Below are 115,343 nucleotides of genomic sequence, written 5' to 3'. Positions count from 1 at the left end.
CGCTATAAGGGGTTACCCATTCTGAATGTTTCATTGGGTCATACAAATTTTTCTGATTTTCCACGCGAAACGCTCCCTTTCAAAAAAATTCAAGAATTAATCAACAAAACAATTGGTTGCCGTACCTTACTCTCCTGTTTTTTGGGATCAGGAAATTAATTCTCCATTATTATTCATAAACCTTTTACAGAAGATAACCCTGTAACTTAAGACAAGGCGACCTCACGGTAGCCTATTCGATATTGAACTATGGTTCTGCTTTAGTTCAACCAGGTCTCCCAGAATTCCATATCAATATGTTTATTAGTCTCTGATATTGTTTTTAAAACCCGTTACTGCTCTTCAGTTGGTATTGGTTTTTTTCCAATGCAACGGGGTTTTTCCGACCAACAGAAAGTTCTTTTATAAAACCTAACGCACTAGGGATACTGCGATTTTGTGTGTTTCCCAATAGCCTGCAACGCGCATAGCGGTATAAACTGGGAATTTGTCCTCATCATCCCCTGTTTCATCTTCATATCCAATGACAAGCCATGATTGAAGCCAATCTCCATCACAAATACCAGTAAGAGACTGTCTATTTACATCAATGCTATATCCAATTTGCGCACTCCTACGGCCCAATTTCGATCCATAAATTGGCGAAACATTTGACTCCCAGATGCGTTAATGTATATATCCTGTAATTTGGCCCTGAAGAGCATTGGAGGAAACCTTGTATGCGAAAACAAACGCTTACCTTACTATCCGTTATCCTGCTTAGCGGATTGGTCTTCGACAAAGGCGTGCACGCTGCTGATTCGAGTTCTGCGTTACTATCGTTACCCATCGAACTTGTTTTAAATGAGCAACTTACGCCTATATACGACTCGATCGATGGTCAGCACCTATATTCCGCCGCACCTCAAGTCGTGAAGGTCGATGGAGCAGAATCAGGCTGGGATCGTAAACTAATTCAAAATCATGAGGCTATCTGGTTCGAAATTAAGACGGCTGACGGGGAACGCTGGGTTCACCTGCAAACCCCAGAGTTTCGAGAAGACTACTATCAACATATCCTGCTGACCGATAAGGAGAGCATCTATAATGACCAAGGCCCTGGCGCTTGGAGCGCGGGTTCCATTTCTCCCCAACTGCTACGCGTCCTGTATGCCGAAGATGGCAAGTATTTGGTCCAAACCTGGCTCGGCTATCGGTGGATTCATCCGCTGCACCCCATCCTTGACGATGTACAAACGTATGCTGCGAACAGCTCAGGCATATCGTTTGAATTACCGACAATCTCACCCATGTTCGATTCGCCGGACGCCGGCAGCAAGTTGGCAGGCTGGCTTGCCCCGCAGTGGTTCACATCGAAAATCGTATGGAACGGCTGGTACTATGTGGATACTTGGGATGGCCCCCACTGGGTAAACCCGAAAATGGGGTATCCTGCGGACTTACGCAGCGAAGAGACGACGCTTATGTTAGATGAAACGGCGGTTGTTTACGAACATCCGAATAAGGCGGCCCATGTGCTCGGATCCCTTACTCCTCAGACCGTTAGCTCTTTCGAGCATGGAGGCGGCTGGTATCATATTCACAGCTCGTGGCTCGGCGATTCGTGGGTATACGCTGTGAAACAGGACCAGGATCCCGATGCTTACGTTGCCCCGACGAATGTAGAGGTAAAACCGATTACAGTAATCAATCAAACTAAAATCATTACCGAACTCGGATCCGGGGGGCGAAATTATCCGTTTGATTTGACGGTTCATGTTAAGAACGAGGCTGGCAATTTCTCCGACGAAGCTTTTCAACCTTATGGAAGTGATGTCGGTATCCAATTCGCAGTCCGGAATATGAGTGAGGTTGCGCTGACGATGCAACCAACTACTTCTTTCAAAATCGACATCTCTCGTCGGGATACGATGGATGGATCGTTGACGCTAGTCTGGTCTGGTCAAATCGATTCTCTGGATGCCAAGTTTGCGGGCGGCGAAGTACATTCGCTTGACTTTATCTGGGATCAGAAAGATTCCGACGGGAAGCAAGTTCCTTTTGGCGAATATTCCGTTGAAATTAAACTGCCGATGAGCATCAACTTTACGAAGGATAGCGAAAAGGGGACGCTTCAGCACGAGAACGCCGAGAGAGCCATGCTTACAAGCTTCCCGCTGCGAATCAGCGCTCAGTGAGGAAAGAAATAGGTGTTCGAAGAAATTAAATAACACTTCTGTAAACATCATTATCTTCCAAGTTTATCGCTAACTTTTTTTCTTTACTGGCATCCAAATTTCGCTATATACGCTTTTAGATGTCCCATCGTGCTTTGTAAAAGAAATTCCTGGTATATCTGTTAATTCATAATCTGAAGAAGGCAACCATTCGGAATAAATTTTTGCGGTAGTTTCTTGAAGCGTCGCAGGAAATGGTCCTTGATTAGGGAAAATTGCCCACAGACTTTCCTCAACAGAAATTTGCTCTAAATCATCGAACCGATTTTCATGCGTAGTTGCAAAACCAATCATATGAGTTAAGTGTCCTTTTTCTTCCAAGAAACCATCATCAAATTCATAAGATACATTCAAGACTTGATGAGGATATAAATCTGATAATTGATGCATTTCACTTCTTTGTTGTTCGGTAATTGATCGGGCTAATTCTAAGATTGCATTATTTTCACCTTCAAATTGAATTGGCACTCTTTTCGATACACCTACTAAATTAAACTTCTCTTTCTTTTCAATTTTGAATTCCATTGATTTTCCTCCTCTTATATCGATAAAAAATGAAAATTTGGGAAATGATTTTTGAATTTTGTTTTTGGTTACTTCTGATGGTAAAAAACCGCTCCACTCACGAAAGGCTCTTGAAAATCCTTCTATTGATTGATATCCATATTTATAGGCAATAACTGTCACTTGTGCTCCGTTAATTAATTCAACATTTGCAACAGATAATCTCCTATTTTTGATGTACTCATTCAATGACATTCCAGCTTATCGGAATTTGTCTTTCACACTGATCAGTGTAATGAACTCACGTGTCCTCATTAAAAAAGCGTTCACCCAAGTGAGTGAACGCTAAGAAGAACTAATCATGTTTTTATTCACGACTTCAAGACTTTATTTGTTCGGCGATATCTGCCTTCTCTACAATTACTAATGAATAAACAGCGGCACCACATTCTCCACCCATAGCACTTTGTTTTATTACTTTCCAGCCATTTTCAAGTAGTGCGTTTAATTCATTGAGATTATTTTTCTTTCCACTAGTATAGTATACAACGATGGCTTGTTGCATTTTTCAAGTCACCTTCCTTACTAATTGATGGTTACAGGTAATGATCACTTAGCGGATTCATAGGGATCACCACAAAATCATTATAACAAATTACGCATAACTCCATTTAGTTTATTCCCTAAGCAATAATAAAATAAGGACCGGAACCCAACAGGGCTCCAGTCCTTATCCGCCTATCCTACCGCTTCTAAGGCTTTAAGTTAAACTGGCGGGTAACAGAAGATCACCTGCAAGGGTGTATCTCCTTCACTGACCCACTTCATAGTGGTAATAGAAACTGGTAAGAAGAAGCTATCTCCTTGACCGATAACTATCCTGCCAGATTCATATGACAGAGTCCCTTTTCCCTGAGTGACTATTCCGATAGCGAAGGGGCCGTTTAACTTAGTGATAAACGATTCATTTACAGTCAACCGGTCCATGGTGAATCGGTCAGTGTCCGATGCTTGAATAAGTGCTGACAAGCATCCACCGCCAGTTTCTTGCAAAATGCTCGGTTGTTTGTACCATTTGTTTCTTATTTGTTCCAACGAATGGTTCTCATAATGAAAACAGATCAACATCTCATCGAAGCCCAAGCCCTGGTGACAGGCCTGGTCTGGCACATGGTTACCTCTTGGCGTGGTTCGCTCTGTCCGAAGTGTGTAATCTGTTGGCTCTTGGATTTCAATTAGGAAGCATCCACTTCCGATTGCGTGAGGCACTCCGCCTTCAACAAGGAAAATATCACCTTCATGTACGGGTATCCGATGTAGAGCATCAATCATACCTGGAATATCCTGCGATTCAAATAGGTTCTTCCATGCTTCGGCAGTCACTCCCGGCTTAAAGCCAAACAAAACATAAGGCTCTTCGCCATCAATTGTTCTGCCACCGAGCACATACCAAGCCTCTGTTTTGCCAAATCGAGACTGGAATTTACTCTCCGCAAACTGTCGATCTGGATGCACTTGAATCGTCAGTCGCTCACTGGAATCGAGCAATTTGACCAATACAGCCGTCTGAGAACCGAACTTCTCGACATGAGCTTTGCCCATAAATGCTACCGGATCAGAATCTATCACTTCTTGCAAGGTGATCATCGACCCATCAGCGAGTTTAACCTTGCTCAATCCTTCTTGTACGTGTTCACGACCAACATTGGCAGCTTTCACGACAGAAGCCACCCATTCCTCTGGAAAACTATTATCTTCTGGAGCAACTTGTTTCTGCCATTGATCGATAAGTTTGCCTCCTGAATAGGTTCGCCATACCCGGTTTGGCTGCAGCAGAAATGGTTGATTCCTCAATTCTTTGAAAAGATGATGTGACAACCTTATCCCCTCCACGAAAGTTTATAAATGCCAACGTCCTTTGCAGGAATCGTAACACCAAGGGACACCCGTCCAAGCTCCTGCCAACTCTCAAGTTTGCAGCTATGTGAAACGCAGGAGACAGCCTCTAATTCGGAATCTATGCCGTTTAGGTACACATCAGAGGCGATAGACTCATTTGTATAATTGAATACAAACAAGAGCATACCGTCTTCCCCTTTCAAAGAACACAATTTCAACCTAGCATCCGTTATTGAATGAAGTGAAAGTGAATACAGCGCATCCAAATGCTGGACCCATTTACGTACATCCGCTGAAGGTTCTTTATGGTATCCGTACCACAACATCGTCGAAATGTATAAGATGCGGCCTTTGCCTACTGGTGAGTGCAGTACACCGGGAGAGTCATCCGAATAACTGCCCAACACGTCCACATCTGGGCTAGTAACGCTTAGCATTTTTCGTTCAAAATAACCAGGCAGGCTTGATAGCTCTCCCTCTTTAAGTGAAATTTGCAGTTCCAGTGGATCAATGTCAATCAAATGATAGCCAAGATCAGCATTCAAATTCCCACCCGGTAAGTGTTCATTCATAAGACTATCTTCTTGTATTTCGCCAAATTTACCATCTGCGATAATGGTTCCACCTTGTTCAGCGAACTGCTTTAGCGCCGCTGCAAGTTCAGAACCAATCGTCAGTTGATTCGTTAAGATCAGGGTTCCAAACGCAGACGCCTTGCCATTCTTCACATCATCTGGCGTAATAAACTTAGCAGGGATGTTCAGTTCCCATAGACACTCATATAATCCGGCTATCGAATTAATATATATATTGGCTTCGTCAGGCACAGTTAACGTAAAAGCTTTGGTAAAGTCATGTGTCAACTTATCATACATAATAGCCACGCGCGGCTGCTCAGGATCATAGTTTGTAAATGCTGTGCGATGTTCCTTAAGGATTCTACCGATTTCAGCAGCGGCATCTGCTCTAGGTGTAAAGCCTCCTTGCGAATCAACCAGGCCACGTCCAGCCGTTTGAATTCCTTTCATAAAAGGGTCCCATTTCCAATAAATAAGTCCCTTAGCTCCATGCGATATCGCTTCCCAATTCCACCAATTTATTTCGTGCGGGTAAACCAAACTTTTGGGTTTAAACATACTTCTATGATGACTTTGCAGCTCAGAGATCCAGAAACGACCTGTCCGTGTCGCAGAGTGAACACCGACAAAGGTTTCCCAACGTTTATAAGGCGGGGTTCCTTCTAACGTCTCTTTGGGATAAAACGAGATTCCATACTCATCTACGTTCTCTGCGATGTTCCAATCATCATGAGGTCTTGAATAAAAATTATCCGTAGCTACCATAGAGTTAATATTGTCAGCGATTGTCACACGTTCTGGATCAACGGCTTTGATATAGCCTCGCCATTCACTCATAATGATTCCCATGTTTTCCTTACGGAATTGCTCCCAATCCACGAATGGCATTACACTAGCCCATAGCCAGTATGTGAACTCGATTTGGTTCCAGTCATAATACGAACGGTCCCACACTTCATTCAATCGTTCAATACGGCCATATTTCTCTTCTAACCAGCTGCGGAATAATTGTAAAGTGAACCGATCATAGGAAGTAAACATGGTTTCATTCAAAATATCGTACCCGTATAGTGCGGGGGAATCTTTATAAGCTTCTGCTGCAGCTGTATAATGCTTCTTCACAAGCTGCTTGATTTCCGGATGATTATAGTTCAAATAATCGAAAATAATTTTATCATTATCAACAGTTCCGTTTGCCTTCTTCGCGTAATAATCTTCTTTCATCAAAAAATCTGGCGCATACTCGAGTGCAGTAATTTGGCCGGCCAGTTCCATGATAACTTTCATACCTATTTGTTCCGCAAGTTTTAAAATCTCGATCCCTGTTTGAAAAGGGTAGTTGGCGCTTGCTTTATTTTCCCACCAAAAGAAGGCCGGCCAGATGACAACGAAATTCATGCCGCACCGCTTCATATCTTCTAACTTTCTTCTTATATCTTCAAGCGAAAACTCTCTATGCACCTTAAGAACGGAGCCATACGGAAAGTCTGAGTTCTTCATTGGAATCTCCTTACAACTTTACGAATTTTGTCGATGACATTCTTCCATAACAGCAATTTGTTGACGTACTTGTTGCGGTGTAACTTCAAGAGGTTTCCCATTTACAATCGTCTGATACATCATGGTATAAAAACTTTCAGCCATCGTATGGAATAAATCTTTGCCTTGTTCGGTTGGGGCATCCCAACTTTCTTCATACCACTTCAATTGCTCCCGGCAATACGCAGGCTCATTTTTTTCATTGACCAGAGGGGTTGTCACCAATTGGAGCTCTCCCGCTTCCTCTTGTTTGAAGTATTTCCAGTCCAAATGTTTGGTGCTCCCCGTGATCCCGCCTCTAGTCCCTTGAACATTATAAGTAAAACTCGGGTATGCACAGCAGGAGGAGATTTCCACATCAATGACTGGACGTCCATGGCCATGCAAGATGATCTTTACATAGTCTTCGGCATCCCCAGCTGTATTCGCGCGATCCATCATACAAGTGATATGCGGCATTTCCTCGCTTCCAAAAAATTGGAGAGCCTGATCTACGGGGTGTGGCCCCGTATTTAAGAGGTTTCCTCCATCATTTGCTCGTAATGTTTGCCAATCCCATCGTCTTGCAAAATTATTGTAGGCAATACTAACCTGAACCACTCTGCCAATTACGCCAGACTTAATAATTTCCTGCACTTGACGATAGGCAGGCGCGTACCTGGATTGCTGATAGATAGCCAGCAATTTCCCGGTTTTCTTCGCTGTTTCAATCAAAATATCTACCTCATCTACCGTTCGGGCAAGAGGTTTCTCAGATAATACATGAAATCCGTTTTCCATAATCTCTTTGGAAATTTCAAAATGAAAGTTACTAGGTGATGCATTTATAATTAAATCTAGATCATTTCTCTTGAACAGATCATGGTAATCACGATAAACATCACAGTTCAACTCTTTGCTGGCTCTTTCCAGCCGTTCTTCCAACATGTCAGCTACGGCAACAATTTCATATTGCTCTTTCATTTGACTTAGGGAATAGGCGTGTATATCACGCCCACTCCTCCCTTGACCTATAATTGCAACTCTGATCTTTTTCATATCGTTACCTCCGATGCTAATTTGCGCATGTATTGTACATACTGGGGAAATGCAATTTCAGGGTTCTCCAATTCGGGATGCCATTTTTTCTCCCATTCTAATGTAAAATAGCCTTGATATCCCTCACGTTGTAGTAACTTATATATGTCTTTCAATGGGATATCGCCTTCCCCGGTTAAACAGTATTGGAAACCTTCTCCCCCGTTTTCCTCGGTACGCGAGTCTTTCACATGTGTGTATGCAATCCATTGTCCCAATGTCCTCCAGCTATCCTCAGGTTGTTCTCCCACCATTCGATAAGGATGGTGCACATCCCACAGTACTCCGACAGCTTCAGTGTCAACCTGCTCCAACACCTTTTTCATATTTGTGCAAGAAATCCAATCATCATGAGTTTCAATCAAAAGCTTAACGCCGTATGCCTTAGCGATCTTTGCCATTTCACTTACATGTTTAACGACCTTTTGGACAGCCGTTTCTCGATTGGCATCACCAATTTTTCCGCCAAACACACGAATATAGCGAGTTCCGAATATGCTGCAGAGCTTTGCAAATTCGGTAATCTCCTGCCTATTTTTCTCGTAATTTTCCTCAGAGAATAAATGGACAGAGCTGGAGAAGCAAGAAACATGCAATCCGGCATCCGTGATTTTACGAAGCGTTTCTTCCACCTGCACGGAGAACTCCGGAAGCTTATAGATGTTCATTTCGCCGGTCAAACCTCTAAAGTCTATTGCGTCAAAACCATATTCAGCAGCGCTGGAGATAATTTTATCTAAAGGCCATTCGGGGCATCCTAGTGTTGTGAAGGATAATTTCATATAGGTTCACTCCTTATCGTTATTTTTTTTAGCCGTTTTTCTTTTTGTAGGATTCGTTCATTTCCTGAACAATTTTAAGAAAGTTGGCATCTCCCTTTAATTCTGCAACGAATTTGTCATAGCTTGCGGAAGTTTCTTTACCTACAATCATTTTGACCTTCATATCCGTAATTTTTTTCTGGTATTCAGGCCAATATTTCACCCATGCATCCGAATCAACCCCGATGGACGGATCAAGAACCGCAAATTTGGCCCGTTCGTCGATAATTTTGGTGTGAGCATCGTAGAAGTCTTTGGTGATACCAGACTTATACGCTTTCTGATACTTATCATATTTCAAAAAGATTTGTCCCATCGCCTGTTGGGATACGTTATCTTTCTTAGCCTGCTCCGTCGGTATCTTAAATCCGTCCTGCTCGGTGAAATGAACATCCTTAAAGCCATAATTCGCTAAGTCGGATCCTTCATCGGATGCGCCGAAGTCCATGAACTCCATAATTTTCTTTACTTTAGCCTCGGGCACTTTTTTAGGAATCAAGAACATGCCGAACGAACCTGGATCCGTTATCGTTGTATCGTTCAATGAAACAAGTGGTTTCACGTAGGCATCAGGATTTTGTTTTCTAAGCTCTGCCGTTGATTCCCAGGCTTGGTCCATAGGAACGGCATCAATACCACCTTTTCCCGCCTTCATCATATCCAGCGTCTGCGTCTGCTTCAAAATACTGAAATCCTCCGGGATCAGCTTCTCCACATATAATTTATTCAAATAAGTAAGGGCTTCTTTTTGTGCGGGTAAGAAAATGATAGGAGTCAGGACGCCATTCTCCAGCTTCCAATCTCCAACAGTCTTCGTAAAAGCCGTCTCGATGACATTGAATTTACCTATTCCTGTCGGGTCCGCATACCCCAGGAAACCATAGGTATCATTTTTACCGTTACCGTCTGGATCTTTCGTTGCAAAAGCTTTCATGACATCATACAACTCATCTGTGTTTGTAGGCTCTTTCAAGCCCAATTTATCCAGCCAATCCTTACGAATATTCAATCCGGTTTGCCCATATACAGGTCTTACACGTGGAATTCCATAGTTTTTGCCATCGCCAAATGCGAGGTTCTTCCAGGTAAGCTCTGGGAACTTAGCGAGATTGGGATAGTTTTTATACATCGTAGTTAAATCCCAGAATGCGCCCTGTTGAGCCATACTTTTAACCAACGGATATCGTTGGGGGTAGTCGGCAAGAATTAAATCTGGTAAGTCACCTGATGCCAATGTTACGTTTAATTTATCAGCGTAATTATTCGGAGATACCCACGTGATTTTAAGCTTCGTGTTGGTCCGTTTCTCGATCTCTTTTACAATCAGATTATCTTCACCCGGGGGCTCCTGAGAGAAGAATGTGGACATGATGCTAATTGTCGTTGGCTCTTCTTTCTTATCACTACCACCTGCATTCGTTCCTGATTTGGAACTGCAAGCTGCCGTTGTTACCAGCAGAACAGCTGCAGTCGCGACTGTAACCGTTCTCAACATTAATTCTTTCTTTAAGACCATCTTGAAAACCTCCTTATAATTTATATATCATTCCTTAACAGAACCGACCATAACACCTTTTGCAAAATGTTTCTGCAGGAATGGGTATACCAGGATAATGGGTACGGTAGCAACAACGACGGCTGCCATCTTCAATGTTTCTTTCGGCATTTCCTGTTCGGAAGCGATTTGACTAGCAAGATCGCCTCCGCTCGTAGATGAATCGATCAGCATATTTTGAAGCAAGACTTGAAGCGGCCACTTGTCAAAGTCGTTAATGTATAGAATGGCGTGGAAAAAGACATTCCAATAGCTAACCGCATAGAAGAGCCCAAAAGCCGCCAAAGAGGGGAGTGATAATGGAAGGATGACTTTTAGCCAAATTCCCAAATCATTGCTGCCGTCGATGCTTGCTGCTTCTTCCAAACTCACTGGTATACTGTCATAGAAACTCTTCATCAGAAAAATGTACCATCCACTGGTTAAAGCCGGAATGATTAATGACCAGATGCTATTGATAAGCCCAAGGCTTTTCACAACCAGATACGGTGGAATAATACCGGGATTAAACAAGATCGAGATTAGCACGAGCAATAGCAGAATCTTTCTACCCCTTAATCGCTTTCTGGACAAGGAATAAGCAAAACTTGATGTAACAGCAAGGCTTAAGATTGTTCCCACAATAGCAAGAAATGCACTATTTCCCCCAGCACGGATGAATGCCCCAGTAGACAACAAATACTTATAATTAACAAGTGTCCATTCGGATGGGAGGATGAAAGCTCCCGCTTTATGGATGTACTCGGAAGGCGTTGCAAAGGAGACGATTACGATATATAGAAAGGGTATCATCGTAACGATCCCAGCAATAATAAGGATGATCGTAACCAAGAGATCGAATGTCAATCCCTTCACATTTCTTGTCATTGTCCTGCCTCCTCAATATAAGCCATCTTCGCCAAATTTTTTGGCCAGCCAGTTGGTTGACACGACCAGGATCAATGCCACAACTGATTTGAAAAGCCCTACTGCCGTTGTAAAACTAAACTGTCCATTTTTGACCCCCATACGGAAAACATAGGTTTCAAATACATCCGATACACTAGAAACCGCACTGCTGGTCATCAAATATACTTGTTCAAAGCCGACATCCATGACTTGGCCAAGCCTTAGTATCAGTAGGGTAATTACCACATTCCTAATAGATGGTAAGGTAACATACCACATTTGTTGCAGTCGATTCGCACCGTCCATCTTAGATGCTTCGTAAAGAGCTGGATCTGTACCAGCAATTGCCGCCAGAAAGATAACCGTACCCCATCCAGCTTCTTTCCAAATCGACTGTAAGGTAAGCATGATCCAGAAGTAATTGGGATTCGTCAGAAAATCGATTTTCTCAAAGCCCATCATAGCAACAACATTATTGATGACCCCTCCAGTTCGTGAAAATAATAGGAAGGTCATGCCTGCTATAATTACCCAAGAGAAGAAATGCGGTAAATAGACAATGCTTTGAATGGTTGTTTTAAATTTCATATTTCGAACTTCATTTAATAGAAGAGATACGATAATAGGTACAGGAAAGAAAAATACCAGATTAAGGAGACTAATCATCATCGTATTTCTAAACAGATTCCAAAATTCACTGCCAAGGAAAAACCGTTCAAAATTCTCAAAGCCTACCCACTTGCTGTGTAAAAAACCTTGATAAGGTGAGTAATCCTGAAACGCAATCAGAATGCCACCCATCGGCACATACTTGAAAATAAGAAAATAAAGGATGCCAGGAAGAGCTAATAGATAGAGATATCTATCCCTTAGAATGTCTTTTACAGCAAGTTGAAAATTACTTTTTCTTGCTGTTTGATTGTCTACCTTGCCTACTTCTAACCAAGTTTTTTGCATGCCTTACCACCTTTCTTCTGCTTCCATATTTCATAATCTGAATGTACATGAGGGCCCTATTTATCACAATTAAACATTTTCCTAAATCTATTTACTGGGATCATACTTTTTCCTAAAAGTGAGTTTCAAGCCCATTTTCATAACAAAAAGAGCTAAATGCTCATCGCATTATAGCCCTAATCCTGAATCTCGATATTCACCTGGCGTTATACCCTCTGATTTTTTAAAAAGCTTGTTGAAATAAGATGGCTGATAGCCGACTCTTGTTGCAATTTCAGTCACCTTTAAATCCGTGTTTTTTAGCAGCTGCTTAGATTTCTCGATGCGAACTTCAGTCACGTAATCAATAAAGTTCTGTTTGGTGACCTCCGCAAAGACAGCACTTAATCGCTTCGGCAGGATGCCGATTTTATCTGACAAATATTCCAAAGAAATATCATTCATATATTCCTGAGCAATGATTTCCTTCACCTTATGAATCGTTTGTTTCATCTCGATACCTTGTTTCTCGGATAATGCTTTGAGAAAAGGCAGAATTACCGTATTTCTGAACCATTTATTAATTTCGTCGATTTCCTTTAATTTGAACAGCTGCTCATACAGATTGATTCCCTGGCTTGCGCTAGCATGGGCTACGTCAAGCTGAATCATCGCTCGTAAAACACTGCCAAGCAGCTGAGCGGTAAATTGTTGTATCTGAAATGCCTTCCCTGCATTCTGTTTTAACACCGCATGAAACTCATGCAAGAGTTCAATGGTTTCTTCCTCTGCTCTCATTTGAAGCGCTCGAATCAATTCTTTCTCAATTTGAAAGGGATAGTCCAGATTTTCTTTCACATGCGGAATAAAATCATCTGTGCTAAGAATCTGCCCGTGCTCCCCAATTTCCCGGAAATGCAGACATTGCTTGACCTCATTCAATGCTTTTGGCAGATTCTTAAGATCATTGGCTGGCCTGCTGATCCCAACTGCTACATGTACACCTAATAATTTAGTAATCATAGTGATCAATTCATTCGAGATTTTATAAAGCTCGCTTTTGATTTGTTCCCTTGGCTTATCCTGTTCAAAAGATACGAGTAAAGAAACGGATAAATTATGGAGATTGATAACCTCCATATTAGCTTTATCCATGGAAAGCTCCTCAATAATATTGGCTGCCGCGAAGGTGACAAGCTGCTCGTCCCCTTCTACAAACCTTTTACTTGTTTCTGAGAATGGGGATAATTGAATGAGCAGAAGGGTAAATTTCTTATTCAAGGTATCCCAACCATGTCGCTCCAAGCGTTCCCGCAACTCATTTTCAGAAAAGAAATAGAGCTGATCCTGTATCAATTGCAGCAAAAATCCCTTTTTTATGCTATATCGATTCTCTTCTAATAGAGATTGAAACAACTCACTTTTACGTGTAATATTAAGCCATTTGTCTTCTATGAACTTGATTTCATCCGAACGATCCTCATCTGGTATTTTGTTGCTTATCCCCCCGCCAAACAGTTGAACTAAGCGCTTAATTGGCCGATACATACGTTGCGAAGCAAACCAGGACAATAAAGCAGCAATGACAATCCCCATAAAACTTACACCTAGCATAAGCTTGGAAGTCAATGTAATCGGTTGCATTAATTGCGAGATTGGCGTACCAATGACGTATCTCCAACCGGAACGCGAGAAGGTAGCTGTGGCAACTGAGTATTCCTCGCCTTCCCATTTTACAGTGAAGGAGCCCTGACTTGAATCATCCTTTAACACTTTGCTTCTTATTAAATCCTTTAAAGGTTGTTTGGATGTGTCCGTCTCTTTGCCTGATGTGATCCAATCGCCATTCGGCTTCATGATAAATGAAATGCCATTCTCATAAGGATTCAATTGTGTAATTTCTTTGTCAATCATGTTCTTGTCCAAATAGACGAATAGAGCTCCGTAAGGCCTCGTACTTATAAAGGGAAGCTTATGCACTAATACTAATGGAAACAACGATGAAACATCGCTTGGATAAAAGTTCTCGGCGTCACTCCAATACATCAAGTCCTCCGATTTTAGTATCGTATCATAGGCTGACTTGTTCGAATCATCTTTGAGCCATATTGCCCCTCGATCATTAGAAACTAACATCTGCTGATTCTCCAGAAATAAATCAATCCTCATAATCATGGGATCCGAGCTTTGGGTCACAGCTAACCATCTGTAAATATCTTGCATGACCTGAAATTCTTCTATGAAATTAGCATGCCTAATCTTTTCATCAAATATGGAGTTAGCTGCTCCTTTGTCCACCGTCATCTCAAGCTGCGAGAACTGCTCATCGAACCGTTTGAAAACTTGTTCAAGCTGGTACTTATTCTTTTGGTATACTTCTTTCTCTACTTGGTTAATTCCAATCATATAAGTACTAATTCCAATAATAGCAGTGGGGAAACTAGTTACAATCAAAACAAAAATCAGGCTTTTTCGAAAATAATTGCCTCTCAAGCCCCGTCTGTTCACTTTAAATTTCAACATTGACAGTACACTCATAAAAATCTCCTTATTATATGAGATGCTATTTTAGTATAAAATTCGACATATTTATTCATTTTCCTCTATCCCGATAAAATAACTAAACAAAAAAAACGCTAACACTGTTCTACTAGAACGGTGTTAACGCTTAGTTCTGGCATCAAATGTACATTCAATCAATATCAAGCAGTTCAAGAATAACGCCCAAATCATCTGTGCTTTCTACATAAGCATATTTATTGCCATTTTGAATAAGCGGGAACCCGAATTCCTCCAACTTAGCAGCAGTTTCCAGCATTCTATTCTTGGCCTTAAATGCCATGTGATGAACACCCGGACCTTTGGTTTCAAGGAATTCCTTCCAGGTAGAAGGATCATTAGTAGGTTCAATAAATTCTAAGACTAGATTCTCCATGTGAAAAAAAGAAAGCCTTACTCTCCCTTGTGTAGGTTGCCCCATGTAGCTAACTGTGTCGCTGCCATCTTCATTAGCCATGATGATCGTGGGAGCAGGGACTCCCAAAAGCTCGGCAAAGCGGAGGGTCGCCTTTTCTACATCACGAACGATAATGGCAATCTGACAAACCAGAGTTGTACCTAGAATTGTATGTTCCATCGTTCTTCTCCTCTCGTTTAAGAAGGTTTGATTCGATAACTAACAAAAGCCAAATGCCTGCTGTCTGGCGACCAGGAATTGACGTTAAGAGTTCCCTGTCCCCCGAACAACTCAACAAGCGTTCGATACCCGCCCCCCGAGCTGGACATGACACGAATCTCCACCTGTTTGTTTGCAGGATGATCGCTGGGGGCGACATCTCCCTTACGATAAGTGATATATGCTGCCAATTCTCCATCTGGGGACACATGGGGAAACCAATTATTGCTCTCATCAAACGTCATTTGAGTCTGTTCACTGCCATCGGCATTCATACGCCATATTTGCATAAGTCCTGTTCGTACCGAGTTGAACCAGATATGTTGACCGTCTGGTGAATACTCAGGACCGTCATTTAATCCGGTGGTATGCGTTAATTGTGTTTCTATGCCCCCGTTTACTGGTATCGTGTAGATGTCGTATTCGCCGTTCCGCTCTGCGCAATAAGCTAGCGTGCTTCCGTCCGGTGACCAACCGTGCAAGTAGCTTGGAGCTATCGGCGTAATGAGCGTCGGCTCGCCCCCCTGCAAGGGGAACGTATAAATGCGAGAAAGACCATCCTCGTGAGTGTGATGGCTTACCGCAACATACGAGTTATCCGGTGAGAGCACATGATCGTTATTACATTGAATGGCATAGCCGGATTCGATGGCTGTACTATCCCTGGTCGTGAGCTCAAACTTATAAAGACGGCCTAAGCTATTATAGACAAGATGGTTGCCATCACACGTCCAATTGGGTGCTTCAATCAGAAAATCAAATTCAGCTAAGACCTGCCGTTCGCCACTAATCACATCTACTGTTTCCAACATACTGATCACGTTTCTTCTTTCTGCCTTTCGTGGTTCCTTTAACGTATTCACCCGCAAATCTCCTTCATTTTCAATTCGCCTACCTATTAAATAGGCATCGGTTCTCCTTTATAATTGATAAAAAAGGAATCTGAACCTATTTCCTTTTTCATTTCCAGAATATCGATAATACCATTAGCACTTTCTGCAGGATCTCCGGGGGCTCTCTCGCCGCCCATATCTGTTTTGATCCAGCCTGGGTGAATGGCGTACACACGAATCCCTCTATCTTTTACATACTTTTTAAGCTGTTTAGAGAACATATTAATCGCGGTTTTGGATATCGCATAAGGAAAATCTCCCCCATAGGCATTGGAGATACTGCCTGCTTCTGATGATATATTTAAGATGGATTGCGAGTCCCCTTCTCTCATTAGAGGAAGCAGATGTTTGATGACCATCATCGGACCAAACAAATTAACTTCGAAGGAACGAACGACATCCTCGATGGGCAATTCTTCTAAAGCAACACCTCTTCCGAGCAAAATCCCCGCGTTGTTAATGACGGCATCAACGGTTTGTTTTTCTGCACGTAACGTTTCCGCTAACCGGGCAATCGAGTCTTCGTCGCATACATCGAGCTGAACAGGCTTAATTTGGCCGGGGAAACGGCTGACCAATTCCAACCATTTCCCCTCTTCCTGCAGTGAACGAATCCCTGCTATGACCTTGTGACCCCTCTGTACAGCAGCGAATGTCAATTCGAACCCAAGACCACGATTTGCACCGCTAATGACAATATTCATCTCTGCTCCTCCTTTTTGTTCATGCTAGGCCCGGGGCTTGATGTTCAAATTAACGCCCAAATCATCCTCAGCGTCGACAATTGTCCAGCTGCTGCCAGGATAATAACCTATGGTCCGCATGGCATAACCCATCTCCTCCAGCTCGCCGATGATGGCATCACGCTTCTCGCCTACCTGGAAACCTAGATGATGTACGCCGTTGCCATGCTGATCAAGAAACTCCCGGAACGTACTGTCTTTCTCGTCAGGTTCGTGCAATTCAATAACAAAATTGCCAACTCGTATATTCGCGAGCTTGAGGCCGTAGAAGGCCGGTTTCCCACGATACGTCAAATCAGGATTATGTACAGGAGGAAGATAACGAATTTCCGGCACAGGAAAATTCAATAAATTTGCCCACGTCTCCGCAGCCTTCTGGATATCATTTACGACAATAGCGATCTGAATAAAACCGTCAAAGCTAATGTTATTCTTCATTTTTACACCTTCCAATTTTCATTTTTTCACTTCTTCTGCCTCATTCCTTCACACTGCCCATCACTAGCCCGTTTGTAAAATACTTTTGCAAGAAGGGATAGATGCATAATATCGGTATCATCGCCAAGAACATTTGCGCAGCTCCCGTCGTTCGGGCACTAACCATGGACAAATATTTGGATAAGTTGCCGCTAAGGTCGGTGTTGTTGCGAATAAATTCTTCCGGATTTACGACAACCGTTTGCAGATAGGTTTGTAAGGGATAGTTTTCAATTTTGTTCATATAAATCATGCCATCAAACCAGCTGTTCCAATGGTCTACGAATGAAAAAAGCGTTACTGTCGCAAGCGTGGGTATTGAAACTGGCAAAACCACGCGGATTAGCGTCTGCACGTGACTCGCGCCGTCCATATATGCGGCCTCCAGCAATTCCTTCGGCAGACTGCGCATATAATTCATCACAACCAGCATACTGAACACGGGGAGCGCCCCTGGCAAAACAAGCGCCCATATGGAATTCATTATTCCAGTGCTCTTCACCACCATGTAGGTAGGAATCAATCCGGCATTAAAGAGTATGGTCACAACAAAGAACCATGAGAAAATACTCCGCGCACTAAAATCTTCTTTAGCTTTAGAGAGAGGATAAGCTGTCAAAATGATCAATAGCAAGTTGAGCGGAACGCCGATGGCCGTTCGTTTGATAGAGACTAGCAGCGACATGAAGAACTTCGAGGTATTCGTAATAAATTGATAAGAGATTGTTGTAAATCCCACTGGGAAAAAAGTAACTTCTCCTGCAGCTACGGCTACTTTGTCTGAAAATGATACTGCCAGTAGGTTGATAAACGGCGCTATGCATAACAGTGCAACAAGCAGCAGGAATACGGAATTGCTCACTAGGAATATTTTTCGTGATAAAGAATCCTTTATTCCCATGGTCATCTCTCCTTCCATTAAAAGACTCTATATCCGGTTAATTTGTCTGCCAAGTAATAAGACACAACGATAAAAATGAGAGATACGCATGACTTAAACAGGCCAGCGGCAGTGGAGAGCGCGTATTGCGCCTGTTCAATGCCCAGACGGAACACGAATGTATCCAAAATATCGCCAGTGGAGTAGACCACGGGACTGTACATATTATAGATTTGATCGAAACCGCCATTAAGAATATTGGCAAGACCCAAGACGGTCATCAGTACGACCATAGATGAGATGCCTGGCAAGGTGATGTGCCTGGTCTGCTGCCAGCGGTTTGCGCCGTCAATGACTGCGGCTTCATAAAGTGCAGGGTCTATGCCTGTGAGCGCAGCTAGATAAATGACCGATCCGAATCCAAAAGTCTTCCAGATATCGCTTAAGACCATTGTGGCCGGAAACACATCCGGGTTTCCTAGGAAAAAGATGGGTTCAACGCCAAGCTTGGATAAAACAACATTGACAAAACCTTCGTTCGGTGACAAAAGGTTTAATAAAATGCCGGATAAGATGACCCAAGACAAAAAATGCGGTAAATAGACCAGCGTCTGGAAAATACGCTTGGTAAAATGATTCCTCACTTCGTTGAGCAGCAGAGCAAACCCCACCGGAACAATGACGCCTGCAATCATTTTGCACAATGCGATAATAACCGTATTCCGAATGACCATCCCTATATTCGGCATGGAAAACAACGTAACAAAATTCTGTAAGCCCACCCATTGCTGGTTCCCAAACATCCCTTTCGCCGGAATGAACTTTTGAAAAGCGATGATTACGCCGGCCATTGAGCCATAACTGAAAATGGCTACCAGAACGACCGCCGGGAGCAGCATGAGATATAAGGGCAGTTCTCTTAACATCTTGTCTTTTCGTTTCAGACTCGCAAACACTGCTTCACCACCGCCTGTCAATGATTTGGAGCAAGAGGCCCAACCCTATTTCATATCTGCGGCGAGATAACATCCGCTGCAGCCACCTACGAATTTATTTGGCCGGGTAAATTTTATCAAGTTCATCAATTGACTTTTGGCCGCCTGCCTTCAACCACTGCTGCACAAAGGTATCGAAATAATCGACTGGCTTAGCCCCTGTTATGATATCCGTAAAAGTCGTTATGGTAAGGGTATCCAATGATGAAACGTTCGTTAACCATACGTCTGGCCTTTGAATACCTAGGATACTCTGAACGATCGCTTTGTCGGGCACGTACTTGTTCAATACGATGGGCAAAGAGCCTGACTTTGACATTTGACCCCAGGTACCGAAGGCGTTGTCATCTTTGGCAAGCGTTCCGTTCTCAAAGCCGGCAATATAGTCATATAAGGGCTTTGCGGCTGGAGGGAGACTTTCAGATGACCCTTTATCCATAGCTTTCAGCAAATCAGCTGCGTAAACCTCACCTGGTTGATCGATGTAAATTGGCGATAGTCGATATTGCTCATTAGCCCAGTATTTATCGTAGACATCCTTTGTTGAATAGTTAACGGTCTCATCGTACAGATTTAGCATCTTAATGACGGCTTCGGGGTTTTTGTAATCTTTCTTCACCATCGTCATCTGGCCAACAGCGTTACTCTCGATACCAATCTTGTATTCGTAACCGGACTGTGTGGGGATAGGGTATGGACGTACGATAACACCGTCTTTTTTATAAACATTATTGTAGGGATACCAGGTGCCCCAGTTGCTGCCGAAAGCCATACCAATCTTACCGCTAGTTATATCTTCTACGAGTGCTGACTCACTTTTGGAGGTAAAATCCTTATTGATAAGTCCTTGTTTATACATATCTGCCAATACTGAAAGTGCCGGTTTCATGTTTGGCTGAATCCATGCAAACGTCATTTTGCCATTCTGGTCACGATAAAACATGCTCTCATCGCGACCAGGAACGCCAAACGCGGAAACCAAACCAAGAATGCTGGCATGATTTTGCCTGATGAGATCCTTGTTCAGGGCAAGCCCAATCGTGTCGCCATTCTTACCATTTCCATCCGGATCTTCGGTAGCGAACTTCTTAGCAAGAGCAACAAGTTCTTCTACGGTCTTCGGCGGCTGAGAGTTTGTTCGCTTGAGCCAATCTTCACGTATCCAGATAAATGGCGCCTCGTGGAAGTTGTCGTTCATACGCGGTATGGCGTAAAGTTTGCCGTCTATCGTAGCTCCCTGAAAAGAATCAGCAAATCTCTTCTGATATTCCTTGATTGAATCCGTTGCGTATTTGTTATAAACCTCGGTGAGATCTGCAAGCTGCCCATTCTGTGCCAGTTGAAGAAATACGTTTGGATCCTGTGTTTTGAATACATCCGGCAGATCGCCTGAAGCAATGATGGCATTCAGTTTATTTTTGTATGCGTCAGTACTGCTGTCAGCCGTGAAGGCAACCTGAAGATCAATATTGAGCTTATCCTTAAACAAGCGGCTCCAACGGTTGTCTTCCCAGGTTTCTTTGTCAAGGAGCTTGGAAGCTGCTGCTGTTTGAACAGCCCAAGTCATCGTGACTGGCTTCTGATATTTTCCATCGGGGCCAATATTTTCTGAGGGATTGATAGTGCTCTCTGCATCAGACCCTGTGGTAGCGGTTTCACAAGCTGAAATAGTAAAAACCGTAAGTAGGGCCACCAATGCATGCGGTAGAACTCTTTTGATTTTCAGCTCTTTCACGTGTAATTCCTCCTGTATTTGGATTGATGAAAATGAAGACAACACCTGCATAAAGTCACTTCCGAAGTTACACTACCATAAACACGTGTTTATTTAGGGGTGAAATCAACCCTGAAATCGTCAAAAAGCGACTGAACGCGCGTTTATTTTTGATTAAAAAATTTTAAAACCTCTCACTTACCATTTTCACGCTTAATTGTGCATCCATTCTGTGAATGCGTGTTTATGGACTCATCATACACAACCGATAAAAGTGCTGTCAACCTTTAATTTCTATACATTTCCAAATAAAAATAAACAACTCTCATAATCTCCATTGTCTAAACACGCGTTTATGATATAATTACCAAACAGAATACTATTCACTCATTGTTGATCACAAGGAGGTATTATGCAGAAAAACGACGCAAGCTTCACCCCCATCTTTGATGGGAAAACGCTTATAGGATGGCATTTCGTTCCTCGCTTGCCTGTTCCTCTTGCTCCCGGCGAACCTGGCCCTGATACGACCACCGAGAAATACCAACACGCAGCGCAGACATGCGGAAAATGGACCATTGAAGATGGCGCTATTACAGGACGGCAAGATCCCCCTGGATCCGGTTATGGCGGCTACCTGCTTAGCGATGGGGTTTACGGGGATTTTGAATTGATCTTCGAGGCGTGCCCCGATTGGCCAGCGGATACCGGCATCTTGGTGCGTGCCTCAGCCCTTGGTTCTCAAGGATTCCAAATCCTTCTGGATCACCGCCGCTCGGGTAATATAGGTGGTATTTATGGCAATGGGATCGGTGGCTTCCATGGCATTTCTTTCACCCTTGATGCGAAATACGATGAACATGGAAATCCCGTAGGGCTGCGACTGGAAGACCCCTCGACAACCATTGAACCTCTTACACCCGACAAACCCGCACTACTTGATTATGCGGCGGATGGGGAGCAGTTCCTGTCCATATGGAAATGGAACGATTGGAATGAATTCAAGATTCGTGTTGAAGGGCAGTCTCCGCGAATCACCGTCCATATTAACGGCATGAAAATATCTGAAATGGATACAGAAAATCTAAAGCACCCCTTATATGATGCAGCAAAGGTCCGGGAACTACTTGGCTCGAAAGGACATATCGCATTTGAAATTCATGACAACGATCCCAGGATGGGAGATGCACGTTGGGCACCACATGCTGCCTGCAGGTGGCGCAATATTCGAATTTGGGAGCTTAGTCGACCGGGGAACAAAACTTAAATTCTTCTACATGATTCTCTTACGACCAGACTACAATCAACCGTGATCTCTTTGATATCCGAAGTCTTTTGTTCAATTTTTGTGATTAAATAGGAGGTCATGCGTTTCAACATGTCACTAAAATCAACACGAATGGTCGTCAAGGCGGGATGATGTTTTTCACTCAAGGCATGATCATCGAACCCAATGATGGATAGGTCCTCGGGAACGCGCAGCTTGTGCTCTTTAAGCGCCCGAATTGCACCAAATGCTACACTGTCATTCGCTGCTATGATCGCTGTTGGCAGTTCTGCTTCCTGACTGATTAGTTTCTGTATGGCCATATAACCGCTGCTCTCGTGAAAATCGCCATCTAGAACCCAGTTTGGATTCACCTGTAAGCCGCACATGCGCATCGCTGTTTGGTAGCCCTCATATTTGGTCTGGCCAGATAGACGATTCATGTTCCCATTGATGACACCTATGCTAGAATGGCCAAGTCCTGCCAAATACGCTACGGCCTGTTTCATGCCCGAATCATTATTAAATTTGGATACGATCCGATTGGGTTCAGGATGCTCCGAAAGCGATTGGTCAACAATGCCAATCACAAATCCTTCATCGATCAGTTCTTCAATGAACGGCTCATGAATGGCGGCGCCGATAAAGATGCCTCCATCGATTCTACGCTGAAAGAAGATCTCTTTTACATTTTTGATCATTTCAGTATCCTTGGCATCACGAATAATGTGTGTAAGCACATAATAGCCGTGCTCGGAAGCATGTTCTATAACACTAACGATGAGCATATTTGTTAGCATATCGCCGGATACATTCCCTTGCTCAATGAGAAACAGACCAATTGTACGTGCTCGCTTCCCCGCAAGGACCTGAGCAGACACATTAGGGAAATAATTGTATTGTTGGATCACTTTCAGTACTTTCTCGCGCGTTTCAGCAGGTACATTGGAATAATTGTTGATGACCCTGCTTACCGTGCTCCTGGAAACCCCGGCAAGCCGAGCAATCTCTGTGCTATTGATATCTGTTTTTTTCATGTTGCTCATCCTCTTTCGTGAACGCGTGTTTACGCACATCATACACATGCCTAGAAATCGTTGTCAATGTTTTTTATCACATGATTAGCTTTAACATCGCGGTATAATAAATTATATGTTTACAAAGGATGGGATACCGATGCGTCTTGGCGGTCAAGTATTTCTTAATGAGAAGAACCCGGAGAATTGGGCGCTTGCCCTCAAGGAAGCTGGCTTTCGCGCAACAACTTGCCCGATTCATGGTGAGGAGGATATCAGTGAGCTTGACGATTATCTGACACTCGCCGAGCGATATGACATCCTCATCTCCGAAGTCGGCGCCTGGAGCAATCCAATCAGTCGGAATGAAGAAACGAGACGGAAAGCCATCGCCTACTGCATCAAAAGGCTGGAGCTTGCAGAACGGATCGGAGCACAATGCTGCGTCAATATAGCTGGTTCCCGAGGGGAGCAATGGGACGGGCCGGATCCCGACAATTTTAGTGACGATACTTTTGAGTTGATTGTGGAGACAACCCGCGAAATCATAGACGCTGTTAAGCCTAAGCGTACCGTTTTTGCATTAGAGATGATGCCTTGGATTTTCCCGGATTCCGCAGATTCTTACCTTTCTTTAGTCGAGGCTATAGACCGTCAAGGTTTTGGCGTACACTTCGATCCTGTGAACATCATCACCAGTCCCCGTGTTTATTATCGCAATGGCGACATGATACGAGATTTTTTCGCGAAACTCGGACCCTATATTCGAAACTGCCATGCCAAAGATATTCTTCTGAGAGGCAAGTTAACCGTCCATTTGGATGAGGTGATACCTGGTCAGGGTTATCTGGATTATCGGACCTTCCTCACAGAACTTAACAAGCTTCATCCCGATACTACGCTCATTATTGAACATCTTTCGAGCAATGAAGCCTATCGCGAAGCTAGTGGGTACATCGCCAGAATTGCCTCGGAGCTCAAAATTCCTATGTAGAAATATCACCTAAATAAATTAAGGGCTGTCCCCAATCGGGAACAGCCCAATATTAGCAAGCAAATTTTTTCTCAATTGTATGCAATCATGACTTGCTTAAGCTCTTAAACCTTTTTACCTGCTCGGTAATGGCAATCTCGGTAGGCAAGCGTTCCACACTGGAGGCTCCGAAGAAGCCGGCTATCCCGTTGGTTTTACCGAGCACATACTCAACATCCTTAGGTTCAGAGATCGGTCCACCGTGACATATGACCAAAATATCCGGATTGATAGACTTACCGGCATCATATATACGTTGGACAAGGTCCGCTGATTCATCAAGCGAAAGCGCGGTCTTTGCTCCAATGCTCCCCTTCGTAGTTAGACCAACATGTGCCACAAGCACATCCGCTCCTGCCTTCGCCATTTGAATCGCATCGTCCTCATTGAAAACATAAGGAGTTGTCAATAAACCCAATTCATGAGCTTTACGAATCATCTCAACCTCCAGATGATAGCCCATCCCCGTTTCCTCCAGGTTTTGCCTGAAGGTTCCGTCTATCAAGCCTACAGTAGGAAAGTTTTGCACACCTGAGAAACCCATTTCTTTCAGCTGCCTCAGATATACATCCATCAAACGGAAGGGATCTGTACCGCATACCCCTGCCAATACCGGCGTATCTTTCACAATAGGTAAAACCTCACCGCCCATATCCATAACAATTTGATTGGCATCTCCATATGGCATTAATCCTGCTAATGATCCCCTACCAGCCATCCGATAACGTCCAGAATTATAAATAATAATCAGATCGACGCCACCCTCTTCCGCACACTTCGCCGATAACCCCGTTCCTGCTCCAGCCCCTACAATGAAACGCCCCTGCTCTACTTGCGACCGCAATCTATTTAATATTTCCTGTCTTTGTATCGCCATGGTCTTCTTACCCTCTCTTATTCAGTTCTAATAGCTTAAGCAAGCTCTCCGCAATTACATCTGCTACTGCCGGATCGTTAATATCTTCCTCCATATCAATCATTGGAATATTCGATCTGAGATGCTGTTTAATTCCTTCATACAAAGCTTGACGCTCTTCCTTGCCATAAAAAGGTTTATTATCCATATCTAGCAATGAGACACCAGACTTAGGGAATACGACAATGGTTGGAGCCGTGCCCGCGTTCAGTTTAGTGGCTAATACTCGGCCCAATTCTCTGTTCTCAGATACGGTTGTTCTCATCAATGTCGTTGTTGGATTATGCTGGTAAAAGCTTCGCTCCTTGAATTGTGTCGGTACGGTCTCCGGTGGACCGAAATTGACCATATCAAGGGCTCCTACCGAAACAACCTGCGGAATACCTGATCTTCCCGCTGCTTCCAGACGGTTCGGCCCAGCATCGAATATCCCGCCAACCAAATGATCTGCCAACTCCGTGGTCGTAATATCCGCAACGCCTTTGATATAACCCGCCTTAATTAACTCCTCCATCGCTAATCCACCAGTTCCAGTAGCATGGAATACAAGCAGATCGTATCCATTTTTCTCCAGGATTTCTCTTACACGTGTCGCGCATGGGGTCGTCACGCCGAACATCGTAATGCCGAGCGTAACTTTATCTTCCACTGATTCCGGTTCCGTCTCCATGAATGCGATCATGCCGGCCAACGCATGAGCTGCATTGCTCAGTATTCGACGGGATAACTGATTAATCCCGGCTATATCGACGACGGAGTACATCATCGTAACATCTTTGACGCCTATATAGGGCTTCGTATTACCCGAGGCAACTGTGGATACCATTAGTTTAGGAACCCCAATGGGTAATTCCTGTAGGGCTGTTGCCGCCACTGTCGTGCCTGCCGTCCCCCCCATTCCAAAGGCTGCGCCTACAATCCCCTGCTTCTGGAGACCGATAACGATTTCAGCAGCACCCCGAGTCATAACAGCTACAGCAGTTCCTCTATCTTGAGTACTTCGCAATTCCTCAATGCTCGAGCCGCCAGCTCTTGCAACCTCATCGGCGGATACATCGGGTTGAAATAACGGATTGCCGAGTACACCCGTATCTACAATGAACGTTTCCACCCCGCAAGCTTCCACTTTTTCTTTTACATATAGAAACTCCTGACCTTTCGTATCCAAGGCTCCGATTAGAACTGCCTTTTTAGTCATCGTTACCAGCACCTCCAGGACCTGATTTTCAGTTCAATCCATTTTTCATAAAAGCGTAGCAGTCCTTCATGCCCTCAATCACGTTGCCGCCGCTTTCCTCATCTGCAGAAATCCATCCTGTATAGCGAATTTCACGAATAGCTTCGAAAATGTCTCCAAAATCAATTGAGCCTTGACCGAGCACTCTCCATTCACCTTGATCAAAATCCTTAAGATGAAAGTTATCGATGACGTGTCCAAAGCTGCGTATGATTTCTGCCGCATCTGTAATGCCTGATTTCACCAAATGAGCAGTATCCACAGTAAGACCAATGGAATTTTCCTTAATTTGATTAAAAAAGATGTCAAAATCATCACGATGCATAACGGGATTATTAAAATGATGGTGAAGGGAAAGCTTCAGCCCCTCCTGCTGTGCTTCAAGTCCCAAATCCGATAACACGTCCGCATATCTACGAATGTCATCTGGGGTCACACTCTCTCTAGGAATCCCATGGCAGTATACAATACGTTCCGTACCGATTGCCGAAGCGAAACGAAACACATGACGCAGCTTCTCTGTACTGGCATCATTCAAATTTCCGCCTGTTATTAATGCTGAACCAATGCCTGGAAAATCACCCCAAGCTTCTATGAATTTTTCCGGATTGGTTAGAAAAGGCGCATATTGTGATTCCTTTAATTGAAGCCCATCATAGCCAACCGCTCTATACCGTTCAAAAAGTAACGTCTGTTCCTCCGTCGTGGAGGTAGGTCTTGAAAATGCTAATTTTATCGTCATATCTATTCTCCTTTTGGTCATGTCTCATCAGTTCAATTGATCATTATGCCTTCTACGAGCAGCTTTAGTGCCCCAAGGGCTCCAAGTAAAAGAACAAGCCGCTGAAAATAAACCTGCGGAATTAAAGGCAGCAGCTTGATACCAACATAGGCTCCAATTGCAATTAAAGGAAGGGTCCAAATATGAATCAGGAGAGAATCGGACTTTATCATTCCCAGATGGATGAAAAAGGGTACTTTCACGAGGTTCACGAGTAGAAAAAACCATGCACCTGTGCCTATAAATTCTTGTTTAGGTACTTGTTTAGCAAATAAGTAGATGGCTATGATAGCGCCGGAAACATTGCCAATCGTCGTTGCAAAGCCAGCAAGTATACCCATTGATGCAATGAACCATATGGAAGAAGTATATTTGGAATCAAACCTTGTGCCCATGCTGTCCCTTAGGACTTGAAGAAGGATTAATCCGCATATAAGCGTACCCAAGAGAAGCTTCAATTGATCATTATCAACCTTTAGTAATACGAAATAACCACCTATAACTCCAATAAGCGCCCAAGGCATCAGGTTTATCAAGTGTTTCCATATGACCTTTTTGCGGTAGTAGGCAACTGCTATTAAGTCACCAATAATCAGCATCGGGAGTAAAATACCCACAGACATTTTAGCCGGAAAAATGATCGTCATTAACATCGCATTGAAGATGCCCATCGTTGAAATACCTGTTTTGGCGAATCCGACAAATATACCGACGCAAATGAGAATAATGATTTGCAGATAGCTCAGTTCAAACATTGTTTTACTCCATTAGAAGGAATTATTTCGTACAAGAATAGCCGGAGGGGTTTCTTTATGCCCTCCGGATCAAGTGATTGTTGGTTATTCCCCTATCGTCTGGCGGTCAGGAGCCGAATAGGCAATAATCATGCGGCACGGCTCCCAACTTGTGGTTGTTGCATTATGAGGTACATTACGTGGGATACGCAGCATCATGCCAGGCTCCAAATGAAAGGTTTCATCACCAAGTGTATGATCGCACTCTCCGGAAAGAATGAAAATGACTTCTTCACAATTAGGGTGTACGTGTCTTGGATTGGAGTCCCCAGCATGAATATAGACCATGCCGAAGGTCATTTCGCTCGCTGGATCAATCTCCTGGCCGCAAAGCCACTGAATTTTACCCCAACTTTCGTTCAATACACGTGATTCATCCTGTTTTCTCAAATCTGTTATAGTAGCCATTCGCTCATTCTCCTTTGGTTGGTTTACTTAGCTGCCATCCGCTCTTTATAGCTTGCATTCATTTCCTGTATAATCTTCTGATAGTTGGCATCTGCCTTTAGACCTGCAACAAATTTATCCCAGTCATCTATACTTACCTTGCCCATAACAACCTGTGTCTTCATGTCATTAATCTTCTTGGTATAATCGGCTCCGAGCTTTGTATTCGATTCGGAGTACAAACCGATCTCAACTCTTGGTGTGCTGATTTTCGCTTTGGCATCGATAATTTTTTTGTTCCTTTCGAATATTTCCTTCGGCATGCCCGGTGCATAGGCATACATATAGGGGTCATGCTTCATAAACAGCTTGCCCATTGCTCCGGGACCTAGGCTATCTTTAACCGCTTGTTCATTCGTTACATAAAATCCGTCTTCTTTTTTAAAGTGTGTACCTTCAATGCCATAATTGGATAGAATATGCCCTTCATCGGAAGCACCGAAATCAAGAAGCGATAAAATTTTTCGCATTTTCGCTTCCGGAACACTCTTTGGAATCGCATAAACACCGATAAATCCACTATTTTGCTGTTGGAAGGGTCCTTTATTCGCTTCTAACGAAACGATAGGTTCCCAATTCACCTTCGGATTTCTCTTCCATTGATCGAATTGCCAGCGCCACATGGCCTCGATCGTTTCCGTTGTTATGCCGGATTTGCCGCTTGTCGCCAAATCCGTAATATCATTACTTTTCATTACGGCGAAATCCGCCGGAATCAGCTTTTCGTCATACAGCTTTTTCTTATAAAGCAGCGCTTCTCTCATCTCGGGCTCTAATGTAATGTCAACGAGGTTTCCATTCACAGGTTTCCATTTGCTGCTGGCTCCTGCAAAAATAAATTCGATTTGATCATTTGTGCGCATGGTATAGCCAACGGGGTTATTCGTTCCATCAGGATCCTTCTCTTTAAAAACCTTCATTGTGTTGTACAACTCATCTAAGGTGGTAGGCATCTTTAATCCGAGTTTATCCAACCAATCCCGGCGAATATAAAAGGTAGTCCCACCCTCCAGGGGACGCACAATTGGCACTACATAATTTTTGCTGCCAATTTTTGTATTGTCCCAAATCGCCTTAGGGGAATCCAATAAATTCTTGTAATCCTTCAGATATGGCGTTAAGTCCCAGAATGCACCTTGTTTAACCATCGTTTGGAACTGAGGAACGGTCGAATCTGGAAGTCTGATCGCGTCCGGAAGGGCGCCTGAGGCCAACAGTACGTTTAACTTGTCATCAAATACCGGATCTGAAACCCATGTAATGTTAAGTTTTGTATTCGTCTTCTTTTCGAACTCTTTTAAAACTGGATTATCTGTCCCTGGTGGCTGAGTAATAGAGAAATTCGCAAAAATATTGAGAGGCACAGGCGCAGACTCAACCTTGGCTTCCCCCGGACTCGTACCTGCTGGATTATTGTCAGAACATGCTGCCGTCAATACCGCGAAAATGGATAACATAGCGATAAGAGCACTCTTTTTCTGAGCTTTCCTCATGCCTAAACCCCCTTAATAAATATGAACTTGGGTTAGCCCTTGACTGAACCTAGCATGACACCTTTGGCAAAATGCTTTTGTAGAAACGGATATACGGCCAAAATAGGAACCGTTGCAATAACAACTGCCGCCATCTTAAGCGTTTGGGTCGGAAGTTGATTCTCGGACATCATTTCTACTGCCGCAGCCCCACCTGTCGTTGTATCCGATTCAATTAACATGTTCCTAAGCACAACTTGCAAAGGTACTTTTGTAAAATCATTGATATACAAAATAGCATTGAAGAACGTATTCCAGTAACCCACTGCATAGAACAAGCCGAAAGCAGCCAAGGCCGGGGCCGAAAGAGGAAGCACAATACGAAAAAATGTCCCCAGGTCCGTGCAGCCGTCAATCATAGCCGCATCTTCCAGCTCCGCTGGAATACTGTCAAAAAAGCTTTTCATCAGAATGACATTCCATCCGCTAACCAGCACTGGAATAATAAGCGACCAAATGCTATTGATTAAGCCAAAATCACGGACAACCATATAGTTTGGAATAATGCCGGGATTGAACAAGATGGTCAATAAAACCATCATCATCATTATTTTTCTGCCTCTTAGTCTCTTCCGGGACATCCCAAACGCCATTGCAGCTGTACAGATTAAACTTAAACCGGTTCCGACGGTTGCGAGAAAGGTGCTGTTCAACATTGCGTCTTTAAAGGCATCCGTATTTAATAAATATCTGTATGATACAAGCGACCAGTTCTGGGGAAACAAGACGAAACCGTTTTTCATCAAGTATTCATGAGGTTCGGTGAAAGAAATGACAAACACATAATACAGAGGAAATAAGGTAACGAGTCCAATTACAACTAGTAAGATCGTATTCAAGCCATTAAACAATCGGCCTCCCAAGCTTACTTTCATCAATAGACACCTTCCTCACCAATCCGTTTGGCCATCTTGTTTGCCAAGACAACGAGCGCAAGACCTACCACTGATTTGAATAAGCCAACGGCCGTACTGTAACTGAATTGTCCGCTCTGGATGCCGTTACGATATACATACGTTTCAAAAACATCCGCATACTTGGCGACGGCTCCGTTATTCATCAGGAATACTTGCTCGAATCCAACGTCCATAATATGTCCGAGTCTTAAGATGAGTAGAACGAGAATGACACTTCGGATTCCCGGTAGTGTTACATGCCAGGCTTGCAGCCATCTGTTAGCACCGTCTATTTTGGCAGCTTCGTATAGCTGCGTATCCACTCCTGTAATCGCTGCCAAAATGATAATGGTTCCCCAACCCGTTTCTTTCCAGATGTTCTGTGCAACGAGCATTCCCCAGAATGTATCCGTATTTGTCAGAAAATCATATTTGTGAAAACCCAAGGATTCTATCATCATGTTGACGATGCCGTTCGACTGAGACAAGAGCAGAAAAGAAATTCCTACAATAATGACCCAGGACAGGAAATGCGGCAGGTATACGATCGATTGAATGATTCTTTTGAAAAATTGATTGTTCACCTCGTTCAGCAACAATGACAGTACAATTGGCAGAGGAAAGAAAAATAGCAAATTTAATAAGCTAATGACCATCGTATTTCGAAAGAGAAGATAGAAATCAGGATTGGAGAAAAACCTTACAAAGTGTTCTAATCCTACCCACTCACTCTTCCAAACACCCGCATATGGCGAATAGTCTTGAAAAGCAATAACGATCCCCCACATGGGAAGGTATTTGAAAATAATAAAGAAGAGCACACCAGGTAAAACCAATAGATAAAGGTATCTATCGCGTTTAATATCTAACATATAAGGCCGTGATTTCTTTTTGGTATCCACACCAACGGATGTTTGCAAAGAGGAGGATTGTGTAGTCATATTCATTACTTTAAATGAACGATGCGCTGTTCTTCAGCGGATACATAGGCAGCATCCAGAAGCGAAACCGTTTTCAAATTATCTTGAGAACTATTCGGTGCTTCCGCGCCAGTCTCAATGGACGTAAACAGATGATTAATTCCTTCGAAAGTGGCAGTTTCTCTCGATACGTTGTTTTCCCATGTTTGTTCAGGCGTTTTTTCACGTGGACGATACAAATTAACTTTTCCGTCAGATGCAATGATCGTCCCTCTCTCTCCAATAACGATCATTTCCGTTCTGCCTATTGCACTAGAGAAACTTTGGACGTAAGTCACGACTGTGTCGTTCTCGAATACAACTTGAACCGTACCATCGGTTTCCCCGACACAATCTATTGCGGAGGAGGAACGGTTCTGGGCAACAACTGACTTCGCTTCAGAGCCAAGAATTAACCGGAATCCGTCGAACCAGTGAATTCCCATAACAGATAAGGCATGACGGTTTTCTTCCAATCTCCAGCCTGCGTCCTGCCTGAACATGAGATTGGTAAACAAAATGGACGTTACTTTACCAATCCTATCCTCGGCAACAATCCCTTTTACCAGCTCAAAAGGGAAATGGCGCCGGAAATTTTGGTTAATCGAAATCGGTACGCCATGCTTCTTCGCTTTCTCTGTAATTTCTTTTGCTTCAGCCAAAGTATCAGAAAAAGGTTTTTCACAGAAAATGGGGAGCCCTGCTTCAATAATTGGAAATAGAATTTCTTTGCGGATGGAAGTAGGTGTACACACAATAACGGCATCAACACCACTTTTTTGGATAAAGTCGTTTAAATCAGTAAATCGCTGAGGAACCCCATACTTATCAGCTTTGGCATGTAAAGCCTCGGGATTCGGATCACAAAGTGCTGTTACCTCGATTCGTTCAGGATGATCTTTATACCCCACAAAATGCAACTCAGTCACTCCACCAGCGCCAACAATACCAACTTTGTACTTTTTCATTACTCTTCAACCTCCTAATTTGGAATTGAACAACAATAAATGACCAAACCTTCCAACCACTTCTTTTGGGGAAACAACACGGCTTCCAGTTAAATAAAGTTGATTTAAACTCACTTTAATTGTATATAATTCAACTTAGTTGAACAAATTCAGTATACCTTACCGTATAAATTAATGCAATCGCTTTCTTTTAGTTTTTTCAAAATTTCCCAATCACATCTACATAAAGAAAGACCACATACTCTAAAGTAGAATACATAGTCCGTTTTCTCCCAACTTATTGGGACCTATCTTTTTATTTAGGTATCACTTTGCTTCGACTGTGTAAACACAGCTACATATTTCACTTCATCTGTGATTGCCATTAACGAATGTTTCTCAATGGAATCGAAGTAAAGACTATCTCCCGGCTTCAGTGTATACGCCATATTGCCCACTTTGTACCGCATTTCGCCTTCCAGAATGTATATAAATTCTTCACCATTATGGCTGTATTCATTCTTGCTGTCGTTTTCTTCTTTCCGGGTTATGAATAAAAACGGCTGCATCAGCTTTTCTCCACGTTCAACGGCGAAAGCAAAAAACGAATACCCTTTATCCGTCTTCGTCATTCTCGCTTCGCATGTTTCTTTTTTCGTATAAATCGTTCCCGCTTGTTGCTCATCATCCAATAGAATTGATACTTTTGTGCCTAACGCGTCAGCGATTTTAATTAATGTCGATATGGGAGGGATCGTTTTCCCGTTCTCTATTTTCGATAATAAACTTTTTGAGAACCCACAAACATTGGCAATATCCATTAAGTTTCGATTCTGTTCGATCCTGAGCTTTTTGATTTTATTCCCTAGATCCATCATATGGTTGTCCCCTATTTTAATGTCATTCAACTAAGTTTAGTTTAACGAAACTTATCACTTCAGTCAACATGCAAATGTCTAAGTAAACTTAGCATCCATCCATAGATTCTTTCCAAAGAAATTGATCTTTTTCACTCATTGGAGTAAAATTGCCGATAAAGCGCTTCCAATAACTTGAAAAGGATGGAAATTTAATGATGGGATTTGAATATTTACTTCAAGTAATTATTGCCGGCATTTGCGGACTATTTATTGGATATGAACGTAAAAACAGAATGAAAGAAGCTGGCATTAGAACTCATTTTGTTGTTGCTATTGGTGCTTCTTTGATGATACTAGTTTCCAAATATGGCTTTTATGATGAACTAGGACAAACTGGCATAGCACTTGATCCATCAAGAATAGCAGCCCAGGTTGTAAGTGGTGTAGGGTTTTTAGGGGCAGGTATGATCTTTATGCAACGCCATACGGTAAAAGGTCTCACTACAGCAGCAGGGATCTGGACAACGGCAGGCATTGGAATGGCTATCGGGTCTGGGTTATATGTTTTGGGTATAGGTGTTACGGTTCTAATTCTTGTGGCTCAAATTTTGTTACACAGACGTTTCTCTTGGCTAACTACACCTAAATCAGAACATTTAATTATACGTATAATTGACGAAGCAGATTCTTTAGAGAACATGCAAAAAACACTTAAAGAAAAAGATATCCGGATCATAAATTTTCAAAGTGAGAAACTGAGGGGAACCTCAGAAATTCTTTTGGACCTTACGCTTAAGCTACCTGCGGATTTAGACTTCGAACAAATTCTATCCCTATTTCACAACATCCCCTTCGTTAATGCAGTTGAGGTTCAGTAATTACTGGATTCTTGTGGCCACTTCACCATAATATATGAGAAAAACGTCAGGTTTCCTGACGTTCCTGTGATCCACCCTAATTTTCATATGAAAACTCCCAAAGCCCAGCGGAATTCCGACATAGGCTTTACTCAGGGGAACTACAGTCCACTATTTGAAATAAAATAAGCAATTTCCTCTCTAAGCGGAACTACAGGCTCTTATTTGTCCTTAATCGGCACGTTTTCAGGTAAAATTGGCAAAATAGCGGAACGTAGATCCCCCTAAACATGAATTATACGGGTTTTTATTGAAATAACGGTGCGTAGTTCCCTAAAGCTGCCGAAAATTTTTCATTATATCGTCCATATCTACATATTACCAAAATCACAAAAAGGGGTAAGCTTCGCTTACCCCAAACTAAAAACATATAAATTCTTATATAGAAATAAGAAACCGGAACCCCCTCGGGGTCCCGGTCCTTTGCATAACAGCCCTGAAGGCTCAAATCAAATCAAATCCAATATGTAAATTCGCCTACCACTCTGCGATACTGCCATCTTTATGCCGCCATACAGGATTCTGCCATTGATGCCCAATGGCCGCCATCTTCCTGACATGCGCTTCGTTCACTTCAATACCTAAACCAGGTCCTTGAGGGATTTGGACGAATCCATCCTTGTACGCAAATACAGAACCATCAACGATATAATCCAGCAGATCACTGCCTTGATTATAGTGAATACCTAGACTTTGCTCCTGTATGAACGCGTTATGTGCTGTTGCGTCCACCTGAAGACATGCCGCAAGCGCAATAGGTCCAAGCGGGCAATGCGGTGCCAGGGCAACATCATAAGCCTCCGCCATCGAAGCAATTTTCTTACACTCTGTAATCCCACCGGCATGCGAGAGATCGGGTTGGATAATATCCACGTATCCATCCGCCAGCAGCGACTTGAAATCCCAACGAGAGAACATTCTCTCGCCAGTTGCGATAGGTATATTCGTATGTCGCGCAATTTCGCGTAGTGCCTCGTTGTTTTCAGATAAAACTGGCTCTTCGATAAACATCAGTTTGAAAGGTTCAAGCTCCTTAGCGAGAATCTTCGCCATTGGTTTATGAACGCGACCATGAAAATCAACGCCAATACCTACATATTTACCAACAGATTCGCGAATTGCAGCAACACGTTCCAAAACTTGATCAATCTTCTCATAGGAATCAATATACTGGAGTTCCTCTGTCCCATTCATTTTGACAGCCGTAAATCCTGCGTCAACAATTGATTTGGCTGCTTGACCGACATCACTTGGGCGGTCTCCGCCAATCCAGGAATAGACACGGATCGAATCCCGACAAGCGCCCCCTAATAATTGATAGACAGGGGCATTATAATATTTGCCTTTAAGATCCCACAACGCCTGATCGATGCCAGCAATCGCGCTCATCAGAATCGGACCCCCGCGATAGAAACCTGCGCGATACATCGTTTGCCAATGATCTTCGATACGAAGCGCATCTTTACCAATGATATAAGTCATCATTTCGTGAACAGCCGTTTCCACCGTGGCTGCCTTGCCTTCAATTACAGGCTCACCCCAGCCTACAAGGCCTTCATCGGTTTCCAATTTAAGGAATAGCCACCTCGGAGGTACTTTGAATAGTTCATAGCCAGTAATTTTCATAAATCATATCTCCTCTCTATTGGGTCGCTCTGACGAATTGAGCTGCTTTTTGTGTTAATTGTTCTAAAGAATCGTTATTGATAACCCACTTGGATGGGACAAGCGAACCGCCAATTCCCAAAGCAGCAGCGCCAGCATCCACAAAAGCGCGAATATTGCTCAGATCAATGCCGCCCGTTGGCATTAACGGAATTTGCGGCAGGGGTCCTCTCAGACTCTTAATAAATGACGGAGAAATGGCATCAGCCGGGAAAATTTTCACGATATCGGCGCCGTGTTCATAAGCCGTCAGGATTTCCGTAGGGGTATAAGCGCCGGGAATACTGACCGCACCATAACGTTTGGTCAACCGTATCGTTTCCACGTTAAGGGATGGCGAGAGGAGGAACGAGGCTCCAGCAAGCAGCGCTGCTCGTGCCGACTCCGGATCGAGTACAGTCCCCGCCCCAATCGCCATGTCGTCGCCGAATTCGGCACGCAGTAAACGGATGGCTTCCAGAGCATTTGGCGTGTTCATTGTGACTTCAATCAGCCGGATTCCTCCAGCATGCAGCGCCTGTGCTACGGGCAGCATATGCTTCAGTTCCGTTCCCCGTACAATGCTGATCATTTTGTGTTCGAGAATTTGTGACAAGATAGACATGCGATTTTGCTCCTTCCAGTTGCTGTTATCCTTTGACAGCCCCTTCGGTCAAGCCGGAAATTAATTGCTTTTGAAAAATAAGCACAATGATTAAAAGAGGCAGCACACTAATCACCGAGCCAGCCATAATCAAGTGATAAGGCGTATTGTTGCTGTCCTCCAATGCCTTCAGAGCAACTGCAAGCGTCATATTTTCTTTGGATCTCAGAATGACAACGGGCCACATAAAGTTATTCCATTGTTTTACAAATAGAATGATGCCCAGCGCCGCAAAAGCGGATCGCAAATTAGGCAGTACTACTTTACGGAACAAGGTAAATTCGGAGCATCCGTCAATGCGCGCTGCTTCCATCATCTCATCAGGAATAGACCTGCAGTATTGACGCATAAAGAAGATGCCGAACGCATTGGCCAAATCAGGAAGGATAACTCCCCAGCGATTATCGATTAAGTGAAAATTTTTATAAATAACAAATAGCGGTACCATCGTGGCCTCATGGGGAATCATCAGCGAAGCAAGCACAAAAACAAATAACACTTGTTTGCCTCTGAATTGATATTTCGCAAAAGCGAATCCCCCCAAACCGCATAGGAATAGGGTTGCTACCGTGAAAACACTGGACAGCAGCAGGCTGTTCCAGGCTACTGTACCAAAGCCTCTATTGACAAAAAGCTCGGTGAAATTCCCCCATTGCCATACATGCGGAAGCCAGGTCGGTGGATTGGTGAAGATTTCGCTAATCGACTTAACGGATGAACCGAACAGCCACAGCAGCGGAAAAATCATGATAATCGAGACCAAGATCATCAGAATGAACATGATGATGGCTGTCCATCGTGACTTCCCCGCACTTGATTTGGGCCTAACCGATCGGTTAAGGCTGACCGTACTTTGCAAAGTGATCCCTCCTTATGTCTTATTTTTCATCAAACAAACGCATCTGGATCAAAGAAATGATCATCATCAGAATAAAGAAGCATACCGCAATCGAAGAGGCGTAGCCAAAATTAAAGTTTTGGAAGCTTTCGTTAAACAGCATCAGAACAGGCGTTAATGTCGAATTAAGCGGACCGCCTTTGGTCAGAATGAACGGTTCTGTAAACAGGGAAAAGGTCCCAATCGTTGATAATACCGTGCAAAAAAGTAAAATTTGCTTAACAAGCGGCACCGTAATCAGGAAAAAGCTTTTTATTTTGGTCGCACCATCTACATAAGCAGCCTCATACAAGTCCTTGGGAATACTTTGCAAGCCAGTTAACACCAGTAGCATATTGTAACCGAGCCAACGATACAGCACCATCATCGCGACAGATATTCGGGCCCACCAAGGCGATTCCAGCCAAGGGATCGGTTTATCCGTCCAGTGCAAATTCGACAAGAGCGTATTGATCAGCCCATCCTGTGTATTGAACAACAGCACGAATACAAAGGACACAGCAACAACGGACACGAAATTGGGAACAAACAGAGCCATCCTGAAAAAGCCCTTGCCTACCATCCAATTGGCATTGAGCAAACTAGCAAAAATCAAAGCTAAAAACAGCATGATTGGCACATAGAGCAGGAAAATAACAACACTGTTCCATAGGGAAAGCCAGAAGGTATGATCTTTTAATAGAACGGCATAGTTATCAAAGCCGATAAAACTCTTTTCCTTGGAGCCATTCCAATCCGTAAAGCTAAGATAGAACGAATAAATAATCGGATACAGTGAAAAAACTAAGAACAGCAGAAAGTACGGCGAAATGTACAAATAGGGGGCTAAACGAAGCTGCAGTTTCCAGCCTGGACTTCTCATGGTTGTACCTCCTTAAAGGGTAAAAAGAAAAAAGGAGGCATCGCTCCGATAAACGGCTGCAGGTATGCATACGTTTATCGGGCAGGATGCCGAAAGTGTTTTACTTCCTTTTTGTTTTCTGACGAAGCTCGTCTGCCATTGCTTTCAGAGCTTGATCCGTTGACACATTATTCAAGAAAATTTGCGCCCATACATCCGTCATCCGTTTATTAGCCATTGGGAAATCCGAAGAATAAGCAAGCGGATAGGTTTGTTTTAAGGACTCCGCATACACCTGACGGATAGGTTCGTTGTTAAAATAAGCTGATGGTTCATTAAACGCTGCATCACTGTAAGTGGTCGTTAAAGATGGGAATAGACCTGCTTTTTTCATCATATTAATTTGCGACGTTTCTTTACCTAACATGAATTCAATGAATTTCCAAGATTCTTCCGGATGCTTGGAATTTTTATTGATTGCTAAGTTCGATCCGCCTTGATTCGCGCCTGTATACTTATCATCTTTGGACCATTTCGGCATTGTTGTTACTGACCATTTACCTTTATCATCAGGCGCATATTGGCCTTCAATAATCGCATCGTGCCAGGAACCGCCAACGACAGTTGCAACCTTGCCTTCTTTGATCGCGTTCCCCCAAGGATCGGTATTCGCGCGCGCATCGTAGACGAGACCTTCCTTCTGCATTTTGACCAGATAATCGGTAATTTCTTTGACTTCCGGTTTTTCCACCGATACATTACCTTCTTTATCAAAATACCAGACACCACGCTGCCACATCATCGATTCAAACACACGGTTGCTGGAATTCGTCTTGGAGTCGCCGAACATAAGAACACCGGTTTTCTCCTTAATTTGCTTAGCTACTTGGTAGTAATCATCCCATGTTTGGATTTTCTGAGCGACTTCCTTCGGATCCGTCGGTAAGCCCGCTTTGGCGAAAATATCATTGCGGTAGAACATCACAACAGGGCCGCTATCCCAAGGCATCGCGTATACTTTGTTATCTTTGGTCGCATCTTCCCATTTGTAGGCGTTCATTTTATCTTTATACGGTTCGACACGTTTGGTAATATCCAACAACGAATCAATCTGTACCATTTGCGCCATATTCGTAGATTCCAGGCCCACGATATCTGGCACTGCATCTTGCGTGTTGGAAGAAATCAGATACTTCTGATATAAATCAGTGGATTTCATGATTTGATATTCCACTTCAATATTCGGATTTTCCTTTTTGAAAGCTTCTATGTTTGCGTCCAAACCAACTTTAGCCGACTCCCAAATCCATACCACCAGCTTAACTTTTTTGTCTGAGCTTGCTGGACTTGCAGCACCGCCCGCTGTATTTGCTGTGGATGAAGAATTGGAACAAGCTGTCCCTATTAAGCTGACGGACAAGCAAGTTGCCAATAAGAGTGACCAACTTTTTCTTTTCATGAAGAATGCCTCCCTGTATGTTTATAGCCTTATGTTAATGTAAATGAAAAGGGTTTCATACCGACGAATGTTTGGAAAAAGTGCAATCTTTATCGAAAACACAAAAATGCCCGCCCCCCTTCAGGGACAGGTGCATTTTTGTCTGGTTTTCTCGTCATTTTGTTTGAAGCCGGTACTGTCCTGGCGTCAAGGAAGCGCTTTTTTTAAACCATTTGGAGAAATATTTGGCGTCATTAATGCCCACTTTCTCCGCAATTTCATCTGCCCGGAACGAGGTGCTCCGCAGTAATGCTTTGGCCCTTTCCATTTTCCGGTCGGAAATAAAAGAAATGAGGCTCGAACCCGTCGCTTCTTTAAAAATCGTGCTAAAATAACTGCGGCTTACGCCAATTTTGCTGGCAATATCCGCCGCTCGGAGATCCAGATACAGGTGCTGGTCGATGTAGTCAATCGCACTCAGAATATCCTCCTTATGCGCGTCATTCACCAGTTCGAACTCCTGTTCAATACGCCTCAGGCGATGCAACCGATGTACGGATGCCATCCACTGGTCGGGGCTCGTGATCGGTCCTGCCTGCCTCCAACCAATGGCGTGGTTGTTGATTTTGCTTCGCAGCAGCTCCTCGCTGCAAGCCTGAAGACCTTGACTGCAGCAGAACAAATAATAACTATCATCCTCGCTTTGCAGCAGCAGCATATCCTCTTGTTCTGTGAGGGTAAAGGATAATTCGCTTAATACATCAGACCGATTCACAGGTGAATTCCCGTCTTGAAATATATGGATCATGTAACCACTCGAAGTCATCCATTTCCATTCCTTCTCCAATCGCTGCATAAACTGACTTCTGGCTGTCTGACTCTTATCAATCAGCCATTCATCCAATTCACTAAGCTCGACAGGGGACTCATCGGGGGCTACTCTTGTTGGTTTAGACAACTGCTTGGCAATTTCTTGGTGCAGATGATCCAAACTTTCATCCAACTTCTCTTCATCGAGACTAGTCTTAACGATATAATCCGTAATGCCAATCTGTATCCCTTGTTTGGCATAATCAAAATCTTTATGGCAGCTCAGGAATAAAATCTTGGTATCTGGCGCTTCCGCTTTCACCTTCTGGGCGAGTTCAATACCGCTCATCTCTGGCATCACAATGTCTGTAATAACTACATGCGGCTGGTGTTCCAGAAACTTGTCCCAACCTATACTCCCATTGGGCGCGTCGTCAACGACGATCATCTGATGCTTGGCCCAATCCGTTGTTAGGCGCAGTCCTTTGCGGACCAATTGTTCGTCATCGACAATAAGCACTTTAATGTAAGGTTCGTTTATAGTGTTTTCGGCCATTTTAACTTCACCTTTGTTCCTTTATTTCTTTCCGAATGGACAACTAATCCATAGGGTTCGCCAAAATGATGTTTAAACCGTTCATCCACATTTCTCATCCCAAGTCCACCCGTTTTCCCTGGAATGACTTGACCTGTAGAAATGAATGCCATATGTTCCGGTCGAATGCCAATGCCGTCATCGGCAATCTCTGCATGAATGTGATTTTCCTTGGAACTAATCGTAAAAGTGATATGACCTTGACCATCTATAAATCCGTGGAAAAATATGTTCTCAAACAATGGCTGCAGCACCATACGCGGAACCAGGCGCTGTTCAAGTCCCGGTTCGATCTGCAAGGCATACGTAAAGACATCCCCATAGCGATATCGCTGCATCTGTAAATAATGATGAATGATCTCAAGTTCCGTATGCAGGGGCACCAACACTTGCTTCACGTTAAAGCTGCCTTCCAGCACCGCCACCAGATGCTCCAGCATCTTGAGAATGTCTGTCTGACCTGCAAGCCGAGCCTTCCACTGGATACTGTTTAAGGTATTGAATAATAAATGCGGATTAATCTGGTAGTGAAGCGCTTTTAATTCGGCTTCACTTTTGAGTTTCTCCGTCATGCTCATCTCATCGATTAAATCCCTAATCTGGCCCGTCATCCGATTGAATGTCTCGCCTAGATAACCTAATTCGTCTGAGGCATAGATCGGTGTCTGAATCGAAAGCTCTCCCTGTCCGAATCTACGCATTGATTGGGCCATCTTCTTGATCGGCTTCGTAATCTGGAAGGAGAAGAATCCGGCCATCACGAGGCCAAGAACCAGACTCATTACGGCAATAAATAACGAATATTTCAAGATAATACGGGAAGATTCGAAGAATAAAGGATATGGAATACTGGCTTCCACCACCCAATTCTCCGATTCCAACTGCTTCGACCATACGATGTCGTTCGCATGCGAGACATAGGAAGCTGATGTTTGCAACACGATACCCCCATCCAAATTACGAACTTGCAAATGGCTTTTCGTGTCGTCTTCAAATGCCTTTAGCAAACTCATGATTGAATCCGCTTTCATATCAATTAGTATATTACTTTGCGCAGGCAATCCATAATGATCCTTAATAGGTAGAATTAAACTAATGACATCGCCAACAGGCGCAGAAGAATAATAGTCTGGATGATGAATAAGAATGCGCTTACCCGGTTGCTGTATGGCTTGTTGCCAAAAGTCAGAGTTCAGCAGCCGTTCCGTCACGATTCCATCGTTACCAATGAATTTCCCGCTCGGTGTTACGACATTCACACTTAATATATTGGTATTCTCAAAAGAGGACATATACCGCTTGAATCCCTTTTCTTCCGTATATTCACTATACGTTGCCGGTTCATCATCATTAATAACGATCGACGAGGAGATCAGGTAAGTTAATATATTCCCAGAAATATTATCCATTTGCTTTAAACTGGCATCCAGATGAAGCTTGAGCTGATCTACCGCGTAAAGTCCATAATTGCCCAACTGCTTATTCACAATCTCGGACGACTTATTGGTTGAAAAATAACAGAGCGTAAGTAAAGGCAGGATCGCTACCGTCAAGAAAAAAACAAGCAGTTTGGTGTTTACACTCTTAATCAACGGAAAATATTTGGATTTCATCCTATCAGCCTTCTTCAACGTGGAGTAAGAATAATCATCGTGTTCCTCTATTTTAACACATAAATCCGTGTTTGGTATTAACCATGGGGATTAGACAAACAAGTGCCCCCAAAGTCAGCAACTTCAGGGACACTTCCATACGTATTTATTGGGATTATAATTCGTCTTCTTTAAAAATCGGCATAATGTGCAGCTCGAACTGGAAGTCTCTCTCATCCAATCGATATGGCTCCAGAAGCTCCGGACCGCACGAATTCGATCCGACACCGCTCATCTTGTAATCGAGATGAACGATCGTTTCCTTCCGTTTCACCAGCTCAACATCATGGGCGGCTAGCGTTAAGTCTTCTGGGCTATAGTGTGACGCGTTAAAGCTGAATTCGCTATTGCTTGTAAAACGCAAGCCCATCCCCTGCTCATTGGACACAATCGCCCATTCGGTGCCGTATCTGGCTCCATTCTCTTGCGGCATAATATAATTCTCGAACATATCATCCACACGCATCAGATATTTCCCTTTTCTTACGCTGTGGCGTTTATCGATGTAACTTTCATGCGGCCCTAGTCCAAAATATTCGACTTCTTCCGTTCCGCCAGGCATCGTGAGCTGCAAGCCAAAACGGGGAAGGAACGTAAGTCCCTCTCTGACGTTCACGTTTACACGCAGAGCAATTGCTCCTGTACCGTCGATTCTCCAGATTGCAGTACCGTGAAGAAGAGGAATCTTAATATAACCGCCCAGTGAGAAATCAACCGTAATCTCCACATCCGTCTGCGACTGCTTGCTGATCTCCGCCTTGTACACATGCATAACCGCACGATCGTAATTGTCTTCAAACCACAAACGTTTGATTTTGCGGTCGTTATCCGTTGGCGCTCGCCAAATATTGAACTTCGGAGGAGCCTCAATCATATTCACGCCATGTTTGGTTATCCGCGTGAATGTACCGTCATGCAGATCAAAAACATGGCAGAAATCAAATCCTTCTACGATTAGGCTGTGATCTTGCTGCTTCAGCTCAATTGTGGCACTCGTCTCGATCTGTGGCAGCTCCTTCACAACAACCGGCAGCTCAAACTGTTCGAACGTAATCTCGTGACCTGCTGCAGCCCACTCCGTATCACGGCGCAGTTTGAAGCTTACTGTAAGGAAATATCGGCTTACTGATGGCTCCGGCAGCTTATAAGGTATTGTTACGGTTTGCGTCTGATGAGGAGCGGCATTGACCTCGTTCATCTCGCCCTGTTCAGTGGTTCGTCCATCCTTCTCCACTTTCCAAGTCATGACGACATGGGCAAGATCCTGAAAGTCATACAGATTCGTCACCTTGATGACGCCATTTCGCAGGTCCGCAGCCTCTACCCGAATTGGCGCAATCACTTTTTTGAGTTCCAAAAGGCCTGTATGCGGTTTGCGGTCGGGATCCACGAGCCCATCGATACAGAAGTTGCCATCATTGGGTTGATCGCCGAAATCGCCGCCATAAGCAAAGAACGGCGTGCCACCCGGGGTACGCGTCTTGATGCCGTGATCCGACCATTCCCAGACACAGCCGCCCATGAGTTTGGGATGCTTATAGATGACATCCCAGTAATCTTTCAGATCACCTGGCCCATTCCCCATCGCGTGACTGTATTCGCATAAAAACATCGGTTTGGTGCTGTTCTCGTCACTGGCGTAAGCATCAATATAGGCAGGGGAAGAATACATGCGTCCTTCCACATCGATCACTTCCGTGTCGGCGCTGCCCTTGTGCCGAGGATCGATACCCTCATAATGGACCGGTCTGGAACGGTCTCTGGCTTTCGTCCATGCGGCCATGGCAATATGATTCACATCATAACCGGACTCGTTGCCCATTGACCACATCACGATGGAAGGGTGGTTCTTGTCCCTTTCCACCATTCGCTCCGCCCGATCAACGAAAGCTCGCTGCCAAGCCGGATTCTTAGTCAACATATGATAGTCACCTGCGTGGAATACGCCATGACATTCCAAATCGGCCTCATCGATGACATAGAATCCATATTCGTTACACAGATTTAGAAACCGAGGATCGTTCGGGTAATGGGATGTTCGAACCGTGTTGATATTGTGGTTCTTCATTAAGATTAAATCCTTGATCATATGATTCATCGGAATCGTTTGCCCCAGCTCCGGATGCGAGTCATGACGATTGACCCCTTTTAATTTGACCGGCATGCCGTTGATTAAGAATATACCATCTATAATCTCAATTTTTCTAAACCCGACTTGAAACAGCAGCACTTCGTCGCCAGCGTAAACATATAGCTGGTACAAATAAGGCTGCTCTGCATTCCACAGCTTGGGCTCGTTTATTTGAAGTTCGATGGTTCCGCGTTGATCGATGACTGAGCTTCCCTCTTGGATGAGCTGGTCTGCGGCATCTTTTAACACAACCCTCGTTGGTAAAGCGCCCGTTGTTGTAATCTCACAACGCATGGTGGCTTGGCGCATATCTCCCGATAACTCCTGGCGGTTGAACACGTCCCGGATATGGTTCTTACTGCGCGCAAGCAGGTAGACATCCCTGAAAATTCCGGAAAATCTCCACAGATCCTGATCCTCCAGATACGTGCCATCACACCATTTCAACACCATGACCGCCATCCGATTCTTGCCAGCCTTCAGATAAGGTGAGATATCGAACTCTGCAGGGACTCGGCTGCCTTGACTGTAACCGACGAACGCGCCATTCACCCAAAGATACATACAGGAGTTGACACCTTCGAAAACCATATATTTCTCTTTGTCCGCCCATTGCTCGGAAATTTGAAAGTCCCTGACATACAATCCTGCCGGATTCTCATTAGGCACAAAAGGCGGATCGCATGGGAATGGATAGTTGACATTCGTGTAATGATTCTGGTCGTATCCGTTCACCTGCCAACAGGATGGCACGATCATATCATCCCAGCCGTTCACATCGGCAGCGGCAGCATAGAAACCATCCTGCACCTCTTTCACGCTGCGCACATACTGAAACTTCCAAAGTCCGTTCAATGTCTGATAATACGGGGATTTTCCTCTCTTCTGATTGAATGCGCTTGCCTCATCCGCATAAGGGATATAATAAGCTCGCGGAGCTATTCTATTGATATGCAGAACATCTAAGTTTTCCCAATATTTCTCAATATTTATCACTTTCGGATAACTCCTCATCTGTGTTTAGTAAACGATTACAACCTACTCTCTAATCTTAGTAGGATTGCGCTTATTTTCGCACAGACATATGTTTGAAAATGGTGCATTCTTTTTCGAAATACGCATGAATGTCTGATTTAAATGCCCATTATCGTTTTTTTGTTTTATTTATTCGTTATTTTGTTCTTCTTATATGTCGAATCGACGCGCCAATTCGATATCCGCTCTCACATCTTCCAAGTAAAAAGGATATCCGAAGGTTCGTTTGACTCGAGCCATGAAATAAGGTTTGTTATGCAAGCTCCAGTAATGTCCCAGTCTTTCCCAATGGACAGACGCCTGCTCCAAGAGGGTAACCGCTTCTGCCTTATGCTGTGTATCTTCGTTAAGTTTAAATCGATTAAGCTCAAGGGAGGCTTTGAATTTACATGCATAGTATCTGGACATCTCTACATAGGCAAAAAGGTCGTGGAGTGTGCATGCTGCATGACTGCAACATAGTTCACCAAGCTCCTTTGACAGCTTGAAAGCGACACGTTCTGTTTGGTCTGCAGCATCTTGCAGCAGCTTCACAATATCAGCAGGTGTTTCACGGTAAGCTTCGGACAATTTCTCTGCGCTGTCTTCATGTTCTGTTCGTGCATATTCGGATATTGACATAACACCGACTCCAGGCATGGGTACAGCGTTCACAAAATCAAGGATTGTCTTGAAACCGCTGACCTCGGATAAGCAGCTTTCGGCATGCCACTGAAAGTCATAATCGATCCAGAACAAGCGATTGACAGCCGGTATGACAGAAGAAGCACTTCGTAGTCCCTCCAAGAAGAGTGGAGCATAAACGGGACCATAATGGGATTTCAATAAATGCACCCAGACGTCATCACTGGTCTCAGGATCATACGACAGCCGGCCCCAGAGCTGGAACTGAAATATATGGCGTTCAAAATCGTACTTCCATGTCTTGTGTCCATGCTCAACATGTTGAAAATCATTGCCCCACAAGTAGCCGTCTGCTCCCCAGTAGAAACCTTTTACATGTGGCTTGATCATTCCCTTGATATAAGCGCGGACGTACTCGGGATCTCCCCACCGATGAGTGAACACGTCATCGTTACGAACCGTGTACAGAATATTGGTCTTCTCCAGGTCGATGCCCTCCCATGCACCCCAGAGACGTTCAAACTGGGGTTCCGGGTGGGAATAGCAATGCGCATTCGAATATTTCCAGCTGATATAGAACTGGCTGGAGTCGAATTGGCTCTGCACCATCTCTTTAATTTCCTTGCCCGCATTCTGCATATTGGTACGGTGAATAAATGGGATTTCTCTTCCCGACTGCTTGATCGCTTCCACATACGTCTGAACAATCCATTTCTCCCGCTCGTAACCGGTACCATCCATCCATTCGCTAGCCGAAGTACCTAACCCTTTCAGCTCAGGGTAAGTGAGCAGCAGCTGAAGTACCATTTCACGAATGTAATCTCTGATGAGTTCTGATTCACCGCGATAACGATTCAGCGGATACCCCACTCGGTGAATCAGGTTATCGTACATATTGCCGAAATCTCCTACAGCTTCAGGGAGTCCTAGACCTCGTGCCACTTCTGGGGTTAGACGGATGTTCCATGTAAATAGATAGATATCGATCCCTCTGCTAGCGGCATAACGGAACATCTCCCGGAAGAAGCGGATGTTTTGATTGATTTCGGAATCGCTATACGGATTGGCAGCTCTGAATTTCGGCGAGACAACCATCAGGTCGTATGGATGCTCTGACCATAGGCTTAAACAGTTGTACCGGTTTAACGCGAGCATATCGATATAAGCTTTCCAAAAGCCAATATCCATGCACGTTCCCTCATTCAAGATAAATGGATCCCCTGAATCAAATGGCGCGTATGGCAAATTAAATTTAATCCCGCGTAAACGCAGTGCTGGCTTACGGTATATCTCTTCCCCATCCGCCATTTCTGCTCCGCGTGCCAATCGTTCAGCGTACTCTAGACATCCGTACATGAGCCCACGAGAGTCAGCTCCTTCGATGCGGATCAGTTCCCCTTGGCGGGACAGACAAAAGGTTTGCTCTTCATCGGGGGATCCCCCTTTCTGTGCAGGTTGTTTCTGAACAACAATCCCCCGCTCAGGTGCCAGAACCAAGCCCCGGCTGTTATACTGCTCAACGAAAAACTGACCCTTTGCTTCCAAACTTTTCTTAATTTGATCTATACCGAACAGAACCATCTCATCCTTGTGATCGTAAACGAGTTTCATAGACGCCCCTCCGCTTTTTTCGAAAATTCCACCATTGCTTTTATCGATATATTTTAATCAGCGCCTGCGTACCGCTGCTCTCTTCACCTGACGCAGCTAATCTTTCATAAAGCGTCTTTGCCAGTGATAATCCGTATGCTTCAATCCCCATAGCCTCGGCTGACTGCAAAGCAATGCCCAAGTCCTTGATCATATGCTTGACATAAAACCCCGGTTCATAATTACCTTGCATGATTCTCGGTGCAAGATTGCTTAGCGACCAACTGCCGGCTGCTCCGCTCTCTATACTCTTCAGCACCCTAGCAGGATTCAAGCCAGATCGTTCAGCATAAACAAGCGCTTCTGAGACTCCCATCATATTGGCTGCTATGGCTATTTGATTGCACATCTTCGTGTGCTGACCAGCGCCTGCTGCTCCTTGATAGACGATATTGCTCCCCATCGCCTGAAAGACAGGCAGAACGGACTCGAAAGCGTCTTCGTCTCCCCCCACCATAATGGAAAGTTTCCCGTCTCTAGCTCCGATATCTCCTCCCGATACCGGTGCATCCAGCGCCTTTAGTCCTCTTTCCCGAGACTCCTCGTAAATCCGTAAGGCCAACGCGGGACTTGACGTCGTCATATCAATGACATAAGCACCTGGTTTAGCAGCAGCTACGACTCCTGAAGCCCCTAAGAAAATGTCCTCCACATCACTGGGATACTCGACCATTGTAATTGTCACATCCACCTCACGAGCTACGTCAGCAGCGCTGTCCTTCCATATGGCACCTGCTTGTATCAGATCTTCTGCTTTGCTTTTCGTTCTGCTGTATACATACAGGCGATAACCAGCCTTCATTAGATTGCGTGCCATGCTTTTGCCCATTACTCCTAGACCAATAAAACCGACTTTGACATTGCCTGTTGATAAGTTCATTTTCATTCCCATCCTTTGACTTCAAAATTGTGGTTCAAACAGCTTGCAATCACCCTTTGACAGACCCCAGCATGACACCTTTGGCAAAATGCTTTTGCAAAAAGGGATAAACGAGAAGGATTGGAGCCATAGCCAGCATAATCGCCGCCATACGGATCGTTTCCTGAGGTACAATTCGATCGTCTCCGCCTGCACCCGCTTGTCCAACACCCGTGGAGTCCGAATCGATAACAAGGGATTTAATCAACACTTGAAGTGTCCATTTTTTTGAATCCGAGATATAGATGAGTGCGTTGAAATAAGTGTTCCAATGGGAGACAGCAAAGAACAGCATGAATGCAGCAATTGCCGGCATCGACAGCGGGATGATGATACGCAGAAATACGCCAATCTCGGTGCACCCGTCAATGCGTGCAGACTCCTCGAGCTCCGGCGGGTGCGACTCTAAGAAGCTCTTAATCACAAGCAAACTCCACGCGCTCGTGAGGGTTGGCCAAATTAGCGACCAATACGAGTTCAGCAGTCCCAACTGCTTGATAAGCAAATAACTTGGTAATATGCCTGCATTGAACACTAGCGTGAAAACGACTGCTCCCAATAAAATTTTTCTTCCAGGAAGCGTTTTTTTGGTTAACACATAAGCGAAGCTGAAAGATACAACGAGATTCAGGAAAGTTCCAATTACCGTGATGAACACCGTACTTTTCAGTGCATGGATGAAGCTGTTGGTTGATAAAATATATTTATAAGCAGACAGTGACCACTTATCCGGAAACAAATAAAATTTCAGCGGGATGTACACCTTCGGATCGGTGAAGGATACGCTGAACACATAAATAAATGGAAACAAACACACGATCGAGATCAAGGCCAACAGAGAATAGTTCACATAATCAAACAAGGTTAGTTTTTTTTGGGCAACAAAACTCATACTTCCATCCTCCTTTTTCAATCCAAGATGATCTCAATAAATACCCTCGTGCCCCATCTTCTTCACAATATAATTAGAGACCATGACCAGCACCAAACCGACCACGCCTTTAAACATCCCAACCGTCACACCGATGCTGACTTTCCCCTGTAGGACGCCAATGTTGTAAGCATAAGTATCGAATACTTCACCTACGGAAGAAACAAGGGGATTCATCATGAGGAGTACTTGCTCAAAGCCGACATCCGCCATATGCCCCAGACGCAAAATCAATAAAATAATAATGGTAGGCCGGATTGCAGGCAGTGTAATATGCCAGATTTGTCTCCAACGGCTAGCTCCGTCTACGACAGCTGCTTCATATCGCTGGGGATCTACCCCGGCCATGGCAGCCAGGAAGATAATCGTTCCCCAGCCGGCTTCTTTCCACATATTTTGAGCTGTAAGAAGCGCCCAGAAATAATTAGGATTGGATAGGAATGCAACCGACTCATGCCCCCAGCCCGTAATGACTTTGTTAACGATCCCCACATCAGAAGACAGGATGAAGAACGTTAAACTGACAACGACAACCCAGGACAAGAAGTGCGGCAAATAGACGATAGATTGGTTAAACCTTTTAAACGCCTCATGTCTCACTTCATTAAGCATCAGTGAAAGCACAATTGGGACGGGAAACATGAAGATCAAACCAAAGATGTTGATCGCGAACGTATTGCGCAGCATGATATAAAAGTTCGGATCCGAAAACAGTTCGACGAAATGCTTCATACCGACCCACTCACTTCCGCTGATTCCTGCGTAAGGGTTGTACTCGGTAAAGGCCAGCACTAGCCCCCACATCGGAGCGAATTTAAAGACAATGAAATAAAGAACGCCAGGCAAAGCAAGTAAATAGACATATTTGTGCCGGGCCAAATTCGTCCAGCTGCGGGAGTTGGTTTTCGTTATGCCCTTGGTTGTTAACTCTGCGGTCGACTGCATCCTCTTGCACCTCTCTTTTTATATTCCTAGATGTTCAACGTTCGGATTCATGTAAACCCTTCCATTACAATACTTACTATATAACCGGGCTGTTAGGCATCCTACAGACAGTTCTTGAGAAGCTAGGATCTGCTATTCGAACGTCAATTATTGTCTTTGCAGCAAAATCTGTCCGTTATCCGCATAAACGGCGATGAGTGCCACCCCCGCGCACCCGAGCTGCGTACAGCGTGTAACGATGTTTTTCATCGTTATCGCATCCTGCGTGGGCTTCGTTCATACCGCAACGATGTTTTTCATTGTTGCATATAAGTTTCCCCCGCGCATCCGAGCTGCGTACAGCGTGTAACGATGTTTTTCATCGTTACCGCATCCTGCGCGGGCTACGTTCATACCGCAACGATGTTTTTCATCGTTGCAGAAACGTTCTCCCTGCGAGATCCATTAGCAGGGGAGACTAGTACCTCCATTCTACGAAAGGAATGGTTTCTTTTTCACGAAACAAAAAAAAGGCGCCCCGCCATTTTCATGGCTTTTGGAACACCCCACCAATTTAGAACCTATTATTATCGTTGACGCGTCCGGAACATGCTCGGAGACATTTTGATAAACCGCTGAAAAATACGATTCAGGTTACGCTCCGAATACCCCACGGCCATCGCGATCTCACTCACGTTGTGATCCGTTTCCCTGAGCAACCTCTTGGCCTCATCGACCTTGCACTCAACAACGAAATCAAGGAAGTTTACACCCATTTCCTTCTTAAAAAGACGGCTTAAATACGAAGGACTGAGTCCCACTTGCTCTGCGCATTGCACCAATGACAAGTCGCTGCCGCAATTCTCCCGAATATGCTTGCATACCTGCTGGATGACGGATTGTCCCGATTCATTCCGGTAATTCGCTGTCAGCCAGGTATACATTGGAAATAAGCTACCCGCAAACCAATCAGCGATTTCCTGCGAAGTCTGCCTCGTTTGAAGTTGCCCGAACCAATCGTGATCCAATATATCGAGCAGTGTGGCCCCTTGCTTTTCCAAAGATGTTATCAGCGTGGATAGCAGTAAATTATAGCTTTGATAAATAAAACGATAAGACTGGGAAGCACGAATCGCTTCGGAGAAAGCGGTCAAACCTTCCGCTGCCATTTCCAGTTCTCCTCGATCCAAGGCATCAATGATTGAGGTTTCGAATTCCCGAGGATAACGGAAAGCCGTTTGCTTTTTCTCATTCTCCAGATGTTCAATAAACAGAACATTCTTCGTATTGTTGAATATCCGATACTGCAGGGCGCTTTCCGCTTCTTTGCAGGAAACCGGCACATCTTCGATATGAAAGTAGAACCGACCGACACCAGCTGTCGCCTTCATCGATAAGTGCTCCTTCAGGGAGTCGCAGATGGATTCCGCATATTCCTCCGTTTGACGAAGCATCTCTTCCTGCTCTGTATCAGCCCTGAACTGCAGCAGCGCTACCCCACGGCCCCTGTCAGGAATCACATATCCTCGCACGCTGGGATACTTCTGAATTAACTCTTGCATAACATTCGAAATGACAAAAGCAATGATCCCCTTTTCTTCCGGTCGAAATCGTTTCTCCCTGGCAATATTATCAGCATCCACGATGATGACGACATTGGTCGCCTGTACGGCAATACCATTGGCTTCACAGTCACGGAGCAGCGGCTCCTTTCTTAAGTATTCTCCGCTAATCAACTGCTGAAGAAATTTCTCCCTAAGAGTAGGTTGAATGCTGGCCATAAAACCACCTAGCTTTTCCGTTTCCATGTTTAGAAAATCCAGACATTCCTTGATATAATCGAGTTCGTTATGTTTATTTTGGATTTGCCCAATCCGCAGCGCCTTGCTATGCTTCATCAACTGCCCGATCGGGTTATAAGCGCGCTTGGAATTGAAATAGGTCAATACGACTCCGAAGGTGATAAAAATGAACAAGAACAGAAGGGTCACGTTGCGTATCCAGTTCAGTTGGCTGGCAATTGTTTTCTCAGGTACAACGGTAACGTAGATTCGCCCGTATATATTTTTGGTATACAGAAAATGTGCTTGTTCCCCATCGATGCCTTTGCTCAGGAAACTGTCTGTATTGCTGCTTCTATCCTTGATACCATCTATGCTGTCCAAACGTTTCATTAGTGAAATAGCCTGATCGTAGCCTAGCTCCTCACTTCCAGGGATACGCTTATGATGAATAACGTACAAATTCTGGCCCATCGGCAGTAAATACGTATTGGAATCCAAAAATTCACTGACTGCAGACTTTTCAATTTCAAAAGCGAGAATACCTTGAGCCTGACCGCCTCCTATATTAGGAAGCCGGCGTGCGAATGTCACGTAACCATCCTTTTGCGCGGAAGGCAAATACGCCCACTGAGAGAGCTCTCCGCTTGCGATGATACGATCAATGTCATCTTTATAGGGATAGTTTTCTTTTTCGATGACCCCGTATCGATTCGATAACACGACATTTTCCACGGTATTATAAAAATACACTTCATCAATAAAGCTATCGCTATTTTTGACCAGATTGATTTTATCCAGGAAATCTCGGTGCCACAGCCAGCTGTTGTCTTGATTCGGGTCTAGAAAGAAGCCTGTTAAAATAGGATCGACAGCGAGCTGTAGCGATTCCTGCTCAATGGTCTGAAAAATCCTCTCGGCACGATCCTTCATGCTGGTTAACGACGAATTGCTTTCGCTCATAATTTGCTCTTGCGCCCGGTTCATAGCAAATTGATAGTACACTGCACTAGCCAGTATTAAAGGAATGCAAACTGAAATGCATCCAAGCCAAATCAGCTTATACAAATACCTTCCATGACTGGTGACATGTTTGGAACCTGACTGACGAATGTGTTTTATCCAGTTAATCATATTGCCCCCCACATCCATTTGCATGTTTGTACTGTCTGAGTATACTTCGCTTTGTCGTATGACGAACCCTTTGGCAACAGCTTGTTTATTTAACTCCTATTCATATAGCAAAGAGGAGTCTAAGGCGCTAGCCCGCGATCTCCTCCAGCTTATGGACATAAGGGACCGGAAATCTCTTTCCGGTCAGCCACCAAGCGGTGCTATGCCATATTCTTATTTGCCAAAATACTGCTTGTAGCTTTCCGTAAATTCCTTGTACGCTTTCTTCAAATCCGGGTTTTCATTCAGCTTATCCACATAACTCTTGTACTCTTCCATGGTAATTTGGCCAACAATCGCTTTCGTTGCCATTGCCTGCCACTCCTTCTCGTACTTCGGCCACACGTTTGTCCACGTAGTCGAATTGATGATCGAGAATGGGTTCAGCTTTCCAACTTGTCCATAGACCTCGACTTCCTTCATTTTTGCATCGTTGTAAGCTTTCGGCGCTGATGGATTGAGCACTTTCATCTTGTTGTTAAATGCTAGTGAAAATACCTGATTCGTATTGGTAGTTACCTGCTTGATCCCCAGATCTGTCAGCTGCGGTTGACCATCCACTACTTTGTTGTGAACACCCTCGATACCGTAGTAGTTGAAATCCGTATATTCCGTAGTCGTGGTTTTCTCAAAATAATCAAGAATTTGCTTCACTTTGGCTTCTGGCACCTTTTTGGATATATAGAATGCGCCGAATGTGGGGTTCGCCAAACTTACCGTCATACCGCCAGGCCCCTTAAGTGGAGGAAGGGTTATGACCTTCGCATCCGGTTGCGTCTTCTGATTCATCTGCTCCCATGTATAATCCCGCCAAATATTTCGTACATAGGATGCGGCGCGTCCCGTAGCGTACATTTCTTCCGCCTGTGTTTTCTTCATCGAAGAGAATTCTTTCGCAAGAATGCCATCGGCATACAGTTTGCGAAGCCAGCTGACCATTTCCGTATAATTAGGAGTCAATTGGTTCTTGATCATGCCGCCGTCTTTATCGTAAACCGGATCAAGGCCGCCAAAGGCACCCGAATAAGTATCATCGCCGTCAGCCAGTAAGAAACCGTGGCCGATGATGCCGATCGTATCCTTCTTACCGTTGCCATCTACGTCGCTGTCCACAATTTTCTTCAGATCTGCTGCATACTCATCGATCGTTGTAGGTATTGGCAGATTCAGCTTATCCAGCCAATCCTTGCGCATCTTAATGCCCAAATCGATTTGCGGACGGTTGCGTGGAATGCCGTATACCTTTCCATCCAATTTCATAAAGTTCCACACGTTCGGGCCGCTGTTATTTTTCATATTCGGGTATTTGCTAAAATCACCGAGGAATGGCGTCAAATCCCAGAATGCTCCTTGATTAATGGCTTGAAGCAAGGTAGGCCGGGTGATATTGCTCGATACAATAATTTCAGGCAAATTCCCCGACGCTAACACCAGGTCAAATTTCGTATCGTAGTCCCCCGATGGAACCCATTCCATATTCAATTGAGTATTCGTTTTTTTCTGCCATTCCGTCCAATATTCATCCTTCATGTCCGGCACATCCGCATAGGATGGAACGAGGAACTGAAGTTTTAACGGCTCCGTTGATGCCGCCTTGTTCGAATCCCCTTGTTTAGCCGCATTGTCTGCACCTCCTGCCGGTGCGCTGTTATCCCCACATCCTGCCAAGACACCAACTGAAAGCATGCTGGCCATTACCATACTGAAACACTTTCTATACAGCTTCGACATAGGAGCCCCTCCTCAAGTTATTTCGAATCACGTGACCATTCGCAAGCAATCTAGAATTCGGTAACGCTTACATTCTTTATTCTAGCCTCTCATCAGGAAGCACGTTAGCGACATTTCTTGTTACTACCGTCCAATTGGAGCCAACCACAAATTTTGTCCGACCGGAATAAATTGTCTGATTCCTCATTGTAGCACGTGCGGCAAGCGTCTTAGTAGCGGGAAGTTACCATCTTCTTACGGGTGTAGAACTCAACACCGTCTCTACCATTCGCATGCAGATCTCCATAAAATGATTTCTTGAAACCCGAGAAGGGGAAGAAAGCCATAGGCGCAGGCACCCCGACATTGACGCCCAGCATCCCCGCATCGATCTGCTCGCGGAATTGCCTGATCGCTTTCGCGCTGTCCGTATACAGACACGCACCATTAGCAAACTCTGAGCGATTAGCGATATCAATCGCTTCCTTCAAACTGCTCGCGCGAACGATACTTAAGACCGGTGCAAAGATTTCATCCTGCCAAATCTTCATATCGGTTTGGACCCTGTCAAAAATAGTCGGACCGAGAAAATAACCACTCTCCTGCGTCGCTGTCGCATTTCGTCCGTCCACTACAATAGAAGCGCCTTCACGAATACCCGCTTCAATGTAGTCTATCGTCCTTTCTTTATGAGAAGATCGGATAACCGGACCGAGGAAGACATCTCTTTCGAGCCCGTTGCCGATCTTCAACTGACTGGCTGCTTCCTTCAATTTATGAACCAGAGGATCTGCAATGTCTCCTACCGCTACGACCACGGAACATGCCATGCACCGTTCACCGGCCGAGCCAAATGCTGCGCTCACTATATTGCTCACTGTAAGTTCTAGATCTGCGTCAGGCAGCACGATACTATGATTCTTGGCCCCTGCCAGCGCTTGAACTCTCTTGCCATGAGCTGCAGATGATTTGTACACGTACTCCGCAACAGGTTGGGAACCTACGAACGAGATCGCTTGAATGTCCGGGTGTTCGATAATCCCGTTAACAATCTCCCTTGAACCGTGTACAATGTTGAGCACGCCGTCCGGCAGGCCCGCCTCGGAGAACAATTCTGCCAACCGGTTCGCTAGCAGTGGAGTTCTTTCAGATGGCTTCAGAATAAACGTGTTACCGCATGAAATGGCTAACGGAAACATCCAGCATGGCACCATCATCGGAAAGTTAAAGGGCGAGATGCCCGCGACGACACCAAGCGGATATCGGTACATGCCCGATTCGATGCCGGTCGCAATGTCGGGTAGCTGAGAACCCATCATAAGCGTTGGTGAACCTGCCGCAAACTCGACGCATTCGATCCCGCGCTGCACTTCACCATAGGCTTCCGTGTAGTTTTTACCATTTTCCTGCGTAATAAGACGGGCAAGTTCCTCCCAGTTCTCTACCAATAGTTGCTGGTATTTAAAAAGAATACGCGCACGCTTAGGTACAGGGGTATCTCTCCAGGTTGTGAAGCTGCTGCGTGCTGTTTCTACCGCAGCATCTAAGTCGCTTCGCGAAGACAAAGGTACTCGCGCGATGGCTTCTCCTGTCGCCGGGTTCAGCACGATCTCATAGGAGGAGCTGTCGGAAGGAACCCACCTACCCCCGATATAATTATGTAAATCCGGTATCGTTGTCATCGCGCCGCTCCCTCTTCCTTCTTCAATTCGTAATCGTAGCAAATCCGATATAGACCTTCAATTTCACTTGCGGTTACCGTTCTCGGGTGATGGCTAGGACTTCCACTAGCTATCGCATCAGAAGCCATCTTCGATATCGCTTTGTCAAACGCCTCGCGCTCTATCCCCCAATCACGCAAATTCGGAATGTGCAAGAGGCTGCATAATGTACGGATCTCCTCCATGACAGCAGCGGACAGTCTATCACTGCCGCTGTCAACCAAGTCCGGTCGCATAACGCGTCCGATCTCGGCCATACGCTCCTGCGCATAGCCTGATGTGAATTCGAGAACTGCGGGCATCAGCATAGCGTTGGATATTCCGTGAGGAACATGGAATAGGGCTCCCAGCGGCCTTGACATGCCGTGAATCAACGTCACCGAAGCGTTAGAGAATGCAGCGCCTGCCAACATAGAGCCAAGTGCGATTTGGGCGAAATCCTCCGCATCCCCCTTTTTCGCATAACAGACAGGCAAGTGTTTGGTCAGTAATGCAATTGCCTGAAGCGCCCAACCGTCACTCAGTGGATTTGCCTTCCGGGACCAGTACGCCTCGATGGCGTGACACAAAGCGTCGAGGCCCGACGATGCGATCACAGATGGAGGGCACGACATACACAGCAGAGCATCTACGATAGCAACTTGCGGTACCAACTCCGGCTGGGCAATCATCATTTTGACATCCCGCCTGGTATCAATGATGACCGTCACCTTCGTGACCTCAGACCCTGTACCCGCCGTTGTTGGTATGGCAATCAACGGCAATGGCCGGTTAGCGAACTTTTTCATACCCAAGACATAGTCTCCGATGTATCCTTGATTCGTCATCATAACAGCAGTCGCCTTGGCTGCGTCGATGCAGCTGCCTCCACCCAAAGCGACAATCACATCACACTGCTCCTGCCGGCAGATCGCCAGCGCTTCATCAACATGCTGGTCGGTTGGCTCCGTATCAACACCTCTATAGACCGCACACGATAAGCCTGCTTGTTCCAAATAACTTCTGCACGTCTGGATGTGGCCGATTTGTTCCATAATGGGATCGCTAACGATTAAAACTTTGGTCCCTAGACCTGACGCGTAGGAAGCCACCCCTGAGAAAGCTCCCAACCCCATGCTGATTCTCAGCGGCATCATAATCTCATGAATCATGCTTAGCACCTCCTCATTCAAAAACTACTACATCGTAATCCAATACACTTGACACCAGGACAGATACAGAATCTCCTTCTCTTGTCATCGTAAGCGGGCTTTGGTCAGACAACATAAAAGCTCGCTGTGGCTTGAAGCCCTCACCTAACGGCAAATGAATCATCACGTCACGGGCCGGAATGAGCTGCCTAAACATTCTCCTGCCGCCATTAATGTTCACAAGATGAACCAGACGCCTTCTTTCTTGAACTCTTAAGGTTGCTAGCAGCGTCTCAGGACCATCCAGCTGTAACGGCAAGCGCTCCCTAGTCGTCCAAAGCACGGCATTCACCAGCAAGAGAGCCCAGTCCGGATAACCATATCGCGCAAAAGCCGCGTCCTGCTGTCCCGGAAAATACACGGTTCTACCGCCGCCTGCCTGCTCCCTCGCAATCAACATCGGCATTCCGGTATCCGGCTCCAGTGTGTACGACTGCCCCTCGGGGAAAACACGGAATGGCGCGGACAAAGTCAACGGCACCACGGATTCTTTGGCGGCGGCGACCCGGCAATAAGCGTTTGAAGCCGGAATCACCGAAGTGTCCCCAAGCCTTTCCAGTAAAGGATGTGAGGAATTATGTACATTTAAATAGCTTTGCTTATATACACCATTCTCCTCTCCCATCACGGAATCCGTACTTAGATAAGAAGCCCCCAATAAATCTGCGAGCAGGAAGTCTGCCCGTTTGCTGCCATCTGTATCAAACAAGGAAGTTTCAAACGAAGCGATGACACTACCGCCTTTCCTAGCATATTGGCTAAGTGCGGCAGCTGTCTCTTCCGACATGCAGGCAGCGGAAGGCAGGATGATCGTCCGATATTTGCCGAGATTGCCCTTCTTCACTACGGCATCCGAGATGATATCAAACGGAATGTGACTGTCCGACAATGCCAATTCAACACCTCTGATCGCGTCGACATAGTTAAGCTTCGGCTTCTCCTTCCCGTAGTAAAAGAGGGTATCCTGGGAGTAGACGATAGCAACGTTGGCGCCGGATCGGTCATCGTTATAATAGTCTTGATTATCAGCTACAAAGTGATAAAGCGACTGCACTGCCGGAAAGCCTCTCTGATCCTGATGCCCCTTGATCGGCCCGCCGGATAAATTCAGGATGGCATTGCCCCCATTCGCATAAATCTGTGCCATGTACACCTTCTGTTCAGCTGGCGGTACAGCATTTCTACGCCACGGCCACGCTTGAAAATAGGAGGCGAGTACCCAAGGCTGATGATCGCTAACATTGTCCAGGAAATTCGCTTCCTCCGCAGGCCACAGCAGGAAGTCCCAATGGCTTGAATCACCCTCCACACGAATCCGGGTTTGTGCTTCCACTTGAACCGCATCGATGTAGGCCGCCATTCCTTCAATATCTAATGCGCCTTTTGTCGTCCATCCCGTTTCCCCAAAGCAGACGCTGTTGCACATAACTGGCATATTCGGATCGAGCGATTTCACTAAGTCATATAGAAATTTAGAGCGCTCCACAACACGCTGCTGCCGCCACCGTTGAAAAGTTCCCCAGACAGGATCATTCCAATCCTCTTTCACCGGAATATGGCTGCCAGCGTAAGCCCCGAATGCTTCTCTGCAGCGGGCACAGTGACAAATACCGTTACCGTAAGAGGAAAAACCGTAGCTTCCTCCGCCGAATTTGATGCCGTCGACTTCGTAGCGCATCACGATTTCGCGTAAAATTTCCGCTAGGTATTCGTTTTGATATCCGCTTAACGGACAAGCAATATAGAAATCGCCTAAGTCCTGATTCGCTTTATATGGCTTACCTTCATGATCACAAGAACACCAATCCGGATGTTCTAACGCTGCATTACCTGGAATCAGACTCAGATCCATTGCCGCCACCGCGCGGATGTCATAAGCTTGAACAGCTTTCACGATGTCCCCTGTCAGATCCCGATTCCCCAGAAAGGGACTCTTTCTGATCAACAAGTTTGTAGGATGCACCGTCACATACCCTGCACAAAAAAACGAAAGCACATTTACACCAAGCTCATTCAAATCCTTCGCAAAACGCTCCGTGTCGAAATCGAGACAATCTACATCCCTAATCGTAAGATGTACGCCTCTGCTTCGCTTCGTCAACCAATCCGATTTTGCCATATTCATCCCCCAATATGAGTCATTTGAATGCTGCTAAGTTTGATTATAGATACGGTTAGTGCCGCATCACATAGACACTTTTTGTTTTGATGCCTTATCTCTTATTCAACGCAATATTTGTCCAAGAAGACATAAACTGTCCTATGCAAATTGAAATCATTCGCTCGCTGACATCTGATCTTCGCCACATACAAAGGCGATATCTGAAAGCACCTGCGGACGATAAAGCTCCCATGAGAAGGGTGTCTTGCCCAGGTGCATCAAGGGATGTTCGACATAATGAGCCTTGGTTACTGCGATCAGCCGCTCCCAGTGTCCAGCTGCATGTGGTTCCTTCAGAAGCTGAATCGCATGAAGGCGCTCTGCTTCATCTCCAGTTCTTCTAAACAGCTCATAAGAAACAGCAGCCCGAAGTTTATCTGCAAAATAATAATTTAAATGAGCCCACGCTTCAATGTCAGCCTTTTCACAACAGATTACAGGTGTATCGACTTTAATAGCCGCCAACCATTCGAGTCCGCGAATCGCATCCGACTCTAGCGTCTCTGCCAGTTTGAGCGGTGAAACCCTGTCCGTTTTCTGTCCTTCTACGAGATGATCCACATATTCGGATACGGATAGATAGTGAGGATTGAACGTTCGCCGCTCCATAAGATCCTGCAGCGAAATAAACGATGCTCCCCCATCGTATTCCGCTTCGTCCGTGGACATGAAGCCTTCGGCATATAAGGTGAAATCCCATGTGAACGAATACATGGAAGCGAGGGCCATTGGCATTTTACAGACGGCTGCATACGCTTTCAATAATGGCACTCCGATCGGAGCACGATGACGCTGTTGGATCGCTTTTTCAAATACACGATCGGGTGTATCAGGTTCATACAGCAGCCTTCCCCAAAGCATGTAATACAGCCAGTTTTTTTCAAACAGATAGGTCCAGTCCTTATGATCACTTTCCTTCTGATGGGAGTAGTCGATGCCAGGAATCATGCATTCCGACCCAATATAGTAGCCTCCAACGTATTCCTGCCCGTTCTCTGCAATATGCTCGCGAATGAAATCAGGCTGCGCCCAGCGAAGCGTGAAGAAGTCCTCGTTGCGGACCATCCAGGTAATTTTGTAATTCGTTGGCGATGGTTTCCAGTACCCCTCCATCCCCTGCGAACCGCCATGCGTCAGCAGCAGCTTGGAGGAGGAGTAGGCATGCGACCAATTGAATTTAACTTCCACCCATACCGGCTCAGGCATAAAGCCATTACTTTCAATCGCATTTCTTGTAATCGAAGGATCTACGGAAAACGGTGCGCGATGAATGAATTTCACGGGTCGGCCTGCTTGCTTCATCCCTTCAAAATACACGCTATTAACCCAATCCTGCCGACTTTGAGGAGACATATCGTTCATTCTTTCCCCCAAAGAGATTCCGAGCCCGGTCAGATCCGGATACTCATCAATCAGCTGAGTGACACTTTCTCTGGTATATTGTTGGATCAGTTCCGTGGAGTAAGAATGGCCATAATGGTAGAAAGTTTCGTCGCTTATCGCTTGAGGATCATAATGCTCCCGATAGGCTTCCGATACGAAAATATTCCAATTGACCATATACGTCTCGATACCGCGTTCTTTGGCCATCCGGAATAAAGCCGTCCAATACAGCTTCCACTCTGCCATTTCTTCCTCACTGAAAGGGCATGCCTTCGGAAAATTCGTAGGACGAATCATGTATGGAAATGGATGTAGATTCCACAGCGTAAGAACGTTATAGCGGTTCTGAGCCATCATATCGAGAAACTTTTGCCAAAAGGCAAGATCACGGACCGTGTCCTTTTGAAGCTCGAAACATTCATTCTTCCGATAGCTTGACCACGGAAGATTGAATTTAATGGCACGGAATGGAAAGCGAGCATTCATGACACAAGCCGGAATTGCCCTTAACGATCCATAACCCCGTAGTCGTTCTTCCAGCTCCAGCGTTCCATACATAGCACCCGCTTCATCACCAGCCAAAATGTACCATGTTAAGGAACTTTGCCCCTCCAGCTTACGGATCTCGAAGCCCTCTGGAGCGACGCTGTTATCGATCGTTATGCCATATTTACTTGCGGCTTCCTCCTTATCGGATATGATGATTACACTTGTAGATACAACATTAGGTACATTAGGTGCTATATCCAAAGGTTGAACTGTTCCCTCAATTCTTTTTATTGTGTCTAGCAGCTTAGAAGCTGCAAAACGAATCATGGATGAATCCTTGTGATACATAAACGTCGTTGTCACCTTCAGATCACTCCTTCCCTAATTAAGACATTATCGTTGTTAGGCTTGCTGTGCTTACTTCTTGCTACAAGCTTGATTGTAACAAGTGATTTCGAAGCATTGAACCGACAATTCTTGATGTATCCTGAATGCTTATTCAGGGACAATAATTGTCTTCCTGATCATTTTTTGTCCGTTACTGAGACACTTGGCGGAGGGGTAACCTCATACTAGAGTTAAGTTGGTCAACGATACACCCTTGAGGAACTATAGGCCGCTATTCTAGCAAATTCAGCCCGTTTCCGCGTTCAAGCGGAACTGCAGGACCTTATTTGACCGCTGATTCCGTTTTCTTTAAGAAAACGGACAAATAGCGGACCACAGTTCCCCTCCGCGCGAAAAAGAGCCTATTTCGATGATATAGCGCCATGTAGTTCCATTTGCTGGGGAGGAAGGAACCGCTCAAGCGATAACAGGAAATATCAGGGGGTGGAGTGCTCAACACAAATAAATCTGGGGTAAGCTTCGCTTACCCCAGAATCCAATACCTATACATTCTGTTCAAAAAGGTCAACCGGATAGTTTCCGGTCGACCTTAGCTTAACGAATTGGTGTTAATCTTCGCTCTAATGGTTTCGAGCCTTTAAATTCAGGCGGTATTCGACGTGCAACTCCTGTTTGAATAGCAGCCTGCACAACTTGATCTCGAATTTCTTGAACGACCTTCTCATTAAAAATGGATGGAATAATATATTGTTCATTTAACTCATCATCTGTAACCGTGAATGCGATGGCCTTCGATGCAGCCAGTTTCATTTCTTCATTAATTTGGCTCGCTCTGCAATCAAGTGCCCCTCGAAATATACCTGGAAAACAAAGTACATTATTGATTTGGTTCGGAAAATCGCTTCGACCCGTAGCTATCACTTTGACATAGGGAGCAGCCGATTCGGGGTCTATCTCAGGAGTTGGATTCGCCATTGCGAAAATGATCGGATCGCTAGCCATACGATGAACCTCTTCCAGTTTTAACACGTTCGGTCCGGAAACACCTATGAAAACATCAGCACCATTCATCGCATCAGATAAGCTGCCTTTTCGATCCTCCTGATTCGTGTTCTGTGCTACCCAGTCCCACAACGGATTCTCGTAGGTGTTGTCACGAGTCAGAATGCCCTGACGATCAACAGCCAAGATTGTCTTAGCCCCAGCTCCCAAGAGCATTTTAATAATGGAGACTCCCGCTGCACCAATACCCACAACAACAATCCGGATATCCTCAATTCTCTTTTTGGTCAACCTAAGGCTATTAATAAGTCCAGCTAAAACAACAACTGCTGTCCCGTGCTGGTCATCATGAAACACAGGAATATCTAACTCTTCCTTAAGACGAGACTCAATTTCAAAACACCGCGGAGAACTGATATCCTCTAAGTTGATCCCACCAAAGGCTGGAGCGATATTCTTGATTGTTCGAATAATATCTTCCGTATCTTTGGTATTTAGGCAAATCGGAACAGCATCCACACCTGCTAATTGCTTAAACAGCATTGCCTTTCCCTCCATCACCGGCATAGCTGCTTCGGGGCCAATATCCCCCAAACCTAGAACAGCTGTGCCATCGGAGATCACAGCAACAGTGTTGCGTTTAATCGTCAAAGTAAATGCTTTATCCGGATTTTCATGAATTGCCATACATACTTTAGCTACACCTGGTGTATAAACCTTCGATAAATCATCCCGGTTTTTCACCCGTATTTTAGGCTGGATTTCAATTTTACCTCCTAAGTGAACAAGGAAAGTTGGATCCGATATATGATGCAAAACAACACCCGGAAGCATTCTAATTTTATCCGCTATCAAATCCTCGGCTTGGTCTCCAAGATTGACTGTAATATCCCTCGTTGTCGATTGTTTATCAGAACGAATCACGTCAATGGCTACGATATCTCCTCCGACAAGGCTGACGGCATTAGCCACTTCACCGAAGGTTGTTACCTTCTGATCCAATTCAATACGCAAGATGAGGCTGTTAGATGAGGATTTCAATATACTTCTCTCCCTCCGTAATTACCTATTCGAAGCTGGTACCATAGCCTTGAATTCCCTGCGTCTGCGATGCAAAATCGGCTCCGTGTAACCGCTTGGTTGATTATACCCTTTGAAAACAAGCTCGCATGCGGCTTGAAATGCCACTGACTGATCTAAATTATCTGCCATAGGACGGTAGGCAGGATCTCCTGAATTTTGCTCATCCACCACTTTGGCTAAACGCTGCATGGTCTTAAGAATTTGATCCTCTGAACAAATCCCGTGGTGAAGCCAGTTAGCCATGTGTTGGCTGGAAATACGCAAAGTGGCGCGGTCCTCCATCAGTCCCACATTGTTAATATCCGGAACTTTGGAGCAGCCAATCCCCTGCTCTACCCATCGGACAACATAGCCTAGAATACCTTGCGCATTGTTGTCTAGCTCCTGCTGAATCTCCTCAGGTCTCCATTGCGGTTGGGTCACCACTGGAATTTCTAGGATCTCATTCAGATAATCTTTTCTGTTGGCTTTTAATTGGTTCTGAATTTCCTTTACATCCTTTTGATGATAATGAAGGGCATGTAATGTCGCTGCAGTCGGCGATGGCACCCATGCCGTGTTGCAACCTGCCTCAAGATGAGCAATCTTTTGCTTTAACATGTCTTTCATCAGGTCTGGCATGGCCCACATGCCTTTACCAATCTGAGCACGGCCTTGCAAACCGCATGCCAAGCCTATGTTAACGTTTGATTTCTCATACCCTTGCAACCAGCTGGATGACTTCATATTATTTTTGAGAATCATAGGTCCTGCTTCCATAGAAGTATGCATCTCGTCACCTGTTCGGTCCAAGAACCCGGTATTGATAAATGCAATTCGATCCTTCACTTGGCGAATACAAGCCTTCAAGTTCACTGAAGTACGGCGTTCCTCATCCATCACACCGATTTTGATCGTATGGCGCTCCAGCTCGAGCATATCTTCCGTACGATTAAACAATTCATTAGCAAAAGCAACTTCCTCAGAGCCGTGCATTTTAGGCTTTACAATGTATATGGAGCCTTGAAGAGAATTTTGATAAGAACTATTTCTCAAAAGATCGTGCTTGCCAATGAGGCTAGTCACAACAGCATCCAAAATACCTTCAGGAATTTCCTGTCCATGCTGGTCTAATACCGCATTAATCGTCATCAAATGGCCTACATTACGGACAAATAAAAGGGAACGCCCTGGCAAACTAAATTCCTCACCTGCAAGAGATGTATACGTCCTGTCAGGATTCAGAGTCCTTGTAATAAATTTATTTCCCTTTGGTACGGAAGCCGATAGATTGCCTTTCATTAGTCCCAACCAATTCCTGTACACCAGGACCTTATCCTCAGCATCTACGGCAGCAACAGAATCTTCGCAGTCCATGATGGTCGTTAGCGCCGCTTCCATGAGGATATCTTTAACGCCTGCCAGATCATTCTGGCCAATCGGATGTTGGCGGTCAATTTGAATTTCAACATGTATCCCATTATTTTTTAGCAAGAACGCGGAAGGATCATCTGCCAGTCCTTGATAGCCAACAAGCTGAGTTACGTCCTTCAAACCTATCGTTTCCCCATTTGCCAGGGAGACGGACAATTCGCCATTCACGATCAAATAGCGAACAGCATCATGATGTGAGTAGTTGGACAAAGGTGCTGCTTGATCCAGGAAACCCTTGGCATACGCAATAACTTTGTTACCACGAATCGGATTGTATGCAGCAGAACGCTCAGCACCTTCTTCTTCATCAATAGCATCCGTTCCGTATAAAGCATCGTAAAGGCTTCCCCAACGGGCATTCGCAGCATTTAAAGCATATCTGGCATTATTGACTGGAACGACTAACTGGGGGCCAGCTTGATAGGCAATTTCTTCGTCTACCCCTTGTGTAGTAATTTGAAAATCTTCTACTTGCGGTTCCAAATAACCAATTTCACGTAAAAATGATTGATAGGTCTCGAAATCGAAGTTTTCTTTATGTTCAATATGCCATTCGTTAATAAGCCTCTGCAGTTCATCTCGTTTGGCTAATAAAGCTTTATTTTGAGGGGCAAGGTCGTGAATCAATGTATTAAAATCTGCCCAGAACTTTTCGCTTGTAAGTCCGCTGCCAGGGAGTACCTCTGAATGAATAAACTGATAAAGCACCTCAGCAACTTGTAGATTTCCTACGTTTACATATTCGCTCATTTGGATGTCCCCTTTACAAAATGGATGATAGTTTTTGAGCACGAACAGGATTTTGCAGATGACCTATCCCTTCAATATAACAATCAACGACATCTCCATCTCGGACTAGATCCGCACCGGCAGGCGTTCCAGTCAGGATGACATCTCCTGGCATAAGGGTCATAAACCGGCTGATATACGAGATCATGCTATCGATTGGTGTAATGATGCGTTCCATGAGAGCATCCTGCTTAACTATACCGTTCACTGTTGCTTGAATACGAGCAGAGTGATAATCGAAATCGGTTACAATCACCGGACCCAGTGGGCAAAATGTATCAAATGATTTGCCAATCGTCCAATGACCCTCGGGATGAAAATAATTAAAGGCACCCAAGTCATTGGTAACCGTGAAGCCGAAGATCACATCGTCTACGTGTTCGGGAGCTACGTTTCTCGCTTCTTTCCCAATAATGACGGCAAGTTCTGATTCGAACTTGATCTCATCCGTTCCAAGGGGCAGCACCACAGCGTCTTCAGGTCCGATAACGGTGCTCAATGGCTTAAAGAACAGGATCGGCATGTCTGGAATGGCTGGTTTTGGTGCCCCATCGCCAACAAAGTTTCTACCGATACCGATGATGTGTCTCGGCATAATAGGAGCTTTGAGTTGAACATTCTGTAAGGAGAATGTCTTCCCGGTAAGAATACGGGAGGTGAATAGGTCTCCTCTAAACTCATGAATGTCAGAGTCTTCAATGATCCCACTGCGTATCTCTGATTCACCAGGTATCGTAAAACGAGCTAATTTCATAATAAAGCCGCCTTTCTTGTTCATCATTATGAACAACGTTCTATATTTTGTATTTAAATTGATCTTCCCATAGTTTTCCGTTTGTGTCAATGGGATTTTGCCAAATTAGTTTCATGCCCTTGCACAGAAAAAAAATCCCGAATCACCTAAGTGACCCGGGACTTCATACCTTATATATTCGTTGACAACCGCTTTGCTAATGAGCAAATTTCGCTGACGGTTTCGTCCTTCTTCCCCTCCCAATGATGGATGGGCATCGAACAACTGACTCCTGCAACTACAGTACCTAGACGGCGAACCGGCGCTGCAACACAGCAAAAACCCATTACTCCTTCTTGTATATCTAAGGAGTACCCCGCTAGACGCACTTTCTCCAATTCTTGCAGAAATGCCGCCCGCGAACCAATGGTATGAACGGTTATCTTGTGGAGCGATTCCTGTGGGAATACGCGGCTGACTTGCTCTGCATCCATATCGATCATCAACGATTTACCAAGACCGGTCGCATGAGCCGGGATACGAACACCCGGCCCCGAAACCATCTGCACCGGTGTCGGAGCTTCCACTTTTGTGAGATAGAGCACTTCACTTCCATCCAAACGAGCCAGCTGCACGGATTCTTGCAGCTTCCGCATAACCGGCTCAGCCATTCGCCTAAACTCTTCAATCAAGTCGTACTGACGAAAATAAGCGCTGCCTAGATCGCCAACCGCGCTTCCAAGAGCGTAAGTTTCATTTCTGTCCCGATTGACCCATTGCAGCCGCTCCATGGTCTGAAGAAGAGAATACAGCGTACTCTTGCTGATACCCAAGTGCTTGGACAAATCGGACAACTTCCATTTGTATGGCTCTTCCGTCAGTAAGTTAAGTACAGCATGTGCCCGATCCAGCGCTGGGACGGAATACTTTTGTTCCATTTCGTCACGTCCTTTATATGATAAACATCGTTCTGTATATTGATCGTATTATCCCTAGATGCTACCATGCGTTCAATGGCTAGTCAATGTAGAAAACATAAAGTGCCCCTTCATTCGCCCGCTGCATGTGAGCTGGTGATGAATGGGCACTTCATTAAATTTAAAATAGAGATTCATTAAATCCAGTTAACCTTTTACGGAGCCAAGCATAACTCCCTTGGCAAAATGCTTTTGCAGGAAAGGATATATGACTAGAATCGGCACCATGGCCAGCACAATAGATGCCATACGAATCGTTTCCTGCGGCAGTACTCTATCGTCACTGCCGACAGACCCTGCACCACTGGCATCGGAATCGATAACCAACGACTTGACCAGCACCTGCAAGGTCCATTTCTTCGCATCGCTCAAATAAACTAAAGCATTAAAGTACGTATTCCAATACGAAACTGCAAAGAACAAGACAAAAGCAGCAATCGCCGGCATGGATAAAGGAATGACAATGCGCCAGAATACCCCGATATCCGAGCAGCCGTCAATCCGAGCAGCATCTTCCAGCTCCGGAGGCAGTGAATCCAGAAATCCTTTAATCACAATTAAGCTCCATGCATTCGTAAGACCCGATAAGATTAAAGACCAATGTGAGTTTAACAGGTTCATATCCTTCATTAATAAATAGTTAGGCAAAATACCAGCGTTGAACACCAAGGTAAAAATAACGCCACCAAGCATTAATTTCCGGCCGGGTACATGTTTCTTGGTCATGACATACGCAAATGTAAATGAGATGAGAATACTAAGCACAGTCCCTATTCCTGTCACGAATACGGTGCTTTTCAGAGCGTTAATGAAGCTGTTCGTTGATAAAATATATTTGTATGCAGACAACGACCATTTTTCCGGAAAAAAATAAAATTGCAAAGGCACATAGACATCCGGATCGGTAAAGGAAACGCTGAATACATAAATAAATGGAAACACGCAGGCTATAGAAATGATTGCAAGCAGCGAGTAGTTAATATAATCGAAGATCGTCAGCTTCTTGGTTGTTACATAACTCATGGGTACTCCTCCTTAATAAATCCCCTCTTGCCCAAGCTTCTTCACGACGTAGTTGGACAGCATAACAAGGATCAAGCCCACAACGCCTTTGAACATACCCACCGTCACACCGACGCTGATTTTGCCACCGAGTATGCCAATCGTGTACGCATAAGTATCGAACACCTGGGAAACCGAGGTTACCAGCGGATTGTTCATTAATAAGATTTGTTCAAAACCGACATCTGCCATATGCCCTAGTCTCAAAATAAGCAAGATAATAATGGTCGGACGAATCGCCGGCAGCGTCACATGCCATATCTGCTTCATTCTCGACGCCCCATCTATGACGGCAGCTTCATATTGTTGGGGGTCAACACCAGCCATTGCAGCTAAGAAAATAATCGTCCCCCAGCCAACTTCCTTCCACATGCTTTGAGCGGTAAGCAGTCCCCAGAATAGATTCGGATTGGACAAAAAAGATACCGTTTCGAAACCCATATTCGAAATCAGTTTATTGATTAACCCTACATCCGTGGAAAGCATAAAAAACGTCATACTAGCAACAACGACCCATGACAAGAAATGCGGTAAGTACACGATCGACTGATTGATCCGTTTGAACGTTTCATGCCGGATTTCATTGAGCATCAAAGCTAGCAGAATCGGAAGAGGGAACATAAAAATGATCCCAAAAATATTAATCGCAAACGTATTTCTCAACATGAGATAGAATACTTCACTCTTAAATAATTCGGTGAAATTGGTAAAACCAATCCATTCGCTTCCCCAGAGGCCTTTAAAAGGGTTGTATTCCTTGAAGGCAATCAAGAGCCCCCATAATGGCGCGAATTTAAATATGAGAAAATAGAGGATACCCGGCGCAGCCAAGGCATACATCCATTTACTTTGCACCATGGCGGCCCACAACCGCGAGCGCTCATGTACGCGCGTACTTTTTACAATTGTCTGTACCTTTGTTTGCATGTGAAGCACCTCGCCCGTTTATTCGCTCACTTGATACTCAGCCTTTTCAAGCCATTCCGGCCTTACCGTGATGCCCCAGCCTGGTCCTTGCGGAACCTGTATCTCACCGCCAGAAACTGTCAACGGCTCTACAAAAAGTCCATTCGTCCAAGCGTCCTCTTCAATCGTATATTCCATATATTTTCCTGCGTTCGGAATGGCGGAGACCATATGCAGCGTAAATACGGTCAACATCGATAAATTCGCGGCATGCGGTGTACAGGTCATTCCTACTGCTTCAGCCATCCGAGCTACTTCAAGGGCACGGCTCAAGCCTCCAACATAGCAAATATCCGGTTGAACGATATCGACTGCACGCATCTGGATCATCCGTTTGAACTGCACCAAATCCGTATCCTGCTCCCCGCCGGTTACCGGAATATCCAGTGCGTCGGCTACTTGCTTCGTCCACTCCAACTCCATGTAAGGGCAAGGCTCTTCAAAGTGACATACCCCGTAGTCCGCAAGCATTTTACCTGTTTCGATCGCCTTAGCCGGCGTGAATCCACTGTTCGCATCGACATACAGCTGTGTGCTGTCACCGATCGCAGCCCTTACAGCCCGGACAACCTCTTCTGAACGGCCCGGATATACATCCACATCATTTGCGAAGTTATTAGCAATCCGAATTTTGAAAGCTTCGATCCCCTGCGTTTCCTTGAGACGCAATATCCGGTTAGCTTCCTCCTGGGGTGAAATGTTGCGCTTCATGCTGGAGCCGTATATTTTAACTTTGCCAGGCTGCCCTCCGAGCAATTCACTTACACTTTTGCCCATCCGTTTCCCCTTCAAATCCCATAAGGCCGTGTCCAAGCCTCCGAGAGCTCTACAAATGTATGAACCTGGAAATTTATGTTCTTCTCTAACAACCGTTTCAGCCAATGCTTCGATTTGACCTGAGTCTGCACCCAAAGCGTGTGGAGCTACTTGCTGGTGCAGCACAAGCGCAGAAATATTAGCATGGTAAGGAGCAATCTGCCCATAGCCCTGCAATCCATCTTCCGAAGTGACGCGGACAACGGAAAGCTGGCGGGTTGTAAAAGTCTCGATACGCTTAATTTTCATCCTATCGTTCTCCTATCTTCATTGAATTTCTTACTACCTATACTGGGAGCGAAATTGCCCCGGTGTCATCTGTACATGTCGTTGAAATATTCGGATGAAGTTGCGCTCGGAATATCCGATTGCTGTGGCAACTTCACTGATGCTTCGATCCGTATCTTTGAGCAAACGTGTGGCCTGATCAATCTTCGTTTCCACCACATACTCAAGAAAGTTCTTTCCAACCATCTTCTTAAACAACCGGCTCAGATAAGAGGGGCTTACGCCTACCCTTTCGGCACAATGCACCAAGGACAAGTCGTTCCCGTAATTGTTATTAATATACTGACACACCCACTGGATCGCCGATTCACCGGATGCTTCTCTATCATTTTTCGTTAACCACAGATACACCGGGAATAAAGATTCCTCGAACCAATCGTTCATTTCCTTCGATGTCTGCTTGTTTCTTAGCTGCCCGAAGAAATTATGCTCCATAATGTCGACTACATTCGCACCCTGCTTTTCAAGAGACACGATAAAAGAAGAGAGGAAGATATGATAGCTCTGATAAATAAACACATAGGATTGTGAATGACGCAATATTTCCGTAAATTTCTCGAAATGCTGAATCGCTAAGGGTAGATCCTCCTGCTCAAGGGCATGAAGAATCGCCTCTTGCAGCTCAACAGGGTACCGAAGCAATGACTGCGTTTTCTCATGTTCGAAATCATCAATAAATAATAGCGATTCCGCGTCCCGGAATATCCGATATTGCAGAGCATGATTCGCTTCCTTATAGGAGACTGGAACGTCTGCAATGTAAGGGTAGAAACGTCCGATACACACGTTAACTTCGAAGGACAGATACTTATGAAACGCCTCAATCATCGCATTTGCGTAGTTCGAGGTCAGTTCCTTCATGGTTATCTGCTCCATTTCGGGCTTGAATTGCAGAATGGCGACGCCTCTGCCCTGATAGGGAATCACGTAGCCTTCAAGACCATGGTGACTCAGCAACTCCTGCATCACATTGGCCAAGGAAAATGCGACGATTCCTTTCTCCTCTGGCAAAAATCGTTTCTCTTTATAAATATGGTCCGCATCGACAACGAGCACGACATTGGTAAATTCAATTCCAATCCCATAAGTTAGGCAATCTTGAAGCAGAGTTTGATTAGCCGTGTAATCACCGCTTAGCAGCTTGAAGAGAAACTTCTCGCGCAAGGACGGCTCCATGTTTTGCACATAGCTCTCTAACTTCTCCATCTCATTACTTAAATAATCAAGAGACTCCTTAATGATATCCAGCTCGTCTTCTTTCGGCTCGACACCATGGCCTCGCAGAGAACGGCTGTGATTAATCAGTTGTCCGATTGGCGTATAAGCCCTCTTGGAGGTAATATACGTCAGAAGAATGCCGACACCTACGAATACAAGGACAATGAGCGCTGTCATCTCACGAATCCAGCTTAATTGATCAGTAATCACTTGTTCCGGAGTCACGGATACGTAAGTTCTGGAAAATACATTTTTCACGTAGTGATATTGGGCTGGTTTACCATCAATGCCTTCAGCTACAAATCTACCCGAGTTTTGGTCCGATGCCTTGATCATCGCAATACCTTGTAATCTGGCGGTTTCATCAGCCTGATTCACCTGGGGGTTACGCTCTATCCCAAAGGGTTCATTCAGCTTCACGATCATTAAATCCTGATCACCGGTTAAAATGACTGTGTCTGTTTCCATAAATGTGCTCAACTTGGAGGCTTCAATTTCAAAACCGAGGACTCCCTTGGGTCCTTCCGTACCAATCAATGGCAGCTGCCTGTAAAAGGTGATATAACCTTCCTTGCCTTTCAGCTGTGTCCACTGTGTAGGACGTTTAATTGTAAGCAGTTCATTAATATTTTCTTTATATTTGTAATATTCTTTTGCAATGGAACCGTATTCATTTGAAATGACTTCCTTGTTCGTGCTGTTATATAAATAAATTTCGCTGATGAAACTATTAAAATTCTTAACCAAAGCAATTTTTTTCAAAATATCAAGCTTCAAAATCCCGCTTTCATCATCTGGTCCAGTAAGCTCCTGCTGAATGAAAGGATCATTGGCTAACTGGAGTGACTCCTGCTCAATTTCCTGTAAAACCGTTTCGGCACGATCCTTCATAATGGTCAACGACGAATCACTTTCCGTCTGTATGTATGTCTGCATCCGGTTGGTAGAGAATTGATAATACGCTATGCTCGCTAATATCACCGGAATACATACGGAAATACAACCAAGCCAAATGAGCTTGAAGAAATACGTTCTCGTGTTTATCCGCCTTTTCTTGCCTAGATTTTTCAGAAACATGCTGCTCCAGTTAGCCATAAGTCCTCCCTGTTGTCTTAAGCTCCATCTTCATGTCACTCACTACTTCACACCTCTTGTTCGTGTGTTAAGCATAGGGAGTGGAGCCCCAATTAGCAAGCGGAAAGGAACTCATCCTGGCACAGCTTACTTGGGAAACTTTTCCTTATAATCTGCCGCGAATTCCTTATATGCCGTTTGAAAATCCGGGCTCGCATTTAGCTTCTCGATATAAGCTTTGTATTCATCCATCGTAATCTGCCCTACGATCGCTTTGACTACCATCGACTGCCATTCCGATTGATACTTCGGCCAAATAGAGGTCCACGTATTCGAATTAATGATAGAAAAAGGATCGATCTTACCTACTTCTGCATAAATAGCCACCGATTTTTCCTTGGCATCGTTATACGCTTTGGGAGCGGCAGGATTAATAACTTTCATTTTATTATTATAGGCCAGCGGAAAAATAGCGCCAGTGCCGTTAGCAGTTACTTGTTTTACACCAAGTTCCGTGAGTTGCTGTTGGCCATCTACCATCGTATAGTCGACGCCCTCGACACCATAGTAGTTATAGTCCGTTTGTTCCGGCGTCGTCGTTCTCTCGAAAAAGTCCAGAATTTGTCTCGCTTTTTCCTCCGGAACTTGTTTCGAAATATAAAAGGCTCCCGAGAATGGGACCGACAGCTGAACACTAGAACCTCCTGGACCTTTCATCGGTGGCAATGAAATGACATTCGCTTCCGGCTGCACTTTCTTGATCGTTTGTTCGAAGTTGAAATCCCGCCATGTATTTCTTCCATAAGAAGCAGCTCGTCCGGTGGTGAAGATTTCTTCCGCCTGGGTTTGCTTAATGACAGAGAAGTCCTTGGCCAGAACGCCGTCGCTATACATTTTGTGGAAATAGGAAACCATATCCGTGTAATTCGGTGTCAAATACTTGTTAATCATACCACCGTCCTTACTATAAATAGGATCCAAACCTCCAAATGCGGACAAAAAGCTTCCATCGCTGTCGGCAAAGAAGTTGCCTGTGTTGCCTTGGCCAATCAAACCAACCGTGTCTTTCTTACCATTCCCGTCGGGATCACCATCTACAAATGTCTTAAGCGTTGCTGCGTATTCATCCAATGTAGTGGGCACAGGAAGGTTGAATTTATCCAACCAGTCTTTTCTCATTTTGAGACTGAGGTCAATATGGGGACGATTTCGTGGAACACCGAAAATTTTGCCATCCGTACGCACATAGTTCCATACGTCCTTATAGCCATTTTTCTTTAAATTTGGATACTTGCTGAAGTCACCCAAGATTGGCGTCAAATCCCAAAATGCCCCTTGCTTCACAGCATTTTGCAACGTTGGACGTGTAATACTGTTCGCAACAATAACCTCTGGAATGTTACCGGATGCCAAGACCAGGTCAAATTTCGTATCATAGTCGCCCGAAGGGATCCAATCTATGTTCAGTTGAACTTTATTATCCTTTTGGAACTTCGACCAATACTCGTTGTTCATATCTGGAATGTCCGCAAATGACGGTACCATAAACTGAACCTTCAGATCAGGTGCAGCAGCCGCACTCCCCTTGGGCGCCTCCTGACTCTCTCCACAGCCTGCCATCACCCCTAATAAAAGTGGCGCAAGCATTGTCAAACTGACCCTTTTGGTTGTCAATATGTTCATAATAGCCTCCCTGTTGATGTTTGTTGCTTCACCGCTGTTCAAGTGTCCGGAACTAACAAGACAACGTATTAGGCTTTATTATAGGAGTATGATCCACTGCAAGTAAGTGACAATTCTTGTTCTTCTTGTCCTTCTAGTTAGAATATCAATTTTTGTCACTTCGCGAACCGTCGTCTCCGTTATTTTGCTGATCATCATTTGATGTCAGCCGTGAAATAAGTATAAAAAATGGATAGCCTTAAGCAAAAAATCCCCTTGCAAGATGAGGTGTCTAAGTTCATGCATCCATGAACTTAGACACTTCCCACCGTAAGGGGATTAGCCATTCTATCTATATTTAATGATTGATTAATTTCTTCTAGGCTGTAGCTTCGACTTCCTCATGCACGGTTTTGATTTGAATGATAACCGTATTCGAATCCGTCAACACTTCAATGCCATCCTTGAAAATCAGATCGGAAACGAGAAGTTTGTCGCCAACATCAAGACCACTAATATCCACTTCCATCGAAGTCGGCAAATTACCAGGCATACAACGAACCTCTACTTCATAGATTTCGATTTGCAGTACCCCGCCAGATTTAATGCCAATTGCCTCTCCAGAAAACTGAATGGTCACTTTGCTGTCCATGATTTCAGTCATGTTTACATGATGAAAGTCGATATGCAGCAGATTGCCAGACATGGAATCCCTTTGAACACTCTGAACAATGACTGGAATTACTTTTTCATCGGATGTATTGCCTTGGAGAATAGCTCGCGGATTTTTCCTCAAAATATCCAGCATTTCTTTTTCATTTACTTCTAATGATAAAGTATCTTTACCAATCCCATATAACACAGCCGGGATGCGTCCCTGTTTTCTTGCTTGATTCATGTGGGACTTTGTCTCACCAGTGCGCTTGTTCAATTGAATAAATTTACTCATTTGTTTGTTTCCCGCTCTCTTTGACCATAAATTCTTGTCAAAGTGATTATAACATGACCATAAAATCTAGTCAAACTTTGATAAAAACCCACTCGTTACTATTCATACTCCATAAATGGATCAGGAATCTCTATCTGATAAGCCTCAGCATCACTAACGCCAACAGAAAGTACAGCTCGCCCGCTGCCTAGCCGTATAAGCCCACCGCTAAAAATAACATCTTCAAGATCAGGCCGTTTGCCAGGGCCTCTTGGAAAATCACTTCTTACCGCAATAATTTTCATTGGTGTTTTCTCACAGGTCTCGGGGTTTATCGAAAAGACCATGGAATAATAATGCTTGTTTCCTATGGTATCAAAGCAGGCTACATGTCCCAGAACACCTACATGGCCATTCCCCAGTAAATGAGCTTCGTTCGCACCGCCCCATTCTTCGGAGACAAATTGTTCTCTTAGAATTTCCGCATTGATGAAAGTTTGCTCATTGAGCTCCTCCAGCGAGTTAATGATTGTAAATCCAATTTGCCCTCTCCCACCTCGTGCTCCCTGCGGTCTGGTAAAGACACCTACTCTACCATCGTTAAGCTCAATTAGACGAATATCCTTCATGGTACCGGGTCCAGATGAGAAGTGACATAATGAATCAATTTGAAACCCACGATAAAATTGGGTAACCCAAGACACAATTTTACTCGGATTATCGACAGCCGTGATGACTTCAACTCCGCCAACTATTAATTCACCTTTGATAATGGTCACACATGGATCTTGCAAGTTATACGTGTGTGTATGTATTCGGGGACTCCAAACCTGATTTTTGCATGTAAAAAAGAAGACTTGAGAGAACTCACTATCCCGCTCCTCAACTCTTCCTAAGATAACTTCCTCCCCGTCGTACTGAAACGGGGCCGTTATATTGTAGACATCGCGATTTCCAACCCCAGAGAACGTTAGTTTCTGTACGTTTGTTAATCTGGGGTTAGCATAAAAGGTTTCCAGAAGCTGTTCACAGCTCTCTGTTGTTCTCGTTTTCCTTGTCATTGATGTCCTCCTGATAATGCATCGATGTATCTATCGTCCAATCACTTTCTACATCCATTTCGATGCCAATGAGCTGTCCAGGTTGGACATTAAAATACAGACAAAGCTTTAGTAATAAATCCCTAGGATACTGTACCATCTCATCCTTATACATTCGCCGAACGGAGTCAAAGTGATAGTTGATCTCTTTAGCGAGCTTACGTATAGATAATTTGGGATCGTGATTTTCCATGACTTCTTTTAGTTTACTGCGTATGACTGACACACATACACCCCCTTCTTAAATATATAGGGTAAGCAAGAGTCAGTCAATAAATTGACAAGAAAAAATGGTCATGTTATAGTAAATGAAGGAAATAATTTTGAATTTTCTGAAAATAAAATACCCCATTCCTAAAAGAATTAAAGATCTATCTTTATATTCTTTTTTTTGTGTTCCAGAAATCGCGATCCAACATGGAGGCTCATTATATGAAGTATACAAACAGCAATCGGAATATCGTTTTTTTAAGTACTAGCCTGCCGAGAGAATGCGGCATTGCTACGTTTACACAAGATTTATTAGATGAACTACAGCACCTCAAAGGCTTTAACAAGCCTCGTATCATTGCAGTCAATAACAACGAAACTTACGACTATGAAGACCAAGTGATGAAGGAAATTGACCAACATAAGCTGTCGGATTATATAGAAACAGCCGATTATCTTAGCAAATCAGAAGTTGATCTTCTCGTTATTCAGCATGAATTCGGTATTTACGGCGGAGTAAGCGGTGAATATTTGATTCCATTCGTCGAGAGACTGACGATACCGTTTGTCGTCGTTTTTCATACCGTGTTAACGAAACCTTCTGCCAAGCAGCGACACATCATGAATCGAGTTGCAGCGCTAAGTGTTAAAGTCGTCACGATGGCGCAATCGACAGTAACTGATTTAATCTCCATTTATGGCGTTGATGCCACCAAAATCTCATTCATTCACCATGGTGTCCCCCATGTCCAAACCGGGTCAAGATCAGAGCTTAAAGAGCAATATGGCTTTGCAGATCGGAAAATTTTATCCACCTTTGGCTTCTTGAGCCCTGGCAAAGGAATTGAATACAGCATTGAGGCCATGCGCGGAGTGGTCGAACAGCATCCGGATTCTCTCTACATGATTTGGGGGAAAACACATCCGGTCGTTAAACAAGAAACGGGCGAGGTATACAGACAAAAACTGATGGATCTTGTGGAAGAATTTGATTTAACGCGTAACGTTCGCTTCGTCGACAAGCTTCTAACGCAGGATGAAGTCATTCAATCTCTGGTCATGTCAGACATTTATCTGACTCCTTATTTAGGAAAGGATCAAGCTGTTAGCGGAACATTGGCGTACGGAGTCGGTTATGGAAGGGTTATTGTCTCCACACCTTACCGATATGCCGAGGAAATGCTGGCAGAGGGCAGAGGCTTACTGGCTAACTTCCGTGATTCAGCCTCCTTGGAAGCTTGCATCCTTCAATTACTGAATGATCCTGCTAGAATAACGGAAATGGAAAATCGTACGCTCGAACTCGGAAAAACCATGCTATGGAACGAAATTGCCAAAACTTATGCTTACATCATCCAAGAAATAATACTAGACTCAGAGTCAACTAAAGTAAATCCTTACGATGCCAGTTTTGCTAAAGTAAAACACTTAGGAGTGATTTAATGCAAGTACAAACGATACGGCAGTTTAAGTCCGATTACATGCGTACGATAACGGATGATACAGGTATTTTTCAACATACCAAGTTTGGAGTACCTGACCGGTCGAAAGGTTATACGACGGATGATAACGCACGAGCATTAATCGCAGCCGTTTTATTGTACAGCAAACAAAGAGATTCCAACTCGCTAGATCTCATTCATACTTATGTTTCCTTTATCCACCACGCACAGAATACAGATGGATACTTTAGAAACTTCATGGATTATAACCGTTCTTTCACGGAGGAAAGTGGCTCTGAGGATTGTCAAGGACGCACACTTTGGGCATTAGGATTCGCGCTCGCCCATTCTTCTTTTCTGCCTGATAATGTACTTAATACCTGCCGTTATTTAATTAACCAGGCATTACCGCATATTGAGAACCTAGATTCTCCCCGTGCCGGAGCCTATGCGATAATCGGTCTAAGTTATTTAATAGAAAACCCTGATGCTTTAACTTACTCCTTCCCCTATCTCCACACGCCAAGTACCGCAGAAGAAAAGGCCTTTCTACCAAGAGCATTCATTATCGATGTGATTGAAAAAATAGCGGTCCGACTTCACAATCAATATGTTCGCAATAAGGGTAACGGTTGGAATTGGTTTGAAGACAGCCTTACCTACGGAAACTCCATGCTGCCATGGGCACTTTTAAAAGCATCACATATCTCGGAAAACAGTAGTTTGAAGGAAACCGCTAAGGAAAGCTTGGATTTTCTAGTATCCAAAACCTTTACTAAAGAAGGTTATTATAAGCCGATTGGCAGCCATGGCTGGCAGTTGCGAGGTGATCGGGCAGCTCTCTACGACGAACAGCCGATTGAAGCCTGTGAAATGCTTCTTGCGTGTAAAGAAGCCGCGATCGTGCTCCATGACCCCGCTTATCTGAAGATAGCAGCCTTATGCTATGAATGGTATTTAGGCCATAATTCATTAAACATCTCTCTCATTGACCCTCAAACCGGAGCTTGTTACGATGGTATCCATGCCACAGGGCTGAACCTTAATCAAGGCTCTGAGAGCATCATATCCTTCTCCATTGCCCATTTCGTGATGCATCATGAATAAATTTGCTACCATCCTTGCTGGCGGGGGCGGAACTCGCTTCTGGCCGCTATCTAGACAGGAGATTCCTAAGCAGCTTCTAAACATAAGCGGAAATGATATTATGCTGAACGATACGATCGAACGATTCAAAGGCATTATCCCACAAGAAAATACCGTTATTGTTACGAATCGCTCTCAAGCGGTTCTGTTGGAGAGCATCATGCATAGCAGTGTTTCGAAAAGCAATATTTTGATCGAGCCCGTTGCCAGAAACACGGCTGCAAGCATACTTTTCGCGGCGTTATCCATAGAAAAATCTCACGGTAATTCCTTAATGGTCGTCTTGCCTTCCGATCATTATATAACCGATGAACAACAATTTCGGCTTACGTTAGACGAAGCTTGTACGGTCGCAATGAAGACAGACAAAATCGTTACTATCGGAATCAAGCCGACATTCCCATCGACTGGGTACGGTTATATCGCCTTTGATAAAGAACCTATCTCTTCAAATCCTGTTGCCGTATACGAAGTAGCTGAATTTGTTGAAAAACCGAACTTTCAGAAAGCGCAAGGCTATCTGTCATTAGGTAATTATTTATGGAATAGCGGGATATTCATTTGGAAAACTTCCGTCATTATTGATAATTTCAAGCGTTACTTGCCTCGGCTGTATAAGACAATGCTTCCAATCAGCGATTATCTGGGCACAGATCAGGAAGAGGAAGTCATTAATAACATTTATCCCACGCTTCAAAATATTTCGATTGATTACGGGATCCTTGAGCGCTCTGATGAAGTCGTTGTTCTGTCTGGTCAATTTGGCTGGAATGATATCGGCAGCTGGGATGCGCTTGGCGCGATCTTCCCACCGGATCCATCGGGAAACATTATTAAAGCCAATCATATGGGCATAGATACACGAAATTCGATCATTTACGGAAATGGCAGGCTGATCACGACAATTGGTGTAGACGGCTTCATCATAGCGGATACTGGGGATGCACTTCTGATATGTCCCAAAGACAAAGCACAATCTGTTAAAGATATCGTTGACCTGCTGAAGGAAAAAGGTATGACGGCGTATATTTAACCCAGAAAAGCCCATGAGTTTATTAGACTCATGGGCTTTCATGGTTTAAAGATTATTATCCCTTATTGTCTACCTACGTGACTCTGCCGTATTGCCTGGCAGCAGACCTGATGCGACGATACAGCGTTTTGCCCTTCAAGTGCTTCCATGGATAAATGGCCGGCCTCGTATTCACTTCCAGAATCCATAGCTTCCCCTTGGTGTCGAGAGCCACATCCAGCCCCAGTTCTCTAAAACCTCTTCGATTACGATCAAAGCTCCTTCCGACAGCAACGCCGAGCCGCTTCAACGCAGCTTCCTTACGAAGAATCGAATCGTGCTCGTACCCTGCTCCCACCAGCGTTTGACGAAGATAGCCGAGCCTGCCTCCTTGGTGATAATTCGTGGCAACCTTGTCCGGCTTGCCTATTTTGGTACAAATGGCAGTACTTATCCATTTTCCTTCATTCGTCTTCTGAACCATGACTCGGATATCGAACGGCTTACCTTTCGTTTTGGCAAGTTGGATCCCCCGCTGAAGCAAATACGATTTCCTTCCTGAGGATCGGGAGAGCTTCTTGTATAAATGACCTTGTGTCGGACTTGGCGAATTGACGGTATTGTGTTTAGTTTGGTACCCATTCGCCATTCTCTTGATACGGATGATGCCAAACCCACCTGTACCTCCCGTAGGCTTAAAATAAACAGTCGGATAAGCGGATAACATCATCCGCAAATTTTTTCTGTTAAAAGGCACAGTTCGGGGGATATGCCTTCGCAATCTCCGTTGCTTTAGCAGCCATTTGGTCTTTTGCCACTTGCTCTTGAAAGATATGCTTGCATGTTTCAACGGCCACAACCTCCTCCCTTATTCTCAACATACGCATGGAAGTAGGTGCTTGTCACAGCATCTGCCTAGGCCGTTCCCAGAATGAATAATCAAAAACGGCTGCCGAAGCAACCGCCATACAGGTAATATTGTAATGTTCTCTCACAGAAAAGCTTTATTTTATTTTGTACCTTCAAGTTATGTTTTCTTAAGCTCTCCGTTATATTGGATATAAACATGAACATCGATTCGGTTTAGTGATGAAGAAGTAAGCTTGATGTCTTGCCAGTTTTTGAATCTTTTCTTAAACATAACATTTCGAAAATTGTAAAGGTCGGCCTCCATACGTAATCCTTCTTCAAACGTCGAGCGAATTTCTTTTTCAATTTGCCGCTCTACTTCTTTCTCAATTTCTTGCTCTGATTGATGGGTATCAATTAATTCAACAATATTACCTTTCACCTTCACCTCAATATTGAAAATCGCTTTCCCGTCTTGTTCTGTGACCGCTACCTTATGTTTGGGTTTTTCAAGTGAGACGATGGCAGACTTGGCCTCGACTGGCGTTCTTGACGTTTCTGTTTCCATCCATCGCAAACCTTTAAGTTGATTATTGGCCATCCATCCTTGAAAATCGTTTTTTCGAACGACAAACACACCGTTTATTTTCAATTTTTTATCGGACTTCTCTTCGGTCTGCCATGCGGTTTTATCAATGCTAAGGGTAGGAACTATAGCCGTTTCGCCGGGCTCATTAAGACTAATCAGATATTCTTGTGCAAGCAATGGCTTAATGAACGATTTCTGACGATAATTATCTTCTGGTTCACTCAGAATGTTGGTTATCGGAGACATTTGAAAAAAAGATGGTGTTCTAAAAATCTCCTCAATGGATTCCTTTGTGCCAAATATCCATGGTGTATACCTAAATTCTCTATATCTCTTTAAATTATCAAAGTATTCGTCACCTCCAGCTTGAATCGCGCTTTCGGTAAACAAATAGGTGCGAACGTGGCTCCAATATAACCTTCTTTGAGCGGTATCGTAAAGTTCGCCTAATGCCAAAGCGAGGGTTTTCCCTCTTCCTTTACCGACATACACCTGCGGACCATTTCCTCCACCTACATTTTCAGCCTTAGCTACATGGCTAAAGGATACCGTTTGTATGTAGGCTTCATATTGATTATTTTTATAATCAACCCCTATAGCAGTAGCGTAAAGCAAATCTTGAATATTTTTATTGTCCCAACAACCGGAGACACACAACATACAACAAATCGTGAATAGGAGTCCCACTGGTTTCATTGTTTTTCCCCTTGTGACGTAGAATCTGTCGTGTGTAATCCGCTCGGTCTCTTGCTTTTTGATTTAAACGGCCGGTTAAATAGCGCTAATACGGACGCCTTAACATTGAGTTCTTCAATCGGAGTCCAGTAGGATATACCGAAAGATGTTAGTGTAGAGGTGTAGGCCACCACTGAAATTAAACCGATAAAGAATCCATAGATGCCCAAAAATGATGATATCAATAACATGTAAATACGAACCAGAGTGACGGTACCTGTTAAGGATTGATTAACCAATGTAAAGGATGCAACCGCAGTCGCTGCAGTAACCATGAGCAGAGCGGATGAGGAAAGCCCGGAACGAATCGCAGCATCCCCAATAATAAGACCACCAACGACTGATACCGTTTGTGCGACCGGCTTCGGCAGACGAATGCCGGCTTCCCGAAACAATTCGAATAAACCCAGGATCAGCAAGTTTTCAATAGGTGCAGAATAGGGTATACCCGTGCGGGCAGCAGAAATGGTCGCAAGCAAAGGGAATGGAATTTGGTCGATGTTAAAGCATGTCAATGAAATATAGAAGCCAGGCAGAAACATAGCCGTAACTAAACCGACAAGGCGTAAAAAGCGTTGTAAGATCGTGTAATAGTAAGCGGAATGAACATCTTCTGGAGATTTTAATTGCTCCGTAAGACTGGATGGACCGATAATGCTCATAGGAGATCCGTCCACCATGATAACAAATCGGCCGCGCAGCAGCGCCTCGGCTGCAAAGTCAGGTCTTCCTATAGTATCCACTAGCGGGAAGATGGAGTCGCTCGAATCACTTAAATATTCTTCTAACTGAGCAACACCAATAACAGCGTCCACATCGATTTGGGAGATCCGACGTTTTGCTTCAATGACAAATTCAGGGTTAATAATATCTTTGATATATAGAATCGCTAAACCTAAGTTCCCTCTTTTGCCAACAATGAAATGTTCGTATTGCAGGGAGGTGGTTTTTAATCGTTTGCGAATGAGGGCGACGTTGGTGATCACTTCTTCCGTAAAACCATCACGCGGTCCTCGAATTGATATTTCGCTGATGGATTCTTCCGGCTGGCGCTTTGGAGGGTTGGAAATATTCGCTTCATACACGCATGTTTCATTCTGGTGAAAAAAAAAGATAATCACTTTACCTGAAAATACACTCTGTTCAATTTGAGCGAGATCTACACTTTTGTCTAGTTGCTTCAACTCATTGTTTAGAATCATTTCTGAAATTCGCGGAAGTACATTTTCATTTAACTGCTTACTATCCACCATACCTTCGCAATAAATGACCTGGGCATCGCCGCGCTTCTGAAATTTCACATCATAGCAGGAAGAGAATAAGGCTCTGAAATCTGCTTCTTTTGCATATTCAATGTTCATGACAAACCTCTTTTTCTAGTTGCAAGGTAGGCGATTACAGTCCAGCAGAGAATAGACAAAGTGGATAGAGGGTAGAAATAATATTTCGAGAGAGATAAAAAATCGCTATCGTTAATTTGAAGCTCTGAACCGATAAATAGGGCCATCGCACATAATAAAATCGCTATTTTTTTATGCTGCTGCTTTGAAGTCAGCAAATCCCCGAAGAAAAACAACCCCAAACTGATGAAAATGGCGGTATTACTAAGCCACTGGTACATGGATAAAAAATCAAGGTGTTCCACGAAACTACTGATTCGAACTAACCGCCACTGAGTAAAGAGTGGGAAACGCTGTTTTTCCGCTTCATATGGGCCCAATATCGTCAAAATGCTCACAATACCATTAATGATAAAAATCGAAACGAAAGAATACATCACTACAAAATGTTTCCATTTCAATTTGCCTTGCATATGAGGTGATATTAATAATAAAAGAAACAGTTCCATGCCTGCCCTGAGGATGGTTGCCGCGCCTTCTAAGATGGGCCTTGTTCCTTCGCTAAACAAAGGGAGCAGAAGGTCATAATGCCTATATTTAACAGTGAATAAGGCCATAAAAATGATCAACAAAGACATAAGTGGAAACAAAATGGAAAAAGAAATAGCGATTGGTTTGATACCTTTTACCGCTAAATAGGTACAAACGAGCAATAAGGGCAATGAAATCGCCCAAATAGGCGTAAAGGGTATGATCATGGATTTCACCCATGTGACGATATTTTTATGAACAACAAACAGTTCACAGAACAGGTAGAGGGCAATCCAACATCTCACTGCCCAAGCGATTAATCTGCCCATTTTCCGTTCAAGCATATCGAGGAAGGATTGGTTAGGCGCCTGATTTTTTATGATTCGATAAATCCAAAAGACATATAAGAAATACGCTATGCACCCGATGATACTACTGACAACTGCATCGCGTTTTGCTTGTTCAATTAAGATAATTACAGCCGAAATCTGGGATAAAGTAAAACTTCCACTCATACATAGTATACATCCATGTAAGGGATTAATTTGGGGATTGGAAAACGACGACATCCAGTTCACCTCCTGCACTTATGTTTTCACGCAGGTTCTCTTTTTATCCCATAAATAGGTAATTTCTTTTGTTCCGATTCCCCGCCCCCTGAATTTTGTTTCCAAATACAAAAAAGCCCTCGCCGGTTTCGCAAGGGCTTGCTTTAATTCCTGAAACTCTAAAACTTTTAACCTCTTAACTTGAAAATATCCAAATTCTTTAAAGCAATCACTTTGCTGGAGGAATACTTTGCGGATTGTTGAACACATTCTTAGGGTCATACTTAGCCTTTACTCTACGTAATCGTTCATAGTTCTTGCCATAATAAACCGGACCGAAGTTTTTGATCCCTTGGTCTGGCACGTTGATATAGGAACCTACAATGTATGGCTGTAACTTCTTGGTCGAATGGGGACATTATTTTTACGTGCCCATCTTATAGCATTTGCCACATCTTTAGTTCCTTGAGCAAACACAAATACTTTCGGAAATCTGTCCGTATGTGGATCCCAATTTTTTCGTGCTGCATTATACCCCGGATCTCCTCTAAAGACTACTCGCCCCGTAAGTCTTGTTTTTGATATCACAACTCCAACTCCCTATAGATTTCGACTTTTTATGTTGTTCATCACCTAGTCATGCATCCTATAACGTATGAAGGATATTCGTCACGGGTATGGGCTTATGCTTATATAAAAAAGCCGAAATCAAAAATGATCACGGCTTTTAATATCTTCTATTTAATTGCTTTGATTATTGCGGATTGAATATAATTATCTACGTTGGCTCCTGGCACCCAATCCTTAATAAATTCTCGAGAATCATCTTTAGGTTCAACAACAATATTTTGAAATCCGCTCCTTTGCAGAAATACCATTACCTCATCTATTGTAGATGCACCTGACACACACCCAGCGAGTGAATGAAGATCACTTTTTAACTCTGCCGGAAGTTCGGAGGTCATCACTACATCAGAAATCGCCAAACGTCCGCCTGGTTTTAATACACGAAATGCCTCATTGAATACTTGCTGTTTATCCGGAGACAAATTAATAACACAGTTTGAAATAATAACATCAATCGAATCATTCTGTATCGGCAAATGCTCAATTTCCCCGAGGCGAAACTCTACATTTTCATATCCATGTTTCTGAGCATTTAGGCGTGCTCGACTAATCATCTCAGGCGTCATATCGACGCCATAAACGTTACCCGTTTCTCCAACTTGTCTAGATGCCAAAAACACATCGAAACCGGCGCCACTACCTAAATCAAGAACAACTTCCCCCCACTTTAGTGACGCAATCGCTTGAGGATTCCCGCACCCTAGCCCGAGATTAGCACCACTTGGAACAATATTCAGCTCTTCATTTGAGTAACCTAATTTTGAGGATACCTCATCGGGAGTGCTACAACAACTTGTTGCTGTTGGTGTAGAGGAGCAACAACTTGCACTAGGAATGCTCTCGATTGCAATCTGTTTATAGCGATTGCGAACATGTTGACGTACCTCATCATTTTGAACCCGATTCATGGATCATCTCTCCTTTGTTATATCAAGAAATATTGATTAATACTTCATTAAAACTAAAAGAGTTCAACCTCGTAGCAGCCTCATTAAAACAATTTTATTTGATTAATTGATCTTAACACATGATAATTGGAAAATTCAAGGGTTAAATCAATTTATTTTGATTTAATTACGAAACGTGAAATGTCATCGGTATTTTGTCAACTCCACGAATGGATCTGTGGTTTGAAGGAAACGTGCATAAGGTAAGCGACGCAGTTTGGAATACGGCAGGCGGTATTAAAGCAGTAAACTTGTTGCTTGACGACTTGGAAAGTTATTTTCTGAAAAAGTAGTACAAGATATAAAAAGGACATCCCATTTATTAGAATGGAATGTCCTTTTTATTCATTGTTGCATTTTAATCACGTTCATACCCGATCGGAGACTCGTCTCCGCCTACCTTTCACCAGCCAGCTTAATCCAAACAATCCTATAAATATGACGATACCAATAGCTCCCCACAAGATTGAACCATTGCGAACTCCCGCATAAAGACCACTCATTGCTATCGTAAAGGGAAGTATTCCCAAGCCAGTGGTCCAGATAAAAGACCAAATGTTTATTTTCAAAAAGCCCATCGCATAATTCACAAAATGATACGGGACAAAAGGGACGAATCGGATGAGTAATAGACCAAACGTTTCATGCCTTTTTGTGAACTCTTCTACTTTATCAAGAAATGGCTGGGCTAACTTACCGAAGAATGGTTTTGCAATCCATTTGGTTAAATAGAGAGCACCAACCGCCCCTAATACACCGCCTATCCACGTATAAACTCCACCCCATATGGGTCCATATATTTCCATGAGTGCGATAGATACAAACTCTCCGGGTACTGGGATAATATTCACGATAGACTGAACAAGGATGCCAATGACAATGCCTGGTTGCCCAAAATCCCGAATACGATTAATGAGCTTTTCTGCTTCACCTGTATGAACAAGATAAAGATAATAGCCTGCGATACATACTATGACTAGTATACTTATAACGCTTAAAAGCTTCGTATTGGGTCCTGTTTGCTTCATATCAATCATCCTAACTGATCGAAATCGCATGTTCTGAAATCGGTATAGGCTCCACAGAAACCGCGTATTTTTTATAGAGCTCCTGCGTAGAAATAGCTGCTATTCTAGGAGACAATAATTCCTTCTTCAATTTTAATCGTCCTCTCCCGTTAGGATGAAGAACGTATAATAACATTTTTAAATAGAAATGTGTAAATCTGCTAAACAAACCTTTGGGCAGCTCTGTCACGGTAAAACCTAATTGTTTAGAACCTCTATGAATCATAGTGATTCCATAAATCGCTTTAACCTTTTCGGGCAAGAAATGAACATGTTGTGCCAGCGTGGGCAGAAAGCTCTGTACATCTTGTTTCATTTTTACAGCTAGTTGAAACATAGAGTTAGATTCGGTAATCAATTGATGTAGTTTCTCATTATTAAAATGAAGTTCAATAACCAGATCTCCCGAACTCAGCTCTTCCCCACTTCCCAAAAGGATCGTTTTCCCGTGATACTTGCACACACGGCTATTAAAAATTTGATTATCCACATCAATTGGCCGAATATTGAATAACCAGTTGAAAAGACGCTCCCATTTTAACCAGATGAAAACGAGAACTTTTTTTGTATACCGACTAGGCGCCCGCCTCTTAAATTGAAGCAGCTGTAAATAGGTATCTATGGGTAAAAAGGTATAACTTCGCTGTTTGCAGATTTCCAGGAAAGCATCGAGGGCTTCCAACATATATTGAGGAGCATCTCTATTCGCCCCAAAAGTTTGCCCACTATCATGCAGCACGATAATATGATTCGTTTGTATGTTGGCTAGCAAATTTGACTTGATTCGCTCGATGCCTCCCTTGCTTCTCCAATCTTTTACCATTAGCGACCAGAGGACCAAACGAAAATGCTTTACTAGAAACAAGTCAAAGACATTAATAATACCCCAAGGAGGACGATAATAAATCGGTTTTACCCCAATGATGTTCTCAATCGCCTCTACAGAATCTTTCAATTGCTTTCGAACCTTTCCGGGGGTCATAAGTGCGTTCGTCCAATGGACATAATTATGAATGCCAACCAAATGACCTTCATGATGAATGCGCAGCATGATATCTGGATATTTCTCCGCTTTAGACCCAAGTACAAAGAATGTAGCTTTGATCTGATATTTGGAGAGAATATCCAACAATTGCGGTGTAAACTCTGGATCAGGACCATCGTCGAAGGTTAAAGCAATGCCAGCTTTGGCCACTTTCTTTTTATACACCCACATACAAAGTAAACGAACGGTAAGAGTAGGCAAAATTGTATATAGAAGCAATACTACGAAGATGCTCCATAACAATGTATGCAAGCCAATCACATTCTTTCTAGAGAGGATTGTAATACCATGGCTGAATTCGAAATCGCTTGCTCTCTTTTGTGTCCAAATATGGTATGAAGAACATCCGTAACGATCCGTTTTGCCGCTTGTCTATGATGTAAGATATCCATATTGTTCTTGACTACAGAAAAACAAGTATCATTATCAATAAATTGACGAATTTGGTATACGAGATCACTCATACGATAACTGATAAATGCAATACCTTTTTCAGAAAAATAAGTTGCATTATCCCTTTCTTGACCAGCGAACGGCCGATATACGAAAAGTGGAATTTTTAAAGCAAGGGATTCAGCTAACGTTAATCCTCCTGCTTTACTAATGATACATGTGGCTGAAGCCATGAGTTCATCCATCCGCTCGACGAATCCCAGAATTTCGACTCTGCTATTACTTTGAAATTGCCTAGTAAGGTGTTGTTTCAGCTTATCATTTCGGCCACATACCACTGTAATCTGACAATCCCTTATAATATCAAGACTTTTTATCATTTTAGCGGTAAGACCGAGTTGACTATATGCGCCAACGATAATAAGTATCCTTTTATTGTTTTTATTTTCATACGGATTGTTATTTTTTTCAAAGGCATCTCGAATTGGTATTCCTGTTACTTGGATGACGTCTTCATTAATCCCTCTCTGGATCATATTAAACTTTAAATCTTCACTTGCAACATAATATTTGTCAATTGTAGGATGAAGCCATCTTGCGTGAATGACATAATCGGTCATTATGGTGAACGTTGGAATACCGAAAGACTTGCTTACCGTGGGAGAAGCTCCATAAGGAAAAGTATTGATAATGCCATCCGGTTTTTCTCTCTGAATAATCTCAAACAATTGTTTAGTTCCTAACCGATTTAACCCAGCAAGAACTGGACTATAAGCATTGTTTTTTTGAGTCAAATAATAGCTCCAACCATAATAATCGATACCAAATCTTGCAGCATGAAAACTACTCATATACACAGAAGTTGATATTTTATTTAGTAGCGGATGAGCTTCTTTCATCAAATCAATCATTTGAACGTTGGCAAGGCCATGTCGATGACAATACTCCTTAATCGCGTATGCTGCTAGTTCGTGCCCTGCGCCATAGCCCGCAGTAAGCATTAGAATCCTAGGTAATTGTGTCAATTCGCATTTCCTCCAGAGCGTTAGTCTACACTGCCTGGTACTTAGCTTTTAAAATCGTTCTAAGATTAAACCCATCATAATGAATATTATTGAAGTAAGTATGGACTAATTCTTAAGTTTTTCTTAATTTTTTATGACAATCCTAGAAATCGCATCTTTCAGACAGCAACGCCGAGCCATTTCAATGCAGCTTCCTTACGAAAAATCGAATCGTGCTTCTACCCCGCCCCCACCAGCGTTTTTAGAGCATACGCCTAGATTCTGCATATACTGCTCATAAAAGGAGGAGTACTGTATGCATCATCCCAACTTTCATTATATACAACCTAGTCATCAAATCCCTGTTTACGCTGGAAAGACCTATAGATACGATTATTTAGATGGCAATGTCTTTATCATTCATTTCTTCGACGCCACTCATCGACATGATGAAGGGATTGCTGGGCAACATGCAGGATACAAAGGTTACTATCAATTTAATTACGTTGAGATAGCCCCTTGTATTTACTTTATGTATTGGTTGGAAGAAACTTACACAGTTAGCCAAATTATTGATCTTAATAGGATGGTTGTCTATACCCATTATACCCTTGATAAACATGGCGAGCGAAAAAGTTTTTTCCATTCTGGTACCATAACCCAACTATATACGCATAACTAATAAACAAAAAAACAAACCTAATAGGGAACATTCCCTCTAGCTTTGTTTTTTTGTTATTCTCGTTCGAATTTCCCTAAATGTACAAAATCTTATGCTTTCTTGCGATTTAAGTGAACAAACGTAATCGCTAAAGCAAGAACCAGCACGCCGCCTTTGACAATGTCGAAGCCAAAATAAGGGACATTCAGCATCGTCAAACCATTCAGCAAAATACCGATCAAAACAGCTCCGAAAAACGTCCCGATTACATTCGGCTTTCCAGCGCCAAGCACGGAATAACCCACAAATACGGAAGCAACTGCTTCCATCAGCAAAGGAGCACCCGCATCAATTTGACCGGAACCTACACGAGAAGCATAGAGGATGCCTCCGAAAGCGGCAAAAATACCCGATAGCACGTACGCTGCCATACGAATTTTCTTAACGGAAATGCCTGATAACCGGGCAGCTTCACGATTTCCGCCCGTCATGTACATTTGCCTGCCCCAACGCGTATACGTCAGAAAAATATGAACGGCGATCACAGCCACCAGCATGAGAATAACCGGCACAGGCACACCGAGCAGCTTGCCTTGGCCAATCCATAGAAACTCTGGCGTGAATTTACCTTTGGCTACGGTCCCATCTTGGAAACGCATATTGTTATAGATGGAGAAGCCTTTCGTATAGGTCTTTTGGACGCCGCCGATGATGTACATCACAGCCAAAGTCGCCAGCAAATCCGGAATCCGAACCTTCACAATCAAGAACGCATTCAAAAGTCCGATAACGGCTCCAATGATAAGCGGAACGATAATTACAATAATCAAAGGCTGTTGGTACCAGACCATCAACGCCGCCGCACCTACCGTCGACAACGAAACCGTCGAGCCTACGGACAAATCAAAGCCGTCTACAATTTGCGATAACGTCACCCCAATAGCAACGAACATGACAATTGAAATAGACCGCAAAATATCGGCGATATTATCGTAGGTCATGAAATTTTCATTAATAATCGAAAAGGCGACGATGACCAAAGCAATAATGAATAACGCGCCGTATTTAAAGGAAAAATCCAAGCTTTTTTCTTTCATGTTATTCGGCCTCCCCCGCACTCGCATACGTTAAAATGAGATCCTGCGTCGCTTCCTCTCGGGAGAGCTCCTTCACGACAGAACCATAGCTCATCACCATAATGCGATCAGCAATTCCTATAATTTCATTTAGCTCGCATGATAAATAAATAATGCCTTTGCCTTCTGCCGCCAACTGCCCGATGAGGCGGAAAATATCGCTTTTCGCGCCAACGTCAACACCTTTGGTTGGCTCGTCAAACATATAGACGTCGGCATTCGTCGGCAACCATTTGCCTACTGCAACCTTCTGCTGGTTGCCTCCGCTCAAATGCTTGACGACGCGATTCGGATCGCCCGGCTGCACGCCGAGCTGCGCCACCATCTTCGCGGCGTGTTCGCTTTCCTCGCGCTGCCGCACGAAGCCCAGCGAGCTCAGCTTGCGAAGTATCGGCAGCGACAGATTGCGCTTCACGGTCTCCTCTACGAGGACGCCCTGCTTGCGGCGCTCCTCTGGCACAAGCGCGATGCCGGCGCGCACGGCATCCTCCGGCTGGCGCAGCGCGAGCTTGCGGCCGCTAAGCCACACCTCGCCGCCGTCCGCGGTGTCGGCGCCGAAGATCAGCCGGCTCAGTTCCGTCTTGCCGGCGCCGACCAACCCCACGACGCCGAGGATTTCACCTCGGCGGAGGGCAAAGCTGACGCCGCGCACCTTCGTGCCGCGGCGCAGTTCCTTCACCTCGAGGAGCGTTTCGCCAATTGGCACATTGGCCTTGGGAAACTCCTCGGTGAAGGTCTTGCCCAGCATCGCCTCGATCACGCCGGCGATGTCCATTGCAGCGGCCGCCTGCGTGAGCACCCGGCGGCCGTCGCGCATGATCGTGATTCGGTCAGATACCCGGAACACTTCCTGCAAACGGTGGGAGATGAAGATAATCCCCACCCCCTCCTGCTTCAGACTATCCATAATCTGGAACAGCCGCTCCGATTCCTCCAGACTGAGAGGGGCCGTCGGCTCATCAAAGATCATGATCCTCGCCTTGTGCGCCATCGCTCTGGCAATCAAAACAAGCTGCTTCTGCGAAATACTCAGCTCATCCACTTTGCGTCGCACCGAGAACGTCGCACCGATCTTGGCGAGAATCGCTTCAGCTTCGCTATGCAGCTTACGCCAACTAACCCAAGCGCCGCCATGAACCATACGATCCATCATCACGTTCTCGGTGACAGTAAGCTCAGGAACCAGTGCTGTATCAACTTCCTGATAAACGCAATAGATGCCCTGAGCCATCGCTTCCTTGGGCGTTTGAATCGATTGCGTTTGACCCTCTATCGCAATTTGACCGATGTCGTACGTGTAAGCACCGGACAAAACTTTCATCAATGTGCTCTTCCCAGCTCCATTCGCACCTAGCAAGGCATGAATTTCACCTGCATGCAGGTCAAAATCAACCTCCTGCAGCGCCTTCACGCCGGCGAACGATTTGGAGATGCCACTCATCTGTAATAAAGCTGCGCTATCCTTCATCGACATCCGCCTCCACCTCTCTTGGCAATCTGAAAGTCCCATCGCAGAATTCGCGATGGGACCCCCGTTGTTCCGATTATTTTTTCTCTGCTGCTTTCAGCCAATCCGTATAACCTTGTTGGCTTCCGCCCCAGCCTTTTACATATTCGCTAAGCTGCGTTGTATTCACTTGCTTGTCTTTTGGCAATTGTTCTCTGGAAACATACACAGGATCCAAAACAACTTTCTCAGGCGTTTGATCGCCATGCAGCTTTTGGTACAAGTAACGGACTTGAACGCGTCCTATATCTTTTGGATCTACGGCAGCAGAGGCTACCCAAGGGCTTTTTTGATCTTGCAGAAGCTGCAAATCTTCATCGCTAAGGTCGATACCGTATACTTTAATTTCTGTACGGCCTGCTTGTTGAATCGCACGGGAAGCACCTTTGGCAAACTCATCCCAAGCTGCCCATACCGCTGTAATATCACCTTTGTTCGGGTATTTTTTAAGAATAGCTTCCATTTGTGTTTGGGTATCCAAAGCAGGGTCTTTGGCTGTTCCGAATGCAGCTACTTCTTTAATATCCGGATATTTCTTCTGGAAAGCTTGGTAAGCTTCTTGTCTGCGCTCCATCGGGGCGAAACCGGCTACCCATACTTTAACGATATTTCCTTTTCCGCCTGCATCTTTAGCCAATTGCTCCAATGTTGCTTCGGCCATTTTTTGGTCGCCTTGCTCCAGGGAAGTTACGCCTGGCACAGTGAGGATAGAGTCGAAGCTAACAACTGGAATTTTCTTCTCGATGGCTTTCTTCACGCCAGCCTCAAGTGCTTCTGCCGTTCCATGGTCGATCAAAATGCCATCGAATTTTTGGTTAATGGCTGCATCCAGATTCGAAGCCATTTTGGCAAGATCCGTATCGGCAACGAATACCGTAACTTTCCCGCCAAGTTTCTCCACTTGCTCTTTCACACCTTCAACATATTGAGAAGAGAACGTGCCTGTATTGAATTGCATGATAAGTGCAATTTTCTTTCCATTTAAATCTGCAGCACCTTTCGCTGCTTCCGCGCTTGCCGCTGGACTTGCTGTCGCACTGCTGCTCTCTTTTTGTCCGCAGGCTGCAAGCAAACTACCAAATACAGCTAAAATAACAAATAAACTGATCAATCTTATTTTTTTCATGATTACCCTCCCGATCCTTGCTTTTCTCTATTTCCTATTTCATTTGTCGGATAAAATATACCAAGTTATCCAGTAGGAATTAGCTTATATTAGCATCGGAAGAATATCTCGTCAATAGTTTTGATTGAATTTTTTGAATGATCAATGATACTGTCCTGTTATATGTTCATTCGAATCTTTCATTAATTTGGAGAGAAGCACAATTTGGCCTGCATGATAGCCATAATGTACCGCAACCTGAACAAGAAGCCGACTGATTACTCTCACCTCATAGGTTTCATCTTCTGAAGCGTTAACCCGAAGCATTCTGTTCCAATCCTCCAAGTCATAGCGGATTATGACCTCCCTTTTTAAATCCTCCTCGGACAAAACGGATAGGATACTTGCAGATTCGGAACGTGTCCTCAATAGAAGACTACTTAATTCATCCTTCGATATGCCACCTTCCGAATTAAATTCTCGCGTGCGATCCCGAATGAAAGGTTTGTTCCCGATTGCACTTACGAGGTTTTGATACTCGTTTCCTGCTAAATGTAAGCAAAGGTTACCAATGCTGTTCATGGAATCCTTCGTTTTTTTCCAAATCAATTCATCATCAAGTTGGTTTAAGCTCTTTATGATTCGATCGAGTTGCTTGTTCATGTCTTCGAGTACATTCTTTGTCAGGTCTAGCACGGTTATTTCCCCTCTCTGCCATCTATTTTGTAGAAATGCACATATCGCACTTATAATAATTCACTTAACTCGAAATGTTCCCCTTTAATTATCGAAAAAAATGGCAGTGCCCAAAGTAGGGACACTGCCATTTTGCGTTGTTCGTGATGAGACTTTCTACTTCACAGCACCTTGCGTAATACCATTAATAATCCACTTTTGCGCAATTAGATATACGATAATCATTGGGGCAAGCGCAAGCAGGTACGAGGCAAAAGCCAAGTTAAAATCCGTGCTGAATTGGCCTTGAAATACGTACTGCACAAGAGGAAGCGTGTACGATTCCGGTTTGCCTAAAATAATAAGTGGCAGCATAAAATCATTCCACGTCGACAAGCAGCTTAATATGGCGATAGTGGCATTGATCGGTGCAAGAAGAGGAAATATAATGCGCCAGAAGGTGCCATAAGTTGAAGCACCGTCAACCGTTGCGGCTTCTTCCAATTCAATCGGTATCGTGCGGATATACCCGACATAAACAAAAATGTTAAAAGCAAGTCCGTACACGATGTAGAGAATAATTAATCCCGGCATGTTGTTCATATGCAAACTCGTTGTCAGTTTTACAATTGGAAGCATAATAATTTGGAAAGGAATGAACATCGCACTGATGAAATAAAAATATAAGCCTTTAAAAAACTTGTTGTTCATATTTCGCGCAATCGCATAGGAAACGAGTGAATTGGTCAGAAGTATGAAACCAACGGAACATACGGTGATCACAAAGCTGTTCCCAAAAGCCGTGAAAAAGTCGGTCGCTTCAATGGCATTCGCGAAGTTTTCAAAGTGCAATCCCGTCGGCAGCGAAAAGATCGATTTCGCCATTTCCTCCGGATTCTTTAGTGCAATTGCAACAGCCATATATAAAGGGAACAAAATGAACAATGATCCCAGTGCGATCAAACTTGTGACGATCCAGTTCGTGGAGTGTTTTGTCATTATGCTTCCATCTCCCGTTTCTGCAAAAATTTAAGCTGTAGGACAGAGATGACTACAATCACGATAAAGTAAATGACGGCATTCGCGGATTGGTACGCAAATTCTCCGCCTTGGAAGCCGCCTTGATAAATCAAGTAAGCAATGGACTGAGTCGCGCGACCGGGTCCGCCTCCCGTCAATGCGACGATCTGGTCAAAAACCATCAGGGATCCCTTCATGGCAAGTACCATATTGATCGTGAAAAAGGATGAGATCATTGGAAATGTAATTTTCCAAAACGTCTGCCATTTACCTGCCCCGTCCAAAGAGGATGCTTCATAGATATCTTGTGGAATCGTTTGAAGTCCAGAGAGATATAGAATCGTGTTAAACGCAATGCCTTGCCATACAGCTACAATCACGATCCCGATCCATGCCCATTGTTCATTACCCAGGATGTTGGTGGAAAGGAACTCGATTCCTAATTTCTCTCCGAACGTAGGAACAACGTTGGCAAATAGATAATTGAAGATATAACTGACAATAAGTACGCCAAGCACGTTAGGGAGAAAATAAACGCCCCGGAAGAAATTACGGTATTTAATACGTGAGTTAAGACCTAGTGCAATGAGCAAGCTTATTACATTAATGAAAATAGTAACGACGATAGCGTATTTAAACGTAAACAAATAGGAGTTAATGACATTCACATCTTGAAAGAGGTTGATAAAATTCTTAAAGCCTATAAAGTCGTACCCTTCGCTATACCCATCCCAATTTGTGAATGCGTAATATATGCCTTGTAGAGCAGGAAAGGTATGAAAAGCGAAAAACAGGAGCAACGCTGGTATTGCCATACTGTAAAACGCCGCTTTTTTTGAAACCATGATGAACCTCCTTTATAAATAGGGAGAGAGCACCCTACGGCGCTCTCTTCTATGTGTGTCGGCGCTTACTTGCGGTTAGCAACTTTATCCCACTCGGTATCAAATTGTTTCACATAAGCATTTACATCTTTTTTCTGCAGGTAGCTTTGGATAATCGTATCCGCTTTAACAGCACCAGGAATGTAGTGATCGGAGAAGTCCTCAATGGCGCCGCTCGTGAACGAAGCATTCAGATCCTGTACACTGGCATCGGTTTGATTCACGTTTTTCACGGCAGAGAACGCTTTTTGCTCATCAATGTAAGTTTGAACGTTTTCCGCTTTCAGCATGAACTCAATGAACTTCTTAGCCTCTTCTGCATGCTTGCTGCTTTTGGAAATGGTCAGCAGTGTATCAACGCCGGAAATCACTTTATTCTTAGCCGGGTCGTTCGTCGCTGGGAATGGGAATACACCCAAATCTATGCTAGGATTAGCTTTTTTGATTTCCGGGATGGCCCATACACCTTGCAGATACATGGCAGATTCACCTTTAGCGAAAGCCGTGTTACCATCGTTGTAGCCCTTGCCCATCATATCCTTTTGGCCAAAATCCAGAAGCTTTAATTGCTTGTCAGCTACTTCACGGAATTCTGGGCTGTCAAACTTCACTGAGCCTTTTGATCTTTTATCATAGAAATCAATACCCAAGATGTTGGATGACAAGGAGTTAAATGGCACCATCACCGTCCAAGAGTCTTTGATCGTCAAATAGAACGGAGTTTTACCGGCATCCTTAACTTTTTTCGCGGTAGCCAGCAATTCATCCCAGGTTTTCGGAACGCTTAGACCCAGCTCTTTAAACATCGTTTTATTGTAAATGACACCACTTGCATTAGCTGTAAAAGGAATCGCGCTGAGTTGATCGCTTGCTGTCAGTTTCTTCAACATGTTTATGTAGGAAGGCTGGATGTTGGCTGTGAGAGAATCGTTCGAAAAATCAGTAAATAAACCGCTCTTGGATAGCTGAGCAAATGTATCCGTTGCTCCGAGACCAATAATATCGGGCACATCTTTTTTGGCAACACGCGTTTTTAGAACCGTTTCCGCATCCGGCGGGTTGACTTGAGTCACGACGATGTTCGGATTCGCATCGTTAAACTTTTTTACCAGAGCATCGAAGGAGGCTTTCGCTTCCGCCTTATTCTGGAAGAACTCCAGCTTCACTTTCTCCCCTGTTGCAGAAGAAGTTGCCGTATTGGAAGCAGATTCACTGTTCGTCTTTCCACCCCCACAGCCTGCAAGGACAGAAAGTGCAAGGACGCTTGTAAAAATCGTTGTAGCTGTTTTTTTCATCGAAGAAACCTCCATTTTATAAAAGAAATATGAGTCTGACTAATCTTTATAATGAGTAAACGTTTACTTAAGGGAGAAAAAAAAGAACCAACAAATTGCTTCACATCACCACCCATAAGAAATGAATCCTGTTAAGTTTAATGGCTCTGAAACCTTAAAAAAGCAGTTTTATAGGTTAAACGTTTACTGAAAAGTCTGAAAAAGAAGCCCTTTTCAAGGCTTGGATCGCACGGTTTGCCTTTCCACCAGTTGATGGCTTACAATGCTGCTCGACACTTGCATTTCACTTTGTTCAATTAAAGAAATCAGCTTTTCTGATGCCAAGCGTCCCATCATTGTCAGTGGTTGATGGATGGTCGTCAGCGGCGGGTAGACCATTCTCGCAAATTTCAAATCATCATAACCTATGATCGAAAGATCATCCGGAATCTTGAGCCCTTGTTCAAAGGCATAATTCATGGCGCCAATGGCCATCTCATCGCTTGCCGCGAACACAGCTGTAAAAGGAGGTGCTTCTGTCAGCAGCTTCTTCATAGCATCTCTGCTGCGCTCCAATTGAAAACCACCAATGGCTACTCGCGATTCGAGGTATTCAATGCCATTGTCAGCCAAAGCCTGACGGTACCCCTCTAAGCGTGGATAACCCGCTATCTGATCCTTAAGCGAACCGCTAATCATGGCGATCTCCCGGTGTCCCTTCTGAATGAGATAGCTTGTCGCATGGTAGGCAGCTTGACGATCATCGACTTTGACATACGGTATCATATGTTTTTGGGACATTGTATTTACAAGTATAACGGGAACTCGCATTTCCTTAATTGCTTGATAGTATTCATCTTTAAGCACTTCACTTGTGAAAACAATGCCATCTACCTGCTTCTCCCTGAGAACTTGCAGATACTTCATGGTCCGCTTGCCTTCTTCAGCCGTGTTGCACACAATGACACTGAACCCTTTTTCTTGAGCAGTCTCCTCAATCCCATGAAGAATATCAGATGAGAAGCTGCTGGACACATGCGGAAACAAGACACCAATGGTCTGAGTCCTCTTATTAACGAGCCCTCTTGCAATCGCATTAGGTTGATAACCCAGCTCTTCCACCGCTTGCATAACCTTTTGTCTGGTCCTGTCTGAATAGCCAGCGAGGTTATGCAGCACTCGGGAAACCGTGGCGACAGAAACATTCGCTGCCTTGGCCACATCTTTAATTGTTGGAGGATTCATACGGTAAATTCCCTACTTTGCATAACATCAGATGGATTACGTAAACGTTTAAGTAATTTTAGAATAGTCCCCTGTGCAGGATTTGTCAAATGATTTTTAAATCGCTTACAATAACTACCTGTGCAGGATTGCCTTGGCCAGATCGATACCTTGACGGAATACCTTACGGTTTCTTTTATAAGATTCGATTCTGATACCAGAAGTAGCGTATAGTAGGAGTAGTTGAAAATATATGCTAGGAGGCTACTGCCATGTCACAGGAAATTTGGATTAACCTGCCGGTCAAAGATGTTGAGAGGTCAACCGCCTTTTTCAATGAGATTGGATTCCAGGCGGTGAGCGTTGGTAACGAGAGAGCCAAGCTTGCCATAGGCCAAACAACGGTTCTGCTGTTACCGGATGAGGCGTTTGAGAAATTTACAGGTGCAAAATCTACAGATACTTCCCATAGTGCAGAAGTCATATTTTCCATTGGCGCTGAAAGCAGAGAAGAAGTAGATACCTTTATTCAAAAAGTAGAGTTTGCCGGAGGAAGCATCTTTGGCAAGCCAAGTGAAATTGACGGCTGGATGTACGGCGCAGGATTTGCCGACCTGGACGGTCACCGCTGGAACCTGCTGTACATGGATGTTAGCAAGATGCCGAAAAGTTAATAGGGAAACGCCGGTCACCTGCTTAAGGTCACCGGCGTTTTCTTTGCACCTCGTATAATCTTATATCTTTCCTTCGCGAAGATGCGATGGTTATTTATTGTGACCTTCTTCATTGATCTAACGCTATTTTGTGAAATAATGTCCTTGCTCCAGATCTGCGAGAAGCCCCTGTTGGACAGGCTTCCAGCCGAGCAGCTCCTTCGTCCCTTCACTTGATCTTGCTAAGTCAAGCGACGCGACCATGCCTAGAAAACCGAAAATCGCTTGTGCCTCTTCAAGCGGGATGCTAACTACCGGCACATCCACGTGGCGACCTATGACCGCGGCAATGTCGCTGAACGGAATGCCTTCGTCGTCCACGCCATCCAGTCGTGAGCCTGCAGGCGCAGATTCAACAGCGAGGCGGAACAAAACTGCCGCATCCAAGCGATGAATCGCTGGCCAACGGTTAGTGCCGTCTCCAATGTAAGCCGAGGAGCCTCTTTCCTGAGCGATCCGGATTAATTGCGGCACAAAGCCTTTATCTCCTTCTCCATGAACGGAAGGTGCAAGCGAGACGATCGATGCTCTTACGCCTTGTTCTATAAGCGCAAGTGCTGCATCCTCCGATGCTTTGCCATTGGCATGAGCTGTGATAACAAGTGGTTTACTGGAGCCTGCAAGCCCCGCTCCCATTGCTTCGATGGCGCGAAGATCAGTTGCTAGTGATGCGGCGAAATTAGAGAAATCGTGATTAAATGCCAGATGAATAACACCGTCTGAATTGGCTGCACGGCTGCGGAGTAAATCCAGATCCTCCAAAACACCGCGGGCCACCTCAGCTCCCAAGCTTTCTAATACTTGAGCACCACTCTCTGAACGGGTCAGACCAACTACCTGATGGCCCGCACCAATGAGTTCGCGGACAACAGCTGTACCAATATAACCTGCTGCACCTGTAACGAATATACGCATAATAGTTTTACGCCTCCTTAAGCATTTGACGAAGATATGACTCTAGTCTAAACTATGAAGTGCACTCTAAGGCAAGTGTTTGGAGGTATGATTGCATTATGAAAATTCAAGAATTAGGCGACTTGATGGGTTTAACACCCCACACAATTCGTTTTTATGAGAAGGAAGGCTTGCTTGACAGCAGGCATATTCAGCGAGAAAAGAATAATTACCGCAACTACTCAGACGAAGCAATTGAACGGTTAAAGCTGATTAAGAAATTTCAAGGCATCGGCTGCTCAATAGCTGAACTGAAGACGGTTTTGCAGGATCACGATACGAACGAACGCACGAACCAAGAAGTAATAGAATGGATTCTTCAGAAGATCAATGAGATCGAGCGCAAGAAGGACGAATACGATCATATGCTTGTAACGCTGAATTGGATGCTGACATACAGGAAATTGTTAAATGAAGATCCACAGCAAGCTGAGGCTATGATGGCGGAATTACGTCTTCGAATTAACATCTAGCCGAATCGATTAGCGGGAAAAACTAGAAACTCCCTTTATTTCAAGCAAGTCTGGCTCAAATAGCGGTATTATTTCCCGTTAATCAAAAGAGGCGCTCCCAAAAGTTCTAAATCGAGTATTTCTAGGCAGCCTTACACCGCTTCACCGTCTTCTCAACATCAAAGGGCTGTACCTCTTGTGGGCACAAACAGCCCCGACATGTCGGCACCCTCCAACTCAAGCAATTTCACCTTATTATGAACACCCCCGGCGTACCCCGTTAAGCTGCCGTTTGACCCTACCACTCGATGGCAGGGAATGATGATTGAAATCGGATTATGCCCAACGGCTCCACCTACTGCTTGGCTTGACATGCTTTCTTTGTTCATCTTTGCCGCCATTTTTTTTGCAATGTCGCCATAGGTGATCACCTCACCGTATGGTATTTCACATAGAATGCTCCATACCTCTTGACGGAACCCACTGCCAATGGGACTGAGCGGCAATTCTGAAATGTCGGGTTTCTCGCCAGCAAAGTATTTGTTTAGCCATTTTCTTACGGTATCGAATATCGGCATGTCGCCACGCACTATCGCACCTTCAGGTATAGTAGCCCCGTGATACTTTTGCCCCTTAATCCATGTGCCAACAAGACCATTTCCATCAGATGCAAGTGTAATGATTCCTACAGGTGACGGGTAGGTTGTCTGATAATACATGTCCCTGCCTCCTTATAGTGTGTTCCAAAGGTTGATGGTCGCATAACTGCGCCACGGCCGCCATGCTTCCGCTATTTCCAGTAATTCCTTTGATGTGTAGGGATATAATGCTTTTTTGACGCCCGCATCTGTTTCAAGGAAAGCGTCCGGCCATTCCATTGCACGCATAGCGATGTACTGCGCTGTCCAACTTCCGATACCGCGAATCGCCATCAGCTTTTTCATCTCTTCCTCCGGCTGAGCCGGGAAGTCAAAATCAATTTCCCTCTGTACGAATGCTCGTGCCAGTTCATAAATCGTATTTGACCGCACAGCGGTAACACCTAACACTCCGAAGCGGTCTTCAAGCGCTCCGTCTAAAGACAATAGATCTTCGGTTAAAGGAAAGATATGGGTCAATCCCTCCATCGAGGTTTGTATAGGCGCTCCGTAAGTTTGGACAATCCTTGACGCCAATGTGTTTGCCGCTTTCACTGTAATTTGCTGTCCCAGCACCGCCCGCACTGCCATTTCAAACGCATTGAAGCACCCCGGCACGCGGGCTCCCAAAACACAAAGACCGGGTCGAATGTCGTTCATTCCCCGAAGTGTTTCATACACCGCACCCGGGTCGCAATATAAGTCAAACAGATGTCGTATCCGTGCTAATACTTGCGGCAGTACCGGCAGTAAAGTTTCACTCAACGTTACGCTCAATGCATACATTTTAGGAACATGCCCCACCCGTATCCAACCATATACAGGCTTTCCATCAGTGTTTATCACATGTACGGTACGCATGTATTCGCCGTTTTGTACAACTTCAATTCCTGCTATAGCGCGTCCGGCCAGAAAATGCAGTATTTCGTCCCAAGGATAAGGCGGACGATAGCTTAATGATAAAGTAATGTTGTCTTTATGTTTTTTTTCTTCTGCCTTCCGTTTTCGTAAGCCCGTGGGCGAAAGCTTGTACTGTTTTTTAAAAAGGCCGTTGAAACGACGCAAACTGCCAAAGCCCGCGGCCATCGCAACTTCCAGTACCGACAAATCTGTGTCTGTGAGCAGGTTTTTGGCAAGGAGCAATCTGCATGTTTGCAAATATTGAACCGGCGACACATGATACTCTGCTGTAAAAACGCGCCGCAAATGTCGGTCCGTACAACCAAGTCGCCCGGCTATTTCTTCTAAACTTTGCCCGCTACCGCTGCTTTCTTCTAACATTCTTGCTGCCCGATAAACTAAATTAGCGGTAGCGTCGGTGATTGAAGTGCCAGGAGCAAGCTCCGGCCTGCATAAAAGGCATGGACGGTATCCCGCTTGCTCCGCTGCCGCTGCAGTAACATAAAAAGTGCAGTTTTCCGGCTTCGGTTGCTTGGCCCGACACACAGGGCGACAATAAATTCCCGTAGACGATACGCCTACAAAAAAGCGTCCGTCGAAACGTGCGTCTTTTGCCTTGAACGCTGCATACAGAGCATCTTTGTTATTCGTCATCGGGTCACCCCTTTCCTGACCTGATTTTATTATATCATTTTGTCCGAAAAGGTCTGGCCATTTTCGGACATGGTTTTTGATGGTGACACTAATTGTGCACAAATGCCTACTCCACCGCATATGGTGGAAGCAATGTATGATCAATTCACTCGGAAGAGTATAGTCCCACTTTAATTTCAAAGGAGATTATCATATGTGGCATAGCTTCGCTCCATATCCCGATAACAGACGAGGGATTTCAAACATTTTACAATGTATGAATAAATGGGTGACCATCCAATTCGTAGATGGGATTAATCTGCAGGTCTACGTGACCTCCGCAGATTTTAACTCTGCAACAGGATTTTTAACCCACCAATCTTATAGCTCCTTAGTCTGCAACGGGGCTGCCATTCAAAATTCACAACAGGCAGAGGTTTGCAAGAATCAATGGGTCGAGCTTATTCTTCCCAATCATATTTCGCTCTCGTTTTATTTGACTCATTTTGATGATCACGTGGTCGGGGGCAGTTTCCAAACGAATCAACTTCTCGGACTATACAACCGTGTCACTTCAGTTCAATGTTGAATATTCTCCATGTTAGTACCTCTCATACTTTCAGAGTCGCTCCACTTGCAGTATACGGAATATTTCGAAACCATTAAATGTAAACAGGAAGCAGATTGCAGCTGCCGCTGCAATCTGCTTCCTGTTATATTGGGCTATCGTTCCTCGTCTCAATGAGGATCGTTCGAACTATTAACCAATCAATCTATGAATATATAATCTTCATCACCTAATTTACTCTACGAGTATTTTTTTGTCATGCTTCTTGAGCTACCAATGGACACGCTGTTTGGTGTAGAATTCGAAAGCATGTGCATTATTTTACACCTGTTTTATTTTTATATTATTTTGACAAATATAATTCATAAGAATATAATCAAAAAATAGCGCTCAGAAAGGTTGATGATTTGATGATTACCAAACAAATGTTAACGGAAACCCTTGGTTTTCTCCAAAATTACTTACAATTATCGATCTTAGAACGCCAAATTTATAATGAAACTGATAAAATTTTCACCTCATGGGGGCTTTCTTCTGAAAAGTTCCACGCTTTATTTTTCCTTTATGTAGCTAACGATGACGAACCATTGGGTCCATCTGATATCGGATTGAAAATTAATGTAACTCGGGCTTCAATGACCGGACTTATTGATGATTTAGAAAAAGACCAACTTTTAGAAAGAATTAACCACCCTAAAGATCGACGCAAGGTTATTTTAAAGCTAACCGAAAAAGGAAGAAAATTAGTCGAGAAACAAATGCCGTCTATTACGGAGTGGATTTCTAAATTAAATGAAGCATTTACAGAAGAAGAAAGAAAAACTTTTTCATTATATTTGTTGAAAATGCATCAAACTATAGCCAATCTTCAAATTATTAATAATAAAGATTTGAAGTGAATAATGAACTTAATAGAGACTCCCAAATCAGCAACGATAGGTGATTTGGGAGTCTTTTTACTTATTCTTCTAAACAGGTAGCAAAATTCATAGTAAAGATAACTCCAATTCATCACAATAAGAGTAAACAGTTTTCACCAGATATTCCTATATTGTTTTGACAAATATAATTCAAAATAATACAATCAAATTATAACACATCATAGCAGAAAGGGTTGATGTTAGATGTTTACCAAAGAAATTATGGAAGCGCTTAGCTTTTTAGAGAATTTATTAGACTTCTCTCTCTTAAATCACCAAATTTATGATGGACACGAAATAATTTATGCCTCATGGGGGCTTTCATCAGAAAAATTCCATACTTTATTTTTCCTATATGCGAGTGACGAATATGACTCTTTGGGTCCATCCGAAATTGCAATGAAAATCAACGTAACTCGAGCATCGATGACAGGACTTATTGATGATTTGGAGAAAATCCACCTTTTGGAAAGAATAAACCACCCTCAAGATCGACGCAAGATTATTCTACAGCTAACTGATAAAGGGAGAGAATTAGTTGAGAATCAAATGCCAGCTATTCATGAATGGATTTCTAAAGTAAATGAAGCCTTTACTGAAGAAGAAAGAAAAAAGTTTTCATTGTATTTGTTGAAGTTGAGTCATATTCTAGCCGATCTCTACCCATTAATTATTAAGAAAGCTTTGTAGTACCTAGCACAACTTCCTCGAAAATGCCTTTCAAGTACAATACCTCGGCGCCTCTTGCTATTCTTAAATTTTCATTTGAATTTCATTTTATCACTGGATTTTGCTCAGCTTATACTTCTTTCCGTATATAACATTTGCATTGGTGGAACAATTTTAGAATAACTAAAAGAAGACCCCGAAGGGTCCTCTTTTGTACATCTGTTGTTACAGATTTGAATGTTATTCTACTGTTACTTCAGTAGTTGTTGTTTTGCCGCTCGGTGCAATAATAACAACGTCAAATGTTCCTTTGAATTCAGGAGCAATATGAACTTTATTGTTTGCATCCAAAGTCACATCAGTCACTTTGCCAGCAGTAGCATTTATATGTTGAACAGTAAATGAAAGACCGTAGAAGTAATTATATTTATTGACATCGTCTCCGTCAAACACAAGACCATAAGAGTCAGTAAATGAAACGCTCGTAAGACCAAAATTACCTTTAACACCGTCTGCAAGTTTAGCTGGATCTTTCTCACCGAAAGCAACATAGTTAGTAGTTGCAGCATAAACGGCACCAGTTGCCGTATTGCTAACCGTGATTTTGTTATTTGCTGTCATCGATGCAACTGTAGGAGCTTCTTCAGCTACGGTTACAGTTTGAGTAGCAAACTTCGTTTTTCCTTTGTTATCAACGTAAGTAGCTGTAATTGTAGCAGTACCTGCTTTATTACCAACCATATACCATCTACCAGCGCTACCTGATTTAGTTCCATCACTTGTAAGCATACGTTTTTCAACTCTAACAACTGCAGGATTAGAGCTTGTTACATTTGTAATGAAGTTGTTTGGAACAGCTACAACATCGCCAGCTGCATTAGTAACTTTAATGTTGATTCGTTTGCTCAACAGAGAGTTAGCAATTGCGCCAGTTCCTTTTAGATCGATTCCAGAACCAACTAGGACATCACTGTCGAGTAAATTAAACAACTTCACTCCACTAGCCATTGTATAAGTCCATTCTTCGCCAGTACTTGAATTAGCAGCAGGCGCTACAGCAATTTGTTGTTCCACATAAGTGATTTCTTGTACTTTTTTCGGATCTGCTTTGTCAATCTTACGGATACCAATACGCAGATTAGCTTTTTTGCCTTCGTTGCCTGCGAGTGCCGTAATTTTCAATCCTTTATTAAACTCTTTGAACGCTTTTTCATCTGTTTCATCAGCACCTGTAAAGGAGTATACATTTGTACTATCAGCAAGTGGAACTGCAACATCATCAATTCTAGTTACTTTGAAAGCATTGAAGTTTTTGTTGTCACCGTTATCAGGCAGATTTTGAAGTTGTACATATACATCGTAAGTTACTGAAGTACCCACGCTGTTATTTCCACTATTTCCATTTGTATCTAAGTTGTAATCCATGACTTTTCCGTATTGGTCAAGAATTTGGTATTGGAATGTGTAATTGGATGCCAACGCTTTAGCTGCATCAGATGCATCCGGGTTACCATAACCGATCATTTCTTTCGCAGGCTTTGTTACTTCTTTAATACGGTCTGGAATACGAACGTCAGCAACAGTCCAAGTTTTTGTGGCTGTGCTTGTTGCGTTCGGAGATGCAATCACAAGTGTTAGAGATACAGAGCCTTTAGAAACGCCAGTAATGTTTTTCAAGTGTATAGAACCTCTGTGAGCGCCAGATTCCATAATCTCGCCTTGTCCAGCAATGGATCCATCTACGCCAGATGCTGTAATTTTAATTCTTTCGCGGTTAGCGTCACTAGTCAAATCATCAACGCTCAGTTCTTTTCCACTTGCATCGTAAGCGACGATTGGGATATAGACATCTTGATCGCCTGCAGCTATGACGTCATTAAAATCGCCAATTTCAACTTTTGTTGCAATTGAAGTCGATTTAATACTAATTTTACCAGTAGCTGTAGCTGCTTGGTTGACGATTGTAAATGTGTAGTCACCGCTCTTATCTACGTTATCAGTCAAGGAAAGCTTCAAGCGAGGAATGTTGCTACCGTTATCCTCGTATTCTGATTTAATAATTTCATTGCTGCTCTTTGTAGTTGAGCCAATATACTCATTCCAGATCAAGTTGATATTTTCTTTTTTGAATTCTGGGGAATCATAAGTGATATAACCACCGTATTGATCAAACAGATTAAGATCAAACTTAACAGAGTCGCCTTTACCAGTGATGGCTTTGTTCGTATTGGAGTATTGTGCTTCGCCAAGCTCTAGTTTAGTCAGGATTGGATCTGTTCCTACTTTGAAGTTCTTCGAAGCCGTCACGTGTTGATCGTTGTTGACGATGGATAGTGAAACAATGCCGACACCTGGAGTGCTTTGCGTAGTATCCAATGTGATAGCCAGTGTATTATCATCTAATTTATTAACTTTTGTGAAGCTAGCGCTACCTGCGTATACTGTGTAGCTGCCGGAGTTGAAAGAAGCATTTTCGCCGTATTGGTTCACGCCTTTAACTTTAACAACTGTACTTTTGGAATGAGCGATCGTATCGCTAGCGGACAAAAATTCGATTTTTTTCAACACTTCATCTTCTGCTTTAAATGTTGCCGTTGTTTTGTCAACCGTCTCTGCGTCCAAACCGTTCACAGACACCGTATACTCGCCAGTGCGAAGCTTTTCGTCGGCAAGAACCAGAGTAGCCGTTTTCTTGTCATCGGACCACTGAGCAGTTGTTTTAATTTCAGTAGTGCCTTTTTTAAGTGTAAAGGTTGCTTTCGCTGTATCAACTGGCTTATTGAAAGAAACCTCCGCTTTTTGTACGCCAGCTGCTTTAGCGCCGGTTACAGTCAATTTACCAGGAGCCACATATTGAGCTTTAGCTTCATAGGCACCAGTTAAAAGAAGGTCACGTGTAGCGTTGGATTGACCGCTGAAAGTACCTTCAGCTTTAGGGAACAATTTCATTTCTAATGCCAAAGCTACATAACCTTGCGCCCAACTGGAAACAGTAGTATCAGTTCCTGTTATCCCTTTAGCTTCATCGTCTTTCCCCAGTACGCGAACCAAGAAAGTAGCAAGTTGCTCTTTTGTTACTTTACCAGCTGGGTTGTACGTGCCTTCGCCATAACCATCCGTAACATTAGCTGCTTTCAGAGCCTCGATGTAAGGAAGCGCGTAACCGTTAGCAGCGTCGTCAGCTTTTACATCAGAGAAACTGGAAGTTTTAAGATCTTTGTTTAATTCAAGGCCCATGATTAAAGCGGCAACTTTCGCAAATTGCGCACGGTTCATTTCTTCTTTCAGACCAAATGTCGTATCCGTTACACCGTCAAAGATACCTGCGCTGATCATTGCGTCAAACTTTACTCTTGTAGCCTCATCAAGATCTTTCAGATCAGTGAAGTCCTTGGATGTCTTAGTGGACGTAGCCTGAGTACTAACCGATTCTCCTGTTGTAGAATCCGCCATAGCGATTGAAGCGAACATCGAGAAAATCATAGTAGCAGATGTGATTACTTTCATACTTTTTTTCATATTTTTCATTTTCTCCTTTCTAATTCGATTAAATCGAATTAGACATTTTTTTGTGTGTAAAGCCTTGTTGCGAACATTAAAACTTTCAATCTCCATCACCTAACACCCAGATCCCACAAAATTGAATAATTCCCTATGAGCTCATCGAGCCAATAATCATCGCCTTTAAACTTACACAAGAGAATGCCTCCTCCTCCCTTCAAACAATAATAGTATGATGCAGCGGGGCAGGTTAGTTAGATCGAATATAGTTTTAATGAATACAATTAAAAATTAATATAATTTACTTTTTTATTATATTTATTAATATAGTTCAAGTCAATACTATAAAAATGATACCATTAGTTCCCTTTCAATCGCTCAGAATCTCGTAAAGAATAATAATTGAAAGGATTAGATTTAATTACTTACTACGAAGTGATTTCTGACCCCCTTTTTTAAATTAAAAAAAGTGGAACTCGGCTTTCTACACCCGAATCCCACTGCAAAAAAGATTATGAAGAAAACTTTATCCTCCAATAATATATAATTAAATATAGTTAATGTCAATATAGTTTTTATTTTAATTACTTTTTTCATTACAACTTTCTTTTCTTAAGCCTTTCAACCGATGTATCCATTTGAATCTATCTGCCCGGTGCCAGTTGCTGAGTGATTCCTGAAGCTTTTTTAATATAAAAAAAGTGGAATTCGGCTTTCCACACCCGAACCCCACTGCAAAAAAGATTATGAAGAAAACTTTATCCTCCAATAATATATAATTAAATATAGTTTTAGTCAATATAATTTTTATTTAAACTACTTTTTCTTATGTCCAGTCTCATGATCGTTTCGATTCGCTTCTAAGTTCACTAACCATCAAAAAATAGAAGTGTCTTTATGCTATATCTTTGTGAGCTGAGTTGTGATATTTCCATATAAATTATATAGTAGTAAAATGAAGCAGGACTTTTGACCCAAGTCTAGTAATTATATGAATATTATTATTACTTTAGAGGGTGTAAAATGGATTTTTTATCGTTTATCGACATAACTTTGTTTTTCCTCTTGTTTGCTTTATTTGTATATGTATTTGTTTCAGTAACAATCACTGTCCTGCACAAAGTTTATTTAACATTCCATTTTTCTATGATGTTATGGCCTATCTGTCAGTTTGCCATTAGAACGACAGACAATCCCAATGTTCAATTATTTTATCTGAAACTATCTTTTATTGACATGTGCCTGATTGCCGTTGGTTGGCTTCTTTTCACCATTTTTCTGACAGGTCATTCACTATTTCTGAGAAAAAAAATGTCATTATTGCTTTTTGTTCCAGCTATATTAGTAGCATCTTGCGTGATAGTCAATCCAAATGGTAGGTTCGTCCTACCTTTGCAAGGTAATTATATCCACAGATCTTATGGACCCCTTTTCTGGTATATCCTTACTGTCTTGATTGGCTATATTATAGTTTCGCTATATATGATGAGTCGAGCATTAATATCCGACAAGTCACCTCGTATCAAAACGCAGGTTATGCAAGTGCTTAGAGGAATTATAGTAATGACCGTATTCATATTATTAGATATATTCTTTAATGTTGTCCTAAATTTATCTTTGCCCGCCATTCCAGGATTGACATCATTAGGTATTCTACTATCTGTTATTTTCTTTGTTATTGCCATTCATCGCGATAAAGCATTTGATATTGTGAAAATAGCCCATCAAGATATTATTGACACAATAGATCATGGAATTCTGGTACTTGATGATAATGAAATAGTTGTAGAAATAAATCGGTCTCTACGTCCTCACATTGACTTGCATATAGGTTCCCGTTTCGATATGGCAAACATTCTCTCCAAAGGGCATTCTAGTGGCCATATTGATTTATTCCTTCAAACGTACCAAAGGTACCCTCTGAGGCGAACTCAAATCGAGATGAAGTTCCCTAATGAACGCCATATCAATATTCAAACCGCGCCTATCCGTGTTGATAGTGAAATGGTTGGACGAGTAGTCACATTTCAAGATGTGAGTGAACTTCATCGCCTCATTGATGAAACGAACTTTCAGAACGAAATCCTACAAGAACGTAACCAAGCGCTAATTTTAATACAAGATGAGCTTTCTCAAACCAATCAGAAACTCGAACAGATGGCAATAACCGATGGTCTAACAGGTGTTTATAATCGCCTCTACCTGACACAAAAGTTAGAACACGAAGTAATGAATAATATCAAGTATCAACTGCCATTTGCGGTAATTTTATTAGATATCGACTATTTTAAATTAATCAACGACAATTACGGCCATTTAGTCGGTGATCAGATGATACATAGCACTGTGGAAGCAATCAAACAAACCCTGCGACAAACTGACATTTTGGCTCGTTATGGCGGAGAGGAATTTATCATCTATTTACCGCAAACGAGTCAATCACAGGCAAGTATCTTAGCCGAACGAGTCAAATCCACAGTTGAATCCAATAAGATGATAGTTAAAAATATACCTCATTCTTTATCGATCACGATAAGTATCGGATTACTATCAATTAATAATTTCGCCTTCGAAAGTCTAAGAAGTCCCCGTACATATTTAAACGAATTACTTGAATCCGTGGATAAAGCCTTATATAGGGCAAAAGATGAAGGTCGTAATCGGATTGTCAGTATCGTAAGATAGATGAAGGAGACGAATTAGCCGTGCAAGTCATCAACCATGCCGCTACATACCTCGGCATTGCTCTGGCTAATCTCGTCAATTTACTGAATCCTGAAGCCATTATCCTCGGCGGTTTCATTCCAGGCATGTGCCGTACTTATGTAAAAACAGCTACAAAAGTAATGAACCAACGTTCCATGCCCGCCCTTTCCTCGGGAATATCCTTGCATACGGCGGTACTAGGCGAAATCGGAGGCGCTCTGGGAGCTATCAACTTTGCATTAGATAAACATTTTTCTTACACTATGATTCAATAAAGTTCTTTTACAATTGACGCCTCCTGGTAAATGGTGAATCCGGTGATTCTCAGGAGACATATCCAGCTGTTAATCCTTCGCCACGATCGAATCACTTCATCACAAAAAAACGTATGCTGTGATACCCATCGGGTAACGGGTAACAAGCATACGTTTTTTTATACATGATGACTAGTTTATAGCAAAAAGAAAAATTTCAGATAAATCTTAAAGCGGCTAAACGCTCTTCAAAAATCACACGCAGTTCATCGGGAATCCGCTCAAACTCGACCCCTTTCCCCAAAAACAAAAGCCAATCCGCATAATACGCCAGCGCCTCAACATCGGTCACATCCAACTGAACATTAAAAATCCCGCTCGATTGAAACATCCCAGTTAAGGACAAAATTATCCCAGGAGGGTGCATACGCTTAAAGCGCTGAATCCCAATCGAATCAAGTTTCACAACAAGATTGGATTCACGTGCACGAAGCAGTTTCTTGTTTAAAATCTCTTGTTCAGACCACTTCATCTCCTGCTCAGAAATTGTCGAATTCCGCAGCATCTCAACAGGCAAATAACGAAACTCATCCGTATCAAAATCATAAACCTCGACCAGCCACTGAGCGTTCGAGTTAAATATATGCAGCAAAAAAACGTCCAGCAACTGCGGCCAGCCAAGACTCAGCTCATAAGTCACGCGTAGATGTTTATCCCGCACAGCAAGCGAAATCAACTGGTTTAGCTCCGCAGGCGCCGCATCATCGAGCTCCAAAAGATTTGGATTGGCGGGATTTGTATTTTCGAAAAGCAAGATATTATTCAGCTCGATCAGCTCATCTTGCTGGGTTTGCGACGCGATGCCGATAAGTTTTTCAGTGATTGAGCGGCGATTTTGCAGATAAGGCAGCTGCGAATTTTTCGAGGCGATAAAGCTGATAAAAATCGCTTTAAGCTCTTCTGGCGTAAAGCGGGCGGCGGGCAGATATTGATTCTGCAGGACATAGTATCCGCCACCGCGCCCAAGCTCAGACGTCAGTGGAAAACCCATCGCCTGAATTTCGTTTATGTCGCGGATCGCCGTCGCGCGGGAAATCTTGAACTCTCGCTGAATCTCGGCAATCGTAAAATGCGCACGGTTATTGATGT

At 43.8% G+C, this 115,343-nt stretch carries 97 protein-coding genes and 2 pseudogenes (2 of these 99 running past the window's edge); 16 read left to right on the top strand and 83 right to left on the bottom strand.

Annotation, left to right across the window (positions count from 1 at the left end; translation table 11 throughout):
• Positions 1 to 64 carry the start of a class I SAM-dependent methyltransferase gene (locus AC58VC_RS17580; protein WP_497370066.1) on the bottom strand. The gene continues 743 nt to the left of window position 1, outside the view, so the window shows 64 of its 807 coding nt (coding positions 1-64); the start codon lies at positions 62 to 64; the stop codon falls past the left edge of the window.
• Between the two features lie 347 nt (positions 65 to 411).
• Positions 412 to 624 (bottom strand): hypothetical protein, encoded by a 213-nt coding sequence (locus AC58VC_RS17575; protein ID WP_497370065.1) that lies wholly within the window; start codon positions 622 to 624, stop codon positions 412 to 414.
• A 95-nt stretch (positions 625 to 719) separates the two neighbouring features.
• Between AC58VC_RS17575 and AC58VC_RS17570 the strand changes: the two genes are divergently transcribed.
• Positions 720 to 2,177 carry a flagellar hook assembly protein FlgD gene (locus tag AC58VC_RS17570; RefSeq protein ID WP_497370063.1) on the top strand — a complete coding sequence of 486 codons (1,458 nt, stop codon included), beginning with the start codon at positions 720 to 722 and terminating at the stop codon, positions 2,175 to 2,177.
• 69 nt (positions 2,178 to 2,246) lie between these two features.
• Here the strand turns inward: AC58VC_RS17570 and AC58VC_RS17565 are convergent, their stop codons facing one another.
• From AC58VC_RS17565 to AC58VC_RS17485, 17 genes are all read right to left on the bottom strand, one after another.
• Positions 2,247 to 2,975, bottom strand: a complete 729-nt coding sequence (locus AC58VC_RS17565) for a GyrI-like domain-containing protein (protein WP_497370061.1) — start codon at positions 2,973 to 2,975, stop codon at positions 2,247 to 2,249.
• A 124-nt stretch (positions 2,976 to 3,099) separates the two neighbouring features.
• Positions 3,100 to 3,285, bottom strand: coding sequence for a hypothetical protein (locus AC58VC_RS17560; RefSeq protein ID WP_497370060.1), 186 nt, complete (start codon positions 3,283 to 3,285; stop codon positions 3,100 to 3,102).
• Between the two features lie 200 nt (positions 3,286 to 3,485).
• A complete protein-coding gene (locus AC58VC_RS17555) occupies positions 3,486 to 4,598 on the bottom strand; it encodes a type I phosphomannose isomerase catalytic subunit (RefSeq protein WP_497370059.1) in 1,113 nt (370 codons plus the stop codon).
• Between the two features lie 2 nt (positions 4,599 to 4,600).
• A complete protein-coding gene (locus AC58VC_RS17550; RefSeq protein ID WP_497370058.1) occupies positions 4,601 to 6,697 on the bottom strand; it encodes a beta-galactosidase in 2,097 nt (698 codons plus the stop codon).
• 18 nt (positions 6,698 to 6,715) lie between these two features.
• Positions 6,716 to 7,774, bottom strand: a complete 1,059-nt coding sequence (locus tag AC58VC_RS17545; RefSeq protein ID WP_497370057.1) for a Gfo/Idh/MocA family protein — start codon at positions 7,772 to 7,774, stop codon at positions 6,716 to 6,718.
• Complete coding sequence (locus AC58VC_RS17540; RefSeq protein WP_497370056.1) at positions 7,771 to 8,595, bottom strand: sugar phosphate isomerase/epimerase family protein; 825 nt, start codon at positions 8,593 to 8,595, stop codon at positions 7,771 to 7,773. Before AC58VC_RS17540 ends, AC58VC_RS17545 begins: the two co-directional genes overlap by 4 nt.
• 28 nt (positions 8,596 to 8,623) lie before the next feature.
• On the bottom strand, positions 8,624 to 10,150 hold the full coding sequence (locus AC58VC_RS17535) for an extracellular solute-binding protein (RefSeq protein WP_497370055.1): 1,527 nt from the start codon (positions 10,148 to 10,150) through the stop codon (positions 8,624 to 8,626).
• 27 nt (positions 10,151 to 10,177) lie between these two features.
• On the bottom strand, positions 10,178 to 11,056 hold the full coding sequence (locus tag AC58VC_RS17530; protein WP_497370053.1) for a carbohydrate ABC transporter permease: 879 nt from the start codon (positions 11,054 to 11,056) through the stop codon (positions 10,178 to 10,180).
• 12 nt (positions 11,057 to 11,068) lie between these two features.
• Complete coding sequence (locus tag AC58VC_RS17525; protein WP_497370052.1) at positions 11,069 to 12,034, bottom strand: ABC transporter permease; 966 nt, start codon at positions 12,032 to 12,034, stop codon at positions 11,069 to 11,071.
• A 168-nt stretch (positions 12,035 to 12,202) separates the two neighbouring features.
• Positions 12,203 to 14,551: a helix-turn-helix domain-containing protein gene (locus tag AC58VC_RS17520; RefSeq protein ID WP_497370051.1), complete on the bottom strand. Its 2,349-nt coding sequence runs from the start codon at positions 14,549 to 14,551 to the stop codon at positions 12,203 to 12,205.
• A gap of 154 nt (positions 14,552 to 14,705) precedes the next feature.
• On the bottom strand, positions 14,706 to 15,149 hold the full coding sequence (locus AC58VC_RS17515; RefSeq protein ID WP_497370050.1) for a VOC family protein: 444 nt from the start codon (positions 15,147 to 15,149) through the stop codon (positions 14,706 to 14,708).
• A 17-nt stretch (positions 15,150 to 15,166) separates the two neighbouring features.
• Entirely contained in the window at positions 15,167 to 16,051 is an 885-nt protein-coding gene (locus AC58VC_RS17510; RefSeq protein WP_497370049.1) for a TolB family protein, read from the bottom strand.
• Positions 16,052 to 16,086: 35 nt separating this feature from the next.
• Positions 16,087 to 16,785, bottom strand: a complete 699-nt coding sequence (locus tag AC58VC_RS17505) for an SDR family oxidoreductase (protein ID WP_497370047.1) — start codon at positions 16,783 to 16,785, stop codon at positions 16,087 to 16,089.
• Between the two features lie 24 nt (positions 16,786 to 16,809).
• Complete coding sequence (locus AC58VC_RS17500) at positions 16,810 to 17,262, bottom strand: VOC family protein (protein ID WP_477498045.1); 453 nt, start codon at positions 17,260 to 17,262, stop codon at positions 16,810 to 16,812.
• Positions 17,263 to 17,302: 40 nt separating this feature from the next.
• On the bottom strand, positions 17,303 to 18,202 hold the full coding sequence (locus AC58VC_RS17495; RefSeq protein ID WP_497370046.1) for a carbohydrate ABC transporter permease: 900 nt from the start codon (positions 18,200 to 18,202) through the stop codon (positions 17,303 to 17,305).
• A 17-nt stretch (positions 18,203 to 18,219) separates the two neighbouring features.
• Complete coding sequence (locus tag AC58VC_RS17490) at positions 18,220 to 19,107, bottom strand: ABC transporter permease (protein WP_497370582.1); 888 nt, start codon at positions 19,105 to 19,107, stop codon at positions 18,220 to 18,222.
• A gap of 124 nt (positions 19,108 to 19,231) precedes the next feature.
• Positions 19,232 to 20,911, bottom strand: coding sequence for an extracellular solute-binding protein (locus AC58VC_RS17485; RefSeq protein WP_497370045.1), 1,680 nt, complete (start codon positions 20,909 to 20,911; stop codon positions 19,232 to 19,234).
• A gap of 391 nt (positions 20,912 to 21,302) precedes the next feature.
• Here AC58VC_RS17485 and AC58VC_RS17480 point away from each other — a divergent pair, with 391 nt between their 5' ends.
• Entirely contained in the window at positions 21,303 to 22,157 is an 855-nt protein-coding gene (locus tag AC58VC_RS17480; RefSeq protein ID WP_497370044.1) for a 3-keto-disaccharide hydrolase, read from the top strand.
• Here AC58VC_RS17480 and AC58VC_RS17475 read toward each other — a convergent pair.
• Positions 22,154 to 23,194 carry a LacI family DNA-binding transcriptional regulator gene (locus AC58VC_RS17475; RefSeq protein WP_497370042.1) on the bottom strand — a complete coding sequence of 347 codons (1,041 nt, stop codon included), beginning with the start codon at positions 23,192 to 23,194 and terminating at the stop codon, positions 22,154 to 22,156. The two genes, AC58VC_RS17480 and AC58VC_RS17475, sit on opposite strands and share 4 nt — an antisense overlap.
• Positions 23,195 to 23,309: 115 nt before the next feature.
• Between AC58VC_RS17475 and AC58VC_RS17470 the strand changes: the two genes are divergently transcribed.
• Positions 23,310 to 24,167, top strand: coding sequence for a sugar phosphate isomerase/epimerase family protein (locus AC58VC_RS17470; protein WP_497370041.1), 858 nt, complete (start codon positions 23,310 to 23,312; stop codon positions 24,165 to 24,167).
• Between the two features lie 85 nt (positions 24,168 to 24,252).
• Here AC58VC_RS17470 and AC58VC_RS17465 read toward each other — a convergent pair whose 3' ends face one another.
• The 10 genes from AC58VC_RS17465 to AC58VC_RS17420 all read right to left on the bottom strand — a co-directional run bounded on the left by AC58VC_RS17465 (position 24,253) and on the right by AC58VC_RS17420 (position 33,593).
• Positions 24,253 to 25,083, bottom strand: coding sequence for a phosphoenolpyruvate hydrolase family protein (locus AC58VC_RS17465; RefSeq protein WP_497370040.1), 831 nt, complete (start codon positions 25,081 to 25,083; stop codon positions 24,253 to 24,255).
• A gap of 7 nt (positions 25,084 to 25,090) precedes the next feature.
• Complete coding sequence (locus tag AC58VC_RS17460; protein WP_497370039.1) at positions 25,091 to 26,320, bottom strand: Tm-1-like ATP-binding domain-containing protein; 1,230 nt, start codon at positions 26,318 to 26,320, stop codon at positions 25,091 to 25,093.
• 28 nt (positions 26,321 to 26,348) lie between these two features.
• Entirely contained in the window at positions 26,349 to 27,101 is a 753-nt protein-coding gene (locus tag AC58VC_RS17455; protein WP_497370038.1) for a sugar phosphate isomerase/epimerase family protein, read from the bottom strand.
• Positions 27,102 to 27,133: 32 nt separating this feature from the next.
• A complete protein-coding gene (locus AC58VC_RS17450; RefSeq protein ID WP_497370037.1) occupies positions 27,134 to 27,895 on the bottom strand; it encodes a sulfite exporter TauE/SafE family protein in 762 nt (253 codons plus the stop codon).
• A gap of 84 nt (positions 27,896 to 27,979) precedes the next feature.
• The gene (locus tag AC58VC_RS17445; protein WP_497370035.1) at positions 27,980 to 28,342 is read right to left on the bottom strand and encodes a cupin domain-containing protein; all 363 of its coding nucleotides are present in this window, start codon (positions 28,340 to 28,342) and stop codon (positions 27,980 to 27,982) included.
• Positions 28,343 to 28,365: 23 nt separating this feature from the next.
• The gene (locus tag AC58VC_RS17440) at positions 28,366 to 29,874 is read right to left on the bottom strand and encodes an extracellular solute-binding protein (protein WP_497370033.1); all 1,509 of its coding nucleotides are present in this window, start codon (positions 29,872 to 29,874) and stop codon (positions 28,366 to 28,368) included.
• 32 nt (positions 29,875 to 29,906) lie between these two features.
• Positions 29,907 to 30,788 carry a carbohydrate ABC transporter permease gene (locus AC58VC_RS17435; RefSeq protein ID WP_497370032.1) on the bottom strand — a complete coding sequence of 294 codons (882 nt, stop codon included), beginning with the start codon at positions 30,786 to 30,788 and terminating at the stop codon, positions 29,907 to 29,909.
• A complete protein-coding gene (locus AC58VC_RS17430; protein WP_497370030.1) occupies positions 30,788 to 31,750 on the bottom strand; it encodes an ABC transporter permease in 963 nt (320 codons plus the stop codon). The genes AC58VC_RS17435 and AC58VC_RS17430 overlap by 1 nt, the downstream gene beginning before the upstream one ends.
• 5 nt (positions 31,751 to 31,755) lie before the next feature.
• Entirely contained in the window at positions 31,756 to 32,736 is a 981-nt protein-coding gene (locus AC58VC_RS17425) for a Gfo/Idh/MocA family protein (protein ID WP_497370028.1), read from the bottom strand.
• A 299-nt stretch (positions 32,737 to 33,035) separates the two neighbouring features.
• Entirely contained in the window at positions 33,036 to 33,593 is a 558-nt protein-coding gene (locus AC58VC_RS17420; RefSeq protein ID WP_497370027.1) for a helix-turn-helix domain-containing protein, read from the bottom strand.
• Positions 33,594 to 33,787: 194 nt separating this feature from the next.
• On the opposite strand from AC58VC_RS17420, the gene AC58VC_RS17415 reads away from it, so the two are divergent.
• Positions 33,788 to 34,453: an MgtC/SapB family protein gene (locus AC58VC_RS17415; RefSeq protein WP_497370026.1), complete on the top strand. Its 666-nt coding sequence runs from the start codon at positions 33,788 to 33,790 to the stop codon at positions 34,451 to 34,453.
• Between the two features lie 516 nt (positions 34,454 to 34,969).
• Here the strand turns inward: AC58VC_RS17415 and dgoD are convergent.
• The 30 genes from dgoD to AC58VC_RS17265 form a co-directional block, all read right to left on the bottom strand.
• On the bottom strand, positions 34,970 to 36,118 hold the full coding sequence (gene dgoD / locus AC58VC_RS17410) for a galactonate dehydratase (protein ID WP_497370025.1): 1,149 nt from the start codon (positions 36,116 to 36,118) through the stop codon (positions 34,970 to 34,972).
• Between the two features lie 16 nt (positions 36,119 to 36,134).
• Positions 36,135 to 36,761: a bifunctional 4-hydroxy-2-oxoglutarate aldolase/2-dehydro-3-deoxy-phosphogluconate aldolase gene (locus AC58VC_RS17405; RefSeq protein ID WP_497370023.1), complete on the bottom strand. Its 627-nt coding sequence runs from the start codon at positions 36,759 to 36,761 to the stop codon at positions 36,135 to 36,137.
• Positions 36,762 to 36,786: 25 nt separating this feature from the next.
• A complete protein-coding gene (locus AC58VC_RS17400) occupies positions 36,787 to 37,659 on the bottom strand; it encodes a carbohydrate ABC transporter permease (protein WP_497370022.1) in 873 nt (290 codons plus the stop codon).
• 19 nt (positions 37,660 to 37,678) lie between these two features.
• On the bottom strand, positions 37,679 to 38,560 hold the full coding sequence (locus AC58VC_RS17395; protein ID WP_497370020.1) for a carbohydrate ABC transporter permease: 882 nt from the start codon (positions 38,558 to 38,560) through the stop codon (positions 37,679 to 37,681).
• Between the two features lie 100 nt (positions 38,561 to 38,660).
• Positions 38,661 to 39,998 (bottom strand): ABC transporter substrate-binding protein, encoded by a 1,338-nt coding sequence (locus AC58VC_RS17390; protein WP_497370019.1) that lies wholly within the window; start codon positions 39,996 to 39,998, stop codon positions 38,661 to 38,663.
• A gap of 154 nt (positions 39,999 to 40,152) precedes the next feature.
• A complete protein-coding gene (locus tag AC58VC_RS17385) occupies positions 40,153 to 41,343 on the bottom strand; it encodes a response regulator transcription factor (protein ID WP_497370018.1) in 1,191 nt (396 codons plus the stop codon).
• Positions 41,325 to 42,995 carry a sensor histidine kinase gene (locus tag AC58VC_RS17380; RefSeq protein ID WP_497370017.1) on the bottom strand — a complete coding sequence of 557 codons (1,671 nt, stop codon included), beginning with the start codon at positions 42,993 to 42,995 and terminating at the stop codon, positions 41,325 to 41,327. The genes AC58VC_RS17385 and AC58VC_RS17380 overlap by 19 nt, the downstream gene beginning before the upstream one ends.
• Positions 42,996 to 43,149: 154 nt before the next feature.
• A complete protein-coding gene (locus AC58VC_RS17375) occupies positions 43,150 to 46,161 on the bottom strand; it encodes a glycoside hydrolase family 2 TIM barrel-domain containing protein (protein WP_497370016.1) in 3,012 nt (1,003 codons plus the stop codon).
• A 189-nt stretch (positions 46,162 to 46,350) separates the two neighbouring features.
• Positions 46,351 to 48,435 carry a hypothetical protein gene (locus tag AC58VC_RS17370; RefSeq protein ID WP_497370015.1) on the bottom strand — a complete coding sequence of 695 codons (2,085 nt, stop codon included), beginning with the start codon at positions 48,433 to 48,435 and terminating at the stop codon, positions 46,351 to 46,353.
• Positions 48,436 to 48,475: 40 nt separating this feature from the next.
• Positions 48,476 to 49,354: an NAD(P)-dependent oxidoreductase gene (locus AC58VC_RS17365; RefSeq protein WP_497370014.1), complete on the bottom strand. Its 879-nt coding sequence runs from the start codon at positions 49,352 to 49,354 to the stop codon at positions 48,476 to 48,478.
• A gap of 49 nt (positions 49,355 to 49,403) precedes the next feature.
• Entirely contained in the window at positions 49,404 to 50,285 is an 882-nt protein-coding gene (locus AC58VC_RS17360; RefSeq protein WP_497370013.1) for a carbohydrate ABC transporter permease, read from the bottom strand.
• A 33-nt stretch (positions 50,286 to 50,318) separates the two neighbouring features.
• Complete coding sequence (locus tag AC58VC_RS17355; RefSeq protein ID WP_497370012.1) at positions 50,319 to 51,269, bottom strand: ABC transporter permease; 951 nt, start codon at positions 51,267 to 51,269, stop codon at positions 50,319 to 50,321.
• A 566-nt stretch (positions 51,270 to 51,835) separates the two neighbouring features.
• Positions 51,836 to 54,163: a helix-turn-helix domain-containing protein gene (locus AC58VC_RS17350; RefSeq protein WP_497370011.1), complete on the bottom strand. Its 2,328-nt coding sequence runs from the start codon at positions 54,161 to 54,163 to the stop codon at positions 51,836 to 51,838.
• Between the two features lie 213 nt (positions 54,164 to 54,376).
• Positions 54,377 to 55,933, bottom strand: a complete 1,557-nt coding sequence (locus AC58VC_RS17345; protein ID WP_497370010.1) for a type 2 periplasmic-binding domain-containing protein — start codon at positions 55,931 to 55,933, stop codon at positions 54,377 to 54,379.
• A gap of 209 nt (positions 55,934 to 56,142) precedes the next feature.
• Positions 56,143 to 57,594, bottom strand: coding sequence for a CoA-acylating methylmalonate-semialdehyde dehydrogenase (locus AC58VC_RS17340; protein ID WP_497370009.1), 1,452 nt, complete (start codon positions 57,592 to 57,594; stop codon positions 56,143 to 56,145).
• Positions 57,591 to 58,781, bottom strand: coding sequence for an iron-containing alcohol dehydrogenase (locus tag AC58VC_RS17335; protein WP_497370581.1), 1,191 nt, complete (start codon positions 58,779 to 58,781; stop codon positions 57,591 to 57,593). The genes AC58VC_RS17340 and AC58VC_RS17335 overlap by 4 nt, the downstream gene beginning before the upstream one ends.
• Positions 58,782 to 58,797: 16 nt before the next feature.
• Positions 58,798 to 60,942 carry a beta-galactosidase trimerization domain-containing protein gene (locus AC58VC_RS17330; protein ID WP_497370007.1) on the bottom strand — a complete coding sequence of 715 codons (2,145 nt, stop codon included), beginning with the start codon at positions 60,940 to 60,942 and terminating at the stop codon, positions 58,798 to 58,800.
• 156 nt (positions 60,943 to 61,098) lie between these two features.
• Complete coding sequence (locus AC58VC_RS17325; RefSeq protein ID WP_497370005.1) at positions 61,099 to 63,219, bottom strand: beta-N-acetylhexosaminidase family protein; 2,121 nt, start codon at positions 63,217 to 63,219, stop codon at positions 61,099 to 61,101.
• Positions 63,220 to 63,798: 579 nt separating this feature from the next.
• A complete protein-coding gene (locus tag AC58VC_RS17320) occupies positions 63,799 to 65,247 on the bottom strand; it encodes an NAD-dependent malic enzyme (protein WP_497370004.1) in 1,449 nt (482 codons plus the stop codon).
• 21 nt (positions 65,248 to 65,268) lie between these two features.
• Positions 65,269 to 67,452 carry a malate synthase G gene (locus AC58VC_RS17315; protein WP_497370003.1) on the bottom strand — a complete coding sequence of 728 codons (2,184 nt, stop codon included), beginning with the start codon at positions 67,450 to 67,452 and terminating at the stop codon, positions 65,269 to 65,271.
• A gap of 13 nt (positions 67,453 to 67,465) precedes the next feature.
• Entirely contained in the window at positions 67,466 to 68,272 is an 807-nt protein-coding gene (locus AC58VC_RS17310) for a fumarylacetoacetate hydrolase family protein (protein ID WP_497370002.1), read from the bottom strand.
• 143 nt (positions 68,273 to 68,415) lie between these two features.
• The gene (locus AC58VC_RS17305; protein ID WP_497370001.1) at positions 68,416 to 69,162 is read right to left on the bottom strand and encodes an IclR family transcriptional regulator; all 747 of its coding nucleotides are present in this window, start codon (positions 69,160 to 69,162) and stop codon (positions 68,416 to 68,418) included.
• Between the two features lie 186 nt (positions 69,163 to 69,348).
• Positions 69,349 to 70,224 carry a carbohydrate ABC transporter permease gene (locus tag AC58VC_RS17300; RefSeq protein WP_145664108.1) on the bottom strand — a complete coding sequence of 292 codons (876 nt, stop codon included), beginning with the start codon at positions 70,222 to 70,224 and terminating at the stop codon, positions 69,349 to 69,351.
• A 12-nt stretch (positions 70,225 to 70,236) separates the two neighbouring features.
• Positions 70,237 to 71,190, bottom strand: coding sequence for an ABC transporter permease (locus tag AC58VC_RS17295; protein WP_497369999.1), 954 nt, complete (start codon positions 71,188 to 71,190; stop codon positions 70,237 to 70,239).
• An 18-nt stretch (positions 71,191 to 71,208) separates the two neighbouring features.
• Positions 71,209 to 72,294 (bottom strand): mandelate racemase/muconate lactonizing enzyme family protein, encoded by a 1,086-nt coding sequence (locus tag AC58VC_RS17290; RefSeq protein WP_497369998.1) that lies wholly within the window; start codon positions 72,292 to 72,294, stop codon positions 71,209 to 71,211.
• Positions 72,295 to 72,327: 33 nt separating this feature from the next.
• Positions 72,328 to 74,646, bottom strand: a complete 2,319-nt coding sequence (locus AC58VC_RS17285; protein WP_497369997.1) for a helix-turn-helix domain-containing protein — start codon at positions 74,644 to 74,646, stop codon at positions 72,328 to 72,330.
• A 126-nt stretch (positions 74,647 to 74,772) separates the two neighbouring features.
• Positions 74,773 to 76,308: an extracellular solute-binding protein gene (locus AC58VC_RS17280; RefSeq protein WP_497369996.1), complete on the bottom strand. Its 1,536-nt coding sequence runs from the start codon at positions 76,306 to 76,308 to the stop codon at positions 74,773 to 74,775.
• A gap of 358 nt (positions 76,309 to 76,666) precedes the next feature.
• Positions 76,667 to 77,236 carry a 50S ribosomal protein L25 gene (locus tag AC58VC_RS17275; RefSeq protein ID WP_497369994.1) on the bottom strand — a complete coding sequence of 190 codons (570 nt, stop codon included), beginning with the start codon at positions 77,234 to 77,236 and terminating at the stop codon, positions 76,667 to 76,669.
• A 98-nt stretch (positions 77,237 to 77,334) separates the two neighbouring features.
• Complete coding sequence (locus AC58VC_RS17270; RefSeq protein WP_497369993.1) at positions 77,335 to 78,276, bottom strand: DUF1861 family protein; 942 nt, start codon at positions 78,274 to 78,276, stop codon at positions 77,335 to 77,337.
• Entirely contained in the window at positions 78,242 to 78,541 is a 300-nt protein-coding gene (locus AC58VC_RS17265; RefSeq protein WP_497369992.1) for a helix-turn-helix domain-containing protein, read from the bottom strand. The genes AC58VC_RS17270 and AC58VC_RS17265 overlap by 35 nt, the downstream gene beginning before the upstream one ends.
• Positions 78,542 to 78,747: 206 nt before the next feature.
• Here AC58VC_RS17265 and AC58VC_RS17260 point away from each other — a divergent pair, with 206 nt between their 5' ends.
• The 3 genes from AC58VC_RS17260 to AC58VC_RS17250 are packed head-to-tail and all read left to right on the top strand — an operon-like array spanning position 78,748 to position 82,146.
• Positions 78,748 to 79,968 carry a glycosyltransferase family 4 protein gene (locus tag AC58VC_RS17260; protein ID WP_497369991.1) on the top strand — a complete coding sequence of 407 codons (1,221 nt, stop codon included), beginning with the start codon at positions 78,748 to 78,750 and terminating at the stop codon, positions 79,966 to 79,968.
• Positions 79,968 to 81,074, top strand: a complete 1,107-nt coding sequence (locus AC58VC_RS17255) for a glycosyltransferase (protein WP_497369990.1) — start codon at positions 79,968 to 79,970, stop codon at positions 81,072 to 81,074. The genes AC58VC_RS17260 and AC58VC_RS17255 overlap by 1 nt, the downstream gene beginning before the upstream one ends.
• Entirely contained in the window at positions 81,067 to 82,146 is a 1,080-nt protein-coding gene (locus tag AC58VC_RS17250) for a mannose-1-phosphate guanylyltransferase (protein WP_497369989.1), read from the top strand. The genes AC58VC_RS17255 and AC58VC_RS17250 overlap by 8 nt, the downstream gene beginning before the upstream one ends.
• A gap of 73 nt (positions 82,147 to 82,219) precedes the next feature.
• Here AC58VC_RS17250 and AC58VC_RS17245 read toward each other — a convergent pair whose 3' ends face one another.
• From AC58VC_RS17245 to AC58VC_RS17215, 7 genes and pseudogenes are all read right to left on the bottom strand, one after another.
• Positions 82,220 to 82,975 carry a YheC/YheD family protein gene (locus AC58VC_RS17245; protein ID WP_497369988.1) on the bottom strand — a complete coding sequence of 252 codons (756 nt, stop codon included), beginning with the start codon at positions 82,973 to 82,975 and terminating at the stop codon, positions 82,220 to 82,222.
• A 177-nt stretch (positions 82,976 to 83,152) separates the two neighbouring features.
• Positions 83,153 to 84,259 carry a Ger(x)C family spore germination protein gene (locus tag AC58VC_RS17240; protein ID WP_497369987.1) on the bottom strand — a complete coding sequence of 369 codons (1,107 nt, stop codon included), beginning with the start codon at positions 84,257 to 84,259 and terminating at the stop codon, positions 83,153 to 83,155.
• Positions 84,256 to 85,659, bottom strand: a complete 1,404-nt coding sequence (locus tag AC58VC_RS17235; RefSeq protein ID WP_497369986.1) for a spore germination protein — start codon at positions 85,657 to 85,659, stop codon at positions 84,256 to 84,258. The genes AC58VC_RS17240 and AC58VC_RS17235 overlap by 4 nt, the downstream gene beginning before the upstream one ends.
• Positions 85,656 to 86,738, bottom strand: coding sequence for a GerAB/ArcD/ProY family transporter (locus tag AC58VC_RS17230; protein ID WP_497369985.1), 1,083 nt, complete (start codon positions 86,736 to 86,738; stop codon positions 85,656 to 85,658). The genes AC58VC_RS17235 and AC58VC_RS17230 overlap by 4 nt, the downstream gene beginning before the upstream one ends.
• 208 nt (positions 86,739 to 86,946) lie before the next feature.
• Positions 86,947 to 87,081 carry a BBE domain-containing protein gene (locus tag AC58VC_RS17225; RefSeq protein ID WP_497369984.1) on the bottom strand — a complete coding sequence of 45 codons (135 nt, stop codon included), beginning with the start codon at positions 87,079 to 87,081 and terminating at the stop codon, positions 86,947 to 86,949.
• Positions 87,082 to 87,098: 17 nt separating this feature from the next.
• Positions 87,099 to 87,302 (bottom strand): annotated as a pseudogene (locus AC58VC_RS17220) (FAD-binding oxidoreductase); the annotation flags it as partial.
• 152 nt (positions 87,303 to 87,454) lie between these two features.
• A complete protein-coding gene (locus AC58VC_RS17215) occupies positions 87,455 to 88,252 on the bottom strand; it encodes an arsenite methyltransferase (RefSeq protein ID WP_497369983.1) in 798 nt (265 codons plus the stop codon).
• Positions 88,253 to 88,476: 224 nt separating this feature from the next.
• Between AC58VC_RS17215 and AC58VC_RS17210 the strand changes: the two are divergent.
• Positions 88,477 to 88,584, top strand: a pseudogene (locus AC58VC_RS17210) (iron siderophore-binding protein); the annotation flags it as partial.
• Positions 88,585 to 88,659: 75 nt separating this feature from the next.
• On the opposite strand, the gene AC58VC_RS17205 reads toward AC58VC_RS17210, so the two are convergent.
• Genes AC58VC_RS17205 through AC58VC_RS17195 form a run of 3 tightly spaced genes read right to left on the bottom strand, consistent with a single transcriptional unit; the run spans position 88,660 to position 91,821 of the window.
• Positions 88,660 to 89,319 (bottom strand): TVP38/TMEM64 family protein, encoded by a 660-nt coding sequence (locus AC58VC_RS17205; RefSeq protein WP_497369982.1) that lies wholly within the window; start codon positions 89,317 to 89,319, stop codon positions 88,660 to 88,662.
• 10 nt (positions 89,320 to 89,329) lie between these two features.
• Positions 89,330 to 90,604: a polysaccharide deacetylase family protein gene (locus AC58VC_RS17200; RefSeq protein ID WP_497369981.1), complete on the bottom strand. Its 1,275-nt coding sequence runs from the start codon at positions 90,602 to 90,604 to the stop codon at positions 89,330 to 89,332.
• Between the two features lie 56 nt (positions 90,605 to 90,660).
• A complete protein-coding gene (locus AC58VC_RS17195; RefSeq protein ID WP_497369980.1) occupies positions 90,661 to 91,821 on the bottom strand; it encodes an MGDG synthase family glycosyltransferase in 1,161 nt (386 codons plus the stop codon).
• Between the two features lie 295 nt (positions 91,822 to 92,116).
• On the opposite strand from AC58VC_RS17195, the gene AC58VC_RS17190 reads away from it, so the two are divergent.
• Positions 92,117 to 92,482, top strand: a complete 366-nt coding sequence (locus tag AC58VC_RS17190; RefSeq protein ID WP_497369979.1) for a MoaF-related domain-containing protein — start codon at positions 92,117 to 92,119, stop codon at positions 92,480 to 92,482.
• Between the two features lie 89 nt (positions 92,483 to 92,571).
• Here AC58VC_RS17190 and AC58VC_RS17185 read toward each other — a convergent pair whose 3' ends face one another.
• The 8 genes from AC58VC_RS17185 to AC58VC_RS17150 form a co-directional block, all read right to left on the bottom strand.
• On the bottom strand, positions 92,572 to 93,558 hold the full coding sequence (locus tag AC58VC_RS17185; protein WP_497369978.1) for an ABC transporter permease: 987 nt from the start codon (positions 93,556 to 93,558) through the stop codon (positions 92,572 to 92,574).
• A 1-nt stretch (position 93,559) separates the two neighbouring features.
• The gene (locus tag AC58VC_RS17180; RefSeq protein WP_497370580.1) at positions 93,560 to 95,065 is read right to left on the bottom strand and encodes a sugar ABC transporter ATP-binding protein; all 1,506 of its coding nucleotides are present in this window, start codon (positions 95,063 to 95,065) and stop codon (positions 93,560 to 93,562) included.
• Between the two features lie 76 nt (positions 95,066 to 95,141).
• The gene (locus tag AC58VC_RS17175; RefSeq protein WP_497369977.1) at positions 95,142 to 96,230 is read right to left on the bottom strand and encodes a sugar ABC transporter substrate-binding protein; all 1,089 of its coding nucleotides are present in this window, start codon (positions 96,228 to 96,230) and stop codon (positions 95,142 to 95,144) included.
• A 141-nt stretch (positions 96,231 to 96,371) separates the two neighbouring features.
• Positions 96,372 to 96,905, bottom strand: a complete 534-nt coding sequence (locus AC58VC_RS17170) for a DinB family protein (protein ID WP_497369976.1) — start codon at positions 96,903 to 96,905, stop codon at positions 96,372 to 96,374.
• Positions 96,906 to 97,061: 156 nt separating this feature from the next.
• The gene (locus tag AC58VC_RS17165; protein ID WP_497369975.1) at positions 97,062 to 97,883 is read right to left on the bottom strand and encodes a carbohydrate ABC transporter permease; all 822 of its coding nucleotides are present in this window, start codon (positions 97,881 to 97,883) and stop codon (positions 97,062 to 97,064) included.
• Entirely contained in the window at positions 97,883 to 98,749 is an 867-nt protein-coding gene (locus AC58VC_RS17160; RefSeq protein ID WP_497369974.1) for a carbohydrate ABC transporter permease, read from the bottom strand. The genes AC58VC_RS17165 and AC58VC_RS17160 overlap by 1 nt, the downstream gene beginning before the upstream one ends.
• A 65-nt stretch (positions 98,750 to 98,814) precedes the next feature.
• Entirely contained in the window at positions 98,815 to 100,083 is a 1,269-nt protein-coding gene (locus AC58VC_RS17155) for an ABC transporter substrate-binding protein (protein WP_497369973.1), read from the bottom strand.
• 213 nt (positions 100,084 to 100,296) lie between these two features.
• Positions 100,297 to 101,307 (bottom strand): LacI family DNA-binding transcriptional regulator, encoded by a 1,011-nt coding sequence (locus AC58VC_RS17150; protein WP_497369972.1) that lies wholly within the window; start codon positions 101,305 to 101,307, stop codon positions 100,297 to 100,299.
• 251 nt (positions 101,308 to 101,558) lie between these two features.
• On the opposite strand from AC58VC_RS17150, the gene AC58VC_RS17145 reads away from it, so the two are divergent.
• Complete coding sequence (locus AC58VC_RS17145) at positions 101,559 to 101,960, top strand: VOC family protein (RefSeq protein WP_497369971.1); 402 nt, start codon at positions 101,559 to 101,561, stop codon at positions 101,958 to 101,960.
• Positions 101,961 to 102,083: 123 nt separating this feature from the next.
• Here AC58VC_RS17145 and AC58VC_RS17140 read toward each other — a convergent pair whose 3' ends face one another.
• Positions 102,084 to 102,914, bottom strand: a complete 831-nt coding sequence (locus AC58VC_RS17140) for an SDR family oxidoreductase (protein WP_497369970.1) — start codon at positions 102,912 to 102,914, stop codon at positions 102,084 to 102,086.
• 98 nt (positions 102,915 to 103,012) lie between these two features.
• Here AC58VC_RS17140 and AC58VC_RS17135 point away from each other — a divergent pair, with 98 nt between their 5' ends.
• On the top strand, positions 103,013 to 103,426 hold the full coding sequence (locus tag AC58VC_RS17135) for a MerR family transcriptional regulator (protein WP_497369969.1): 414 nt from the start codon (positions 103,013 to 103,015) through the stop codon (positions 103,424 to 103,426).
• A 158-nt stretch (positions 103,427 to 103,584) separates the two neighbouring features.
• On the opposite strand, the gene AC58VC_RS17130 is transcribed toward AC58VC_RS17135, so the two are convergent.
• On the bottom strand, positions 103,585 to 104,124 hold the full coding sequence (locus AC58VC_RS17130) for a methylated-DNA--[protein]-cysteine S-methyltransferase (RefSeq protein ID WP_497369968.1): 540 nt from the start codon (positions 104,122 to 104,124) through the stop codon (positions 103,585 to 103,587).
• 12 nt (positions 104,125 to 104,136) lie between these two features.
• Positions 104,137 to 105,597: a DNA-3-methyladenine glycosylase 2 family protein gene (locus AC58VC_RS17125; RefSeq protein WP_497369967.1), complete on the bottom strand. Its 1,461-nt coding sequence runs from the start codon at positions 105,595 to 105,597 to the stop codon at positions 104,137 to 104,139.
• A 256-nt stretch (positions 105,598 to 105,853) separates the two neighbouring features.
• Here AC58VC_RS17125 and AC58VC_RS17120 point away from each other — a divergent pair, with 256 nt between their 5' ends.
• From AC58VC_RS17120 to AC58VC_RS17110, 3 genes are all read left to right on the top strand, one after another.
• Positions 105,854 to 106,165, top strand: a complete 312-nt coding sequence (locus tag AC58VC_RS17120; RefSeq protein ID WP_497369966.1) for a hypothetical protein — start codon at positions 105,854 to 105,856, stop codon at positions 106,163 to 106,165.
• A 389-nt stretch (positions 106,166 to 106,554) separates the two neighbouring features.
• Positions 106,555 to 107,043, top strand: coding sequence for a MarR family winged helix-turn-helix transcriptional regulator (locus tag AC58VC_RS17115; protein ID WP_497369965.1), 489 nt, complete (start codon positions 106,555 to 106,557; stop codon positions 107,041 to 107,043).
• Between the two features lie 225 nt (positions 107,044 to 107,268).
• A complete protein-coding gene (locus AC58VC_RS17110) occupies positions 107,269 to 107,754 on the top strand; it encodes a MarR family winged helix-turn-helix transcriptional regulator (protein ID WP_497369964.1) in 486 nt (161 codons plus the stop codon).
• Positions 107,755 to 107,973: 219 nt separating this feature from the next.
• On the opposite strand, the gene AC58VC_RS17105 is transcribed toward AC58VC_RS17110, so the two are convergent.
• Positions 107,974 to 111,348, bottom strand: a complete 3,375-nt coding sequence (locus AC58VC_RS17105; protein WP_497369963.1) for an S-layer homology domain-containing protein — start codon at positions 111,346 to 111,348, stop codon at positions 107,974 to 107,976.
• 909 nt (positions 111,349 to 112,257) lie between these two features.
• Here AC58VC_RS17105 and AC58VC_RS17100 point away from each other — a divergent pair.
• Positions 112,258 to 113,919, top strand: coding sequence for a histidine kinase N-terminal 7TM domain-containing diguanylate cyclase (locus AC58VC_RS17100; protein ID WP_497369962.1), 1,662 nt, complete (start codon positions 112,258 to 112,260; stop codon positions 113,917 to 113,919).
• 20 nt (positions 113,920 to 113,939) lie between these two features.
• Positions 113,940 to 114,215 (top strand): ROK family protein, encoded by a 276-nt coding sequence (locus AC58VC_RS17095; RefSeq protein ID WP_497369961.1) that lies wholly within the window; start codon positions 113,940 to 113,942, stop codon positions 114,213 to 114,215.
• 196 nt (positions 114,216 to 114,411) lie between these two features.
• Here the strand turns inward: AC58VC_RS17095 and AC58VC_RS17090 are convergent, their stop codons facing one another.
• Positions 114,412 to 115,343: the 3' portion of a helix-turn-helix transcriptional regulator gene (locus tag AC58VC_RS17090; RefSeq protein ID WP_497369960.1), read on the bottom strand. Its footprint extends 37 nt past the window's final position; only the last 932 of its 969 coding nucleotides appear in the window; its start codon lies beyond the right edge, outside the window — the gene reads right to left on this strand; its stop codon occupies positions 114,412 to 114,414.

The organism is Paenibacillus sp. J22R67, assembly GCF_059692175.1.
This window is presented reverse-complemented; position numbering and strand designations above follow the sequence as displayed.

Coding starts and splice junctions, on each gene's coding strand:
- AC58VC_RS17570 (WP_497370063.1), top strand. CDS start 720: ATGCGAAAACAAACGCTTACCTTACTATCCGTTATCCTGCTTAGCGGA.
- AC58VC_RS17455 (WP_497370038.1), bottom strand. CDS start 27,101: ATGACGATAAAATTAGCATTTTCAAGACCTACCTCCACGACGGAGGAA.
- AC58VC_RS17185 (WP_497369978.1), bottom strand. CDS start 93,558: ATGAAAGAAAAAAGCTTGGATTTTTCCTTTAAATACGGCGCGTTATTC.
- AC58VC_RS17250 (WP_497369989.1), top strand. CDS start 81,067: ATGAATAAATTTGCTACCATCCTTGCTGGCGGGGGCGGAACTCGCTTC.
- AC58VC_RS17395 (WP_497370020.1), bottom strand. CDS start 38,560: ATGAGAAGTCCAGGCTGGAAACTGCAGCTTCGTTTAGCCCCCTATTTG.
- AC58VC_RS17520 (WP_497370051.1), bottom strand. CDS start 14,551: ATGAGTGTACTGTCAATGTTGAAATTTAAAGTGAACAGACGGGGCTTG.
- AC58VC_RS17370 (WP_497370015.1), bottom strand. CDS start 48,435: ATGAAACTCGTTTACGATCACAAGGATGAGATGGTTCTGTTCGGTATA.
- AC58VC_RS17155 (WP_497369973.1), bottom strand. CDS start 100,083: ATGAAAAAAACAGCTACAACGATTTTTACAAGCGTCCTTGCACTTTCT.
- AC58VC_RS17260 (WP_497369991.1), top strand. CDS start 78,748: ATGAAGTATACAAACAGCAATCGGAATATCGTTTTTTTAAGTACTAGC.
- dgoD (WP_497370025.1), bottom strand. CDS start 36,118: ATGAAAATTACTGGCTATGAACTATTCAAAGTACCTCCGAGGTGGCTA.
- AC58VC_RS17535 (WP_497370055.1), bottom strand. CDS start 10,150: ATGGTCTTAAAGAAAGAATTAATGTTGAGAACGGTTACAGTCGCGACT.
- AC58VC_RS17255 (WP_497369990.1), top strand. CDS start 79,968: ATGCAAGTACAAACGATACGGCAGTTTAAGTCCGATTACATGCGTACG.
- AC58VC_RS17150 (WP_497369972.1), bottom strand. CDS start 101,307: ATGAATCCTCCAACAATTAAAGATGTGGCCAAGGCAGCGAATGTTTCT.
- AC58VC_RS17345 (WP_497370010.1), bottom strand. CDS start 55,933: ATGTCGAAGCTGTATAGAAAGTGTTTCAGTATGGTAATGGCCAGCATG.
- AC58VC_RS17230 (WP_497369985.1), bottom strand. CDS start 86,738: ATGTCGTCGTTTTCCAATCCCCAAATTAATCCCTTACATGGATGTATA.
- AC58VC_RS17385 (WP_497370018.1), bottom strand. CDS start 41,343: ATGGCCGAAAACACTATAAACGAACCTTACATTAAAGTGCTTATTGTC.
- AC58VC_RS17315 (WP_497370003.1), bottom strand. CDS start 67,452: ATGAGCGAATATGTAAACGTAGGAAATCTACAAGTTGCTGAGGTGCTT.
- AC58VC_RS17480 (WP_497370044.1), top strand. CDS start 21,303: ATGCAGAAAAACGACGCAAGCTTCACCCCCATCTTTGATGGGAAAACG.
- AC58VC_RS17145 (WP_497369971.1), top strand. CDS start 101,559: ATGTCACAGGAAATTTGGATTAACCTGCCGGTCAAAGATGTTGAGAGG.
- AC58VC_RS17340 (WP_497370009.1), bottom strand. CDS start 57,594: ATGACAACGATACCGGATTTACATAATTATATCGGGGGTAGGTGGGTT.
- AC58VC_RS17355 (WP_497370012.1), bottom strand. CDS start 51,269: ATGCAGTCGACCGCAGAGTTAACAACCAAGGGCATAACGAAAACCAAC.
- AC58VC_RS17435 (WP_497370032.1), bottom strand. CDS start 30,788: ATGAAAGTAAGCTTGGGAGGCCGATTGTTTAATGGCTTGAATACGATC.
- AC58VC_RS17125 (WP_497369967.1), bottom strand. CDS start 105,597: ATGACGAATAACAAAGATGCTCTGTATGCAGCGTTCAAGGCAAAAGAC.
- AC58VC_RS17115 (WP_497369965.1), top strand. CDS start 106,555: ATGATTACCAAACAAATGTTAACGGAAACCCTTGGTTTTCTCCAAAAT.
- AC58VC_RS17285 (WP_497369997.1), bottom strand. CDS start 74,646: ATGGCTAACTGGAGCAGCATGTTTCTGAAAAATCTAGGCAAGAAAAGG.
- AC58VC_RS17475 (WP_497370042.1), bottom strand. CDS start 23,194: ATGAAAAAAACAGATATCAATAGCACAGAGATTGCTCGGCTTGCCGGG.
- AC58VC_RS17460 (WP_497370039.1), bottom strand. CDS start 26,320: ATGACTAAAAAGGCAGTTCTAATCGGAGCCTTGGATACGAAAGGTCAG.
- AC58VC_RS17100 (WP_497369962.1), top strand. CDS start 112,258: ATGGATTTTTTATCGTTTATCGACATAACTTTGTTTTTCCTCTTGTTT.
- AC58VC_RS17175 (WP_497369977.1), bottom strand. CDS start 96,230: ATGAAAAAAATAAGATTGATCAGTTTATTTGTTATTTTAGCTGTATTT.
- AC58VC_RS17405 (WP_497370023.1), bottom strand. CDS start 36,761: ATGTCTATCTTGTCACAAATTCTCGAACACAAAATGATCAGCATTGTA.
- AC58VC_RS17130 (WP_497369968.1), bottom strand. CDS start 104,124: ATGTATTATCAGACAACCTACCCGTCACCTGTAGGAATCATTACACTT.
- AC58VC_RS17310 (WP_497370002.1), bottom strand. CDS start 68,272: ATGATGAACAAGAAAGGCGGCTTTATTATGAAATTAGCTCGTTTTACG.
- AC58VC_RS17420 (WP_497370027.1), bottom strand. CDS start 33,593: ATGATGGATCTAGGGAATAAAATCAAAAAGCTCAGGATCGAACAGAAT.
- AC58VC_RS17530 (WP_497370053.1), bottom strand. CDS start 11,056: ATGACAAGAAATGTGAAGGGATTGACATTCGATCTCTTGGTTACGATC.
- AC58VC_RS17380 (WP_497370017.1), bottom strand. CDS start 42,995: ATGAAATCCAAATATTTTCCGTTGATTAAGAGTGTAAACACCAAACTG.
- AC58VC_RS17215 (WP_497369983.1), bottom strand. CDS start 88,252: ATGAATCGGGTTCAAAATGATGAGGTACGTCAACATGTTCGCAATCGC.
- AC58VC_RS17305 (WP_497370001.1), bottom strand. CDS start 69,162: ATGGAACAAAAGTATTCCGTCCCAGCGCTGGATCGGGCACATGCTGTA.
- AC58VC_RS17280 (WP_497369996.1), bottom strand. CDS start 76,308: ATGAACATATTGACAACCAAAAGGGTCAGTTTGACAATGCTTGCGCCA.
- AC58VC_RS17450 (WP_497370037.1), bottom strand. CDS start 27,895: ATGTTTGAACTGAGCTATCTGCAAATCATTATTCTCATTTGCGTCGGT.
- AC58VC_RS17290 (WP_497369998.1), bottom strand. CDS start 72,294: ATGAAAATTAAGCGTATCGAGACTTTTACAACCCGCCAGCTTTCCGTT.
- AC58VC_RS17500 (WP_477498045.1), bottom strand. CDS start 17,262: ATGAAGAATAACATTAGCTTTGACGGTTTTATTCAGATCGCTATTGTC.
- AC58VC_RS17495 (WP_497370046.1), bottom strand. CDS start 18,202: ATGGGAATAAAGGATTCTTTATCACGAAAAATATTCCTAGTGAGCAAT.
- AC58VC_RS17440 (WP_497370033.1), bottom strand. CDS start 29,874: ATGAGGAAAGCTCAGAAAAAGAGTGCTCTTATCGCTATGTTATCCATT.
- AC58VC_RS17270 (WP_497369993.1), bottom strand. CDS start 78,276: ATGACAAGGAAAACGAGAACAACAGAGAGCTGTGAACAGCTTCTGGAA.
- AC58VC_RS17235 (WP_497369986.1), bottom strand. CDS start 85,659: ATGAACATTGAATATGCAAAAGAAGCAGATTTCAGAGCCTTATTCTCT.
- AC58VC_RS17415 (WP_497370026.1), top strand. CDS start 33,788: ATGATGGGATTTGAATATTTACTTCAAGTAATTATTGCCGGCATTTGC.
- AC58VC_RS17550 (WP_497370058.1), bottom strand. CDS start 6,697: ATGAAGAACTCAGACTTTCCGTATGGCTCCGTTCTTAAGGTGCATAGA.
- AC58VC_RS17365 (WP_497370014.1), bottom strand. CDS start 49,354: ATGAACTTATCAACAGGCAATGTCAAAGTCGGTTTTATTGGTCTAGGA.
- AC58VC_RS17105 (WP_497369963.1), bottom strand. CDS start 111,348: ATGGAGATTGAAAGTTTTAATGTTCGCAACAAGGCTTTACACACAAAA.
- AC58VC_RS17205 (WP_497369982.1), bottom strand. CDS start 89,319: ATGAAGCAAACAGGACCCAATACGAAGCTTTTAAGCGTTATAAGTATA.
- AC58VC_RS17350 (WP_497370011.1), bottom strand. CDS start 54,163: ATGATTAACTGGATAAAACACATTCGTCAGTCAGGTTCCAAACATGTC.
- AC58VC_RS17140 (WP_497369970.1), bottom strand. CDS start 102,914: ATGCGTATATTCGTTACAGGTGCAGCAGGTTATATTGGTACAGCTGTT.
- AC58VC_RS17425 (WP_497370028.1), bottom strand. CDS start 32,736: ATGAAAAAGTACAAAGTTGGTATTGTTGGCGCTGGTGGAGTGACTGAG.
- AC58VC_RS17490 (WP_497370582.1), bottom strand. CDS start 19,107: ATGTTAAGAGAACTGCCCTTATATCTCATGCTGCTCCCGGCGGTCGTT.
- AC58VC_RS17390 (WP_497370019.1), bottom strand. CDS start 39,998: ATGAAAAGAAAAAGTTGGTCACTCTTATTGGCAACTTGCTTGTCCGTC.
- AC58VC_RS17505 (WP_497370047.1), bottom strand. CDS start 16,785: ATGAATATTGTCATTAGCGGTGCAAATCGTGGTCTTGGGTTCGAATTG.
- AC58VC_RS17565 (WP_497370061.1), bottom strand. CDS start 2,975: ATGTCATTGAATGAGTACATCAAAAATAGGAGATTATCTGTTGCAAAT.
- AC58VC_RS17330 (WP_497370007.1), bottom strand. CDS start 60,942: ATGGCAAAATCGGATTGGTTGACGAAGCGAAGCAGAGGCGTACATCTT.
- AC58VC_RS17300 (WP_145664108.1), bottom strand. CDS start 70,224: ATGAGTTATGTAACAACCAAGAAGCTGACGATCTTCGATTATATTAAC.
- AC58VC_RS17135 (WP_497369969.1), top strand. CDS start 103,013: ATGAAAATTCAAGAATTAGGCGACTTGATGGGTTTAACACCCCACACA.
- AC58VC_RS17360 (WP_497370013.1), bottom strand. CDS start 50,285: ATGAGTTTTGTTGCCCAAAAAAAACTAACCTTGTTTGATTATGTGAAC.
- AC58VC_RS17515 (WP_497370050.1), bottom strand. CDS start 15,149: ATGGAACATACAATTCTAGGTACAACTCTGGTTTGTCAGATTGCCATT.
- AC58VC_RS17430 (WP_497370030.1), bottom strand. CDS start 31,750: ATGACTACACAATCCTCCTCTTTGCAAACATCCGTTGGTGTGGATACC.
- AC58VC_RS17295 (WP_497369999.1), bottom strand. CDS start 71,190: ATGCAAACAAAGGTACAGACAATTGTAAAAAGTACGCGCGTACATGAG.
- AC58VC_RS17180 (WP_497370580.1), bottom strand. CDS start 95,065: ATGAAGGATAGCGCAGCTTTATTACAGATGAGTGGCATCTCCAAATCG.
- AC58VC_RS17110 (WP_497369964.1), top strand. CDS start 107,269: ATGTTTACCAAAGAAATTATGGAAGCGCTTAGCTTTTTAGAGAATTTA.
- AC58VC_RS17445 (WP_497370035.1), bottom strand. CDS start 28,342: ATGGCTACTATAACAGATTTGAGAAAACAGGATGAATCACGTGTATTG.
- AC58VC_RS17540 (WP_497370056.1), bottom strand. CDS start 8,595: ATGAAATTATCCTTCACAACACTAGGATGCCCCGAATGGCCTTTAGAT.
- AC58VC_RS17275 (WP_497369994.1), bottom strand. CDS start 77,236: ATGAGTAAATTTATTCAATTGAACAAGCGCACTGGTGAGACAAAGTCC.
- AC58VC_RS17160 (WP_497369974.1), bottom strand. CDS start 98,749: ATGGTTTCAAAAAAAGCGGCGTTTTACAGTATGGCAATACCAGCGTTG.
- AC58VC_RS17470 (WP_497370041.1), top strand. CDS start 23,310: ATGTTTACAAAGGATGGGATACCGATGCGTCTTGGCGGTCAAGTATTT.
- AC58VC_RS17165 (WP_497369975.1), bottom strand. CDS start 97,883: ATGACAAAACACTCCACGAACTGGATCGTCACAAGTTTGATCGCACTG.
- AC58VC_RS17545 (WP_497370057.1), bottom strand. CDS start 7,774: ATGAAAAAGATCAGAGTTGCAATTATAGGTCAAGGGAGGAGTGGGCGT.
- AC58VC_RS17190 (WP_497369979.1), top strand. CDS start 92,117: ATGCATCATCCCAACTTTCATTATATACAACCTAGTCATCAAATCCCT.
- AC58VC_RS17465 (WP_497370040.1), bottom strand. CDS start 25,083: ATGGCGATACAAAGACAGGAAATATTAAATAGATTGCGGTCGCAAGTA.
- AC58VC_RS17560 (WP_497370060.1), bottom strand. CDS start 3,285: ATGCAACAAGCCATCGTTGTATACTATACTAGTGGAAAGAAAAATAAT.
- AC58VC_RS17240 (WP_497369987.1), bottom strand. CDS start 84,259: ATGAAACCAGTGGGACTCCTATTCACGATTTGTTGTATGTTGTGTGTC.
- AC58VC_RS17525 (WP_497370052.1), bottom strand. CDS start 12,034: ATGCAAAAAACTTGGTTAGAAGTAGGCAAGGTAGACAATCAAACAGCA.
- AC58VC_RS17120 (WP_497369966.1), top strand. CDS start 105,854: ATGAATAAATGGGTGACCATCCAATTCGTAGATGGGATTAATCTGCAG.